The 112,971-nt window shown below is 74.6% G+C and carries 101 protein-coding genes and 1 pseudogene (2 of these 102 running past the window's edge); 61 read left to right on the top strand and 41 right to left on the bottom strand.

The features are described 5' to 3' along the window. A protein-coding gene (locus IF45_RS0105885; protein ID WP_030305985.1) for an SDR family oxidoreductase crosses the window boundary here: on the top strand, positions 1-662 show its 3' portion. It extends 232 nt beyond the left edge of the window; only the last 662 of its 894 coding nucleotides appear in the window; its start codon lies beyond the left edge, outside the window; the stop codon is at positions 660-662. Positions 663-679: 17 nt separating this feature from the next. Here IF45_RS0105885 and IF45_RS32130 read toward each other — a convergent pair whose 3' ends face one another. Next, positions 680-898 carry a VOC family protein gene (locus tag IF45_RS32130; protein ID WP_157846481.1) on the bottom strand — a complete coding sequence of 73 codons (219 nt, stop codon included), beginning with the start codon at positions 896-898 and terminating at the stop codon, positions 680-682. Positions 899-941: 43 nt separating this feature from the next. Beyond that, complete coding sequence (locus IF45_RS0105880) at positions 942-2,432, bottom strand: oxidoreductase (protein ID WP_078842842.1); 1,491 nt, start codon at positions 2,430-2,432, stop codon at positions 942-944. 549 nt (positions 2,433-2,981) lie between these two features. On the opposite strand from IF45_RS0105880, the gene IF45_RS0105875 reads away from it, so the two are divergent. From IF45_RS0105875 to uppS, 7 genes are all read left to right on the top strand, one after another. Beyond that, a complete protein-coding gene (locus tag IF45_RS0105875) occupies positions 2,982-3,959 on the top strand; it encodes a hypothetical protein (RefSeq protein WP_008415332.1) in 978 nt (325 codons plus the stop codon). Positions 3,960-4,088: 129 nt separating this feature from the next. After that, the gene (locus IF45_RS0105870) at positions 4,089-5,939 is read left to right on the top strand and encodes an HSP90 family protein (RefSeq protein ID WP_008415331.1); all 1,851 of its coding nucleotides are present in this window, start codon (positions 4,089-4,091) and stop codon (positions 5,937-5,939) included. Next, complete coding sequence (locus tag IF45_RS0105865) at positions 5,940-8,948, top strand: hypothetical protein (RefSeq protein WP_030305980.1); 3,009 nt, start codon at positions 5,940-5,942, stop codon at positions 8,946-8,948. It abuts the gene before it with no gap. A gap of 155 nt (positions 8,949-9,103) precedes the next feature. Then, positions 9,104-10,087, top strand: a complete 984-nt coding sequence (locus tag IF45_RS0105860) for a ferric reductase-like transmembrane domain-containing protein (protein WP_008409388.1) — start codon at positions 9,104-9,106, stop codon at positions 10,085-10,087. A gap of 106 nt (positions 10,088-10,193) precedes the next feature. Further along, a complete protein-coding gene (locus tag IF45_RS0105855) occupies positions 10,194-11,522 on the top strand; it encodes a PP2C family protein-serine/threonine phosphatase (protein ID WP_030305977.1) in 1,329 nt (442 codons plus the stop codon). Between the two features lie 67 nt (positions 11,523-11,589). Then, a complete protein-coding gene (locus IF45_RS0105850) occupies positions 11,590-12,219 on the top strand; it encodes an ABC transporter ATP-binding protein (RefSeq protein ID WP_030305975.1) in 630 nt (209 codons plus the stop codon). Continuing rightward, on the top strand, positions 12,216-14,798 hold the full coding sequence (gene uppS, locus IF45_RS0105845; RefSeq protein WP_030305973.1) for a polyprenyl diphosphate synthase: 2,583 nt from the start codon (positions 12,216-12,218) through the stop codon (positions 14,796-14,798). Before IF45_RS0105850 ends, uppS begins: the two co-directional genes overlap by 4 nt. On the opposite strand, the gene IF45_RS0105840 is transcribed toward uppS, so the two are convergent. From IF45_RS0105840 to IF45_RS0105825, 4 genes are all read right to left on the bottom strand, one after another. Beyond that, on the bottom strand, positions 14,774-15,568 hold the full coding sequence (locus IF45_RS0105840) for an SDR family NAD(P)-dependent oxidoreductase (protein WP_010640254.1): 795 nt from the start codon (positions 15,566-15,568) through the stop codon (positions 14,774-14,776). The genes uppS and IF45_RS0105840 overlap by 25 nt on opposite strands. Positions 15,569-15,690: 122 nt before the next feature. Further along, on the bottom strand, positions 15,691-16,461 hold the full coding sequence (locus tag IF45_RS0105835; protein WP_030305971.1) for a polysaccharide deacetylase family protein: 771 nt from the start codon (positions 16,459-16,461) through the stop codon (positions 15,691-15,693). Continuing rightward, positions 16,455-17,336: a DMT family transporter gene (locus tag IF45_RS0105830; RefSeq protein WP_030305969.1), complete on the bottom strand. Its 882-nt coding sequence runs from the start codon at positions 17,334-17,336 to the stop codon at positions 16,455-16,457. The genes IF45_RS0105835 and IF45_RS0105830 overlap by 7 nt, the downstream gene beginning before the upstream one ends. A gap of 15 nt (positions 17,337-17,351) precedes the next feature. Beyond that, positions 17,352-18,143, bottom strand: a complete 792-nt coding sequence (locus IF45_RS0105825) for an SDR family NAD(P)-dependent oxidoreductase (protein WP_030305966.1) — start codon at positions 18,141-18,143, stop codon at positions 17,352-17,354. A gap of 195 nt (positions 18,144-18,338) precedes the next feature. On the opposite strand from IF45_RS0105825, the gene IF45_RS0105820 reads away from it, so the two are divergent. From IF45_RS0105820 to IF45_RS0105810, 3 genes are all read left to right on the top strand, one after another. Beyond that, positions 18,339-19,409, top strand: a complete 1,071-nt coding sequence (locus IF45_RS0105820; RefSeq protein ID WP_030305964.1) for an MGDG synthase family glycosyltransferase — start codon at positions 18,339-18,341, stop codon at positions 19,407-19,409. A gap of 83 nt (positions 19,410-19,492) precedes the next feature. Next, positions 19,493-20,425 (top strand): NADP-dependent oxidoreductase, encoded by a 933-nt coding sequence (locus IF45_RS0105815; protein ID WP_018468724.1) that lies wholly within the window; start codon positions 19,493-19,495, stop codon positions 20,423-20,425. Positions 20,426-20,487: 62 nt separating this feature from the next. Continuing rightward, positions 20,488-21,324 carry an aldo/keto reductase gene (locus tag IF45_RS0105810; RefSeq protein WP_030305960.1) on the top strand — a complete coding sequence of 279 codons (837 nt, stop codon included), beginning with the start codon at positions 20,488-20,490 and terminating at the stop codon, positions 21,322-21,324. Positions 21,325-21,336: 12 nt separating this feature from the next. Here the strand turns inward: IF45_RS0105810 and IF45_RS0105805 are convergent, their stop codons facing one another. Further along, positions 21,337-21,984 carry a response regulator gene (locus IF45_RS0105805; RefSeq protein ID WP_018468722.1) on the bottom strand — a complete coding sequence of 216 codons (648 nt, stop codon included), beginning with the start codon at positions 21,982-21,984 and terminating at the stop codon, positions 21,337-21,339. After that, positions 21,975-23,180, bottom strand: coding sequence for a sensor histidine kinase (locus tag IF45_RS0105800; RefSeq protein ID WP_030305958.1), 1,206 nt, complete (start codon positions 23,178-23,180; stop codon positions 21,975-21,977). Before IF45_RS0105800 ends, IF45_RS0105805 begins: the two co-directional genes overlap by 10 nt. A gap of 109 nt (positions 23,181-23,289) precedes the next feature. On the opposite strand from IF45_RS0105800, the gene IF45_RS0105795 reads away from it, so the two are divergent. Further along, positions 23,290-24,816 carry a serine hydrolase domain-containing protein gene (locus tag IF45_RS0105795; protein WP_030305956.1) on the top strand — a complete coding sequence of 509 codons (1,527 nt, stop codon included), beginning with the start codon at positions 23,290-23,292 and terminating at the stop codon, positions 24,814-24,816. Between the two features lie 112 nt (positions 24,817-24,928). Here the strand turns inward: IF45_RS0105795 and IF45_RS0105790 are convergent, their stop codons facing one another. The 3 genes from IF45_RS0105790 to IF45_RS0105780 form a co-directional block, all read right to left on the bottom strand. After that, the gene (locus IF45_RS0105790) at positions 24,929-25,663 is read right to left on the bottom strand and encodes a hypothetical protein (RefSeq protein ID WP_008409374.1); all 735 of its coding nucleotides are present in this window, start codon (positions 25,661-25,663) and stop codon (positions 24,929-24,931) included. Continuing rightward, positions 25,650-26,177, bottom strand: coding sequence for a SigE family RNA polymerase sigma factor (locus IF45_RS0105785; protein WP_010640239.1), 528 nt, complete (start codon positions 26,175-26,177; stop codon positions 25,650-25,652). The genes IF45_RS0105790 and IF45_RS0105785 overlap by 14 nt, the downstream gene beginning before the upstream one ends. Before the next feature lie 73 nt (positions 26,178-26,250). Further along, entirely contained in the window at positions 26,251-26,751 is a 501-nt protein-coding gene (locus tag IF45_RS0105780; protein ID WP_008409372.1) for a hypothetical protein, read from the bottom strand. A 517-nt stretch (positions 26,752-27,268) separates the two neighbouring features. On the opposite strand from IF45_RS0105780, the gene IF45_RS0105775 reads away from it, so the two are divergent. The 8 genes from IF45_RS0105775 to IF45_RS0105745 all read left to right on the top strand — a co-directional run bounded on the left by IF45_RS0105775 (position 27,269) and on the right by IF45_RS0105745 (position 34,583). Next, positions 27,269-29,290 (top strand): M4 family metallopeptidase, encoded by a 2,022-nt coding sequence (locus IF45_RS0105775; RefSeq protein ID WP_030305954.1) that lies wholly within the window; start codon positions 27,269-27,271, stop codon positions 29,288-29,290. A gap of 134 nt (positions 29,291-29,424) precedes the next feature. Further along, positions 29,425-29,787 carry a hypothetical protein gene (locus tag IF45_RS0105770; protein WP_010640232.1) on the top strand — a complete coding sequence of 121 codons (363 nt, stop codon included), beginning with the start codon at positions 29,425-29,427 and terminating at the stop codon, positions 29,785-29,787. A gap of 14 nt (positions 29,788-29,801) precedes the next feature. Continuing rightward, positions 29,802-30,491 carry a YoaK family protein gene (locus tag IF45_RS0105765; protein WP_242534216.1) on the top strand — a complete coding sequence of 230 codons (690 nt, stop codon included), beginning with the start codon at positions 29,802-29,804 and terminating at the stop codon, positions 30,489-30,491. Between the two features lie 183 nt (positions 30,492-30,674). Further along, positions 30,675-31,553: a glycoside hydrolase family 19 protein gene (locus tag IF45_RS0105760; RefSeq protein WP_030305950.1), complete on the top strand. Its 879-nt coding sequence runs from the start codon at positions 30,675-30,677 to the stop codon at positions 31,551-31,553. Between the two features lie 157 nt (positions 31,554-31,710). Then, a complete protein-coding gene (locus IF45_RS34375; protein WP_350495122.1) occupies positions 31,711-31,794 on the top strand; it encodes a putative leader peptide in 84 nt (27 codons plus the stop codon). Positions 31,795-32,017: 223 nt separating this feature from the next. Further along, entirely contained in the window at positions 32,018-32,572 is a 555-nt protein-coding gene (gene ssuE, locus IF45_RS0105755; RefSeq protein WP_010640227.1) for an NADPH-dependent FMN reductase, read from the top strand. Between the two features lie 72 nt (positions 32,573-32,644). Next, entirely contained in the window at positions 32,645-33,793 is a 1,149-nt protein-coding gene (locus tag IF45_RS0105750; RefSeq protein ID WP_030305948.1) for an LLM class flavin-dependent oxidoreductase, read from the top strand. Between the two features lie 70 nt (positions 33,794-33,863). Continuing rightward, on the top strand, positions 33,864-34,583 hold the full coding sequence (locus tag IF45_RS0105745) for a ribonuclease H family protein (RefSeq protein WP_018468709.1): 720 nt from the start codon (positions 33,864-33,866) through the stop codon (positions 34,581-34,583). On the opposite strand, the gene IF45_RS0105740 is transcribed toward IF45_RS0105745, so the two are convergent. Then, positions 34,570-35,376, bottom strand: a complete 807-nt coding sequence (locus IF45_RS0105740) for a TetR/AcrR family transcriptional regulator (protein ID WP_030305946.1) — start codon at positions 35,374-35,376, stop codon at positions 34,570-34,572. The genes IF45_RS0105745 and IF45_RS0105740 overlap by 14 nt on opposite strands. 147 nt (positions 35,377-35,523) lie before the next feature. On the opposite strand from IF45_RS0105740, the gene IF45_RS0105735 reads away from it, so the two are divergent. Then, on the top strand, positions 35,524-36,363 hold the full coding sequence (locus tag IF45_RS0105735) for an alpha/beta fold hydrolase (protein WP_030305944.1): 840 nt from the start codon (positions 35,524-35,526) through the stop codon (positions 36,361-36,363). A 30-nt stretch (positions 36,364-36,393) separates the two neighbouring features. On the opposite strand, the gene IF45_RS0105730 is transcribed toward IF45_RS0105735, so the two are convergent. Then, positions 36,394-37,677 carry an MFS transporter gene (locus IF45_RS0105730; RefSeq protein WP_010640221.1) on the bottom strand — a complete coding sequence of 428 codons (1,284 nt, stop codon included), beginning with the start codon at positions 37,675-37,677 and terminating at the stop codon, positions 36,394-36,396. 270 nt (positions 37,678-37,947) lie between these two features. On the opposite strand from IF45_RS0105730, the gene IF45_RS0105725 reads away from it, so the two are divergent. Next, positions 37,948-38,880 (top strand): acetoacetate decarboxylase family protein, encoded by a 933-nt coding sequence (locus tag IF45_RS0105725; RefSeq protein ID WP_030305942.1) that lies wholly within the window; start codon positions 37,948-37,950, stop codon positions 38,878-38,880. 22 nt (positions 38,881-38,902) lie between these two features. After that, the gene (locus IF45_RS0105720) at positions 38,903-40,498 is read left to right on the top strand and encodes a succinic semialdehyde dehydrogenase (protein WP_008409360.1); all 1,596 of its coding nucleotides are present in this window, start codon (positions 38,903-38,905) and stop codon (positions 40,496-40,498) included. Between the two features lie 86 nt (positions 40,499-40,584). Here IF45_RS0105720 and IF45_RS0105715 read toward each other — a convergent pair whose 3' ends face one another. Then, positions 40,585-41,187: a TetR family transcriptional regulator gene (locus IF45_RS0105715; protein WP_008409359.1), complete on the bottom strand. Its 603-nt coding sequence runs from the start codon at positions 41,185-41,187 to the stop codon at positions 40,585-40,587. 157 nt (positions 41,188-41,344) lie between these two features. Here IF45_RS0105715 and IF45_RS0105710 point away from each other — a divergent pair, with 157 nt between their 5' ends. The 3 genes from IF45_RS0105710 to IF45_RS0105700 all read left to right on the top strand — a co-directional run bounded on the left by IF45_RS0105710 (position 41,345) and on the right by IF45_RS0105700 (position 44,789). Further along, on the top strand, positions 41,345-42,061 hold the full coding sequence (locus IF45_RS0105710; protein ID WP_008409357.1) for a type 1 glutamine amidotransferase domain-containing protein: 717 nt from the start codon (positions 41,345-41,347) through the stop codon (positions 42,059-42,061). A gap of 64 nt (positions 42,062-42,125) precedes the next feature. Then, positions 42,126-43,229: a saccharopine dehydrogenase family protein gene (locus IF45_RS0105705; protein ID WP_008409356.1), complete on the top strand. Its 1,104-nt coding sequence runs from the start codon at positions 42,126-42,128 to the stop codon at positions 43,227-43,229. A gap of 630 nt (positions 43,230-43,859) precedes the next feature. Beyond that, the gene (locus IF45_RS0105700; RefSeq protein WP_030305939.1) at positions 43,860-44,789 is read left to right on the top strand and encodes an NAD-dependent epimerase/dehydratase family protein; all 930 of its coding nucleotides are present in this window, start codon (positions 43,860-43,862) and stop codon (positions 44,787-44,789) included. Here IF45_RS0105700 and IF45_RS0105695 read toward each other — a convergent pair. The 3 genes from IF45_RS0105695 to IF45_RS0105685 form a co-directional block, all read right to left on the bottom strand. Next, positions 44,786-46,165: a UDP-N-acetylmuramoyl-tripeptide--D-alanyl-D-alanine ligase gene (locus IF45_RS0105695; RefSeq protein ID WP_030305937.1), complete on the bottom strand. Its 1,380-nt coding sequence runs from the start codon at positions 46,163-46,165 to the stop codon at positions 44,786-44,788. The genes IF45_RS0105700 and IF45_RS0105695 overlap by 4 nt on opposite strands. 25 nt (positions 46,166-46,190) lie before the next feature. Next, entirely contained in the window at positions 46,191-46,964 is a 774-nt protein-coding gene (locus IF45_RS0105690) for a peptidase (RefSeq protein WP_030305931.1), read from the bottom strand. Positions 46,965-47,049: 85 nt separating this feature from the next. Beyond that, positions 47,050-48,381 (bottom strand): bifunctional pirin family protein/GNAT family N-acetyltransferase, encoded by a 1,332-nt coding sequence (locus IF45_RS0105685; RefSeq protein WP_030305929.1) that lies wholly within the window; start codon positions 48,379-48,381, stop codon positions 47,050-47,052. 123 nt (positions 48,382-48,504) lie between these two features. Here IF45_RS0105685 and IF45_RS0105680 point away from each other — a divergent pair, with 123 nt between their 5' ends. Next, positions 48,505-49,011, top strand: coding sequence for a carboxymuconolactone decarboxylase family protein (locus IF45_RS0105680; RefSeq protein ID WP_018894565.1), 507 nt, complete (start codon positions 48,505-48,507; stop codon positions 49,009-49,011). 81 nt (positions 49,012-49,092) lie between these two features. On the opposite strand, the gene IF45_RS0105675 is transcribed toward IF45_RS0105680, so the two are convergent. The 3 genes from IF45_RS0105675 to IF45_RS0105665 form a co-directional block, all read right to left on the bottom strand. Beyond that, the gene (locus IF45_RS0105675) at positions 49,093-50,448 is read right to left on the bottom strand and encodes a radical SAM protein (RefSeq protein WP_008409349.1); all 1,356 of its coding nucleotides are present in this window, start codon (positions 50,446-50,448) and stop codon (positions 49,093-49,095) included. Between the two features lie 93 nt (positions 50,449-50,541). Next, a complete protein-coding gene (locus tag IF45_RS0105670) occupies positions 50,542-51,201 on the bottom strand; it encodes a response regulator (protein WP_008409348.1) in 660 nt (219 codons plus the stop codon). A gap of 2 nt (positions 51,202-51,203) precedes the next feature. Then, positions 51,204-52,244: a HAMP domain-containing sensor histidine kinase gene (locus IF45_RS0105665; RefSeq protein WP_078509603.1), complete on the bottom strand. Its 1,041-nt coding sequence runs from the start codon at positions 52,242-52,244 to the stop codon at positions 51,204-51,206. A 460-nt stretch (positions 52,245-52,704) separates the two neighbouring features. Between IF45_RS0105665 and IF45_RS0105660 the strand changes: the two genes are divergently transcribed. The 7 genes from IF45_RS0105660 (at position 52,705) to IF45_RS0105630 (ending at position 59,506) form a co-directional block, all read left to right on the top strand. Further along, on the top strand, positions 52,705-52,995 hold the full coding sequence (locus IF45_RS0105660) for a DUF3040 domain-containing protein (protein ID WP_030305926.1): 291 nt from the start codon (positions 52,705-52,707) through the stop codon (positions 52,993-52,995). Between the two features lie 650 nt (positions 52,996-53,645). Beyond that, on the top strand, positions 53,646-54,128 hold the full coding sequence (locus IF45_RS0105655) for a cation:proton antiporter regulatory subunit (RefSeq protein WP_008409345.1): 483 nt from the start codon (positions 53,646-53,648) through the stop codon (positions 54,126-54,128). Between the two features lie 6 nt (positions 54,129-54,134). Next, positions 54,135-55,439 carry a cation:proton antiporter gene (locus IF45_RS0105650; RefSeq protein WP_030305924.1) on the top strand — a complete coding sequence of 435 codons (1,305 nt, stop codon included), beginning with the start codon at positions 54,135-54,137 and terminating at the stop codon, positions 55,437-55,439. 212 nt (positions 55,440-55,651) lie between these two features. Beyond that, a complete protein-coding gene (locus tag IF45_RS0105645) occupies positions 55,652-56,350 on the top strand; it encodes a D-Ala-D-Ala carboxypeptidase family metallohydrolase (RefSeq protein ID WP_010640205.1) in 699 nt (232 codons plus the stop codon). A 247-nt stretch (positions 56,351-56,597) separates the two neighbouring features. Next, entirely contained in the window at positions 56,598-57,113 is a 516-nt protein-coding gene (locus IF45_RS0105640) for a lytic polysaccharide monooxygenase auxiliary activity family 9 protein (protein WP_008409343.1), read from the top strand. 224 nt (positions 57,114-57,337) lie between these two features. Further along, positions 57,338-58,063 carry a chitinase gene (locus IF45_RS0105635; RefSeq protein WP_010640201.1) on the top strand — a complete coding sequence of 242 codons (726 nt, stop codon included), beginning with the start codon at positions 57,338-57,340 and terminating at the stop codon, positions 58,061-58,063. Between the two features lie 189 nt (positions 58,064-58,252). After that, a complete protein-coding gene (locus IF45_RS0105630) occupies positions 58,253-59,506 on the top strand; it encodes a cytochrome P450 family protein (protein ID WP_030305922.1) in 1,254 nt (417 codons plus the stop codon). Between the two features lie 12 nt (positions 59,507-59,518). Here the strand turns inward: IF45_RS0105630 and IF45_RS0105625 are convergent, their stop codons facing one another. From IF45_RS0105625 to IF45_RS0105615, 3 genes are all read right to left on the bottom strand, one after another. Next, the gene (locus IF45_RS0105625) at positions 59,519-60,421 is read right to left on the bottom strand and encodes an alpha/beta fold hydrolase (protein ID WP_030305921.1); all 903 of its coding nucleotides are present in this window, start codon (positions 60,419-60,421) and stop codon (positions 59,519-59,521) included. A gap of 113 nt (positions 60,422-60,534) precedes the next feature. Further along, a complete protein-coding gene (locus tag IF45_RS0105620) occupies positions 60,535-61,203 on the bottom strand; it encodes a class I SAM-dependent methyltransferase (RefSeq protein ID WP_030305920.1) in 669 nt (222 codons plus the stop codon). Positions 61,204-61,309: 106 nt separating this feature from the next. Then, positions 61,310-61,870 carry a rhodanese-like domain-containing protein gene (locus tag IF45_RS0105615; protein WP_008414532.1) on the bottom strand — a complete coding sequence of 187 codons (561 nt, stop codon included), beginning with the start codon at positions 61,868-61,870 and terminating at the stop codon, positions 61,310-61,312. 307 nt (positions 61,871-62,177) lie between these two features. Here IF45_RS0105615 and IF45_RS0105610 point away from each other — a divergent pair, with 307 nt between their 5' ends. The 3 genes from IF45_RS0105610 to IF45_RS0105600 all read left to right on the top strand — a co-directional run bounded on the left by IF45_RS0105610 (position 62,178) and on the right by IF45_RS0105600 (position 65,289). Then, on the top strand, positions 62,178-62,540 hold the full coding sequence (locus tag IF45_RS0105610; RefSeq protein ID WP_008414531.1) for a hypothetical protein: 363 nt from the start codon (positions 62,178-62,180) through the stop codon (positions 62,538-62,540). A 96-nt stretch (positions 62,541-62,636) separates the two neighbouring features. Next, entirely contained in the window at positions 62,637-64,667 is a 2,031-nt protein-coding gene (locus IF45_RS0105605) for an NADPH-dependent 2,4-dienoyl-CoA reductase (RefSeq protein WP_030305919.1), read from the top strand. A gap of 61 nt (positions 64,668-64,728) precedes the next feature. After that, positions 64,729-65,289, top strand: coding sequence for a PadR family transcriptional regulator (locus IF45_RS0105600; RefSeq protein ID WP_030305917.1), 561 nt, complete (start codon positions 64,729-64,731; stop codon positions 65,287-65,289). A gap of 119 nt (positions 65,290-65,408) precedes the next feature. Here IF45_RS0105600 and IF45_RS0105595 read toward each other — a convergent pair whose 3' ends face one another. Together IF45_RS0105595 and IF45_RS0105590 are read right to left on the bottom strand one after the other, a co-directional pair. Next, a complete protein-coding gene (locus IF45_RS0105595) occupies positions 65,409-66,305 on the bottom strand; it encodes a fibronectin type III domain-containing protein (RefSeq protein WP_030305915.1) in 897 nt (298 codons plus the stop codon). A 277-nt stretch (positions 66,306-66,582) separates the two neighbouring features. Next, complete coding sequence (locus IF45_RS0105590) at positions 66,583-66,963, bottom strand: DoxX family protein (RefSeq protein ID WP_008414527.1); 381 nt, start codon at positions 66,961-66,963, stop codon at positions 66,583-66,585. 204 nt (positions 66,964-67,167) lie between these two features. Between IF45_RS0105590 and IF45_RS0105585 the strand changes: the two genes are divergently transcribed. From IF45_RS0105585 to IF45_RS0105540, 10 genes are all read left to right on the top strand, one after another. Next, on the top strand, positions 67,168-67,503 hold the full coding sequence (locus IF45_RS0105585) for an NADH-quinone oxidoreductase subunit A (RefSeq protein WP_030305913.1): 336 nt from the start codon (positions 67,168-67,170) through the stop codon (positions 67,501-67,503). Next, positions 67,494-68,726, top strand: a complete 1,233-nt coding sequence (locus tag IF45_RS0105580; RefSeq protein ID WP_030305911.1) for a hypothetical protein — start codon at positions 67,494-67,496, stop codon at positions 68,724-68,726. Before IF45_RS0105585 ends, IF45_RS0105580 begins: the two co-directional genes overlap by 10 nt. Then, positions 68,719-69,603, top strand: coding sequence for an NADH-quinone oxidoreductase subunit H (locus IF45_RS0105575; RefSeq protein ID WP_030305909.1), 885 nt, complete (start codon positions 68,719-68,721; stop codon positions 69,601-69,603). The genes IF45_RS0105580 and IF45_RS0105575 overlap by 8 nt, the downstream gene beginning before the upstream one ends. 22 nt (positions 69,604-69,625) lie before the next feature. Further along, positions 69,626-70,189 (top strand): NADH-quinone oxidoreductase subunit J, encoded by a 564-nt coding sequence (locus IF45_RS0105570; RefSeq protein ID WP_030305908.1) that lies wholly within the window; start codon positions 69,626-69,628, stop codon positions 70,187-70,189. Further along, positions 70,186-70,491 (top strand): NADH-quinone oxidoreductase subunit NuoK, encoded by a 306-nt coding sequence (nuoK, locus tag IF45_RS0105565; RefSeq protein WP_008407631.1) that lies wholly within the window; start codon positions 70,186-70,188, stop codon positions 70,489-70,491. Before IF45_RS0105570 ends, nuoK begins: the two co-directional genes overlap by 4 nt. Next, a complete protein-coding gene (locus IF45_RS0105560; RefSeq protein ID WP_030305906.1) occupies positions 70,488-72,317 on the top strand; it encodes a proton-conducting transporter transmembrane domain-containing protein in 1,830 nt (609 codons plus the stop codon). Before nuoK ends, IF45_RS0105560 begins: the two co-directional genes overlap by 4 nt. A gap of 48 nt (positions 72,318-72,365) precedes the next feature. Continuing rightward, positions 72,366-73,874 (top strand): complex I subunit 4 family protein, encoded by a 1,509-nt coding sequence (locus tag IF45_RS0105555; RefSeq protein ID WP_030305904.1) that lies wholly within the window; start codon positions 72,366-72,368, stop codon positions 73,872-73,874. Beyond that, positions 73,871-75,286: an NADH-quinone oxidoreductase subunit N gene (locus IF45_RS0105550; protein ID WP_030305901.1), complete on the top strand. Its 1,416-nt coding sequence runs from the start codon at positions 73,871-73,873 to the stop codon at positions 75,284-75,286. Before IF45_RS0105555 ends, IF45_RS0105550 begins: the two co-directional genes overlap by 4 nt. 278 nt (positions 75,287-75,564) lie before the next feature. Beyond that, positions 75,565-75,903 carry an RNHCP domain-containing protein gene (locus IF45_RS0105545; RefSeq protein WP_008407641.1) on the top strand — a complete coding sequence of 113 codons (339 nt, stop codon included), beginning with the start codon at positions 75,565-75,567 and terminating at the stop codon, positions 75,901-75,903. Between the two features lie 11 nt (positions 75,904-75,914). Next, on the top strand, positions 75,915-76,349 hold the full coding sequence (locus IF45_RS0105540; RefSeq protein WP_018468662.1) for an RNHCP domain-containing protein: 435 nt from the start codon (positions 75,915-75,917) through the stop codon (positions 76,347-76,349). 25 nt (positions 76,350-76,374) lie between these two features. Here the strand turns inward: IF45_RS0105540 and IF45_RS0105535 are convergent, their stop codons facing one another. The 3 genes from IF45_RS0105535 to IF45_RS0105525 form a co-directional block, all read right to left on the bottom strand. Continuing rightward, positions 76,375-77,397: a P1 family peptidase gene (locus IF45_RS0105535; protein WP_030305900.1), complete on the bottom strand. Its 1,023-nt coding sequence runs from the start codon at positions 77,395-77,397 to the stop codon at positions 76,375-76,377. Positions 77,398-77,466: 69 nt separating this feature from the next. Next, positions 77,467-78,426: a prolyl aminopeptidase gene (gene pip / locus IF45_RS0105530; RefSeq protein WP_078842840.1), complete on the bottom strand. Its 960-nt coding sequence runs from the start codon at positions 78,424-78,426 to the stop codon at positions 77,467-77,469. Between the two features lie 83 nt (positions 78,427-78,509). Next, positions 78,510-79,559 (bottom strand): hypothetical protein, encoded by a 1,050-nt coding sequence (locus IF45_RS0105525; RefSeq protein WP_030305898.1) that lies wholly within the window; start codon positions 79,557-79,559, stop codon positions 78,510-78,512. Positions 79,560-79,716: 157 nt separating this feature from the next. Here IF45_RS0105525 and IF45_RS0105520 point away from each other — a divergent pair, with 157 nt between their 5' ends. Continuing rightward, positions 79,717-80,643: an ion transporter gene (locus tag IF45_RS0105520; RefSeq protein WP_030305896.1), complete on the top strand. Its 927-nt coding sequence runs from the start codon at positions 79,717-79,719 to the stop codon at positions 80,641-80,643. Between the two features lie 7 nt (positions 80,644-80,650). Here IF45_RS0105520 and IF45_RS0105515 read toward each other — a convergent pair whose 3' ends face one another. The 4 genes from IF45_RS0105515 to IF45_RS0105500 all read right to left on the bottom strand — a co-directional run bounded on the left by IF45_RS0105515 (position 80,651) and on the right by IF45_RS0105500 (position 86,169). Further along, complete coding sequence (locus IF45_RS0105515) at positions 80,651-81,448, bottom strand: NAD(P)-dependent oxidoreductase (RefSeq protein ID WP_030305895.1); 798 nt, start codon at positions 81,446-81,448, stop codon at positions 80,651-80,653. A 160-nt stretch (positions 81,449-81,608) separates the two neighbouring features. After that, entirely contained in the window at positions 81,609-84,239 is a 2,631-nt protein-coding gene (locus tag IF45_RS0105510) for an excinuclease ABC subunit UvrA (protein WP_030305894.1), read from the bottom strand. Between the two features lie 145 nt (positions 84,240-84,384). Beyond that, positions 84,385-84,963: a TetR family transcriptional regulator gene (locus tag IF45_RS0105505; protein ID WP_174905204.1), complete on the bottom strand. Its 579-nt coding sequence runs from the start codon at positions 84,961-84,963 to the stop codon at positions 84,385-84,387. Positions 84,964-85,158: 195 nt separating this feature from the next. After that, entirely contained in the window at positions 85,159-86,169 is a 1,011-nt protein-coding gene (locus tag IF45_RS0105500; RefSeq protein ID WP_030305890.1) for a zinc-binding dehydrogenase, read from the bottom strand. Positions 86,170-86,384: 215 nt separating this feature from the next. Between IF45_RS0105500 and IF45_RS0105495 the strand changes: the two genes are divergently transcribed. Further along, the gene (locus IF45_RS0105495; protein ID WP_030305888.1) at positions 86,385-87,044 is read left to right on the top strand and encodes a VanZ family protein; all 660 of its coding nucleotides are present in this window, start codon (positions 86,385-86,387) and stop codon (positions 87,042-87,044) included. Positions 87,045-87,141: 97 nt separating this feature from the next. Continuing rightward, entirely contained in the window at positions 87,142-88,098 is a 957-nt protein-coding gene (locus tag IF45_RS0105490) for a PrsW family intramembrane metalloprotease (protein WP_008407662.1), read from the top strand. A gap of 46 nt (positions 88,099-88,144) precedes the next feature. Here the strand turns inward: IF45_RS0105490 and IF45_RS0105485 are convergent, their stop codons facing one another. Both IF45_RS0105485 and IF45_RS0105480 read right to left on the bottom strand, forming a co-directional pair. Continuing rightward, on the bottom strand, positions 88,145-88,972 hold the full coding sequence (locus IF45_RS0105485) for an endonuclease I family protein (RefSeq protein ID WP_018468651.1): 828 nt from the start codon (positions 88,970-88,972) through the stop codon (positions 88,145-88,147). A gap of 211 nt (positions 88,973-89,183) precedes the next feature. Then, on the bottom strand, positions 89,184-89,852 hold the full coding sequence (locus IF45_RS0105480) for a nitroreductase family protein (RefSeq protein WP_037637654.1): 669 nt from the start codon (positions 89,850-89,852) through the stop codon (positions 89,184-89,186). Between the two features lie 132 nt (positions 89,853-89,984). Here IF45_RS0105480 and IF45_RS0105475 point away from each other — a divergent pair, with 132 nt between their 5' ends. Beyond that, positions 89,985-91,157 carry a methyltransferase gene (locus IF45_RS0105475; protein ID WP_030305884.1) on the top strand — a complete coding sequence of 391 codons (1,173 nt, stop codon included), beginning with the start codon at positions 89,985-89,987 and terminating at the stop codon, positions 91,155-91,157. 27 nt (positions 91,158-91,184) lie between these two features. Here IF45_RS0105475 and IF45_RS0105470 read toward each other — a convergent pair whose 3' ends face one another. After that, positions 91,185-92,993 carry a serine hydrolase domain-containing protein gene (locus tag IF45_RS0105470; RefSeq protein ID WP_030305882.1) on the bottom strand — a complete coding sequence of 603 codons (1,809 nt, stop codon included), beginning with the start codon at positions 92,991-92,993 and terminating at the stop codon, positions 91,185-91,187. 293 nt (positions 92,994-93,286) lie between these two features. Between IF45_RS0105470 and IF45_RS0105465 the strand changes: the two genes are divergently transcribed. The 4 genes from IF45_RS0105465 (at position 93,287) to IF45_RS0105450 (ending at position 97,458) form a co-directional block, all read left to right on the top strand. Next, positions 93,287-94,174 (top strand): universal stress protein, encoded by an 888-nt coding sequence (locus IF45_RS0105465; protein WP_008405549.1) that lies wholly within the window; start codon positions 93,287-93,289, stop codon positions 94,172-94,174. A 97-nt stretch (positions 94,175-94,271) separates the two neighbouring features. Beyond that, entirely contained in the window at positions 94,272-95,765 is a 1,494-nt protein-coding gene (locus tag IF45_RS0105460; RefSeq protein ID WP_030305881.1) for a fatty acyl-CoA synthetase, read from the top strand. Between the two features lie 122 nt (positions 95,766-95,887). Then, positions 95,888-96,838, top strand: coding sequence for a universal stress protein (locus IF45_RS0105455; RefSeq protein ID WP_010640149.1), 951 nt, complete (start codon positions 95,888-95,890; stop codon positions 96,836-96,838). A 119-nt stretch (positions 96,839-96,957) separates the two neighbouring features. After that, on the top strand, positions 96,958-97,458 hold the full coding sequence (locus IF45_RS0105450; RefSeq protein ID WP_008405544.1) for a hypothetical protein: 501 nt from the start codon (positions 96,958-96,960) through the stop codon (positions 97,456-97,458). Between the two features lie 70 nt (positions 97,459-97,528). Here IF45_RS0105450 and IF45_RS0105445 read toward each other — a convergent pair whose 3' ends face one another. Continuing rightward, a complete protein-coding gene (locus IF45_RS0105445) occupies positions 97,529-99,454 on the bottom strand; it encodes an N-acetylmuramoyl-L-alanine amidase (protein ID WP_030305873.1) in 1,926 nt (641 codons plus the stop codon). Positions 99,455-99,916: 462 nt separating this feature from the next. Here IF45_RS0105445 and IF45_RS32850 point away from each other — a divergent pair. Beyond that, positions 99,917-100,024: pseudogene (locus tag IF45_RS32850) on the top strand (IS5/IS1182 family transposase); the annotation flags it as partial. Between the two features lie 66 nt (positions 100,025-100,090). On the opposite strand, the gene IF45_RS0105430 reads toward IF45_RS32850, so the two are convergent. Both IF45_RS0105430 and IF45_RS0105425 read right to left on the bottom strand, forming a co-directional pair. Beyond that, the gene (locus IF45_RS0105430; protein ID WP_030305856.1) at positions 100,091-100,351 is read right to left on the bottom strand and encodes a hypothetical protein; all 261 of its coding nucleotides are present in this window, start codon (positions 100,349-100,351) and stop codon (positions 100,091-100,093) included. Positions 100,352-100,459: 108 nt separating this feature from the next. Then, positions 100,460-101,617 (bottom strand): aminoglycoside phosphotransferase family protein, encoded by a 1,158-nt coding sequence (locus IF45_RS0105425; protein WP_026048157.1) that lies wholly within the window; start codon positions 101,615-101,617, stop codon positions 100,460-100,462. A 233-nt stretch (positions 101,618-101,850) separates the two neighbouring features. On the opposite strand from IF45_RS0105425, the gene IF45_RS0105420 reads away from it, so the two are divergent. Further along, entirely contained in the window at positions 101,851-103,347 is a 1,497-nt protein-coding gene (locus tag IF45_RS0105420) for a DNA-binding protein NsdB (protein WP_030305854.1), read from the top strand. A 131-nt stretch (positions 103,348-103,478) separates the two neighbouring features. Here IF45_RS0105420 and IF45_RS0105415 read toward each other — a convergent pair whose 3' ends face one another. Further along, the gene (locus tag IF45_RS0105415; RefSeq protein ID WP_030305852.1) at positions 103,479-104,744 is read right to left on the bottom strand and encodes a PAS domain-containing protein; all 1,266 of its coding nucleotides are present in this window, start codon (positions 104,742-104,744) and stop codon (positions 103,479-103,481) included. Between the two features lie 178 nt (positions 104,745-104,922). Here IF45_RS0105415 and IF45_RS0105410 point away from each other — a divergent pair, with 178 nt between their 5' ends. Both IF45_RS0105410 and IF45_RS34235 read left to right on the top strand, forming a co-directional pair. Next, the gene (locus tag IF45_RS0105410) at positions 104,923-105,882 is read left to right on the top strand and encodes a LysR family transcriptional regulator (protein ID WP_026048156.1); all 960 of its coding nucleotides are present in this window, start codon (positions 104,923-104,925) and stop codon (positions 105,880-105,882) included. 119 nt (positions 105,883-106,001) lie between these two features. Then, a complete protein-coding gene (locus IF45_RS34235; protein ID WP_030305851.1) occupies positions 106,002-107,939 on the top strand; it encodes a helix-turn-helix domain-containing protein in 1,938 nt (645 codons plus the stop codon). 37 nt (positions 107,940-107,976) lie between these two features. Here the strand turns inward: IF45_RS34235 and IF45_RS0105400 are convergent, their stop codons facing one another. Next, entirely contained in the window at positions 107,977-109,353 is a 1,377-nt protein-coding gene (locus tag IF45_RS0105400) for an FAD-binding oxidoreductase (protein ID WP_030305850.1), read from the bottom strand. Positions 109,354-109,494: 141 nt separating this feature from the next. After that, positions 109,495-111,057: a peptidoglycan-binding protein gene (locus IF45_RS0105390; protein ID WP_030305849.1), complete on the bottom strand. Its 1,563-nt coding sequence runs from the start codon at positions 111,055-111,057 to the stop codon at positions 109,495-109,497. Positions 111,058-111,449: 392 nt separating this feature from the next. On the opposite strand from IF45_RS0105390, the gene IF45_RS0105385 reads away from it, so the two are divergent. Both IF45_RS0105385 and IF45_RS0105380 read left to right on the top strand, forming a co-directional pair. Further along, the gene (locus IF45_RS0105385; protein ID WP_037637650.1) at positions 111,450-112,622 is read left to right on the top strand and encodes a DUF1996 domain-containing protein; all 1,173 of its coding nucleotides are present in this window, start codon (positions 111,450-111,452) and stop codon (positions 112,620-112,622) included. Between the two features lie 164 nt (positions 112,623-112,786). Beyond that, positions 112,787-112,971, top strand: the start of a protein-coding gene (locus tag IF45_RS0105380; protein WP_030305847.1) for a discoidin domain-containing protein. 1,603 nt of this gene lie beyond the right edge of the window; the window shows 185 of its 1,788 coding nt (coding positions 1-185); its start codon is at positions 112,787-112,789; its stop codon lies off the right edge, out of view.

Genomic DNA, 112,971 nt, shown 5'->3' with positions numbered 1-112,971 from the left:
TCCTGATCTGGCCCCTGCTCGATTCCGCCCCCGCCCACGGCCTGATCGCGGAACTCGCCGCGGCGGCGCCCCGCCTCGTCCACCTCTCCTCGGCCGCCGTCAAGGACGGGTCCGCCCACCAGACCGACCCCATCGTCCAGGTGCACGCCGACATGGAAGCCCTCCTCCACGGCGCCGGGCTGCGGCCCGTGGTGCTGCGGAGCGACACGCTGGCCTCCAACGCCCGCGGCTGGAAGCGGCAGTTGGCGGCGGGCGACGTCGTCTCGGGTCCACAGGCGGCGCGTACGGCCGTCGTCGACGAGCGGGACGTCGCCGACGCCGCCGTGGCCGTGCTGCTCGCCGACCACGCAGACCGGGACCACGGCCCGTACGTGCTGACGGGACCGGAGATACTCGGCCGCGCCGAGCAGGTCGCCCAGCTCGGTGCCGCGCTCCGGCGCGATCTGCGCTTCGAGGCGCTCCCTGCCGCCCGAGCACGGGCACGGATGCTCGCGGACGGCCTTCCCGAGCCCCTCGCGGACGCGCTGGTCGCGGCGGCGGAGCGGCGCCCCGACTCCCCGTGCGTCACCGATCACGTGCGGCGCCTCACCGGCCACCCGGCGGCCACCTTCGCGCGCTGGGCAGCCGACCATGCGGCCGAGTTCGGCCGCCGCGAACCCTGAGACGCTCCGCCCCGGGCCTACTTCGCCGTCAGGCAGAACGGGCGCCCGGCCGGGTCGAGCAGGACCCGCCACCGTTCCGCGAGGGGCTGCGGCTCGGGCCGTACGGCGCCCAGGGCCGACAGCCGCGTCCCGGCGGTGTCGAGGTCGGCGCCGCGAAGTCGCCGGTGGACCGCTCGTCCAGGTCCAGGCCGGTGGCCGTCCCATACAGGGCGGCCAACGCCGGCGGGCTGGCGCAGTCGAGGGTGACGGCCGTGAGCCTCATCGAGCCGGTCGTGGCGTTCAGTTCCTGTTCAGGGTGCGGGTGACGCCGGCGACGACCGCCGTCGTGAGGAGCCAGCCGACGGCGACCAGGAGATACGCGAACCACTGGGTGCCGTCGGTCCAGTGCCACGCGCCGCGCTGGCCGAAGTCGCCGACGGGGAAGAGCAGGTCGACGGTGTAGACCAGCGCGTTGAACGGGGCGCCCTCCCCGTCCTTCGTCTGGACGGGCGAGCCCGCGCTGAACACCAGGCCGCCGAGGAGGCAGAGCGCGCCCATCCACAGGGCCGCCAGCCAGGGGCGGTAGCCGTAGCCGACGGTGGCGTCGAGCAGCCGCCCCCACACCCGGCCGGGCACGTTCAGCGTGGTGCGGCGGTGGCGCTGCTTGGCGAGCAGCACCCGCCGGGCGTCGTCGTCGTGGCCGGCCTGCCGGTAACAGGCGGCGAGCTGCTCGTACGGCTGCGGGGCGTAGCCGGGGTTGCGGCGGAGCCAGGCCAGGCGGCGGGTCACGTTCTCCCACCCGGGTGTCGCCTCGGAGTGGAGCGAGCCGTAGACGAAGCCGTCCAGCCGCACCTCGTCCGGCCAGCTCCCCGCGCGGTCGTGCAGGGCGGTCACCGTGGCGCCCCGGAGGTCCACGGTTCCGGAAGGCTTCGTGGCGAGGCCGAAGTCGAGGGTCCCCACCTGCATGCCGACGCCGAACAGGGCGGTCCCGGTGCCGTCGAGGGTGGCGCCGTCGAGGGTCAGGAGATCCGCTATCCGGGCGCCCCGAAGCCGCACCGTTCCCGTCGCACGGAAGCCGTCGGACAGCTCCACCGCCGAGGCGTCCGCGCGGTCCGCGACCAGCGCCTCGCCCTGCGGGCTCTCCAGTCGCGCCCCTCTCATGAAGAGGCCGCCGGGAAGCTGCGCGCCCACCAGGCGCACCCCACCGCGCGTGAAGAAGCCCTCGCGGCAGTAGACGCCTCCCCCCATGGCAAGGCCCCCGGCGAACACTCCCCATCGCCCCGGCGCGGTGATCCGCGCCCCGTTCAGGCGCAGTTCCCCGGTCACCTGGGCATTGACCAGGGTGAGGCTGCCCGTTTCCAGCACGGAGCCGGTCAGGTCCGGGTGCCCCTCGACGCGGGCCAGCCCGGCATCCACGCCCGGGACGCGGCCGGCGGTGATGTGGACCGTTCTCGTCGTGGCGGCGTGCAGGCTCACCGGCTGCTCCAGCCGGCACCCCCTCAGCCACACCGGGCTGCCGATCTCCGCACCGGCCAGGTCGAGCGCCCCGGTGATCCGCGCCCCCGCCAGGCGCAGCGCCGCGACCCCGCCCGGCCGCGCCGGACCGCCGCCCAGCAGCAGCGCGGCCACCACCTCGGCACGGACCGTCCGCCCGGCGCCCCACTCCGCCCCCGTCGCGGGATCGTCCTCCTCGGGCACCCCGGTCCGCAGGTCCACCCACCGTCCTTCGGGGAAGGCGTCCCACAACGCACGCTCGGCGGCGGTCAGTTCGTCGTAGATCAGCACGGCCACAGGGTACGGCCGTCACACGGCCCGCCGCCGGGGAAGAGCGTCTGCCCGGCGCACCGCCCCTCCTGATCACCTCGCAGGCGCCGGTGGTGGTGTCGCGTGTGAGGGCGCGGTGTCAGGCGAGCGTCCGTGCCGCTCTCGCGCGACCTCGTTCCGCCGGGCGCGGTCCGCGAATGTGATCGAGAAGTGAAGGAAATGCGTGCGCGCTTTCGGTGAGGGAGGCCGCAGATGTCCAGTCGCGCCGCCGCATGGGTAAAGGTGCAGCTCAGGGGTGGTGCGGTGGGGTGATTCCGGCAGGTGGAGCGCGGATATCGGGGGAGTGCCGTGGCGGTGTCGAGCATTCCGGATGCGCCCCGGTGCGGGCGAATCCCGGATGTGCCGTCACATTTCCGGGGAGCGGAATTCCGTATCGGGAAGCGAGGGAAATAGGGCCCCGCGGCCCACGAACCCGCACGTCAAACGAGTGTGCGGGTGTCGGCCGGGCGTGATACTTAACTACCTGCGAACGAGGCGTCGACGGTCCGAGGGGACCGGGCGCGGCAGGGGGTTGTCATGGCGTTGCTCCGGGGGGCGGGGTCCTCGCTGAGGAGATGGATCGGCCGTTCCACCGCAGAGGTGGACGAGGACCAGGGAGAGCCCGAGATCGGGCGCATCCGCGAGGCGGCCGAGGCCGCCGACTGGGCGGCCGTACGCGACCAGCTGACGGAGCGTCCCGAGTCCGAGGACCGCACCTGGCTGATCACCGCGGTCGCCAGGACCGCCAATGTGGAGAACTGGATACCCCAGGCCGTCGAGGCCGAGCCCGACTCGGCCCTGCCGCTGCTGGTCGCCGGGGCCCGCCACGTCAACTGGGGCTGGGAGGCACGTACCGGCGCCCGCGCCGAGCACGTCTCGCGCGACCAGTTCCAGGTCTTCCACAACCGGCTGCGGACCGCCGAGAAGTGGCTCTACGAGGCCGCCGAGCGTGAGCCGCAGTGGGTCAGCCCCTGGTACTTCCTCCAGATGAGCGGCCGGGGCCTCCAGGTCGGGCAGACCGTCGCCCGCCGCCGCTTCGAGGCGGCCGTCCGGCGCCACCCGCACCACCTCGGCGCCCACCAGCAGCAGCTCCAGCAGCTCTGCGACAAGTGGGGCGGCTCCCACGAGGAGATGCACGCCTTCGCCACCCAGGCCCTGCGCGACGCCCCCGCCGGCAGCATGCTCGGCCAGCTCGTCGCCCTCGCCCACATCGAGCAGTGGCTCGCCCTCGACTCCGGCGCCGACGCCGAGTACCTGGGGCAGCCCGGGATCACCGCCTCGCTCACCGAGGCCGCCGAACGCTCCATCTGGCACGAGGACTTCGCCTACGGGCAGGGCTGGCTCCAGGTGTACAACACCTTCGCCATGGCCTTCTCGCTCACCGGCGACCGCGACCTGGCCAAACTCTGCTTCGACGGCACCAACGGGATCGTCACCGCGTTCCCCTGGAACTACCTCGACGCCGCCGACCCGGCCGCCGCCTACCGCGAGAACCGCGCCGCCGCCGGCCGCTGAGCCCCGGCGCACCGCCGCCCGACCAGCCCCCGTGACGACGGGCCCCGCCGACAGCCGGGCCCCGCCGGGCGGCTCATCCCACCCCGCGCGACGCCGCACCGGCGCGCGCCCCGACGAGGGAACCCACAGGTGCTCCACTCCGAGTCCTCCCACAGCTTCCAGGTCGACCTGCGTGGTCTGGTGGACCTGCTCTCCCACCACCTCTACTCCAGCCCCCGCGTCTACCTGCGCGAACTCCTCCAGAACGCGGTCGACGCCCTCACCGCCCGGCAGGCCGCCGACCCCGGCGCCCCCGCCGCCATCACCGTGCGCACCGGCGAGACGCTCACCGTCACCGACACCGGCATCGGCCTCACCGAGGCCGACGTGCACCGCTTCCTCGCCACCATCGGCCGCAGCTCCAAGCGGAACGCCGACGGCGGCCTGGACGGCGCCGGACTGGAGTCCGCCCGCGGGGAGTTCATCGGCCAGTTCGGCATCGGCCTGCTCGCCTGCTTCGTCGTCGCCGACGAGATCACCGTGGTCAGCCGCCACGCCACCGACCCCGGCGCGCCCACCGTCGAATGGCGCGGCCACTCGGACGGCCGCTACACCATCCGTACCCTCCCGGCCTCCGCGATGCCCGAGCCGGGCACCACCGTCCGCCTCACCCCACGTGCCGACAACGCCGAGTGGACCGCCCCCGAGCGGGTCACCGAACTCGCCCGGCACTTCGGCGGCCTGCTGAAGTACGAGGTCACCGTCGTCGACCCGCGAGGGACGCCGACCCGGGTCAACGACACCCCGCCCTGGGAGCGCCCGCACGGCTCGCCGCTCGCCCGCCGGGAGGCGCTCACCGCGTACTGCCGCACCACCTTCGACTTCACCCCGCTCGACACCATCGAGCTGGACCTGCCCGCCGCCGGGCTGCGCGGCGTCGCCTACGTCCTGCCCACCGCGGTCAGCCCCGCCCAGCGCGCCGGACACCGGGTCCACCTCAAGGGGATGCTCCTCACCGACAAGGCGCCCGAACTCCTCCCCGACTGGGCCTTCTTCGTCCGCTGCGTCGTCGACACCACCAGCCTGCGCCCCACCGCCTCCCGCGAGGCGCTGTACGAGGACGGCACCCTGGCCGCCGTCCGCGACGCCCTCGGCCAGCGCATCCGCGACTGGCTCACCGGCCTCGCCGCCAGCGACCCCGCCCTCCTCCACCGCTTCATCGACACCCACCACCTCGCCGTCAAGGCGCTCGCCCGCTACGACGACGAACTCCTGCGCACCGTCCTGCCCTGGCTGCCCTTCGAGACCACCGACGGCAACGTCACCCTGGAGGAGTTCGCCCGCAACCACCCGACCGTCCTGGTCACCCGCAGCGTCGAGGAGTTCCGCCAGGTCGCGCCCATCGCCTCGGCCGCCGGACTCGGCGTCGTCAACGGCGGCTACACCTACGACCGGGACCTCGTCCACCGGCTCCCCGAGATCCGCCCCGGCAGCAGCGTCACCGACCTCGACCCGGCGACCGTCACCGCCCACCTCGACGCCGTCGACCCCTCGGCGGAACTGCGCGCCGCCGCCTTCCTCGCCCTGGCCCGCGAGACCGTCGGCGCCCACGACTGCGACGTGGTCCTCCGCGACTTCCAGCCGGTCACCGCGCCCGCCCTGCTCCTCGACAACCGCGAGGCCCGCCACGAGCGGACCCGCTCCTCGCTCGCCTCGGAGAGCGACGGCCTGTGGGCCGACATCCTCGGCTCGCTGCGCGACGAGACACCCCGCGCCCAGCTCGTCCTCAACCACCTCAACCCGCTGGTGCGCCAGGCCCTCACCATCACCGAACGCGGCCTCGCCACCACCGCCGCCGAAGCCCTCTACGGCCAGGCCCTGCTGCTCAGCCGACGCCCGCTGAGGGCGAGCGAGAGCGCCCTGCTCAACCGGGCCTTCATCGGCCTGCTCACCCACGCCATGCACCCGGCCGGCCCGGCCGAGCCCCGGAAGGACGCGTAAATGCTGGACACCCCGCAGGCGGTGCTCGACGCGCTGCGCGAGAACGACGGCCGCCCGCACGGCCTGCACCGCACCGTGACCGCCGAGGAACTGGCCGAGGCCGCCGAGGCGTTCGACGACCCCGCCCTGCTGGTCACGGCGCTCCTGGAGCTGATGGCCGCCTACGAGTTCACCGGCGAGCACCGCAAGTCGCCGGTGGTCTTCGCCCGGCTGCTGAAGCTGCGCGAGACCACCCCCGACGCCTTCAGCGAGTGGGAGGACCACCAGGTCGACTGGCGGTTCAAGTGGGTGACGACCTCGCTCCTCCAGGTCCCCGACATGCCGCTGGCCACCGTCCACGGCTGGGTCGACCGGATGCGTGAGCGGTACGAGGACGCCGGGCACGGCCTCCAGCCGGTGGCGGCCATGCGCTACCACGTCGCCCGCCACACCGGCACCGGCATCCCGGACGCCTACGACCTCTGGGCCACCCGGACCCGCACCCGCCTCAGCGACTGCGAGGCGTGCGAGACCCGCCACCACGCGCTCCACCAGGTCTTCGCCGGGGACGACGCGGGCGCCCTCGACACCTGGCGCCCCGTCCTGGACGGCGCCGTCAGCTGCTCCGACGAACCGCAGATGAGCCAGGCGAACGCCCTGCTCCCGCTGCTGCGCCTCGGCCGGGTGGACGAGGCCCGCTCGCACCACCTCACCGGCTACCGGCAGGTCCGCGGCCGCACCGGGATGCAGGAGGAGGTCGGCCTCCACCTGGAGTTCTGCGCGCTCTCCCGCAACACGGCGCGCGGCGTGGAGATCCTCGCCGAGAACCGCCCCCTGTTCGAGGCCACCGGCGCCCCGCTGGCCCGCCTCGACTTCCTCACCGGCACCGAGGTGCTGCTCGCCCTGCTCGTCGAGGAGGGCCACACGGACGCGCCGGTCGGCGGTCCGCCCGGCCGCACCTGGACGGCGGGCGAACTGCTGGCCGAGGTCCGCGAGGAGGCCGGCCGGCTGGCGGCCGCCTTCGACACCCGCAACGGCACCACCGCCGTCGGCGACGCGCGCCGCCTGCGGCTGGGCCGGCGCCCGCTCCTCGACGAGCCGCTGCCGCTCGGCCTGCGCACCGCGCTCACCGGCCCCGCCGCCGTCCCGGCCCCCGCTCCGGTCGCCGCCCCGGCCCGCGAGATCCCCGGGGAGTTCACCGAACTGGTCCGCGAGGCACGCCGGATGGCCGCCCTCGGCCACCCCGGCGACACCCCGCTGTGGGACAGGGTGGCCGAGCTGGCGGAGGCCGACGGGTACGCCCACGACGACACGCTCGGCCCCGCGGCGCGGCTCCGCGCCGAACTCGCCGAAGAGCGCGCCCACACCCTCTACGCCGAGGACCGCGACCGGGCCGCGCGGACCGCGATGGAGGAGACCGCCGAGCTGTACGAGGCGGCCGGCATGGCCTGGCACGCCCTGGTCGCCCGGACCCGCGCCCTCTCCTGGGACGTCGTGGTCACCGACGGCGAGGACGCCGGGGAGGACTCCGGCGCCGCCCGGTCGGCCGGCCCTGAGTTCTGGGACGCGCTCGACGCCTGCCGGCGGGAGGCCGAACAGCTCCTGGAGAAGCGGATCGCCGCCCACGACGAGACCGGCGCCGACCCCGGCCCGCTTCCCGCCACCGGCCCCGCCGAAGGCTCGGCCACCGCCGAGAAGTACCTCACCGTGCTGCACTGCCAGGTCTTCGCCGCCTACCGCGTGGCGCTGGACGGGGCCCCGGAGATCCCCGCGCCCGACCGCGAGCGGTTCGACGCGCTGCGCGCCACCCTGGACAGCGAGGCAGGCCGGCTCGGCGTGCCCCACCAGCGCGGCGCCGCCCGCATGTTCGCCGGTGACGTCGCCGCCCGGCTCGGCGACCACGCCCTGGCCGAGACGGAACTGCGCGCCGCCCTCAAGGAGATCGAGGCATCCGGCCGCCCCTGGCGCGGTACCCGCGTCCGCGCCCTGCTCTCCCAGGTCCTGCTCTGCCTCGGCAAGCCCGAGGAGGCCGCCGAACTGCTCCACCAGGCGCTCGCCGAGGCGGTCCGGTACGAGGACACCCACTTCCCCATGGCCCCCACGTACCTGCTGCTCGGCCACGCCGGGACACACACCGGAGACGTCGCCGGAGCCGTACGCCACTTCTCCGAGGCGGCCACCCGCTTCGACCGCCAGGGCGAGCCGAACGACGCCGCCGACGCCCGGCTCCAGCTCGCCGACCTCCTCGCCCGCACCGGCCGCCAGGCCGACGCGGTCGCCGTCCTGGAGTCCGTCGTGGGCGACGAGTCGGCGGCCGCACTCGACGAGCGGCTGCTCGCCCAGACCCGCCTGACCCTCGCCCGGGGCCTGCGCGCGCTGGACGAACACCTGCCCGCCGCCGAGGAGTTCCTGCGGCTGGCCGACACCGTCGCCGGCTGGGAGGACGGCGCGCAGACCCTCACCCTGGTCGCCGCCGAGGCCGCCACCTCGCTGGCCCTGGCCGGGCGCTGGGAGGCGGCGCGCACCGCCTACGACCGGGCCTTCGCCGCGCACGCCGAGGCGCCGAACCCGCCGATGCTGCTGGAGACGGCCTGCGAGTTCGCGCGCCTGACCATGGACGCGCACGGCGCCGAGGCGGCCGAGGAGGCGCTGCGCCGGCTCGCCGACGCCGACGCGCTGTACGCGGCCGTCCCCGAGGACGACGAGGACTTCGTCCACTGGTTCGCCCGGGGCAGCATCCACTACCGGCGGGCCCGCGTCCTGGCCCAGGCCGACCGCTTCGTCGAGGCCCTTCCCGAGGCCGAGGCGGCCGTCGCCGCCTTCGCCGACGGAGGCCCCGACGGCGAGGAGCGGCGCGCCGAGGCCGTCCGCATCGCCGCCCTGGTCGAGAGCCACGGTCTCGGCCGCACCCAGGCGGCGGTGGCCCGGCTCGACGAGGCCGCCGCCCGGTGCGAGCGCGCCGGCCTGTCCGAGGCGGCGCAGATCCTCACCTCCGTCCGCGAGGACCTCGCGGCGGGCGCCACCGACTGAGCCCCGGTCCGCCGGGCCGGGCGTCGCGCACCCCGCGCCGCCCGGCCCGGCGGCCTGATCATGTCGGCCGGTTCCGCTCTCGGCACCCGGCGCCCGGGACGCCACACTGTGCACGCGAGTCACGCCGGTTGCCCGCCGCGAGGAAAGGCCGACGCATGCAGCCCCCCGCCACACCCGTACCGCAGGAGCCGGACCAGGCCCCCGAGGTGGCCGGCCGGCGGGAGGGGACGCCCCACCTGAGGGGCGATCTGCGGGCCGCCGTCCCCGACGCCTCCGCCGCCGTCGGCGTCACCGCCGCCGTCTTCGTCTTCCTCTGGTACCGCATGGAGGCGGGCACCTCCTCGACGGCCGCCGTGATGCCCTTCATGGACGACCCGCGCGCCTACTGGATGTACCTGCTCAGCCAGGCGTTCGGCTGGTCCGCGCTGCTCTGGGCGTGGGGCACCGTCATGCTCGGCCTGGTGCTCTCCGGCCCCCGGACCGCCCGGCAGCCACCTCGCCGCACCCTGGAGCGCTGGCACCGCACCACCAGCCTCACCACCACCGCGCTGATGTTCGCGCACGCCCTGATGTTCGCGGCGGAACTGGTCCGCCACGACACCCGCCCCGCCTGGCTCACCCGGCTCTGGTCCGCCTTCGCCGACTCCTTCGTGCCCGGCTGGTACGACTCGGGCACCGGCCAGATCGCCATCCCCATCGGCCAGGCCGCCCTCTACCTCGCCGTCCCCCTCGGCCTGCTCTTCTACGTACGCCACCGCATCGGCCCCCGCACCTGGCGCCGCCTGCACCGCTTCGTCCTCGCCGTCTACGTGCTCAGCGTCTGGCACACCCTGCTGTACGGCACCAACGTCTGGTACGGCGAATGGCCGCGCACCGTGCTCTGGCTCCTCCAGATCCCCGTCGCCCTCCTCCTCGTGGTGCGCCTCGCCCGCCCGGCCCGCCGCGCCGAACGGCTCGGCGCCCCCGGCCGCCCCGGCGGGCCGAGACTGCCGGAGTGGACCGCCCGCGCGCTCGGACGCCTCGCGGCCGCCGCGGCCGTCGCCGGCATCCTCGCCGTGGTGGTCAGCGGTCACGACGGCGGCCGCACCCGTCCCGCCGACCCGCCGGCGAGCACCCCGCACGACCACGGCTCCGGCTGAGCGACCCGCCGGGACGGCTGCCCCCGACCCCGCTCGCGGTGGTGGCCCCGCGCAGGTACACCTAGCCTTTTCCTAGAGCCGCAGCGGCGTGGAAGGCAGGGGTCGGGTGGCCGGTGAGACCGAGTTTCCCCAGGGAGCGCGGGCCGACGGACTGCCCGCCGCGCTCTCCGACCCCGCACGCCTCGCGGCGGTGCGCGGCACCGGCCTGCTCGACACCGGCCCCGAGCCGGTCTTCGAGGACCTGGCCACCCTCGCCGCCCGGATCACCGGCGCCGGACGCGCCTTCGTCACCCTGGTCGACGAGGAACGCTCGTACTGGAAGTCCTGCGTCGGCGTGGACGTCACCGGCGGCCGGGAGAACCCGGTGCGGGAGAGCTTCTGCTACTTCCTCGTCGGCTTCGGCGGGGACCCGTTCACGGTCGAGGACGCCGCGCACGACCCGCGCACCCGCGACCACCCCGGCATCGGGCCGATGAGGATCGGCGCCTGGGCCGGCTACCCCCTGCTCAGCCCCGAGGGCGAGGTGCTCGGCAGCTTCTGCGTCGTCGACGAGTCGCCCCGCGCCTGGACCGAGGCGGACCGCGCGACCCTCGCCACCCTCTCCCGCTCCGCCTCCGCCGAGATCCACCTGCGCCAGAGCCTCGCCGCCTCCCAGCACGCCCACCGCCTCTCCGCCGACCTCGCCCACACCCTCCAGCGGGGGCTGCTCCCGCCCGCCCTGCGTCCCGTCCCCGGACTCGACGCGGCCGCCGCCTACGTCCCGGCCTCCGCCAGCGCCCACCACGACGTCACCGTCGGCGGCGACTTCTACGACCTCTTCCACGCCGCCGGCCCCTACTACGGCGCCTTCCTCGGCGACGTCTGCGGCAAGGGCGTCGAGGCGGCCCAGGTCACCTCCATGGCCCGCTACACGCTGCGCGCCGACGCCGGCGAGGTCCTCTCCCCGGCACGGCTGCTGACCCGCCTCAACACCGCCATGCTCACCCAGGAGGCCCCGCTCTTCCTGACCGCCGTCCACGCCACCTTCCGCCGCAACAGCGCCGGCGCCGCCGGACGCGTCTGCCTCGCCGGCCACCCCAGGCCCCTGATCCGCCGCGCCGACGGCCGGGTCCGCGAGATGGGCCGCCCCGGCACCCTGCTGGGCGTCATGGAGGACGTGGACCTCGCCGACACCCGCTTCCGCCTGAGCCCCGGGGACCTGCTGCTCCTCTACTCCGACGGCGCCTACGAGGCCCGCCCCGCCCCCGGCGCACCCCCCGAGGCCGCCCGCGAGCCCTTCGGCGAGGCCGACCTGCACGCCACCCTGGCCGCCACGCACGGCCTGGACGCCGCCGCCACCGTCGACCGGATCACCGGCGCCCTCGCCGGCCACCACGGCGGCTGGGCCAGCGACGACACCGCCCTGCTCGCGCTGCGCGTGCCCGAGCGCGACTGACCGCCCGCGCCCCCACGCCCTTCCGCACCACCCGTACGGGAGCCCCGCCCGTCCTCGTTCACCGGCCATGACGACGACCACACCCGTGCTGCGCCTCAGAGACGTCCACAAACGCTACGGCCCGCGCACCGTCCTGAAAGGGGCCGACCTGGACGCCGCGCCCGGCCGGCTGATCGGCGTGGTCGGGGAGAACGGCGCGGGCAAGAGCACCCTGCTGCGCATCCTCGCCGGTGAACTGCGCGCCGACCGGGGGACGGTGCGCCTGCCCGCCACCGTCGGCCACTGCCCGCAGACCGTGGTCCTGCACCACGCCCTCACCGTCGCCCAGCACCTGCGGTACTTCCAGGTCGCCTACGGCCTGCCGAAGTCCACCCGCGCCTGGGAACTCCTGGAGGAACTGCGGTTCGCCGCCGGGCCCCGGGACCGGACCGGCACCCTCAGCGGCGGCACCCGGCAGAAACTCAACCTCGCCGTCGCCCTCATGCACGACCCCGAACTCCTCCTGCTCGACGAGCCCTACCAGGGCTTCGACTGGGAGACCTACCTGCGGTTCTGGGAGATCGCCCGCTCCCTCTGCGAGCGGGGCCGCACCGTCCTGGTCGTCTCCCACATGGCGCACGACGCCGACCGCCTCGACGCCCTGCACCGGCTGGCCGGCGGCCGCCTCACGCCTGTCCACGACGGGGGCCGCGCATGACGCGCCTTCGGCTCTGCCTCGCGACGGCCCTGCGGTACGCCGTCCTCGAACAGGTACGCAACCGGCTCGCCCTCGCGCTCGCCGTTTTCTTCGTCCCCGTCTGGGTCGGCCTCGCGTACACCGCCATGCCCACCGCGCCGGTCCGGTTCTTCCTGCGCGCCGCCGACCAGGACGTCACCGTCGCCGGGAACGTCCTCACCCAGCTCTCCGGCGCCGTCCACGCGCTGGCCCTGATCGTCGGCTTCATGATGTTCCTGGCCGCGCGCCGCTCCGCCGCCTTCGACCACCGCCTGGTCACCGCCGGCTACCCGCGCGCCTGCCTGGTCCTCGCCAAGTACCTGGCCCTGCTGCTCGCCTGCCTCCTCGTCGCCGGCTACGCCACCGCCTGGATCTGCGTCTTCTGGCGCCCCGAGCAGCCCGTCCTGCTGGCCGCCGCCCTCGGCGCGGGCGCGCTCACCTACGGCGGCGCCGGCATCATGCTCGCCGCGCTGCTCCGCAGTGAACTGGCCGGGATGTTCCTGGTCATCATGGCCAGCTTCGTCGACGTCAGCCTCCAGAACCCGATCGCCAACGCCGGCGCCGACAGCCCCGTCCTGCGCTGGCTGCCCACCTACGGCGCCATGCAGTCCGCCGTGGTCGCCGCCGACACCCGCCACCTGCCCTGGGCCCACCTCGGCCTCGCCCTCCTGTGGGCCCTGACCACCGCCGCCGTCGGCACGGCCGCCTTCACCCTGCACACCCGCAGCCGCCTCGGCGCCCTGCACCGCACCTGGCGCCTGCCCCCGCTGCGCCACCGCGTCTACCGGCGGGCGGGCGTGAACGACCCGGAGCTGCGCGCCGGTTACGAGACCTGCCGCCGCCTGGTGCGCCGCTCCGGCCAGACCGACTACGCCGTCACCCAGCTCGTCCCCGCCCCCCTGCGCCCACTGCTGTGGGCGATGTACGGGCACGGCCGGGTCCTGGACGACCTCTCCGACAGCGGCCGCGCCGACGCCGCCGAACGCATCGACGCCTGGGTGCGGGCGATGGAGGAGGACCTCGCCCGGGGCACCAGCACCGACCCGGTGCGGCGGGCACTGACCCACGCCGTCACCACCTGGGACCTGCCCACCGGACAACTCCCGGCCTCCTTCGCCACCTACCGCCGGGACGCCGCCGAACGCCCCGGCTTCACCTCCTGGGAGCAGTGGCACGCCTACTGGCACGCCCTCAGCTTCCCCGTCGGCGTCACCCGCCTCGCGGCGCTGCTGGGCGAGGCCACCGGGACCCGCCTCGGCCCGCGCGACGCCGAGGCACTGCGGAGATGGACCGACGCCTTCAACCTCGTCGACGCCCTGCGCGACCTGCGCCAGGACGCCCACCTGGGCCGCGTCGCCCTCCCCCTCCCGGTCCTCGCCGCCCACGGCGTGACCCTCGCCGACCTGCGCACAGGCCGCCCGACGCCACAACTCCACGCCCTGGTACGGGAGCTGGCCGTCACCGCGCACGGCTGGCTGGACGACGCCGACGGCCTCGCCGACCGCCACCCCGCCCTCGCCGCCTCCTGGCGCACCCTCATCCGTCTCCAGCGCCTCCAACTGCGGGCCCTGGAACGCGGCCGCCCGCGCTCCGGAGGCCGCCGGGGCACCGGCCGCCTCCACCGCGCCCTGGTCCTGCACACCGGCCGGCTGCACGCCGCGCTGAACTGGCGGCACCTCGGTGCGGCCCTGACACCGCCGCAGGGCGCACCCGTCCCCGCGCCCCCGCCGCCCCTCACCCCGGTCGTGCCGCGCCCGCGCCCGGCCGAACCGCCGCTGCCGCCACGCCCGCACGCCGGCGGGGCGAGGCCGCCGGCCGGACTGGGCGACCGGGTGCCCCGGCACGTGGCGATCATCATGGACGGCAACGGGCGCTGGGCCGCCGAACGGGGCCTGCCCAGGCCGCGCGGCCACGCGGCGGGCCAGTCGGCGCTGCGGGACGTGGTCTACGGCGCCCTGGAACTCGGCATCCCGCACCTGACCCTCTACGGGCTCTCCACCGAGAACTGGAAGCGCCCGGCGGCCGAGGTGGAGGAGATCCTCCGGCTCCTCGGCGAGGGCGCGGACGCCGACCGCGAGGAGGTCTTCGCCCGCGACGTACGGCTGTGGTGGTCCGGTCTGCCCGAGGGCCTGCCCGCCGGGCTCCTCGACGCGCTGGAGAGCACGGTCCGGCGCACAGCCCACCGCCGGGGCCTGACGCTGACCCTCTGCGTCAACTACGGCGGCCGGGCCGAGATCACCGCTGCCGCCCGGAAGCTCGCCGGTGAGGTGGCCGGTGGCGACGTCCACCCCTCCGCCGTCACGGCACCGCTCTTCGCCCGCTACCTGCACCGGCCCGCGCTGCCCGACGTCGACCTGCTGATCCGGACCGGCGGCGACCACCGCCTCTCCAACTTCCTGCCCTGGCAGGTCGCCTACGCCGAACTGGTCTTCCTCGACACCCTCTGGCCCGACCTCGACCGCACCGGCCTGTGGCGGGCAGTCGAGACGTACGCCCGCCGCGAGCGCCGCTTCGGCGGGCTCGGGGAGGCGGCGGCTCAGGGCAGGATGGAGTCCACGTAACCGCCGTCCACCCTCAGGGCGCCGCCGGTCGTCGCGGAGGCCAGCGGGGAGCTGAGGTAGACGACCAGGTGGGCGATCTCCTCGGGCTCGATCAGCCGCTGGATGAGGGACTGCGGGCGGTACTCGCGCATGAAGGCGCGCTGCGCCTCGTCCCAGGGGAGGTCCTTGCCGACCAGGTCGTAGACGAACTCCTCCACGCCGCCGGTGTGGGTGGGGCCGGCGATCACCGAGTTGACGGTGACGCCGGTCCCGGCGGCCTCCTTGGCGAAACCGCGGGAGACGGCGAGGAGGGCGGTCTTCGACATGCCGTACTGGATCATCTCGGCCGGGATCACCACCGCCGAGTCGCTGGCGATGTTCAGGACCCGGCCCCAGCCGCGCTCCTTCATACTCGGCAGGTAGGCGCGGATCAGCCGGACGGCCGTCAGGACGTTCACCTCGAAGTAGCGGCGCCACTCCGCGTCGTCGATCTCCAGCGCGGGACGCGCGCCGAAGATGCCGAGGCTGTTGACGAGGATGTCGGTCTGCGGCAGCCGGTCCAGCACCTCGGCCAGCCCCTCGTCGGTGGCCAGGTCCCCGGGCGCGGAGAACAGTTCCCCGCCCGGCACCCGGCTCCGCAGCCGCTCGACCGCCTCCTCGGTGCGTACGGCGTCACGCCCGTTGACCGCCACCCGTGCGCCCGCCTCCGCCAGGCCGGCGGCGATCGCCGCGCCGATGCCCTGGGTGGAACCGGTGACCAGGGCGGTCCTGCCGTCCAGAGAGATCTGCATCCTGCTCGGAACTCCTCGCGTCGTCGGTACGCCGCATCGCCTGCCCATGATGGCCACCCCTGATACGCCCTGTCCTGCGGGACGGCGCAACGGGAGACCGGCTCCGGGTCGCTCGGGCGCCCTCACCCCGCGCGACCCGGAAACCCGTACGGGACCCCGCTCCCCGGATGCCCGTGGTCCCCGAGCCGCCCCACCTCCAGCCCGAGCCCCCGGCAGTACGCGAGCAGGTGCGGCAGGGCCGCCAGGGTCACCCGCCAGGAGTCCGGAGCCGCGTAGGCGTCCGAGTCGTGGAGCAGCAGCGTGCCGCCGGGCCCCAGCCGGGCGGCGGCCTCGGCGACGACGCCGTCCGGGGTCGCGGAGGCGGTCCAGTCGCGGCCCCACGCCGACCAGAGCACCGGGCGCAGCCCGGTCCGGCGCGCGGCGGCCCAGCGGCCGCCGGTGAGGATGCCGTACGGCGGCCGGTACCAGAGCGGCCGCCGCCCCGTGATCCGCTGCACCGCGGCCGCGGCCCGGGCCAGTTCCGCCGCGTCCCGGCCGGGCCGGGGCAGCCACGGGCGGTCGTGCTCCCAGCCGTGCACCGCCACTTCGTGCCCGGCCGCCACCATCCGCCGGCCCAGTTCCGGAGCGCGCTCCAGCCTGCTGCCGAGGACGAAGAAGGTGGCCCGGACACGCAACGCCTCCAGCGCCCGCAGGAAGTGCGGGGTGCTCAGCGGGTCCGGCCCGTCGTCGAAGGTCAGCGCCACCCGGCCGGGCGCCCCCCGTCCGTCGAGCCCGGGAAAGTACGCCGTACGGAGACCGGGCAGCCAGGTCGCCGCCGGACCGATGTGCCAGGCGGTGACCGCCAGCGCACCCCCGGCCAGCGCCCCGGCCGCCGCGCCCGGCGCGCTCACCACGGCCGTTCCTTTCCGTCGGTCGAGGTCAACAGGGGAGAACGGGCCAGCTGCACGGTGCCCGCGATCAGCAGCGCGAGCGCCAGCAGTTCCGGCACCAGCCGCACCCCGAGCGTCAGATCCTCGCCGAAGAGGACCCGGCCCAGCAGCATGCTGAGGAAGGCGTCGCCCAGCGTCATCGCCGGCTGCGAGGCCACCAGCGGCCCCGCCCGCAGCGTGAGTTGCAGCAGCAGGAAACTCCCCAGCCCCACGACGACCGCCGCGTACGCCTGCCAGGTGGTGGCCAGCGCTCCGAGGCCGCCGTCCGGCAGCCGTCCCAGGGCGTCCTTGACCAGGGCCGCGGTACCGGCGAAGCCGATCGCGGTGGCGGTGCCGAGGACCGCGGCGGCCGGTGCGGGCGGCAGCCGCCAGGCCACCAGCGTCAGTACCAGCGTCAGGACCGCCAGCAGCACCCCCGACCACAGCCACCGCGCCCCCGGCACCGTCGAACCGCCGCCGGTGGGGGAGAGCAGCGCCATGAACGCCCCGAGTCCGGCGGCCATCGCGACAAAGGCCCACCATGTCCTGACGTCCGGGCGGCGGCGGAAGACGGCACTGCCGATGACCATGGTGAAGAGGAGTTCGGTGGTCATCACCGGCTGCACCACGGCGAGCGGCCCGGCCGCCAGCGCCGCCGCCTGGCAGAGCCCGGAGACCGCGAGCAGCGCCGCGCCCCACAGCCACACCCGGCGCCGGAGCAGCCGCGTGGCCCACGACCACCACCGGGCGACGGCCGCCCCGCCGCCGTCCACCTGTGTGGTGCCGCGCCGCTGGAGCACCGAGGCGGCCGCGTTGCCGAGCGCTGCGAGGAGCGCCAGCACCACCGTCAGAACGGTCACCGGCGCGCCCCCGCCTCAGGCACCGCGGTGCGGGTCGGCACGGTCGGCCACGGCCCCGAACAGCCCCGGCGCCGCCCCGTGCAGCCGCGCCGGAAGCGCCAGCCACCCCGGCACCAGGACGTTCTCCCGGCCCCGCACGAGCGCCTCCCGCACCCCGCGCGCCACCCGTTCGGCGGAGACCGGGCGCGGACGGCGCCGGTGGTACGGGGTGCCGCGCCGGGCGAAGAACGGCGTGTCCACCGCGCCCGGCGACACCACCGAGACCCGCACCCGGGTCCCGGCCAGCTCCCGGCGCAGGCTGTCCGCGAAGGTCAGCAGGGCGCCCTTGGACGCCGAGTAGACCGCCTCGTCGCCCACCCCGACCCAGCCGGCCATCGACCCGATCAGCACCAGCCGGCCCGTGCCGCGCGCCACCATCGGGGGCAGCAGCAGCCGGACCAGCCGCAGGGTGGAGGTGAGGTTGACGGTCAGGACCCGGTCGATCTCCTCCGGCGGCATCGTCACGAAGGGACCCGCCCAGCCGATCCCCGCCCCGGCCACCAGCGCGTCGACGCGCCCGGCGCGGGCCACGGCCTCGCCGGCCAGGTGCTCGCAGCCGCCCTCGGCCGCCAGGTCGGAGCGGATCGCCTCGCCGCCGGTCCGCTCCGCGACCGCCGCGAGCCGCTCCCCGTCGCGGCCGCTGAGCAGCAGCCGCCACCGGCCGTCGGTGTGCAGGGACTCGGCCACCGCGGCGCCGATGCCCGAGGAGGCACCCGTGACCAGCACGGTCCGCCGGGTCACGGACCCGGGTCCGGGACGCCGCGTCATGCCGCCCACTCCTCGCCCATGCCAGTCCCCTTCCTCGCGGCACGCCTGCCCTCAGCTTCCGTGCTCGGCGGGCGGACCGCTCGTCCAACGCCGGGGCACGCCGCCGCCGGGTCACCCGAACGGGCCGATTGCGCCCCCGCCCGGACGCGGCATGCAAGCGATGGACGAGTCCACCGGCCGGGCGAGGGGAGGAGCATGGGAAGCCTGCGGGTCCTGCTGCTCGGCGCGAGCATGGGCGCCGGGCACGACGCGGTCAGCGGCGAACTGGCCCGCCGGCTCCGCGCCCGGGGCGCCGCCACCGAACTCTGCGACGTCCTCACCCTCCTGCCGCCCGGCACGGGTCCGGCCCTGCGCGCCTTCTACCGGGGGACGGTGCGGCACGCCCCCGCGCTGTACGCCGCCATCTACGCCCTCTTCCTCTCCCCGGGTGACGGGCACCGCCCCGGCAGCGCGCCCCTGGCCGCGACGGCCCGTGCCCGCCTGCTGCGCCGGGTCCGCGCCTTCCGCCCGGACCTGCTCGTCCCCACCTTCCACCTCGCCGCGCAGATCACCGGCAGGCTCCGCGCCGAAGGCGTCCTGCCCGTCCCCGCCTCGGTCTTCGTCACCGACTTCGCCGTCCACCGCGGCTGGCTGCACCCCGGCAACGACCTCTACGTCTGCCTCACCGCACAGGGCGCGGAGGCCGCCCGCGCCGCCACCGGCCGCCCGGCCGCCGTCTCCGGTCCCGTCGTCGCCCCGGAGTTCCACCGGGTGGCCGGCCCCCACCCGTACGCCCCTGAACCGGGACCGCCGCCGGTCCTCCTCTCCACCGGCGCGTGGGGCGTCGGCACCCGGACCGTGCGCACCGCCCGGCTCCTCGCCGCGCACGGCTGCCGGCCCGTCCTGCTCTGCGGCCGGGACGAGCGGCTGCGACGCCGGGCCGCCCGCGTCCCCGGCGCCGTCGCCCTCGGCTGGACGGACGACATGGCGGGGCTGATGGGCGCCGCCCGGCTCCTCGTCGACAACGCCGCCGGGCAGACCGCTGTTCAGGCCCTCGCCGCCGGTGTGCCCGTTCTCGCCTGGCGGCCGCTGCCCGGCCACGGCCGCGACGGGGCGCGGAGCATGGCCGCCGCCGGACTCAGCACGTACGCCCACGATCCGGACGACCTGCTGGCGGGCGTCCGGCGGCTGCTCCGCCCCGGGCCGGTGCGCACCGGCCAGGTGGAGCGGGGCCGGGCCGCCTTCGTCGCGGACGCCGCCGAGCTGCTGACCCGGCCCCTGGGCTGACCGGTTCACCCGCGCACCGGCCCGGCGTGGTGCGGAACGCGGCCGTCCGGGAGGCTGGGCCCATGACGCAGGAGCCAGGCACGATGCGCGCCATCATCCAGGAGAGCTACGGAGGCCCCGAGGTCCTCCACGAGACCCGGGTGCCGAGGCCCGAGCCCGGACCGGGGGAGATCCTGGTCGCCGTGCGCGCCGCCGGGGTCAATCCCACCGACTGGAAGCACCGCGCGCAGGCGGGCTTCGTCGACCGGCTCCCGCTCGTCCTCGGCTGGGACGTCTCCGGCGTGGTGGAGGCCGTCGGCTACGGGGTGACCCTCTTCGCACCCGGCGAGGAGGTCTTCGGCATGCTGCCCTACCCGCACGGCTCCGGCTCGCACGCCGAGTACGTCGTCGGGCCCGCCCGCGCCTTCACCCGTAAGCCCACGGTGATCGACCACGTCCAGGCGGGCGCGCTCCCGCTGGTCTCCCTCACCGCCTACCAGGCACTGATCGACACCGCCGGGATCGGCCCCGGACAGCGCGTCCTGATCCACGCGGCGGCGGGCGGCGTCGGGCACGTGGCCGTACAGATCGCCAAGGCGCACGGCGCGTACGTCATCGGCACGGCCAGCGCCCCCAAGCACGACCTGCTGCGCGAACTGGGCGCAGACGAGGTGGTGGACTACCGCACCACCGACGTCGCCGAGGCGGTCGACGGCGTCGACATGGTGCTCGACCCCCTCGGCGGCGAGACCCGCGCCCGCTCGGTCGGCCTGCTGCGCCCCGGCGGCACCCTGGTCTCCCTGCTCTCCGGCGGTTCGGCCGAGGAGGCGGCACACGCCGCCGAGCGGGGCGTGCGTACCGCGACGATGCTGGTCGAGGCCGACCACGCCGGCATGAACGCCGTCGCCGACCTGGTCGCCGCGGGAGCCCTCCGCCCGCGCGTCGAGGCGACCTTCCCGCTGGCCGAGGCGGCCGCCGCCCACCGGCTCGGCGAGACCGGACGGACCACCGGGAAGATCGTCCTGGAGGTGGACTGAGGAACGGACCATTCCTCAACCGCGTTGCTAGCGTGGCCACTTCACCGACGGGGGAGTGGCGTATGGCGACGGACGTGTGGCGGATCGGCGGGGAGCTGGAGGTCGGGAGGCTCGGGTTCGGGGCGATGCACCTGCCGACGGAACCCGGCCCTGAACGGAAGAACGCGCTGGCCGTCGCCCGGCGCGCCGTCGAACTGGGCGTCACCCTCATCGACACGGCCCACATGTACGGCGGCGGCGCCAACGAGGAGCTGCTCGCCGAGGCCCTGCACCCCTACCCCGACGACCTGCTGATCGCGACCAAGGTGGGCATGGCCCGGTCGGCGGCGGGGGAGTGGGACCACGACGCCCGCCCCGAGGCCCTGCGCGACCAGGTCGAGCAGGCGCTGCGGCGGCTGCGCCGCGACCACATCGGCTTCCTGCAACTGCACCGCATCGACCCCTCGGTCCCGCTCGCCGACCAGCTCGGCGCCCTGCGGGAGCTGCGCGAGGAGGGCAAGATCGGCCACATCGGGCTCTCCGAGGTCACCGTCGGCGAACTCGACGAGGCGCGGCGGACCACCGAGATCGCGGGCGTGCAGAACCGGTACAACCTGCTGGACCGCGAGCACGAACCCGTCCTCGCCGCCTGCGCGTCGGCGGGCATCGCCTTCCTCCCGTGGCGGCCGGTCGCCTGGGGCGACTCCGGCGCCCACGCGGAGGTGGCCTCGGTCGCGGCCGAACTCGGCGCCACCGCCACCCAGGTCTCCCTCGCCTGGCTCCTCGGCCACTCCCCGGTGATCCTCCCGATCCCGGGCACCGCCGACCTGGCGCACCTGGAGGAGAACACCGCCGCCGCGCGCCTCCGGCTGCCGGCCGCGCACCGGGCCCGCCTCGACCGGCTGGCGGCCCCCGCCTGATCTGCCGGGAGGTCAGCTCCGCAGATAGGCCAGCACCGCCAGGACCCGCCGGTGGGCGTCACCGTCCACCGGCAGGCCGAGGCGTTGCAGGATGCTGCCGATGTGCTTGTTGACGGCGGCCACCGAGACGTGCAGGGCCCGGGCGATGGCCGCGTTGGACCGGCCCTCGGCCATCAGCGCCAGCACCTCCCGCTCCCGGGGCGTGAGACCGCTCAGCGGGTCCTGCCGGCGTCGCAGCAACTGCCGTACCACCTCCGGGTCCAGGACCGTGCCGCCGCCTGCCACCCGGACCACGGTGTCGGCGAACTCGGTGACCGCCGCCACCCGGTCCTTCAGCAGGTAGCCGATGCCGCGCTGGTCGCCGAGGTCGAGCAGATGGGCGGCGTAGGACTGCTCCAGGTACTGGCTGAGGACGAGGACCGGGAGGTCCGGGCGGTCGCGGCGGAGGGCGACGGCGGCGCGCAGCCCGTCGTCGCCCTGGCCGGGCGGCATGCGGATGTCGGTGAGGACGAGGTCGGGCCGGTGCTCGCCGGCCGCCGCGAGGAGCGCGTCCGCGTCCCCCACCGCCGCGCACACCTGGTGGCCGAAGCGGGTCAGCACGCCCACCAGGCCCTCCCGCATCAGCGCCGAGTCCTCGGCGACCACGACCTTCAGTGACACGGCATCTCCACGTGGAGCAGGGTGGGCCCGCCGGACGGGCTGGACAGCCGCAGTATGCCGTCCGCCGCCGCCACCCGGTCCGCGAGCCCCGTCAGCCCCCGCCCGGCGGGGTCCGCGCCCCCGCTCCCGTCGTCGTGGACGGTCAGCACCAGCGTGTCGGTACGCAGCCGGGCCCGTACCTCGGCGCGGCCCGCGCCGCTGTGCTTGGTCGCGTTGGCCAGCGCCTCGGCGACCACGAAGTACGCGGTGCTCGCGACGGACGCGGGCAGCGGGGCCGGAAGAGCCACGTCGACGGTGACCGGGAGCGGCGAGCGGGCCGTGAGGTTGGTGAGGGCCGCAGCGAGACCCTGGTCGGTCAGGGCGCGAGGGTGGACACCCCGGCTCAGCTCGCGCAGCTCACCGACGGCCGTCGTCAACTCGCCCTGTATGAGATCCAGCCGGCGGCCGAGCGGTGTGCCGGGCCCGGCGTCGAGACGGGCCAGCCCCAGCATCACGTTGACCGACACCAGCCGCTGCTGCGCCCCGTCGTGCAGATCCCGCTCGATCCGGCGCCGTTCGGCGTCGAAGGCACCGACCAGCCGGGCCCGTGAGGCACGGACCTCGGTCAGTTCGGCGTCCCTCGGCGCGAGCACCAGCCGGGTCAGCGCCGCCCGCGCCCCGGCCCAGCCGGTGACGGTGTACGGCGCCGCCGGCAGCAGCGCCAGGCCGATCACCACCCAGGGCCAGGCGCCGGGGTCGTCCAGCGGCGCCGTCACGCACAGCACCGGAAGGGCCAGGGCGAAGGCGAGGACGAGCAGGTCCATCCACCACAGCGCCGTCATGGAGACCGCCGTGAACCCCAGCTCCCGCCAGGTCAGCCGGTCCCGCAACCGGGTCCGCAGCCACGCCCGCGCACCGGGCGCGTTCGGCGCCCGGTGGTCCGTGGCCGCCGGGTCGAGGTCGACCAGCCGCAGCCGCCACCGCTCCACCCGCGCGACCACGCCGCCGCCGAGGACCACGGCGAGCAGTACGACGGCCCCCACCCCGAGCGGCAGCAGCACCAGCCCCGTCAGCAGTCCGGCCACCAGCACCACCAGGGTGAGCGCCCCGACTCCCACCCCGGAGAGCAGATAGGCCAGCGCACGCCACGGCCAGAGCGTGGCGAGGAAGGCGAGAGGGTGATGGGCCAGGGCCTGCCAGGCCGTTCGCGCGTGCATGGACCGACAGTACGGAGCCCGCGCCGCCGGGTCGGTAGTGCCCGCACCACCTTTTCCGTCCCAGTGCCACCACTGCGCCCGGCCCCCTGCGGCCGGTTGGCTCTCGGGCATGACCACGCCCCCACTCCGGCCCCGGCGAAGGCGTTCGCTTCTCCGGGCCGCCGTAGCCGCCCTGCTGTCCGCCGCGCCGCTTCTCGTCCCGGTCCCGGCCCAGGCCGCCCCGCGTGAGGCGCCGGTCCTCGACCGGGCCACCGCCGACCGCTTCGTCCGCGACCATCTGGCCCGTACGGGAGTCCCCGGAGCGACGGTCACCGTGACCCGGGGCGACCGCGTCGTCCTCGCCGCCGGGTACGGGCACACCGCGGCGGGAGAGCCGATGACCGCCCGGACCCCGGTCCCGGTCGCCTCCCTCTCCAAGGCGATGACGGCGCTGGCGGTGACCACCCTCGCCGAGGAAGGCCGCGTCGACCTCGACGCGCCCGTCCGCGAACAGCTCCCCGAGTTCGCCCCCGACGACGCCCGCGCCGCCCGGATCACCCCACGCCAACTCCTCGACCAGACATCGGGGATGGCCGACTCGACCCACCCCGATCTCGCCCTGCCGCAGCCGTCCACCCTGAAAGCCGCCGTCGCCGCCCTCCACGGCACGCGGCTCGCCACCGACCCCGGCACGGCCTGGCACTACCACAACACCAACTACGCCGTCGCCGCGCGCCTCGTCGAGACCGCCACCGGCACCCCGTACGCCGAACACCTGCGCCGGAGCCTCTTCGCGCCGCTCGGCATGACCGGCACCGGGACCGTCGACACCACCGCCGACATGCCCGACGGCGCCCGGGGGTACGTCCGCGCCTACGGGCGGACGATCGAACGCGCCCATCCCCGCCTGTTCACCGCCGGTGGCTTCGGCGTCGTCAGTACCGCAGACGACCTGGGGAAATGGCTCATCGCCCAGCACACCGAGGGGACCTCCGCCACCGGCCGTCGCGCCGCCCCCGCCGAGGCGGTCCGGCTCACCCGCACCCCGCCGCCCGGCCAGACGTACGCGATGGGCTGGAACCGGCGGGAGGAGCAGGGGCAGCCGTTGCGGATCGAGCACACCGGCAGCCTCTTCACCCACAACTCCATGGCCACCCTGCTGCCCGCCTCCGGCGTGGGGATCGCGGTGGTCACCAACACCGGCATGGTCTCCGGGGACGACGCCCCGCTCCTCGTCGACGGCCTGGTCGACCTCGCCGAAGGCAGGACCCCGGCGGGCCGGGCCCCCTTCACCGACACCGCCGACCCGGTCCTCGGCCTCCTCTCCCTGCTCGCCCTGGGGCTTGCGGTACGCGGCGTCCTGCGCGCGGGACGGTGGGCCCGCCGCCCCTGGCGCGGCCTCCCGCGCCCGGCCGCGCGCCTCGCCCCGTACCTCCTCCCAGGCCTGCTCCTCCTCGGACTCCCGGACCTCTTCGGCCTCCTGATGGGCCGCGCGGGAACCCTGGCGCAGATCACCTACGTCTGGCCCGCCTTCTTCCTCTGGTCCGCGACAACCGCCCTGGCAGCCACGGCGGTACTCGCGGCCCGGGGCATCGCCCTCTTCCGGGTGCGCCGGGGACGGGCGGCGGGGGACGGGACAGCGGCGGACGGCGCGTGAGAACGAGGGCGGAACGGACCTCGCCCCTCCCCACCCACGCGGAAAGAGAGCGGGCCCCGGAGCAGCCCCCCGCGCCGCTCCGGAGCCCGCCGGTACAGGGGGCGGGGTCCCGTCAGGGGAACTCCGCCAGCAGCTTGCCCTCCGCGTCGCTGACCCGGACCTTGGGCGTCGGCCCGTCGAACGAGACACCGGATCCCCAGGCGTAGCCCACCGCGTACCCGGGGTTGCCCTCCAGGGTCAGCACCTGGGCGCGGAGCACCTCGCCGTCCACCTCCACCGTCATCCGGGCCGCGCGGCCCGGACCGATGTACAGCGGCCGGAGCAGCGCGCCGGAGCTCTGGATGCTCACCGAACCGGCCGCCTGGTTGCCGTCGCTGACGCTCTTGCAGGTGTCCTCCACGCCGCCCCCGGGCTCGGTCGTGTCACGGTGGCAGACCTGGTCCGCCCCGAGCGTCAGCACCTGCCCGCGCCCGATCTCCACCGGCTCGCCCGCCCCCACCGTCCGTACGGAGGGCCACGGCCGGGCGGACGGCGCGGCCGGCTGGGCCGGGGCGAGCGACGGCGTCGCACGGGGCCCGAGCGCCTCGCCCCCGGCGGAGTCCGCCGCCGGGAGTCCCTCCCCGCCGGGCCACTGCGGCAGCGCGATCGCCACCGCCGCCAGTACGGCCGCCACCGCCGCCGGGACCGCGACCAGGGCACGCCGGGTGCGCACCCGGCGGCGGCCCAGCCTGCGGACGCGCTCCGCCGGGTAGGGCGGTGGCGCCAGCTCCCCGGCGGTCGCCCGCAGGGCACGCCGCAGCGAGGCGGCGGCGTCGTCCTCGGGCCGGCCCGGGTCAGGGGCGTTCATCGGCGGGCTCCTCCCGGCCGGGGCGCGGCTGGAACTCCGCCAGCGCCGGATGGTCGCGGAGTTTGCGCAGGCCACGGCTGGCCTGGCTCTTCACGTTGCCCGGGGAGCAGCCCAGCACCTCGGCGGCCTGCTGTTCGCTCAGGTCCTCCCAGTACCGCAGCACGACCACCGCGCGCTGCCGGGGCGGCAGAGTGCCCAGCGCCTCCAGGAGCAGCGAGCGCTCCTCGGTGCGGGCCGCGCCGCCCTCCTGCGCCCGCTCGGGCAGCCGGGGCGTGAGCAGCTGCACCACCCGCCGCTTGCGGAACCGGCTGAGGTTGTTGTTGACCAGCGCGCGCCGCACGTAGGCGTCGGGCTCGTCCAGGCCCCGCACCCGGGGCCACGCCGGGAACAGCTTGGCCAGCGTCACCTGCACCAGGTCCTCCGCCTCGTGGTGATCCCCGGTCAGCAGGTAGGCGGTCCTCAGCAGCCGGGGCCAGCGGGCGGCGGCGAAGGTCTCGAAGTCGGGCGGGGCCAACTCCGTGCGGGCAGGCCGAAGCCCCGGTGCGGCCCGTTCGGGGAGCCGCACCGGGTGCTCCGGCGAGGAGAGGTCAGTACCGGGCGAGGACACGGCCGGCGGCGTCGTAGACGGTCACGGTCGGCTCGTCCAGCTCTCCGGCGGCGCCCCAGACGTACCCGGTGGCGTAACCGGGGCGCCCGGCCAGGGTGACGACCTGGGCCTCCAGGGTCTGCCCGGCGCCGGTGACGGTCATCCGGGCGGCGCGGCCGGGCCCGATGTAGAGCGGCGAGTACAGCGTGCCGTGCGCCTCGCCGAAGCTCTGGAGGCTGACCGTGCCGGGCGGCTGGTTGCCGTCGGTGACGCTCTTGCAGATGTGCCCGTCCGCCGAACCGACGCACCGCTCGTCACGGGTGAGCGTCATGGCGTAGCCGTGGCCCAGCCGCAGCTTCTCGCCGGGGGCGACCACGACGGCGGACCGGCTCTCGGCCGTGGCCGCCGGGCGGGCGTCGGCGGCGTGGGCCGCCCCGGGGACCAGCAGGCCGGTGACGGCCAGCAGCAGGGCGGCGGCGGGGACGAGCGTTCTCTTCGACATGGTCTTCCCGGATCTGCTCGGTGGATCGCCGTCCCGGGGCATCGGCGCTCCCCGGCACGGTGAGGTGAGTTCCTCGCCCTACTCACCCCGGCGGCAGGCGGGAGGTTGCACGGCCCCGGGACTTTTTCCGGCGGGCGGAGGGCTGTAAGGGCTGGGAGGGACGGTTTTCGGCCGACCCGGAAATGGACGGAACTATTCCGGCACCTGCCCCCGACGGCGGGGGAGCGGGGCGGTGTTCCGGCGGCAACTCAGCCGAACGTCTCCCCGCGACGGTCGGCCGTCCTTCCGGGGGCTCTCCGGCGCGGACGCGATCCGGCCATTCATTTGACGCGCACCTGACACGGGCGGCGGGCTCTGCGAATCTTCCCCTCGGCCACCGCGCGGCACCCCACGGCACCACCGCCACGCGGCCCTCCCCCCACGGTGTTCCTCCGCTTTCCGTTCTGCCCGGGACGGCCACCCGCCGCCCCGTCACCCCCGGACCGCGTACCCCGCGGTCACGCAGAAGGAGTCCGTGTTGAGACCCACCTCCCACCGGCGCGCCGTCGCCGGCGGCGCCCTCGCCGCCGTCACCGCGCTGCTCGCCGTCACCGCCACCACGGCCCCGGCGACCGCGGCCGATCCCGCACCGGCCGCCAAGCCCACCGCGGCGCGTACCGGCGCCCTCCCGGCCGACCTCAGCCCCGCCCAGCGCGCCGCCCTGATCCGCGCCGCCGAGGCGAAGACCGCCTCCGTCGCCGCCGAACTCGGCCTCGGCGCACAGGAGAAGCTGCTCGTCCGCGACGTGGTCAAGGACCGCGACGGCACCCTGCACACCCGCTACGAGCGCACCTGGGCCGGACTCCCCGTGCTCGGCGGTGACCTGGTCGTCGCCGCCGAGCCCGACGGCACGCCCGCGACGGTGACCAAGGCGTCCCGCAACGCCCTCAAGGGCATCGCCACCAAGGCGGAGATCGCCCCCTCGGCCGCGAAGAAGCAGGCGCTGAACGCCGCCGAGGCCCACGACGCGGAGAAGGCCGCCACCGACGGCGCCCCCCGTCAGGTGGTCTGGAACGCCGACGGCAAGCCGGCCCTCGCCTTCGAGACGGTGGTCGGCGGACTCCAGCACGACGGCACCCCCAACGAACTGCACGTCGTCACCGACGCAGCCACCGGCGAGAAGCTCCACGAGTGGCAGGCCGTCGAGAACGGCACCGGCAACACCCAGTACAGCGGCACCGTCACCCTCGGCAGCACCAAGTCCGGCTCCACCTGGAACCTGACCGACGCCGGGCGCGGCAACCACCGCACCAACAACCTCAACCGCTCCACCTCGGGCACCGGCACCCTCTTCTCCGGCCCCGACGACGTCTGGGGCAACGGCCTGGCGAGCAACACCGAGACCGCCGCCGCCGACGCCGCCTACGGCGCCCAGGCCACCTGGGACTACTACAAGGACGTCCACGGCCGCTCCGGCATCCGGGGCGACGGCGTCGGCGCGTACTCCCGCGTCCACTACGGCAACAACTACGTCAACGCCTTCTGGCAGGACAGCTGCTTCTGCATGACCTACGGCGACGGCGCCGGCAACGCCAAGCCGCTCACCTCGCTCGACGTCGCCGCCCACGAGATGACCCACGGCCTGACCTCCGTCACCGCCAAGCTCGTCTACTCCGGCGAGTCCGGCGGCCTCAACGAGGCGACCAGCGACATCCTCGCCGCCGCCGTCGAGTTCCACGAGAACAACGCCGCCGACAAGGGCGACTACCTCATCGGCGAGAAGATCGACATCAACGGCAACGGCACCCCGCTGCGGTACATGGACAAGCCCTCCCGCGACGGCAAGTCCAAGGACTCCTGGTACTCCGGCATCGGCTCCGTCGACGTCCACTACTCCTCGGGCCCGGCCAACCACTTCTTCTACCTGCTCTCCGAGGGCAGCGGGGCCAAGACGGTCAACGGCGTCAGCTACGACTCGCCGACCGCCGACGGCCTGCCCGTCACCGGCATCGGCCGCGACAAGGCCGCGCTGATCTGGTTCAAGGCCCTCACCACCAAGTTCACCTCCACGACCAACTACGCCGGGGCCCGCACCGGCACCCTGGCCGTCGCCGGTGAGCTGTACGGCACCAGCAGCGCCGAGTACAAGGCCGTCCAGGACGCCTGGGCCGGCGTCGCGGTCGGCGCCCGCTCCGGCGGCGGCAGCGGCGGCACCACCTTCGAGAACACCACGGCCGTCGCCATCCCCGACGCCGGCGCCGCGGTCACCTCGGACATCACCGTCACCGGCCGCACCGGCAACGCCCCCGCCGCCCTCCAGGTCACCGTCGACATCAGCCACACCTGGCGCGGCGACCTCGTCATCGACCTGGTCGGCCCCAACGGCACCGCCTACCGGCTGAAGAACGCCAGCTCCTCGGACTCGGCCGACAACGTCCAGGAGACCTACACCGTCAACGCCTCCGCGCAGACCGCCAACGGCACCTGGAAGCTCCGCGTCCAGGACACCGCCCGCTCGGACACCGGCCGCATCAACAGCTGGAAGATCGTCCTGCCGTAACCCCGCCGCACCCCACGCGCGACACCACCGCCGCCCCGGAGCCCCGCGCTCCGGGGCGGCGCCCGTACGGCCTGCGGTCCCTCCCGCGCCCGCTCCGAGCTGCCCGGCCACCCCGGCCCGTCTACTGTGCCGATATGAGCGACGTGACGCAGGGCGAGGAACCCCAGGAGTCCGAGGACGCCACCATGGCCCGGGAGGCGGTCGACGTCTACCTGGCCCGCCAGCTCTCCGAGTGGGAGGGCCAGCTCAGCGCGGCCACCGAAGGCACCTCCGAGTACGACGAGACGGAGAGCTACCTCCGCGCCGAGGAGGGCCGCCGCGCCGCCTGGCGCCGCACCGGCCAACTCGACGCCGCCCTCGCCCTCGCCGTCGACGAACGCGCCCGCGCCGACCTCAAGATGGGCGCCATCGACCCACCACGCCGCGAGGCCATCCGACGAGGGCTGCGGGAGCTGGGGTGGGACCCGGAGGTGAACTCGGACGCGAATGTGCGGTGAGCCGGGAACCGAGGGTGCGTGACCGGGAGCCGGCGACGGGCCGTGCCCGCAGGTACGGCCGCTCCGCGCTCCTCCTGCTGAGCTTCGCCTCCGGTGCCGCCGACGTCCTCGCCGTCGTCGCGCTCGGTGGGGCCTTCGCCGGGATCATGACGGGGAATCTCGTGCTGCTGGGGGCGGCCGCGGCGGGGGAGCGGAGTCAGGGGGCGTGGGCGCCCGCGCTGGCGCTGGGCGGGTATCTGCTGGGGACGGTGCTGGCGGTGCCGCTGACCGGGCGTGGGGGCGGGCGGCGGGTCTGGCCGCGGGGGGTCTTGTGGTGTCTGGGGGCGGAGGCGGTGGTGCTGGCCTCGGTGGCGGTCGTCTGGACGGTCGCGGACCGGCCCGATCCCGGGGGAGTGGCGGCCGGGGTGCTGCTGGTCCCCTTGTCGGCGGCGATGGGGGCGCAGGCGACCACCGTGCTCTCGCTGGGCCGGGAAGGGGCCCCGACCACGTTCTTCACCAGTACGCTCACCTCCCTGGTGGCCGGGTTCGCGGCGCGGCAGCCGGGGGGTGTGGACGGGTGGGCCGTCGCCCGGCTGGCCTGCCTCTTCGCCGGGGCGTGCGGGGCCGTCCTGGTGCGCCGGGCGGTGCCGGACGTGGCGCTCTTCCTGCCGGCGGTGCTGGTGGCGGCGGCGGTCGTGGTGGTCGCGGCGGGGCGTAGGGAATGAGGGGGTGCGCGAGGGCGGTACCGCCACCGGTTCCGGACAGGAGTGCGGAATTCCGCCGACATTTCGCCGTCCTGCGGCCACCCTTGGTCTAGACCTTGACAGGTTCAGATCACTCTCGCTTAGCTGACCGCATCCACGGCGGCGCGCGGCCGATGTCGCGCCGCACTCAAGGAGTGTGATCACGTGATCAGACGTGTCATGAGCCTGTTGATCGCGCTGAGCGCGGTCGTCGCGGCGCTCGTCGTCCTCCCCGCGGCCACCGCACAGGCCGCCGCCTGCGCCAACGCCTGGAACGCCTCCGCCGTCTACACCGGCGGCCAGAGCGCCTCGTACAACGGGCGCAACTACACCGCCAAGTGGTGGACGCAGAACGAACGGCCCGGCAGCTCCGACGTCTGGGCCGACCAGGGCGCCTGTGGCGGCGGGGGCGGGGAGCAGCCCAGCGGCTTCGTCGTGAGCGAGGCCCAGTTCAACCAGATGTTCCCGAACCGGAACTCCTTCTACACCTACAGCGGGCTCACCGCCGCCCTCAGCTCGTACCCGGCCTTCGCCAACACCGGCAGCGACGAGGTCAAGAAGCGCGAGGCCGCCGCCTTCCTCGCCAACGTCAGCCACGAGACGGGCGGCCTCGTCCACATCAAGGAAGTCAACGAGGCCAACTACCCCCACTACTGCGACCGGAACCAGCCCTACGGCTGCCCGGCCGGCCAGGCCGCCTACTACGGCCGCGGCCCCATCCAGCTCAGCTGGAACTTCAACTACAAGGCTGCCGGTGACGCCCTCGGCATCGACCTGCTGAACAACCCCTACCTGGTCGAGCAGAACGCCTCCGTCGCCTGGCGGACCGGCCTGTGGTACTGGAACACCCAGTCCGGCCCCGGCACGATGACCCCGCACAACGCCATCGTCAACAACCGGGGCTTCGGCGAGACCATCCGCTCGATCAACGGCTCGATCGAGTGCAACGGCGGCAACCCGGCCCAGGTGCAGAGCCGCATCGACAAGTTCACCTCCTTCGCGCAGATCCTCGGCACCATCACCGGCTCCAACCTGTACTGCTGACACCGCCTCACCCTCGCGGGGGCGCGCCCGGCCACGCCGCCGGACGCGCCCCCGTTCCCGTCCCCGGGCGGCGCCGCGTCCCACCGGCCGTCCCGTCATCCGAGACCCCGCCGTCCCCTTCTTGACCCGCCCCCGGCCTGCTGCTTTGATCGATGGCATGCCCACGCGACCGGATCTCACGCAGCGACGCCACGTCGACCTTGCGCGTGTCTCCAGCTCCGCCTGTCGCCCCCGAGGCTGACGCCACCCCTCGCCGCCGCCCGGCCCCGCCAAGGGCCGCGCGCCCGCCGGAACCCCGCCTCGTCTCCCGCAGAGGGAGCCCCTGAACGCTGTACGCCGCAGCCCGTCCCGCCCTGGAGCGGCCGGGCGGCCGCCGTGCGTACCGGGGAGGTGGCGTCCGCCGTGCCCGCGTCCTGCCCGTGCCCCGCGGCCGACCGCCTCCCCGCCGTTCGAAGGGCCCCTCCATGGCTACCGTCCTGTCCATCTCCGGCAGTCCCTCCGCCACCTCGCGCACCGCCCGCCTCGCCCGCCACCTCGACGCCAAGCTCACCGCCGCCGGACACCAGGTCGTCCCGCTCGACGTGCGCACCCTGCCCGCCGAGCCCCTGCTCGGCGCCGACTTCGCCCACCCGGCCATCGTCGAGGCCACCGCGCAACTCGCCGCCGCCGACGGCGTCATCGTCGCCACCCCCGTCTACAAGGCCGCCTACTCCGGCCTGCTCAAGGCGCTCCTCGACCTCTTCCCGCAGTACGGGCTGAGCGGCAAGACCGTGCTGCCGCTCGCCACCGGCGGCAGCACCGCCCACGTCCTCGCCCTCGACTACGCGCTCCGCCCGGTCCTCAGCTCCATGGGCGCCGACCACATCCTGCCCGGCTGGTTCACCCTCGACCGCGACATCACCGTCGCCCCCGACGGGTCGGTCACCGTCGCCCCCGGCTCCGCCGAGGCGCTCGGCCGCGTCCTCGACCAGTTCGCCGCCACCCTGCCGCGCACCCCCCTGTACGCCGCCGCGAGCTGACGCCCGCTCCGCTCCGAAGCCCGCCCGCCGCCGACGCGCCCCCCCGCCCCACCGCACCGATCGGAGCCTTCCGTGCCCCTGACCTTCCACTGGTTCCTGCCGACCAACGGCGACAGCCGCCACGTCGTCGGCGGCGGCCACGGCACCCCCGTCAACGAGGCGGGCGGCGACCGCCCGCCGACGATCGCCTACCTCTCCCAGATCGCCCGGGCCGCCGAGCACCTCGGCTTCGAAGGGGCGCTCACCCCCACCGGCGCCTGGTGCGAGGACGCCTGGCTCACCACCGCCATGGTCAGCCAGCAGACCGAGCGCCTGAAGTTCCTCGTCGCCTTCCGCCCCGGCTTCGTCTCCCCGATCCTCGCCGCGCAGATGGCCTCGACCTTCCAGCGCCGCACCGGCGGCCGTCTGCTGCTCAACGTCGTCACCGGCGGCGAGAGCACCGAGCAGCGCGCCTACGGCGACTTCCTCGACAAGGACGCCCGCTACGCCCGTACCGGGGAGTTCCTCGACATCGTCCGCCGCCTCTGGGACGGCGAGAGCGTCGACCACCACGGCAGTCACCTGACCGTCGAGGGTGCCCGCCTCACCCAGCTCCCCGACCCCGTTCCGCAGGTCTACTTCGGCGGCTCCTCACCGGTCGCGGGCGAGATCGCGGCCCGCCACAGCGACGTCTACCTCACCTGGGGCGAACCGCCCGCCCAGGTCGCCGAGAAGATCGCCTGGATCCGGCGGCTCGCCGAGAAGGAGAACCGCACCGTCCGCTTCGGCATCCGGCTGCACGTCATCGCCCGCGACACCTCCGAGCAGGCCTGCGCCGAGGCCGCCCGGCTGCTCTCCGGCTTCGACCAGGAGACCGTACGCTCCGTCCAGGCCGGGCTCGCCCGCAGCGAGTCGGAGGGCCAGCGCCGGATGCTCGCCCTGCACGGCGGCGGCCGTGACGGGCTGGAGATCCACCCCAACCTGTGGGCCGGCATCGGGCTGGTCCGGGGCGGCGCCGGGACGGCACTGGTCGGCAGCCACCAGGAGATCGCCGAGCGGATCGAGGAGTACCACCGCCTCGGCATCGACGAGTTCATCCTCTCCGGCTACCCGCACCTGGAGGAGGCGTACTGGTTCGGCGAGGGCGTCCTGCCGCTGCTCGCCGCCCGCGGGCTGTGGACCCGCCCGGGCGCGCCGGCCGCCGCCGCTCCCGCCCAGGTCCCCTTCGCCGCCGCGAGCTGACCGCCCGCCGCGCGGACGTCCGCTCCGGCCGGCCGGGGCCGGAGTGGACGTACCCCGTACCCGCGCTGGCATGATGCGGGCCATGAACGATCGCATCATCGCCGCCTGTGACGGAGCCTCCAAGGGAAACCCGGGCAAGGCCGCCTGGGGCTGGGTCGCCGCCGACGCCCACGGCAGCCCTGAGCGCTGGGCCGCCGGACCACTCGGCACCGCGACCAACAACGTCGCCGAGCTGACCGCCCTCGAAGAGCTCCTGAAGGCCACCGACCCGTCCGTCCCCCTGGAGGTGCGGATGGACTCGCAGTACGCGATGAAGGCGGTCACCACCTGGCTGCCCGGCTGGAAGCGGAACGGCTGGCGGACCAGCGCGGGCAAGCCCGTCGCCAACCAGGAACTGGTGGTCGCCATCGACACCCTGCTGGCCGGGCGGGACGTCACCTTCGTCCACGTCGCCGCCCACCAGGTCGGCGGCGACGCCCTCAACGCCCTCGCCGACCAGGCCGCCACCGACGTCGCCGCCTCCCAGGAGGCGGCGAGCAGCGAACTCGGCTCGCCCTGGCCCCAGCCCGACCCCTCCCGCGCCGCCGCCCCCAAGGCCAGGTCCAAGGGCGGCGCCCGCACCGGTACGCGCAAGAGCGGAACCGGAAGCGGAGGCACCGGACGCGCCATCAGCGCCAAGTTCCCCGGCCGCTGCGCCTGCGGCCGGCCCTACGCGGCGGGCGAGAAGATCACCAAGAACGGCAGCAGCTGGGGCCACCCGGAGTGCCGTGAGGCGGTCACCGCGGGCTGACCCCGCCCGGCCGGCCCCCGGCCGCTGCCTCCAGACCGTCCAGCAGCAGCGCGAGCCCGGCCGCGTGGGTGGCCTCCATCCGCTCCTCCCACGAGGCCGGCGCCCCGTCCGTGCCCGCCTCCCCGGCGGAGAGCCGTACCGAGAGCGGGAACCGCTCCGCGAAGTCCGGCGCCACCTCGCCGAGCCGTGCCGCGCGCTCCGCCCACCACTCGGTGTCCGCCACCCCGGTCGCCGCCGCCGCGAGCCGCGCCTCGGCCCGCGTCCGCGCCCCGCCCCGCACCAGGTCGAAGAGGGCGGCCGCCGCCGCCCGCAGCGTGCTCGCGGGCAGCCCCGTCGCGAAGAGGACGCCCGCCAGCGCCTCCATCACCCGCTGCTCGCAGGGCCCCAGCACCGGCCGCGCGTACGAGACCTGGAGCAGCCAGGGATGGCGCAGGTAGAGCGCGCGCAGATCGGCCGCCCAGGCGGTCGCCGCCGCCCGCCAGCCGTCGTCCTGCGGGTACGCGCCGGGCAGCTCCGCGTGGGCCCGGTCGTACATCAGGTCCACCAGCTCCGCCTTGCCCGGCACGTAGGTGTACAGCGCCATCGACGAACGGCCCAGCCGGTCGGCGACCGCCCGCATCGACAGGGCCGCCACCCCGCCCTCGTCGGCCACCTCGACGGCCGCCGCGACCACCGCCGCCACACTCAGCGCGGGCTTCGGCCCCGGCGCCGTCCGCTCGCCCCCGGCCTCCCCCTCGCCCCACAGCAACGCCAGCGACCGAGTCGCGTCCCCCTGACCGGCGATGATGCTCAACGCTTCCACCTCCTTAGGCCGCACGCTGCCGATCGCGCACGACTTCTTACGCCGTACGGTATCGTCTGGCCCGCAATTCCTTACGCTGTACGGAATCAGATCGGCGTTCCGTGTCCGCACGAAGGACGCCCGGCCAGGGGAGGCCCCATGCCCAGCGCGACCCTGCACGACGGCACACGCGTCGGCTACGAGATCCAGGGGAGCGGACCGGCCGTCCTGCTCCCCGTCGACCCGGTGCCCAAGGAGGGTGCCCGCGCCGAGGAACTGCGCCGCTGGGGCATGGACCCGGCGCTGGGCCGCACCCTGGCCGACGGGCTCGGCGACACCTTCCAGGTGATCGCCTTCGACTACGAGGGCCACCGTATGAACCACCCCGCCGCCGCCCTCACCCCCGACCACCTCGCCGCCGACCTCCTGGCCGTCGCCGACGCGGCCGGGGCCGGCCGCTTCGCCTACTACGGCTACTCGTGGCTCGCCCTCGCCGGACTCCAGCTCGCCCTGCGCACCGACCGCCTCGCCGCCCTCGCCATGGGCGGCTTCCCGCCGCTCGGCGGCCCGTACGCGCAGATGCTCCAGGTCACCGCCGCCGCCCACGCCATGGCCCGGCGCCCGAAGGACCCCGCGGGCTCCGGCGAGGGAGGGGAGTACGACTGGTCCAGCGTGGAGATCGCGGCGGACGGCGCCCAGACCGCCCAGTTCCTCGGCCTCTACCAGTCCCTCACCGGATTCGACGAGGCGGCGGCGCAGAGCCGCATCGGCTGCCCCCGGCTCTGCTTCGCCGGCTCGGCGGACGTGATCCCCTACGGACCCGAATGGGGCGGCGTGACCGTCGACATGGCCGGCCCCCTGACCCGTGACCGCGCCCGTCTGGAGGCGGCGGGCTGGCAGGTCCGGGTCCTGGACGGCCTCGACCACACCGGCGCCATGCAGCCCGGCGCGGTCCTGCCCGTGCTCAGGCCCTGGCTGACAGAGGTGTACGCGGACTGAAAGCGCCGCTCCCGAGGCAGCGGCGGCGGCTCACCGGTCCAGCTCCTGGTGAGCGGTCTCCGGCAGCCGCAGGTAGACCACGGACGAGATCAGGCACAGCACACTCACGTACCAGGGGAACAGCCCCGGGTGGCCGAGATCCTTGAAGAGCGTCCCCATGTACGGGGCCGTGCCGCCGAACAGGGCGACGGTCAGCGAGTAGGGGAAGCCGATCCCGGCCGCCCGCACCCGCGCAGGGAACACCTCGGCGTTGACCGCGGCCGAGATCGAGGTGAACCCGGTCAGCAGCACCATCCCCGCCAGCTGCACCAGCAGCAGCGACAGCACCGACCCGGTCAGCGACCGCAGCAGCGCCACCGACAGCAGGGCGAACCCGAGCCCGAAGAAGAGCAGCAGCGGCTTGCGCCCGTACCGGTCGGACAGCATCCCGCCCACCGGCTGGAGCAGCGCGAAGACAGCCAGCGAGACGGTACCGACGAGCAGGGCGTCCGCCTTGTCCATGCCGACGTTCAGTTCGGCGTAGGTCGGCAGGTAGGAGGTCCAGGTGTAGTAGGCGAGCGTGCCGCCGGCCGTGATCCCGCAGATCAGCAGGGACTGGCGCGGGTGGTGGCGCAGGGCGTCGAACAGCCGGGGCTTGGGGGCGCGTCGCTGCTCCTCGCTGCGGGTCTCGTGCGCACCCTGCCGGATCCAGAAACCGACCAGGCTCAGCACGGCACCGAGGACGAAGGGGACCCGCCACCCCCAGCCCTCCATCTGCCCCGCCGACAGCGAGGAGACGAGCAGCGCGGCGACCCCCGAGGCGGCCAGCTGGCCGATGGTGGTCGACACGTACTGGAAACTCGAGAAGAGGCCGCGCCTGCCCGGCCCGGCCGACTCCACCAGGAACGTGGTCGAGGCGGCGAACTCCCCGCCGACGGAGAGCCCTTGCAGCAGCCGCGCGACCACCAGCACCACCGGCGCCAGCAACCCCGCCGAGGCGTAGCTGGGCGTGAGCCCCACCAGCAGACTGCTCCCGCCCATCAGCAGAATCGTCACCGTCAGCGCCGCCCGCCGCCCGTGCCGGTCGGCGACGGCCCCCATCAACAGACCGCCCACCGGCCGCATGAAGAACCCCACCGCGAAGACGGCGAAGGTGGAGAGCAACGGCACCAGCGAGTCGTCGGCGTCGGCGGGAAAGACCTGGGCGGCGATGTAGGTCGCCAGAAAGGTGTAGGCGTACCAGTCGTACCACTCGACAGCATTGCCGACGGAGGCGGCGAGGAGCTGGCGGACGGGCTGGGCGGGGCGGTCCGAAACCGTGACGGTGTCTGTCATGGTCCTGACCTTTCCCCCGCATCCCCCCTGCTCACCCGCGCTTTGACGGAGTCGACACACTCCCGTCACCCGAGCCGCCTTCCGCCGCCGGCGGGCTCTGCCGTTCGGTGCGGCCCCCTGGGTGGGCCGTGAGCTGACTGCCCGTCGGCGCCCTGGCGTGGCGTAGGCGCGACCGCACCGGAGCACTCTTCGACCCTCCCATTGTTGACGCTGTAAACATCGCATCCTATAGTCATGTGAACGGCGCTTACATGAGTGTGAGGAACCTCCATGCCCGCAGACCAGCAGCGCACCGACACCGACACCGTCAAGGTCGACCTGGGGGGCCGCGAGGTCGCCGTTCCGAAGGGGGGCCTGTACGACCGGTACCGGATGCGGCCCGACCTCGACGCGATCGCCCGTGACCCGCGCGTCAGCGGGGTGGACTTCTTCCGTCCGCTGCCCAAGGCCAAGGTCGACTCCCCGGTCGGCCCCACCCTGACACCGAACTTCTACTACGCCCTCTCCAGCGCACGGCTGACGATGCTCGCGCCGGCCGACGCCATCCGGGCCCGCCTGCCCGGGGAGCTGTCGCCGCTGGAGGTGGTGCCCGGCCTCGGGCTGGTCTCGGTGATGTTCTTCCGGTACGACGTGTGCGACATCGATTTCTACACCGAGGCGGCCGTCGGCATCGCGGTCAGGCCCGCACGCCACGGCAGGCTCGGCTTCCTCGACCTCGTCACCGGGCTGAAGAACGAGGACCTCCACTCGTACGTGCTGTCGCTGCCGGTGAGTTCGGAGATCGCGCAGGTCCGTGGGCACGACGGCTACGGCTTCCCCAAGTGGGTCACCGGCCTCGACGTGGAGATCGATCACCGGCGGACGACGGCGCGTGTCGCCAACGACTCCGGTGGGCTCGACCTGGCGCTCCAGGCGCCGACCCCGCGGCAGACCTCACAGGCCAGCGGGGAGCGGGTCACTTCGCTCACCTCGTACACGACGATCAACGGCGGGTGGCACTCGACCCTCAACCAGACCCACGTGCTGAACGCCGGTACCACGCGCAGCACCAAGGGCGTCTCCCTCCAACTCGGTGAAGGCCGCATGTCCGACGATCTGCGCTCGCTCAGGCCGAAGCGAACGATCCAGTTCGACGTGATGACCGAAGGTCAGGCCGCCCTGCACATGCCGGTCCCCACCTCGGTCCCGTACCGGAACAAGTGAGTACGTGAGAAGGAGCCCTGACATGACCACCGCAACCGCCACCCCGAAGGCCCCGCGCGGCCCGTCCCTGCCCGCCACCGTCACCCCGGCTCTCCTGGAGCGGCTGGTGGCCCGGGTCTCGGCCTCGCCGGACGCCGCGAGGGTCACCACCACGGCCCCCTACACCGGCGCTCCGCTGGCGGACCTGCCCGTCTCCACCCCCGCCGATGTCGAGGCGGCGTTCGCCCGTGCCCGCACCGCCCAGCGACAGTGGGCCGCCACCCCCGTCGCGGAGCGCAAGAAGATCCTGCTGCGCTACCACGACCTGGTCCTGGCCCGTCAGGACGAGGCGCTGGACCTGATGCAGGCGGAGAACGGCAAGACCCGCCGCGACGCCTTCCTGGAGATCCTCGACATCGGCATCGTCTCCCGCTACTACGCCCGCACCGCCGCCACCTACCTCCGGCCCAAGCGCCGCCGCGGCGCCATCCCCCTGCTCACCCACACCACCGAACTACGCCACCCCAAGGGCGTCGTCACGGTCATCTCTCCCTGGAACTACCCCCTCAGCATGGCCGCCGGCGACACCATCGCCGCCCTCATGGCCGGCAACGCCGTCGTCCAGAAGCCCGACACCCAGACCGGGCTGACCGCCCTGTGGTCCGTGGAGCTGATGTACGAGGCCGGGCTGCCCCGGGACGTATGGCAGATGGTGATCGGCCGGGGCAGCTCCATCGGCGCCGCCCTGATGGACAACGCCGACTACATGATGTTCACCGGCTCCACCGCCACCGGCCGCCAGATCGCCGCCGACGCGGGAAAACGCCTGATCGGCGCCTCCCTCGAACTCGGCGGCAAGAACCCCATGATCGTCCTCGCGGACGCCGACATCGACAAGGCCGCCGCCGACGCCGTCGCCGCCTGCTTCCCCTCCGCCGGCCAGCTCTGCGTCTCCGTCGAACGCCTCTATGTCGCCGAGTCCGTCCGCGACAAGTTCGTCGCCGCCTTCGTCGCCCGCACGAAGAAGCTGAGGATCGGCGCCGGTTACGACTTCGGCTACGACGTCGGCAGCCTCACCACTGCGGCCCAGCTGGACACCGTCACCACCCACATCGCCGACGCCACCACCAAGGGCGCCACGATCCTCGCCGGAGGCAGGGCGCGACCCGACCTCGGCCCCCTCTTCCACGAGCCGACCATCCTCACCGACGTCACCCCCGGCATGACGCTGTACGACCACGAGACCTTCGGCCCCGTCGTGTCGATCCACCCCTTCCGCGACGAGGAGGAGGCGATCTCCCTTGCCAACGCCAGTTCCTACGGCCTCAACGCCAGCGTGTGGAGCCGTAACGGAGCACGCGGCCGGGCCGTCGCCGCCCGGGTGCACGCCGGAACCGTCAACGTCAACGAGGCGTTCGCCGCCGCCTGGGGCAGCGTGGACGCGCCGATGGGCGGCATGGGCGACTCCGGGCTCGGCCGCCGTCACGGCGCCGACGGCATCCTCAAGTACACCGAAGCTCAGACCGTCGCCCACCAGCGCATCCAGGGCTTCACCCCGCCCGCCGGCCTCCACCCCGAGAATTGGGCCACCCTCCTCACCCGGAGCCTCAAGCTCCTCAAGGCAGCCGGTCTGCGCTGAAGGAAAGGGGCTGGACCTGTCAGTCCCGTGGGGGCGCCGGCAAGCCCGGTTGGCTGCGGCAGGTCACGTCCGTCCCCGGAGGCGGGTCAAGGGCGGGGGAAGTGCACGAACCCGAACACGTCGTCGACGAGGGCGGTGAGGGGGTGGTCCGTGTCGTTGTCGGACCAGCGCATCAGGGCCACGTCGAAACAGCCCAGGGCGGTGTTGATCATCGTGTGGGCTCTGAGTTCCGCCTCGGGGCCCTCGGGGGTGGTCCGGGAGACGATCTCGGGCGCGAGGGCGTCGGTCCAGGCCAGGTGCTTCTCCAGGTAGCGCGCACGCAGGCCGGGGTTGCGGCAGATGACGCGGGCCGCCCGCTTCCAGTGGCCCTGGTCGGCGTCCAGCTGGTGCGCCGCCGTCCGGAAGGTGGCCCGCAGGGCGTCCCACGGAGGCAGGTCGTCGAGGTGCCGGAGCAGTTCGCCGCGCACCTCCTCGGCGGAGGGGATGCGGTCCCCGAAGACCACGTCCTCCTTGCTGCTGAAGTAACGGAAGAAGCTGCGCTGGGAGATGCCCGCCGCCGCCACGATGTCGGCCACGGTGACCTGGTCGAAGCCGGCGCGGTCGAAAAGGTCCAGGGCCGTGTCGGCCAGGGCTTCGGTGACGGCCCGGCGGGTCTTCATGCGCAGGCCGGGTGCGGTGCTCTCCCTCATGCGGCAAGGCTATCAATCAATGTCACAACTGGCAGGCTGTGTCACATGTGGCGTACGCTGCCAGAAGGCGGCTGGGGCGCCCCGTGCGGGCAGCGTTCGCGTCCGGGCCCTTCGTGGGCCGGACGACTGATCCGTTTCGGTACGAGGGAGGTCTGTGATGACCAGGGTGTTGTTCGTCGTGTCCGCGGCTGACCGGTGGACGTTGCGGGACGGCCAGGTGCATCCGTCCGGGTTCTGGGGCGAGGAACTGGCGATGCCCCACAAGATCTTTTCGCGGGCGGGGTGGGAGACCACCCTCGCGACGCCGGGCGGGACGGTGCCGACGCTGGACCGGCTGAGCATGTCAAGGACCGCCGGCCTGCCGTCCAAGCTGCGCGAGGTGTCCGCGTACCTGGACGAGATCCAGGGCGAGTTGGACGATCCCCGGTCGCTGGACGAGATCGACCCGGACGACTTCGACGTGGTGTTCTACCCTGGCGGGCACGGGCCGATGGAGGACCTGTCGGTGGACCCGGTCTCCGGTGCCCTGCTCACCCGGGTGCTCGCCTCGGGCAAGCCGCTGGCGCTGCTGTGCCACGCTCCGGCGGCGACGTTCGCGGCGGAGAACCCGGACGGGTCGTGGCCGCTCGACGGGTACCGGATGACCGGCCTGTCGAACCTGGAGGAGAAGTTCAACAGCTTCGGCCGCAAGGCGAAGTGGCTCCTGGAGGACCGGCTGCGGGAGAGCGGCGCCGACTACACCAAGGCGTTGCTGCCGCTGCGTCCGTGCGTGGTGGTCGACCGCAACCTGTACACGGGACAGAACCCGCCCTCCTCCGAACGTCTCGCCGAACGCCTCGTCACCGACGTCGAAGGTGCGGCGCGAACCGCCTGACCGGCGGGGCTCTCCGCCGCAGCCGTCCGCCGCACCTCCACCCGCCACTCCCCGGAAGGAAGCGATGACCAGCCGCATCACTCTGCTCGGCGCCACCGGCTACACCGGTGGCCTCGTCCTGGAGGCCCTGCTCCGCCAGGGCGTCAGGCCGACGATCGCCGGACGCAACCCGGCCGCGCTGACGGCGCTGGCCGAAGACTCCGGCGGACTCGACCATGTGGTCGTCGACGCCGTGCGCCCCGACGACCTGAGGAAGCACCTCGGCCACGGTGACGTACTGATCACCACCGTCGGCCCCTTCGAGCGCTACGGCTTCCCCGTCGCGCAGGCCGCCGCCGACGCGGGCGCCCACTACCTCGACTCCACCGGCGAAGTCGGCTTCGTCCGCGCCCTGCACGCCCGGCATCACCAGCGGGCGCGGGAGGTGGGCGCGGTGATGCTGCCGGCCTTCGGCTACGACTACGTCCCCGGCGTCCTCGCCGCCGCCCTCGCCCTGCAGGAGGCGGGGCCGTCCGCACACGCTGTCGACATCGGCTACTTCGCCTCCGGCCCGCTGGCGCGGGGGATCAGCCAGGGCACGCGCACCACCATGCGGGACGGCCTGACCCTCCCCTCACCGCGCCGCCAGCACCACCAGTTGGTCGACGAACGCACCGCGTCCCGCGTCCGCCGCTTCACCGTGCGAGGCCGCAGCAGGTCGGCGTTCCTCGTCTCCGGCACCGAAGTGCTGTTCCTGCCGGAGGAGTTCCCCACGCTGGAGGCCGTCACCGTCTACAACGGCTGGTTCCCCGCCCTCAGCCGTCCGCTCTCCCTCTACTCGGCCCTGGTCAGTGCCGCCAAGCGCCTGCCGGCGGGCGACAGGATCGCCGACGTGCTGACCAGCCCGGTCCTCCTCGGCCCGCCGGGCGGCCCCGACGCGGCCCTGCGGGCGCGCATCCCGTCCCACGTCGTCGCCGTCGCGTCCGGGGCCCAGGGAGCCGACCCGCTCGCCGAGGTCCATCTGGTCGGGCCCAACCCCTACAGCCTCACCGGCGAACTCCTCGCCTGGGCCGCAGGCCGGCTCGCGACCGGTTCCGGCGTCACCCCCGGTGTCGTCGGGCCCACCACCGCCTTCGGTGTCGACACCCTCCGCCAGGGGTGCGCCGAATTCGGACTCGTCACGGCCTGACCTGCGGGTCGGGCGTCCTTCAGGCCGAGTCCCCGCGAGCGCGGCGACGGGATGCGTGAGCACGCCGTAGGCGGCGGCGGGTACCGCCAGTCCGACGCTGCCGGGCACGCTGATCGCCAGGGCCATGGAGGCGGCGCTGTGGTGCACGCCGATCTCCATCGAGCAGGCGAGCGACTGCCGCTCGGTGTGGCAGGACGCAGTCGATCGTCAGGCCCGCCATGCAGAAGGCCCGTGCCGCCGGACCCACGTCCGCGAGGTGGTCGACGAGGTTGCTCCCGCTCGGCCACCAGTGCCCCGATGACCACGGCGACCAGGAGTGCCCGCGTGGCGCCCGTCCGGGGCCGCCGCCGGTGGCCCCGTGTCGCCGTGCGGGCGGCGAACCCCGGGGCAATGATGGGTGTGCGGCGCTGCGCGGGGCACAGGGCCGGCAGCACAGCTCTGTGAGGTGCATCCCAAGATGTGAGCAGCGCAAACATTCGGGTGTACGGTGGTGGCTCAGGTGCCTGTCGGAGCTGAGGGCCGGGTGCCCGGAGGCTCTGGCCTCGCCCACTGTGGGGCGCGTTTCCACGGGCCTGAAGATCCTCGAGCGCCGTCCGGGCGTCAAGCAGACACAAGAGAGTGGTACCTCCCATGCACACGGTTCTGGGCGCCAACGGGCCGATCGGTGAAGAACTCGCCCGCGAGCTGTACCGCGGCTTCACGCACGACATCCGTCTCGTCAGCCGCAGCCCCCGGAAGATCCACGGCACGGATCAGCTCGTCACCGCCGACCTGACGGACCCCGACGCCACCGACCGGGCCGTCGAAGGCAGCGAGGTCGCCTACCTCACCGTGGGCCTGCCCATGGACTCCGGGCTGTGGGAGCGGCAGTTCCCGACCATGATGCGCAATGTCATCGACGCCTGCGCGAAGCACGGCACCAAGCTCGTTTTCTTCGACAACACCTACATGTACCCGGGCACGACCACGCCTCAGACCGAGGCGACGGGCTTCGAGCCGAACGGCCGCAAGGGCAGGGTGCGCGCCGGGATCGCGACGATGCTGCTGGAGGCGATGAGGGCCGGGAGGGTCGATGCCGTCATCTGCCGGGCGCCGGAGTTCTACGGCCCGGGAAAGACCAAGAGCCTGACCAACTCGCTGGTCTTCGACCGGATCAAGGCGGGCAAGCGGCCGCTCGTCCCGGTCAGCGCGAAGACCCTCCGGTCCCTGATCTGGACGCCGGACGCCAGCCGGGCCATGGCCCTGATCGGCAACACGCCGGACGCCTACGGCCAGACCTGGCACCTCCCCGTCGACCAGCACCGCCTCACCTACGCCGGACTGGTCCAGGTGGCCGAGGAGGTCACCGGACGCCGCATCCGGTACACCGTGCTGCCCCTGGCCCTCTTCACCGCCGGCGGGCGCTTCGTCGGGCCGCTCGGGGAGGTGCGGGAACTGTTGCCGCGCTACCGGGGTGACAACATCTTCGACACCTCGAAGTTCGCGACGCGTTTCCCCGGCTTCGTCGTCACCTCCTACCGCGAGGGCATCACCGAGATCCTCCTGTCAGACACCCCCTAGGCCGGCGGCGCCGGGTTCAGCAGCTCCTCCGCGAGCCGCTGAAGCTGGACCCCGCGGCTCGCCTTCACCAGGACCACGTCACCGGGCCGGAGCGTCGAGTGGAGCAGGCCGAGGGCGGCTTCCTGGTCCGGTACCCACGTGGCCCGGCCGCCCGCCTCCCGTACGCCGTCGCGCATCCAGGCGGCCTCGTCGCCGCCCACCAGGATGATCGTGTCGAGCCCCTGTGCGGCGGCGTACCGCCCGACCTCCTCGTGCGCGGCTCGGGCGTCGTCCCCCAGCTCGTTCATCCGCCCGAGCACCGCCACGGACCGCTGCTCCACCCCGCCGGCCATCGAGGCCAGGGCCTCCAAGGCGTGCCGCATCGAGGTGGGATTGGCGTTGTAGGCGTCGTTGACGACGGTGACGCCGTCGGCGCGGGTGACGGTCTCCATCCGCCAGCGCGAGCGCGGCAGTGCCTGGGAGAGGCGGGCGGCGATCTCCTCGGGGGTGAGGCCTGCTCCGCGGCCGACGGCGGCCGCGGCCAGGCTGTTGTGCACCTGGACGCCGCCGACGAACTGGAGCCGGACCGGGGCGCTGCCCTCCGGCGTGACGAGGGTGAAGGAGGCGCGGCCGTGCGCGTCCGTGCTGAGGTCCGTGGCGCGGATGTCGGCGTCCTCGCCCAGCCCGAAGGTCACCACGGAGCCTCCGGCGCGCTCACGCATCGGCTGCGCGTAGTCGTCGTCGGCGTTCAGGACGGCGAGGCCGCCCGGCGCGAGGGCTTCGACGATCTCGCCCTTGGCCTCGGCGATGTTGTCCCGGCCGCCGAACTCGCCGATGTGCGCCGTGCCGACGTTGGTGACGATGCTGATGTCGGGCGGGGCGAGGAGGGTGAGGTCGCGGATGTCCCCGATGTGGCGGGCGCCCATCTCCAGGACGAGGTGGTCGGTGGTCGTGTCGGCCATGGTGACGGTCAGGGGCAGGCCGATCTCGTTGTTGAAGGACTGCGGGGTGGCGACCACGGACCCGGGCAGCACCTGCGAGACGAAGTCCTTGGTGCTGGTCTTGCCCGCCGAGCCGGTGATGGCGACGACGCGGGTGGCGGCCAGCGGCCCGGTCAGCAGGGTGTGCGCAAGCCTGCCGAACGCCCGGAGTACGTCGTCCACGACGATCGCCGGTACGCCGACCGGCCGGTTGACCAGCGCGACGACGGCACCCTTGTTGTGGGCGGACTCCGCGAAGGCGTGACCGTCCGCGTGCTCGCCCGCCAGCGCGACGAAGAGGGAGCCGGGCCCGGCCTCGCGTGAGTCGAAGACGGCGGGTTCGGTGACCTGGACGGCGGGGTCGAGGACATCTGCGAGACGGCCACCCACGGCTTCGGCGACGGCGGTCAAAGACATCGGATGCAAGGTGTGTTCTCCCTGTTCAGGCCGGTCGTCCGAGCGGCGGATCGAGGTCGAGTGCCACGCCGCGACCGGCGAAGAAGGCCCCGAACCGCTCCACGGGCAGAACTGCCCGCCGGGCCTCGGGGGTGTGTCCGGACGGGTTACGGAAGTGGATGCGGCCCGCGTGGTGGCCGACGGCCAGGACGAGGTGGCCCCCACGGCTCGGGGGATCGGCTTCGGGCCGGCGGATCTCCTTGGACACGGAGGCCATGACCATCCGGCCCGTGTCCAGCAGCTCCACGAGCCGCCGCGTCGGCAACTCGGGCGCGACCTCGGCGCCGAGTCCGTGCGCGGCTGCGGCGTACCGGGCGAAGGGCGCGTAGATCAGCCCCTTGACCGAGCCGTCGTCCTGGCGGACGTAGGCGCCGTGGCGGCGGGCGCCGTCGAGGAGCCGGAACAGCGGGGGAGCCGTCCCGTCCCGGTGGAGCAGCGCCATGCGCAGACAGGCGATCCCGCACATGTGGCCGCACCAGTGCCCGTACGCCGCACGGTCCGGCGCGCCGGTGGTCGCCCAGGCGGGGTCGGCCGCCGGGTCGTGCCCCTCGTACACGATGGCGCCGATCAGGTCCGCGCTCGCGTACTGCGTGATCACCGGTACGGGGCTGTGGAGGGGGCGCGGGGCGCCGCCGCCGGTGGCCGGGGCGCAGCACGGCAGCCGCTGGAGGGACATGCGGGTTCCGCCCTTCCGCTCGCCGGTGACATCCAGCAGGTTGCGGTACGGGAGCGGGTCCACGGTGTTTTCCGGCGCGACCACGCCGGGGGTGCCATCCGGAAGGCGGTGTGCGGGCCCCCGCCCCCGGTGCGCCGGGGGCGGGGGAGAGGCTGTGAACTCCGGGTGCTCAGTTCCCGTCGAGCGTGCGGACCCACTGGAGGATCTCCGGGGTCACCGGGTCGGCGAGGTCCGCGAACTCCTCGTGCTTGGTGAGGAACTTCTTGACGTAGGGGCAGACCGGCACGATGCGGCCGCCGTTGTCGCGGACGTCGGTCAGGGCGTGGGTCACGAGCTGCCCCGCGAGGCCCTGTCCGGCGTAGGCGTCATCGACGACCGTGTGGTAGAAGACGCGGCGGCCGTCGCGGTCGCGGTAGGCGGTGAACCCGGCGACCTCGCCGGCGACAAGGATCTCGTAGCGGTGACGGGCGTCGTCGCGCCGGACGACGGGGGCGGCGGAGTCGGTCATGGCGGGCCTCTCGCTGGTGGGTACGGAATCGGGCCGGGAAGCGCGGGGGTTGTGGCGCGGGGCGAGGCGGGCGTTCGGCAGGCCGGGCGCCGGGAGGCGGAAACCGTCGTGGCCGTCGACGGCGCCGAACCGCTCGGAGGCGTCCTCCCACTCCTGCCGGGCGAGGACGATCTCCTCGTGACTTCCGGCGAGGAAGTTCCACCACATCACGATCTCCTCCTCGAAGGGCTCGCCGCCCAGGAGGACCAGCCGGGCAGGGCCAGGGCCGGGGTTGTGGATTTCCAGCGTGGCGGCGCCGGGCGGGAGGTAGCCGAGTTCGGCCGGGCCCAGCGGTACGCCGTCGAGGTGGGCCTCGCCCTGGTCGACGAGGACGCCGTGCTCGAAGGCGGTGTCGGCCGGAAGGCTCAGGCGGGCGCCGGGGGAGAGGGTCAGTTCGGCGCCGAGCAGGGGAGTGAAGGTGGGGACGGGGGACGTCTCGCCGGCGAGCGAGCCGAGGAAGACGCGGAGTTCGCCGCCGTCGAGGGAGACGGGGGCGGGGACGTGGTGGCGGAAGTCGCGGGGTGCGTGGCGGTGGGCGCCGGGCAGGGCCACCCAGAGCTGGACACCGTGCAGGATCCGCGTGCCGGGGGTGGACACCTCCGAGTGGCTGATGCCGTGACCGCCCGTCATCAGGTTCAGCTCGCCGGGGCGGACCATCGCGTGGACGCCGAGGCTGTCCCGGTGCTCGATCTCCCCGGTGAAGAGCCAGCTGACGGTCTGGAGGCCGGTGTGCGGGTGCGGGGGCACGTCCATGCCGCCGGTGCGCGCCACGTCGTCGGGGCCGTAGTGGTCGGCGAAGCACCAGGCGCCGATGAGGGTCCGCGCCCGCTGGGGCAGGGTGCGGCGCACGGTCATCGCGCGTGGTCCGCCGAGAGGGACTTCCCGGGGCGTGAGGACCTCGACGCGGCTGCCGGCCGGCTGGGGTCCGGGGGCCCGGACCTGGTCGCTGCTCACCTGGTGACAACCTCCGTAGGTCCCACAAAGTAGTTTCGTTTTCAATTACCTAGGTTACAGTAAGGAACCCCGGCGCCACGCGAACAGCGGGCGCCGCAGCGACACCGACCGAGGCAGGGAGTCATGGAGGACAGCACGGCAGTGACCGACGGGACCGCCGCGCGGGCCGGCGGCGGTACAGGGCGGGTCTTCGTCGACAAGCGGAGCCCCCAGGCGTACCGCGCCCTGGTGAAGACCTCCGGCGCGGTGGGCGTCGAGGCGGCGGAGGCCGGCCTCGACCGGATCCTGATCGAGCTGGTCAACCTGCGCGTCTCGCAGATCAACGGCTGCGCCTACTGCCTCAAGGTCCACACCGAGGCCGCCCTGCGCGGCGGGGAGACCACCCTGCGGCTTGGCGTCCTCGCGGCCTGGCGCGACACCGAGGTCTTCACCGCCAGGGAACGAGCCGCCCTGGCCCTCGCCGAGGCGACCACCACCCCGGCCGACACCCGCGCCCGCGAGGAGGCACACGCCGCGGCAGCCGGTGTCTTCACCGAGGCCGAGATCTCGGCGGTGATCTGGGTCGCGATCACCATCAACGCGTTCAACCGCGTCTCGGTCATGAGCGGACACCCGGTCAGGAACCCCTGACCGGGCGGCCGGTTCGGCGGTTTGTCTCCCTGTGGAGCGCGGGGGCGGGCGGTCCCGGTCGGCCGCCCGCCCCCGCCTCCGTCAGCCCTTGCGGCCCGACACCGGCTCCGGGGCCTCCGAGCCCGGGCGAAGGCTGTCCATGAAGGAGCTGACCGAGAAGACCGCGCGGCCCGCGCCGGCCGGGCCGTAGCCGGGCGGGGAGGAGAGGCCGAACTCCTCCATCGTCGCGCGGTAGGAGTCCAGCAGCCGGATGTGGTACTCCAGCGGCGCACCCAGAGGCTGGGCCTTGCCCAGCGGGGTGGTGGGCTCGGGGCACCAGGTGGTGAAGCGCGGGGTGATGCCGCGCGACATGAAGTACCGCAGCCCCTCGGTGGTCGAGTCGATCGCCTCGGAGACGTCGGTGAAGCCGAAGGGCTCGGCCATCTCCACGCCCGCCACGAAGTTGGGGATGACGTTGCGCGCGCCGAAGACCTCCGCCGACTCCAGGATGCGGCGGTGCCACTCGTCCCGGCCGACGTAGCGCTCCTTGCCCGGGCAGTACAGCTCGAAGAGCCTGCGGTCCCACACCTCGTAGTTGGGGTGGTAGATCCGCACGCCGTAGTCGTAGAAGCGCTGCACGTCCTCGCGGGGCAGCGCCTGGGCGACGACCTTGCCGATCCAGCGGCCGGGGAAGCGGTCCTCGATCGCCTTGGCGTACTGGCCGTAGAAGTCCGCCTCGTCCTTCCCCTGGACCTGCGAGGTGATCGAACCGCCGGTCAGCGTGTACGCGGTCGAGGCGCGCGCCGTGTCGTACTTGTCGATGATCTCCAGCGCCTCCAGCACCTCCTCGACCGGCTTGACCCCGGTGTAGGGGCGGCCGGCCGCCTTGTGCTGGCGCCAGTTGTGGTTGATGTCGCAGTACTGGCACTCCTCCTTGGCGCCGAAGTACTGGCAGACGCGGAAGACCGTCAGGTAGACCAGGTAGCCCCACTGGATGGTGGGCGCCACCTCCATCACCGACTTGCCGTTGGCCAGCTTGTGCCGGTAGTAGTCCGGCATCGGCGGCAGGCCCACGTCGGCGATCCGCCGCCCGTCCAGGTACAGGCCCAGTACGCCGTCCGCGTCGGCCGCCACCCGGTACGGGGACGACGGGTTGACGCGGACCGAGACGACGGTGCGCCGCAGGTCGTACGGGCCGCCGGTCAGGACGATCTCCTCCGGCGGGCGGCGCAGCGCGGCCTCGCCCAGCTCCGGGAGGGTGCCGTGGTCGAAGGAGAAGATGAAGTACGACTTCGGCTTGACCTCGCCGCCCTCGTTGTCGCTGAGGGCGGACGGGTCGAAGGCCATGCCGCCGCGCAGCAGGTCCTCCTTGATGACCGCTTCCCGTGGTACGTGGGGGTACCGCTCCATGAGCTGCTCGACCAGCTCGGTGCGTCGGGTCTCGGTCGGGCTCGTCATGCGGGTGCTCCTCGGGTCGGACGGTCCGGGCGGCGGCAGGACGCTGCCCGGACCCACGGTAATGCGGACGTATCGCCTCTCGGCCGGCCGGGGTCAGGGTTCGATGAGGCCGGCTCTGATCGCGTACCGGGTCAGCTCCAGCCGGTCGCGCAGGCCGAGCTTGTGCAGCAGGTTGGCGCGGTGGCGTTCGACCGTCTTCACGCTGATCACCAGCATGTCGGCGATCTCCTTCGACGAGTGGCCCTCGGCGACGAGTTTCAGGATCTCCTCCTCGCGGTCGGTGATGGCCTTCGGCGGCAGCTCCCCGCCGTCCTTGGCCCGCTCCAGGTAGTTGCGGATCAGCGCGGTGATCGCCCCGGGGTACAGGAAGGGCTCGTCGCGCATGGCCGCGCGGCACGCCTCCACCAGGTCGCGGTCGGCCACCGACTTCAGCACGTACCCCGCCGCGCCCGCCTTCAGCGCCTCGAAGAAGTACTGCTCGTTGTCGTACATGGTGAGGATGAGGATGCGCAGCTGCGGCTGGAGCCGGGTCAGCTCGCGGGCCGCCTGGAGACCGGTCAGCCGGGGCATGGCGATGTCCAGGATGGCGAGGTCCGGCTGTTCGGCGCGGGCCAGCTCGATCGCCTCGGCGCCGTCGCCCGCCTCGCCCACCACCGTCAGGTCGGGTTCGCTGTCGAGGATCAGCCGCACGCCGCGGCGGACCAGCGCGTGGTCGTCGGCGAGCAGGATGCGGGTCTTGGGTGACTCGGACATGATCAGGGGCTTCCGTCGCTGGTGTCGGGGCGTGCGGGGCTGGTCGGGTCGGCGGCCACGGCCGCGGGAACGGTCGCGGGGCCCGGCTCGGCGGGCGCCGGCAGGCAGGCGGGAACGGTCAGCCGGATCTCGGTCCCGCCGCCCGGCGGACGTCCGACCGCCAGCCCGGCGCCGATCAGCAGGGCGCGCTCGCGCATCCCGCGCAGCCCGGCGCCCTCGGGGCTGTCACCCACGCCCCGGCCGTCGTCCCGGATACGCAGCTCCACCCCGCGCCGCGACCTGGCCAGCCGCAGTTCCAGCCGGGCGGCTCCGGCGTGCCGGACGGTGTTGGTGAACGCCTCCTGGGCGACCCGGTAGACCACCAGCTCGGCCTCCCGCCCGAGCTGGGGCAGGTCGGGCTCCAGATGGTGCCGGATGACCAGCCCGTCCGGCGTCGGCGTCTCGGTCGTCAGCGACTTCAGGGCGCTGACCAGCCCCAGCTCCTCCAGGACACCGGGCCGCAGCCGGCGGGCGATGCGCCGGATCTCGTCCAGGCTGCCCCGGGTGATCTCCTGCACGGTGCGCAGCTCGTCGCGGACCGGCTCCGGCGCCTGGTCGGCGACGCGCTTCAGCTCCAGCAGGACGGCGGTCAGCGTCTGGCCCACCTCGTCGTGCAGCTCCTGGGCGATCCGGCGCCGCTCGTCCTCCTGGGCGGAGAGGGCGCGGGCGCTGGAGGCGGCGCGTTCCGCCTCCAGCCGGTCGAGCATGGTGTTGAAGGTGCGGATCAGGTCGGCGATCTCGCCGTGCCCCACCACCTCGGTGCGGGGGACGGGCCGCAGCAGGTCGATCGTGGTCATCGCCCGCGTCACCCGCTGGAGCGGCGCCAGGCCGATCCGCAGCATCGCCGCGTTGGCGGTGAGCATGAAGGCGATCCCGCCGGTGAGGATCAGCGCCTCGGTCAGCAGCACCGGGGTGGAGATGGTGATCGGGCCCAGCAGCAGCAGTGCGGCCGCCGCCACCAGTACCGCCGCGTTCAGCAGGAAGATCCGCCAGAACAACGACAGGGCCGGCCGGCGCCCCTCGTTCCTGTCATGCGTCACGTCGCTCGCACCTTTCCGGTTCGTGCCCTCACTATCGCCCGTCCGCGCCCCGGCCGGGCCACGGGCCCCCGCACGCGCCCGGAAGAGTGCCCCACCCCGCCGGTGATGGGGGGCGCCACCCACGCGCCGCGGGTACCACCGGCACCACCTGCACGTTGGGGACCTGCGCATATGGGTGCCAGACCCGATGGTCCACCGGCCCCGCCGGGACGATCATGGAATCCGGACCAGCTCCCGCTCGACCGGGAGCGGTCCGGCCAGGCATCCGGCCGCCGGCAGGGCGGTGCGGGGTCCGGCCGGCGGCGGCCCGGAGGTGCGAGTGACGGCGCACGGGGCCGGAGACGGCGGCCGGGCGGAGCCGGGCGGCGCGGGCAGGCGCCCCCGGCGGCGGGACCGGCCCGGGACGAGGCGGGGAGGAGCACCGATGGCACACGACATGGCCCACGACGCGCAGCTGCGCGCACTGGAGGACGGCCTGCGCGCCCAGGACCCCCGCTTCAGCGAGGCGATGGACGCCGGGCAGCCGTGCACGCCCCGTGAGTACCGCCGGGGCCGGGCGTGGCTGCTGCTCCTGGCCGGTCTGACCGCCCTCGGTGTCGGCATCGGGATAGGGCACGGCCTGCTGCTCGCCACCGGGCTCGTCGTCGCCGGGCTCGCGGTGCACCTCTTCGACCCCGACCGGCCGCGCCCCCGGGGTCTGTTCAGCCCCCGCTGACCCGGGCGGGAGGTCACCCTTCCGGCGGACGCACGCGGGCCGGGTGAGGCCCGAAGTCCGCGGCCGGGCCGCGAGGTGACGGGGCGTCCGGCCGGGGCCGGACCGGTGCCCCACTCGTGGCATTTCCCCGTTGCTTTTCTCCTATTTCCTCCCCATTTGTTTCCTTTGGGAATTTTTCCCTGCGCTACAATCCTTTACCGAGTCATTGCGCCCCGTTGAGTGGGTGATTGCTCGTTTCGCAAGGGCCTGATTCCCCGGGAATTTCACGGTCCTGTTCCACGGCACGGCGAGGGGGGACCATGGGGTGCGCCAGTCACCGCCTTGCCCCGACCCTCGCTTCCGGCGCCCCTCGTGCCACGTGTCCTCCCAGGTCACACCGGGTGGACAACGCGCCGCGCGACAGCGTCCCGGAATCCTGCGGCGACCCGGCGCCCCGTACCGGTTATTGACGCGGCGTCGCCGCTGACCGCGCGCACCGTCCGGTGCGCCAGGTTCCCCGAATGCGGACACCGTCCGAGGAATTCGGGGCTGACGTGTTCTGACCGCCGCGGGTGATACACAATCCCCTTCGGAAACGCCGTCGTGCCCTCCTGCCCGGACACGCCGGCCGCTTCCGCGATCCGTCACCCGCGCCTCATCTGGAGCCCGCCATGGAGCCCACCGCCCACACCCGCCGCACCGCCCTGCCCGGCGTCGGTACCCGCTACGACCTGGAGACGGAGGCGGGCCGTCACCTCTCCGTCGTCGTCCACCACGACGGCCGCCGCATCCTCGCCTTCCACGACCCCGAGGACGACGACAACTGCCGCGACGCCGCCCCGCTCGAACCCCACGAGGCGGCCGCGCTGGTCCCGCTGCTCACCCCCGACCCGGTCGCCCATCTCCAGCACCGGGAGATCGACCTGGTCACCGAGCACATCCCCGTCACCAAGCGCTCTCCGTACGCCGGCCGCACCCTCGGCGACACCCAGGCCCGCACCCGGACCGGGGCCTCCATCGTCGCCGTGCTGCGCCGGACCGCCGCCGTGCCCTCGCCGACCCCCGACTTCCGCTTCGCGATCGGCGACAGCCTCGTCGTCGTCGGGACCCGCGAAGGCGTGGACGCCGTCGCCGAACTGATCACCGGAGGATAGAAGCCCGTGCACAACACCACAGCCATGCTCATCGAACTCGGGGCGATCATCCTCGCCCTCGGGATTCTCGGACGCCTCGCGGGGCGGGTGGGCTTCTCTCCGATCCCCCTCTACCTCCTGGCCGGACTCGCCTTCGGCCACGGGGGGATCCTGCCCCTCCAGGCCAGTGAGGAGTTCGTCGCCACCGGGGCGGAGATCGGGGTGATCCTGCTCCTGCTCCTGCTGGGCCTGGAGTACAGCGCCTCGGAGCTGGTGACCAACCTCAAGACGCAGTACCCCTCCGGCGCGGTCGACTTCGCCCTCAACGCGCTGCCCGGCGCGGCCGCCGCGCTGCTGCTCGGCTGGGGGCCGGTCGCCGCCGTCGCCCTGGCAGGCGTCACCTGGATCTCCTCCTCCGGGGTCATCGCCAAGGTCCTCGGCGACCTCGGCCGGCTCGGCAACCGGGAGACCCCGGTCATCCTCGGCGTCCTGGTCATCGAGGACCTGGCGATGGCGGTCTACCTGCCGATCCTGACCGCCCTGCTGGCCGGCGTCAGCTTCGCGGGCGGCAGCGTCACCCTGCTCATCTCGCTCGGCACGGTCGGCGCCGTCCTCTACGTCGCCCTGCGGCACGGCCGTCTGATCAGCCGCGCGGTCTCCTCGGACAACGCCGAGATGCTGCTCCTCGTGGTGCTGGGCCTGACCCTGCTGGTCGCCGGCATCGCCCAGGAACTCCAGGTCTCCGCCGCCGTCGGCGCCTTCCTCGTCGGCATCGCCCTCTCCGGTGAGGTCGCCGAGGGCGCGAGCAGCCTCCTCACCCCGCTGCGCGACCTGTTCGCCGCCGTCTTCTTCGTCTTCTTCGGCCTGAGCACCGACCCGGCCGCGATCCCGCCGGTCATCGTGCCCGCGCTGATCCTCGCCGTCGTCACCACCCTCACCAAGATCGGCACCGGCTACTACGCCGCCCGCCGGGCCGGGATCAAGCCCGCCGGCCGCTGGCGCGCCGGTGGCACGCTGGTCGCCCGCGGCGAGTTCTCCATCGTCATCGCCGGCCTCGCCGTCGGCGTCGAGCCGCGCATCGGCCCGCTCGCCACCGCCTACGTGCTGATCCTGGTCATCGTCGGCCCGCTGGCCGCCCGCTGGACCGAGCCGGTCGCCCGCCGCTTCTCGCCCGCCCGCAAGCCGGCCGCCCCGCTCCCGGCCCCGGCGGCGCCCGCCGGGCCTGCCGCGCAGGACGTCCCCGCCGAGCCGGCGGCCGACCCGGGTGCGGCGGTCTCCGACGCCGCGCCCGCCGAGACGGCCGCCCAGGACGCCGCCCGTACCAGCGGCTGATCCGCCGGCGCACCGGCGCCGCATCCCGGGCCCGGCCTGCGTCGCGCAGGCCGGGCCCGCGGCGTTCGCGTGGTGGGTCCGCGGTGGGTCCGCCGGTGGGCCCGGAGTGCGTTGACGGATCGTCCGGACGCCGTCACGCTCGTGCCGACTGTCGCCACAGCCACGGGAGGAACCTGGTGTCACGCATCCTCAAGACCTTGCTCAGATGTGTCATGGTCCTGACATTCATGACCGGTACGGCCGTCGTCACCGCCGCTCCGGCGCAGGCCGACGGCTGCTACACCTGGTCCCGGACGCTCCGCGAGGGGACGAGCGGGGCGGACGTCACCCAGCTCCAGATCCGGCTCTCCGGCTACCCGGGCCAGGGCGCCGTCCTCGCCGTGGACGGCTCCTTCGGCCCGGCCACCAAGGCCGCCCTCAAGCGGTTCCAGTCCGCCTACGGCCTCGCCTCGGACGGCGTCGCCGGACCCGCGACGTACAGCAAGATCTACGCGCTCCAGGACAACGACTGCACCCCGGTCCACTTCAGCTACGCCGAGCTGAACAAGTGCAACAGCACCTGGTCGGGCGGGGCGGTCAGCGCGGCCACCGCCAAGTCCAACGCGCTGCGCACCATGTGGAAGCTGGAGGCGCTGCGCCACGCCCTCGGTGACAAGCCGATCCGGGTCACCAGCGGCTTCCGCTCCAAGTCGTGCAACTCCGCCGTCGGCGGGGCGACCAACAGCCGCCACCTCTACGGCGACTCCGCCGACCTCGGCGCGGGCCCGCACTCGCTGTGCACCCTCGCCAAGCAGGCCCGCAACCACGGCTTCCGGGGCATCCTCGGCCCGGGCTACCCCGGCCACAACGACCACACGCACGTCGACCACCGCGCCTCGCGCCACTGGTCCGCCCCGACCTGCGGCATCTGACGCACGGCCCCGCCGGGCCCGGGAGAGCCGTGGATTCCGCATCACTCTTGACGCGTACGTGACGGCCTGTATGGTCTAGTCCAAGTGAGAATTCCCGTACGGCGCGGGCCGGTTACGCCTGCGCGTGAATGCGGAATTCCCACCGGCCTTGCACTTCCAGGTCCCCACACCCGTCGCCGGAGAAGCGCGCCAGGGATTCCCCCACGAATCAGGTGCGCGGAGCCGGACGAAGTGAAGGAGTTTCTCCATGCGTGGTCTCAAGAAGCGCGCCGCATTCGTCGGTGCGATCGTCGCCCCCGCCCTCGCGCTCAGCCTCCCGGCCGGTACGGCCAGCGCCCACGGCTACATCTCCGACCCGCCGAGCCGTCAGGCCCAGTGTGCCGCCGGAACGGTCAGCTGCGGCGACATCTCGTACGAGCCGCAGTCGGTGGAAGGCCCCAAGGGGCTCAGCTCGTGCAGCGGCGGCAACTCCCGCTTCTCGGAGCTGGACGACGACTCCAAGGGCTGGGCGGTGACCCCGGTCTCCTCCAGCACCTCCTTCCAGTGGAAGCTGACGGCGCAGCACGCCACCAGCACCTGGGAGTACTACGCGGGCGGCCAGAAGATCGCCGAGTTCGACGACGGCGGTGCCAAGCCCGGCGCCACCGTCACGCACCAGGTGGACTTCGGCGGGCTGAAGGGCCAGCAGAAGGTGCTCGCGGTGTGGAACGTCGCCGACACCAGCAACGCCTTCTACGCCTGCATCGACGTCAACGTCAGCTGACGCGCCGGACCCCGGGCCCGTGCCGTACGGCGTGAGCCCGGGCCTCCCCAGGGCGGGGACCCCATGGGCGTACGCGGCGGCCGGAGACGAGCCGGCCGCCGCGGTGGGGGACCCCCGTACCGCCCGCACCGGCCCCTTCGCGCCGCCGCGGGCTCTCCTTCCCCCCACGTGAATCCCCGGGCCGCCGCCGATGGTGCGGTGGCGGCCGGACCAAGGAGTGACCCATGCGTACCCGTCTGATCGGGCTGCTGACCGCGGCCGCGTCCGCGCTGACGCTCTCCGTGCTGGCCCTCGGGCCCACCGCACAGGCCGACACCCGCGCCGCCGCCGACGACTTCATCGTCAGCGAGGGCCAGTTCGAGTCGATGTTCCCGAACCGGAACTCCTTCTACAGCTACTCGGGCCTCACCGACGCGCTCAGCGCCTACCCGGGCTTCACCGGCACCGGCAGCGACACCACGCGCAAGCAGGAGGCCGCGGCCTTCCTCGCCAACGTCAGCCACGAGACGGGCGGCCTCGTCCACATCGTCGAGCAGAACGAGGCGAACTACCCGCACTACTGCGACACCACCCAGCCCTTCGGCTGCCCCGCCGGAAACGACAAGTACTACGGACGCGGGCCGGTCCAGCTCAGCTGGAACTACAACTACAAGGCCGCGGGCGACGCCCTCGGAATCGATCTGCTGAACAATCCCGATCTCGTCCAGAATGACGCCTCGGTCGCCTGGAAAACCGGTCTCTGGTTCTGGAACACGCAGTCCGGGGCGGGCAGCATGACCCCGCACGACGCGATCGTGAACGGCGCCGGATTCGGCGAGACCATTCGCGCGATCAACGGCAGCATCGAATGCAACGGCGGAAATCCCGGCCAGGTCCAGAGCCGTATCGACCTCTACGAGAGGTTCACCGACGTCCTCGGTGTCGAGCCGGGCGACAACCTCAGCTGCTGAGCCGGTTGACGACGCTCCGTCACGGCCCGCCCGGTGCCCCCACGCACCGGGCGGGCCGTCGCGTGCCAGGCCCGGTGAACCGCTGACGGCCGCCTGACGGGCGGCGTACCGTGGAGGGTCCTGGACCGTCCGCCGGCCGACGTGCCCGAGGCCGGGCCCGGACGGCGCCCGCCGGACGAGAGGCACACGGTGACCACCGATCCCGCTCCCGCCCAGGACCCGCCGCCCGCCCCCGGCACCTACCGGATGAGACCCGGCGGGGGCTGCCCGCACGCCGACAACGCCGCGCTCCTCGCCCGGGGGCCGGTCGCGCGGGTGGTGCTGCCGGGGGAGATCGCGGGCATGGCCGTCCTCGGCCACGCGGAACTGCGGGAGTTCCTCGCCCACCCCGACGTCGCCAAGGACCCCCGCCACTTCACCGCGCTGCGCGAGGGCGGCGTCCCGGACGGCTGGCCGCTGCGCACCTTCGCCACCGTCCCCGGCATGACCACCGCGGACGGCGCCGACCACCGCCGGCTGCGCGGCCCGGTCGCCGCCGCCTTCACCCCGTCGCGCGTCGAGGCGCTCCGCCCCCGGATCACCACGCTGGTGGACACCCTCCTCGACGAGGTGGAGGAGGCGGCGCGGGCCGACGGCACCGCCGACCTGCGCCGCCTCTTCGCCCTGCCCCTGCCGATGGCCGTCATCGGCGAACTCCTCGGGGTCGACCCGGCCCACCACGAGCGCCTGCACGCCCTGTCGGAACGTGTGGTCGCCACCGGCGCCGGACCCGAACAGACCCTGGCCGCCAACCGCGCCCTGCTCGCGGTGCTCGGCGAGGTCGCCGCCGCCCGCGCCGCCGACCCCGGCGACGACCTCACCAGCGCCCTGATCGCCGCCCGCGACGAGGGCGGGGGCCGGCTCGACGACGCCGAGGTGATCGGGACCCTGCTCCTCATGGTGGTCGCCGGCCACGAGACCACCCTCAACCTCGTCACCAACGCCGTCCGCGCCCTGTGCGCCCACCGCGACCAGCTCCGCCTCGTCCTGGACGGGCGCGCCACCTGGGCCCAGGCCGTCGAGGAGACCCTGCGCTGGGACAGCCCGGTCAGCGCCTTCCCCTTCCGCTACGCCACCCGCGACCTCACCCTCGGGTCGACGGTCATCCCCGCCGGTCTCCCGGTGCTCGCCGGCTACTCGGCGGCGGGCCGCGACCGGGCCGCGCACGGGCCCGACGCCGACCGCTTCGACGTCACCCGGGCCGGACCCCGCCACCTCTCGCTGGGCCACGGCCCGCACTACTGCCTCGGCGCGCCCCTCGCCCGGCTGGAGGCGACCGTCGCGCTGGAGCGCCTCTTCGGCCGGTTCCCGGGGCTGACCCTGGCCGAGCCGGAGGAGACGCTGCCGCCGGCCGCCGGGTTCGTCGGCAACAGCGTCCGGCGCCTGCCCGTCCGCCTGCGCTGAACGGGCGGTCTCTCAGGACGCGGCGCGCGCCGTGTGGTCCTCGATCGCGCGGGCCAGCGGGAGCCAGACGGCCGGGGGCAGCGCGTGCCCCATGCCCGGGATCTCCTCCAGCCGGGCGGCACCCACCACCTGGCTCAGGTGCGTGGCGTGGTCCGGCGGGTAGACCGGGTCGGCCGGGGCGGAGAGGACGAGGAACGGGACCTCGTTACGGGCCAGTTCCGCCGTACGCACCAGACCGGACTGGTCGGCCAGGGCATGGGCCCGGCTGGGGCTGTGGTGGCCCGTGTGGCGGATGACGCGCTGCTCCTGGTCGCGGAAGAAGGGCTCGTCGAAGGGGATCCGGTCGCCGCCCAGCAGCTTCCAGTGGCGCAGCCGGTGCTCGATCTCGGCCGCCTCGTCCCGCTCCTCGACGGGCCGCGACCACTCCTCGATCAGCCGCGGGTCGACGGGCGGCAGGTCGGCCGGGGTGGCCTCGGTCCCGTCGGCCCTCGTCCACCCCGCCTCGCTGGCCGCGCAGGTGCCGAAGACGGTGGCGCTCAGCAGGCGTCCGGGATGGTCCGCGACCAGCAGCTGGACCAGGATGCCGCCCAGCGACATGCCGGCCACGTGGGCGCGCTCCACGCCGAGCGCGTCGAGGACCGCCACCGCGTCCCGCGCCAGGTCGGCGATGGCGTACGGCCGCCCGGCGAAGGACCAGGTCGACCTGCCGGTGTCGCGGTGGTCGTAGCGGATCACCCGATGGCGCTGGGCCAGGCCGTGGACGAGCGGGTCGGGCCAGGCGAGGCCGGAACTGGCGGCGCCCATGATCAGCAGCAGGACGGGGGCCTGTGGGTCGCCGTGCTCCTCGACCCAGAGGCGGACGCCGGGGGCGGGCTCGACCCAGTGGGTGCGGGGGACGGTCGGTGCCGGGGTCATGCGTACTCCCTGGATCGGTCGGGTGGAGGGATGCGCCCGAACCCTCAAGCGCAACGAGACGTATCGTCTCGTTAGGTGGCCGGGATGTCAAGCCTCCTCGGGGGAGGGGGTGTTCAGGCGGCCGGCCCGGGGCCTTCCTTGCGGGCCAGGAAGCCGGCGGACCTCCAGGTCAGCTCCGCGTCGGGCTCCTGGGTGAGCTGGGCGATGACCGTGAAACCGGCCTCCCGCAGCAGCGCCGCCAGGTGGTCCGGGGGCGGCCGGTGCGAGGTGTACGACACGGGAAGGCCGCCGTAGGCGTGCGTCGGGCGGCGGTGGGTGCCGGCGCCCACGTGGCCGGCGAGGAGCAGGTGGCCTCCGGGTGCCAGGGTGCGGTGGAACTCGGCGAACACCGTGGGGAGGAGGTCCGGCGGTGTGTGGTGGGTTGCGTAGTGGGCCAGGACGCCGCCGAGGGTGCCGTCGCCGATTCCCAGCGCCGTCATGGTGCCGACGCAGAAGGACAGGGCGGGATGGGCCGCGTGGGCGAGCTCCACCATGGCCGGCGACACGTCGACGCCGAACGCGGGCACCCCGAGCGAGGCCAGCCGCGCCGTGAGGTGACCCGGTCCGCATCCGAGATCCGCGACGGGGCCGAGGCCGGAGTCCCGGACGATCTCGGCGAACGCGACCAGCGTCGCGCGGGACAAGGGGTCCAGTGCCGCGGGGTCCGAGACGAGGTCGGCGTAGGCGGAGGCGACGGTGTCGTACGACGCGCGGACGGCGGTGAGATGGGAGGGCTCGCTCATGCGGTGAATCTAGACCGGGCCGCCGGCGGTGGTCGGGGACACCGGGAAAGGCGGGAGCCCGCCCCCTGGGGGAGCGGGCTCTCGCGTGGGTGGCGGGGAGCGGCGGTCAGGTGCGCAGAGCCGCGCGGGCCGTGTCCAGGACCGCCGGCTCGGGGCGGTTGAAGGGCAGCTTGCCCAGCAGGGCCGCCATGCCACAGGTGTTGCTCAGGCCGGAGTAGACCAGGCCGGTCGCGACCCCGGCGGAGAGCAGCCGGGCGCGCGGGGCGCGGCGGCCGAGAGCCAGTCCGGCCAGGACCAGCGAGCCGGCGGCGAAGCGGACCTGCCGGTCCATCGCCCATGTCGCGCGGGCCGGGGCCGGGCCCTGCTCGACCGGCAGTCCGGCGGCGGTCCAGCCCTCGGTGCCGCCCTCGACGCCGGTGGCCGCGATGCCGGCGTCGGACAGCCGCTCGCGGGCGTCGGCGGAGCGGCGGCCCGTGGCGCACACCACGAACAGCTCACGCCGCCCGGCGGCGTCCGCCAGTTCGGGCAGGAGCGCCGCGATGCTGTCGAGCGGCAGGTTCACGGCGCCGGGCAGGTGCCCGGCGGCGAACTCGCCCGGCGCGCGGACATCGAGCACGAGCGTCTTCGACGCCTCGCGGGCGTGGAGGTCGGCGGGGGAGATGGTCACGGAAGCGTCCTCCTGGAGCGGGTGGGGAAGGTGGGCTGCGCGGTGCGGGCCCGCGCCCTCCTGGCCGGGGGTTGCCCTGTGGGGGTGCGGGTCGTGCCCGGCCCGTGCGGGGCCGGGGCGCCCGAGGGCGGAGAGGGCCGGTCGGAACGGCCTCCTCCTATACCCCCCACCGTATCAAGGGCGCGCGGATTCCCGTGCGGCCCCACCTGCCCCGGGCGACGGTCGGCACGCCCCCTTCCGGGTGTCGGGCGGGTGCCGCTCTCCGTGCCGCGCCGGTCCCGGAGGGCCGGGCCACTAGCCTCGCGCCATGAGTGAGATGAGCGAGAACCCCCGCTGGTACACCGTCGTCCTCAAGCCCCAGCTCGCCGACGCCGAAGGGCATCCGGAGCATGGCTCCCCGCTCCGCGAGACCCGCGTCGAGGCCACCGGCGAACTCGGCGCCAGCGGCTACCCGCGGTACGCCGGCTCCGGCGTCCAGGCCGACATCGACCCGGCCACCGGCGCCGTCGAGGCCGTCACCGTCGACGGCGACGAACTCCCGCTCGGCTACGTGGCCCAGGCCCGTGAGGGCGACGTCGCGGGCGGCGACTCCATGGTGCCCGGGGAGTACGAGTTCGAGGCCCCGCGCGCCCCCGAGGACGGGGAGGGTGAGGGTGCTCACCCCGCGTAGCCCGTGACCGTTGCCACTCCCTTCTGCAACTAGTTGCAGAACCGGGCGGCCGTCCTCTAGAACTGTCCGTACGACATCGCCGTACGGAGGGCCGCCATGAGCAGCGCCAGTGACTATCCGCACCTGCTGAACCCGCTGGATCTCGGGTTCACCACCCTGCGCAACCGCGTGCTCATGGGCTCCATGCACACCGGTCTGGAGGAGGCCCCCGGCGGCATCGACCGGATGGCCGCGTTCTACGCCGCACGCGCCCGGGGCGGCGTCGGCCTCATGGTCACCGGCGGCATCGCCCCCAACGACCGGGGCCGCTCCGCCGAGGGCGGCGCCCGGCTCACCACCGAGGCCGAGGCGGCCGAGCACCGGGTGATCACCGACGCCGTCCACCGCGAGGGCGGCAGGATAGCCCTCCAGATCCTCCACTTCGGCCGCTACGCCTACCACCAGGACCTCGTCGCCCCCAGCGCGATCCAGGCCCCCATCAACCCCTTCGTGCCGCACGCCCTCACCGGCGACGAGGTCGAGGAGACCATCGAGGACTTCGTCCGGGCCGCCGCCCTCGCCCGCTCCGCCGGGTACGACGGCGTCGAGATCATGGGCTCCGAGGGCTACCTCGTCAACGAGTTCATCGCCGCCCGCACCAACCACCGCGAGGACCGCTGGGGCGGCTCCTACGAGAACCGCGTCCGCTTCCCCCTGGAGATCGTCCGCCGGGTCCGCGAACGCGTCGGTGAGGACTTCATCCTCATCTACCGCCTCTCCATGCTCGACCTCGTCCCCGGCGGCTCCTCGCTGGAAGAGGTCGTCACCCTCGCCAAGCTGATCGAGGAGGCCGGCGCCACCCTCATCAACACCGGCATCGGCTGGCACGAGGCCCGCGTCCCCACCATCGCCACCCAGGTCCCGCGCGCCGCCTTCACCTGGGTCACCCGCGAACTGATGGGCGCGGTGAGCGTCCCGCTCGTCACCGGCAACCGCGTCAACACCCCCGAGACCGCCGAGCAGATCCTCGCCGAGGGCCGCGCCGACATGGTCTCCATGGCCCGGCCCTTCCTCGCCGATCCCGACTTCGTCGCCAAGGCCGCACGCGGGCGCGCCGACACCATCAACACCTGCATCGGCTGCAACCAGGCATGCCTCGACCACACCTTCAGCGGTCGCATCAGCAGCTGCCTGGTCAACCCGCGCGCCTGCCACGAGACCGAGCTGGTGCTCGCCCCGACCCGGCTGCGCAAACGGGTCGCCGTCGTCGGCGCCGGGCCCGCCGGCCTCGCCTGCGCCGTCTCCGCCGCCGAGCGCGGCCACGCCGTCACCCTCTTCGACGCCGCCGAGGAGACCGGCGGCCAGCTCAACGTCGCCCGCCGTGTCCCCGGCAAGGAGGAGTTCGACGAGACGGTCCGTTACTTCCGCGTCCAGCTCGCCGAACACGGCGTCGACGTCCGGCTCGGCAAGCCCGTCACCGCCGCCGACCTCCCCGAGGACACCTACGACGAGGTGGTCCTCGCCACCGGCGTCACGCCGCGCGTGCCCGCCATCCCCGGCGTGGACCACCCCAGTGTCGTCGGCTACCTCGACGTGCTCCGCGACCGGGCCCCGGTCGGCCGCCGCGTCGCCGTCATCGGCGCCGGCGGCATCGGCTTCGACGTCGCCGCCCACCTCACCGACAGCGGGGACGGCGCCTCCCTGGACGCCGGCACCTACTTCCGCCACTGGGGCGTCGACACCACGTACGCCACCCCCGGCGGCCTGCGCGAGGCGGAACGTCCCGCCACGCCGCGCACCGTCCACCTGATCCAGCGCAAGACCGGCAAGGTCGGCGCCGGGCTCGGCAAGACCACCGGCTGGATCCACCGCACCGAGCTGCGCCACCGGGGCGTCACCACCGTCGCCGGGGCCACCTACGACCGCATCGACGACGAGGGGCTGCACCTCACCGTCGACGGCGAGCAGCGCGTCCTCGCGGTCGACACCGTGGTCCTGTGCGCGGGCCAGGAACCCCGCCGCGACCTGTACGAGGAACTGCTGGCGGCGGGTCGCGCCCCGCACCTGATCGGCGGTGCCGACGTCGCCGCCGAACTGGACGCCAAGCGCGCCATCAAGCAGGGCACCGAACTCGCGGCGACGCTCTGACCCGGGGACCGGTGCCGGCTCGCGGGCGGGCACCGGGCCGCGCACTCCCTAGGATTGGCCCATGTCCCTGCCGCACGCGATCCTCACGGCCCTGCTGGAGAAGCCCTCCTCGGGGCTGGAGCTGACCCGCCGCTTCGACAGGTCGATCGGCTACTTCTGGTCCGCCACCCACCAGCAGATCTACCGGGAGCTGGGCCGCCTGGAGGGCGAGGGGCTCATCCGCACCCTCCCCTCCGAGAAGCCGGCCCGGGGCCGCCGCAAGGAGTACGAGGTCCTTCCCGCCGGCCGCGAGGAGCTGGCCCGCTGGGCCGCCGAGCCCCAGGACCCCCGTACCGTCCGCGACCCGCTGCTGCTGCGGCTGCGCGCCGCCGCCGTGGTCGGCGGGGTGGGGCTGGAGGACGAACTCCGGCGCCACCTGGAGCTGCACCGCACGCAGCTCGCCGAGTACGACGCCATCGAGCGCCGCGACTTCCCGCCCGCCCCGGACCGGCCGCGCGAGGACCGGCTGCGCCACATCGTCCTGCGGGCCGGGATCGAGCTGGAGACCTTCTGGACGACCTGGCTCACCGGCGCGCTGGACGAACTGGCGGGCGCCCCCGATCAGGCGGGCACCGCCCCCTGACGGGTCTTCACTCCCGCGCTGCGGCGCAGCATTCACCACACGCTGCCCAGCTCCGCTGCCACCAGACGAGCGGGCCGGAAAGACGTATCGCGGACGGCCTCCGGAAAGCGGCGCCGCCCTCACTCCTCGCCGGTCACCACGGTCCGCTCCGGGGAGAAGCCGCCCCAGGTGCCGTCGGGCAGCTTGGCCCGCAGCTTCACCCGGTGCTCCACCCCGTCCTCCTTGCCGACGAAGAAGGTGTACTTCGCCTTCCCCTCGGGCACCTTGCCGCCCCAGACGAGGCTGGTGTCCTGCTTCCCGTCCAGCCGGATCTGGTACTCGGTCACCTCGCCGCCGGTCTTCGGCGCCACCCAGGCGAGGTCGATGTAGTGGCCCTCGTCGGTGCGCCGGGCGGTGGCGGTCAGCTCCGTCGGTGCCGCACCGGCCTCCGGCGACCCCTTCCCCGTGGTGGTGAGGCGTGCCTCGGGGGAGGCGGGCGAGGTGTTCCCGGCGGCGTCCCGGGCCTTGACGGTGAACCGGTAGGAGGTGCCCGGCCGCAGCCCCGTCAGCACGGCCGAGGTGGCCTCCCCGCCGACGCTGTGGATCTTCGAACCGCCCTGGTAGACGTCGTACGAGGCGACCGCGTCGTCGTCCTCGGCGGCCTTCCACGTCAGGGTGGCGGCACGGCTGCCCCCGGCCTCGGCGGTCAGTTCGGCCGGTGCGGTCGGCGGCCGGATGTCCTCCTTGCCCTGCTCGGGCGTGGTCACCGAGACGCGCTTGCTGGCCGGGCCCTTCTTGCCCTCGGTGTCCAGGGCGCGCACGGTGAAGACCTGTTCGGTGCCGGGGGCCAGGTCGGTGATGTCGACCATGTGCCGCTCGCCCGGGACCTCCTTGACCTTCTTGCCGCCGAGCAGTACCTCGTACCGGCGCACGCCCTTGTCGTCGGTGGACTGGTTCCACATCACATGGACCGAGGTCGCGCTGCTGGCCACGGCGGTCACCCCGGTCGGCGCGGTCGGCGGGCGGTCCGGTTCCACCGTCCTGCCGCCCAGCGAACACCCGGCGAGCGCCACCGTCACCGCCGCGACCAGCAGCGGCCCCCGGAGGGTGCGCCGGGCCGTGGCAGCTCGGGGTTCTGGAGTTCCACGCACGAGGCCAGCCTTCCACCGGAGTTATTGGTCTGGACCTGTATGGCACAGCGGGCCCTCCCTCATCAAGAGGGGGCGGCGGACCGGTGGGGGCGAGACGTCCGCTGCCCGCACGTTTCGGCGGAATGATCCTCCGGCTGCGGGCGGCGGGAGAGGTGAGCGGGCGTCAGGAGGCGCGGCCCGCCCCGCGCCGGACCGACTCCGCCCACGCCACCAGCGGCACCTGGAGGGGGAGGCGGCCGTAGGCCACCGCGCGCCGCACGGCGGACCGGTCGCGCCAGTCGGCCGCCATCTGGAGATTGGCGGGGAAGACGGCGACGAAGAACGCCCCGGTGAGCCCGGCCGCCAGCCGCCGCGTACGCGGGTGCGCGACGCCCGCCGCCAGCGCCACCTCCGCGACCCCGCTCAGCCGCGTCCACCGGCGGGGATCACCCGGCAGTGCCTTCGGCACGATCGCGTCGAACCCCTTCGGCGCCACGAAGTGCGCGGCCCCCGCGGCGGCGAGCAGTCCGGAGAGGAGCAGGGCGGAACGGGACGGTGCGGACATGGTTCCTCCTGGGGAACGGCGTCGGGACACGCCGAGGCTACGGGGCCAGGCCGTCCCGGCGTCGGCGGCCCTGCCCCGCCATACTCCGTACGCTGTGGCGTTTTGGGCGGAGATGCGAAGGTCCGGCTGGCATGCTGGCTGCGGCCGGACGGCCGGTGGCAGCGGTGCGGAGGAGGGCGCGTGGCAGGTGCGGAAGGACGGCCCTTGCTCCTGCTGCTCGCCGTCTGCGTGCTCGGCGTCCTGCTCCTGCACGGCGCCGGTCGGCTCTGCGCGGTACGCCGCGAACCCGCCCGGGCCCTGCCGCCGTTCAGCGGCGGACTCGCCCCCGCCGAGCATCCGGCGAGCCGCTTCCACGTCCGCTGGTACCCGGTCTCCCTGGTCTTCCTCGCTTTCGACATGGAGATGCTCTTCATGTACCCGTGGGTGCGCGTGGTGGGGGAGATGGGCACTCCGGCGGTGGTCGAGATGTTCCTCTTCCTCGGCATCCTGCTGGCGGCCGTCGCCTACGCCTGGCGGGAGGGCGCGTTCCGGTGGAGCTGAGGAGCGCGCTGCTGCGGGCCGCGCTGGCCCGCCCCGCCGTACTGACCGCCGTCCTGCCCGGAGCGACCCGCGCCCGGCTCGCCGTCGAGCGTGAACTGCGGGCCCGCCGCTGGCCCCGCGTCCTCTCCCCGGCCGCCGCCGACCTGCTCGTCGTCGTCGGCCGCCCGGGCGAGGACGAGCCGGCCTGGCTGGAGGGAACCTGGCAGGCGCTGTCCGAGCCGCGCGCCCTGGTCCGGGTCGAGGAGGCGGCCGACGCGGGAGCGGTCCTGGACGCGGGGCACGCGGCGCTGCTGCGGGGCGGACCGCGTACGGGGACGGCCGCAGGAGGACCCCGCCCGCACCACGCGAGCCCCGTGACCGATCCCGGCCACCTCGACCACGCCCACGCCGATCACATGGCGGCGCACTCCCACGACAGCCCGATGCTCATCTCCGGCCTCCCCCTGGCCGACCGTGCCGACGACCGCGACGGGTTGAGGCTGGACCGCCTGCACGTGCCCTTCGGGCCGGTGCTGCCCGACTGGCCGGCCGGGCTGGTGGTGCGGCTCGCGCTCCAGGGCGACGTGGTGCAGGAGGTGACCGGCGTCGAGCTGGTCCCGGCCGCGCCCGAGCCCCGGCCCGCGTTCTGGGACGAACCCTGGCGCCGGGCGGCCGCCGGGGCCCCGGTGACCCGGGGTGAGGCCGCCCGCCGCCGGTGCGCCGCCCACCTCGACAGCCTCGGCCGTCTCCTCGCCGTGGCCGACTGGCCGGACGCCGCCACCCGCGCCCGCCGCCTGCGCGACGCCGCCCTCGCCGACGCGCCCGCCGCCGAACTGGCGTACCCGGCACGGCGCCTGGCCCGGCGGGTGGGCCGCTCCCGGACCCTGCGGTGGCTCACCTCGGGCATCGGTGTGCTGCCCCGTGAGCGGGCCCTGGCGGCAGGCGTCGGCGGTCCGGCCCTGGAGGCCGACGGCGACGTCTGGCGCCGGACCGTGCAGTGGCTGGCCGAGGCCGTGCGGGCCGCCGAGGCCTGCGAGGACCCCCGGCCGCTGCCGCCCGGCGACCCGTACGGCCCGCGCGGGGAGCTGACGGGGGAGCAGCCGCCTTCCCGCGCCCTGCTCGACGTCCTGCCCTCCCTGCTGCACGGCGCGGAACTCGCCGCCGCCCGGCTCACCCTCGCCAGCCTCGACCCGGACCCGGACGAACTCCTTCCCGTGGCCGCCGGGGAGGTGGCCCGTGGCTGACTCCGCGCCCCTGTGGGCCGCCGCCGCGCTCCCGCTGCTCCTCGCCCCGGCCGCCCTCGCCGTGGCCTGCGCCGACGGCCGCTCCGTCGCCCCCGTCCGCGAAGTGCTGCGGCTCCTCGTCCAGCAGCCGCGCCGCACCCGCGCCGCCGACGCCCTCGCCACCCGCACCGGCACCGTGCTGCTGCCCCTCGCCGCCGTCCTCGCCGCCGCCGTCGTGCCGCTCGGCGCCACCCCGGTGAGCGACCTCGGCGACGGCGTGGTCTGGTTCAACGCCATGGAGGCGCTGGCCTGGGCGGCGGTCTGGCTCACCGGCTGGGGGCCCAACTCCACCCTCTCCCTCGTCGGCGGCTACCGCTTCCTCGCCCAGGGCCTCGCCTACGAGATCCCGCACATGCTCGCCCTCACCACCGCCGCGCTCGGCGCGGGCTCGCTCCGCGTCACCGAGATCGCCGACGCCCAGCGGGGCCTGTGGTTCGCCGTGTGGATGCCGGCCGCCTTCGCGCTCTACCTGCTGAGCGCGGCCGCCATGTCCTTCTGGGGCCCCTTCGGCCAGCCCGCCGGACGCGACCTCGCCGGTGGGGTGGCCACCGAACTGACCGGCGTGGGGCGCCTCCTGCTCCTCGGCGGGCGCCGCCTGCTGCTGCTCACCTCCGCCGCGATGGCCGTCCCCCTCTTCCTCGGCGGCGGCCACGGCCCGCTGCTGCCCGGCTGGGCCTGGACCCTGGTGAAGACCGGCGCGGTCCTCGCCCTGCTGCTGTGGCTGCGCCGCCGGCTGCCGGGGGTGCGGATGGACCGGTACACGGAGCTGTCCTGGGTGGTGCTGACGCCGCTCGCGGTCCTCCAGGCGCTGGTCGTCGCCGTGGTGGTGCTGCCGTGAGGCGGGGGAGCGGGGGAGTGCCGTGCTGAGCGCCGTCCTGGCCTGGGTGCTGGCCCTGTGCGCGGTCACGGCCGGTGTCCTGGTCTTCCGGTTCGACTCGATGGCCCGCGCCACCTTCGCCCTGCTCGCCTCGCTGCTCTGCGTCGCCGGTGAGGTGCTGCTGCTCGGCCTTCAGTACCTCGGGGTCGTCATCGTGCTGATGATGACGATCGAGATGGCGGTGATGGCCGTGTTCATGATCATGTTCATGATGAACCCGGCCGGGCTGATGCCCATGGCCATGCTCCACAACACCCGCGCCGCCGCCGCGCTCTGCGCCGCCCTCTTCGCCCTCCTCGCCACCGGCGTCCTCACCGCCGACTGGCCCCGGGCCACCGGCCGCCCGCCCGCCGACCCCACCTTCGAGCTGGGCATGTCCCTGATGGGTCCCCAGATACTCACCATGATGACGCTCGGGACCGCCCTCTTCGCCACCATCGTCGCGACCGTCGTCCTTGCCACCCGGCGCGGTCGTTACGACCGGTGGGGCGACGACCTGCGCGCCGCCCGGCCCGACGACCCCGCCCGCGGAGGTGTCGGCCGATGACCCTCTCCCTCCTCATGCTGCTCGCCGCCGCCCTGTTCTGCACCGGCCTCTTCGGGGTGTTGACCCAGCAGTCCGTGGTGATGCTGATGATGGGGCTGGAGCTGATGATCGGCGCCGTGATCCTCGCCGCCGCGGCCGCCTGGCGCCACCTCGCCCCCGCCAACGCCGACGGGCAGGTCGTCGTCATCCTCGCGGTCACCGCCATGGCCCTGGAGATGGCGGTCGGCTTCGCCGTGGTCACCGCCCTGTTCCGCACCGGCGAGAAGGACCTCACCGACCAGGCGGCGGAGCTGCGCGGGTGAGCGCCCTGCCCTGGCTCCTCCCGGCGCTGCCGCTCACCGGCGGCGCGGCCCTGCTCCTCGCCGGACACCGCGCCGACCGTGCCGCCCCCACCGCCGGAGCCGCCCTCGCCCTGGCCACCTGCGCTCTCACCGCCGTCGCGGCCCGGACCGGACCCGAGGCGGCCGCGCCCTTCCTGCCCGGACTGCCGGTACGCCTCGCCGTCGACGGCCTCTCCGCACCGCTCGCCGTCACGGTCGCCGCCGTCGCCGCCCTCGTCCTGCTCGCCGCCCGCGCCGGACTCGGGCCGACGGACTCCGCCGCCCGCTCCACCGGCCTCATGCTGCTGTTCACCGGCGCCATGCTGACCACCGTCACCGCCGCCACCCTGCCCCTCCTGCTCATGGGCTGGGAGGTCATGGGCGCCACCTCCTGGGCGCTCATCGGCCACACCTGGCGCGACCGCGCGGCCACCGGCGCCGCCACCACCGCCTTCCTCACCACCCGCACGGGCGACCTCGGCCTCTACGTCGCGGCCGGCGCCGCCCTCGCCGGAGGAGCCGCGCCCCTCGCCCTCGACGACCTCGCCCGCACCGCCGAACCCTGGCGCTCCCTCACCGCCGCCGGCATCATCCTCGCCGCGCTCGGCAAGTCCGCCCAGCTCCCCTTCAGCTTCTGGCTCTCCGGCGCCATGCGCGGCCCCGCCCCCGTCTCCGCCCTCCTCCACTCGGCCACCATGGTCGCCGCCGGGGCCTACCTGCTGCTGCGCACCGGCCCGCTGCTGGCCGCCACCGCCTGGGGCGCCGGGCTGACCGCCTGGACCGGGGCCGCCACCGCCCTCGTCCTCGGCCTGGTCGCCGTCGCCCAACGCGACCTCAAACAGCTCCTCGCCGCCTCCACCTGCGCCCAGCTCGGCTTCATGGTGCTGGCCGCCGGAGCGGGCGCCACCACCGGCGGCACCCTGCAGCTCCTCGCCCACGCCGCCGCCAAGAGCCTCCTCTTCCTCCTCGCCGGCGCCTGGCTCACCACCCACGGCACCCGCCTGCTCCCCGGCCTCACGGGAGCCGCCCGCAGCCCCCGCTCTCTCGGCCTCCTCTTCACCACCGGCGCCCTCTGCCTCGCCGGCTTCCCCCCGCTCGCCCTCTGGGCCGCCAAGGACCTCCTCCTCCCCGCCGCCCTCACCCGCGACCCCTGGCTCTACGCCACCGGCCTCACCGCCGCCACCCTCGCCGCCGTCTACAGCACCAAAGCCCTCTGGTACGTCTGGCGCCCCGCACCCGCCACGACCGCGCCCCCCGCCCGCCCCGCACTCCTCGCCCCGCTCACCCTCCTCGCCCTGGCCTGCGCCGCCCTCACCCCGCTCGCCCTGCCGCCCCTGCGCACCGCCCTGGAACGCACCGTCGCCACCGGCGTCCACCCCGCGCCCCACCTCTGGGAAGCCGCCCTCTCCGGCGGGCTCGCCCTCGGAGCCGCCGCGTGGGCCTGGTCGGCCGGCGGCCCCCGGCTGCGGCTGCCCGGCCCCTTCCCGGACTGGCTCGGCCTGGAGCGCGCCGCCCACATCCTGGTCGTCCGGCCCGTCCTGGCCGCCGCCCGCCTCGCCGCCGCCTTCGACACCCGGGTCCTGGAACGCGCCGTGGACGCCGCCGCGTACGGCACCCTCGCCCTGGCCCGCCGTACCGACCGGGTCGCCGAACGGGGCCTCACCGGCGCGGTCGCCGTGCTGGCGGCGGCCGTCCGCGGAGCCGGCCGGGAGGCGCGGCGGCCGCAGACCGGGCAGCTCCACCAGTACCTGGCGCAGGCCGTCGCCGCGTTCACCGCCCTCGCCGTCGTCTTCGTCCTCGTCCGGTGAGCCCGGTGAAGCGGCGGACCAGGTCCGCCCCGACAGAAAGGCCCCGCCGTGCTCACGGTCCTGGTGTTCGCCCCCGCCGCCGTCGCCCTCGTGCTGCTCGCCCTGCCCCGCACCGTGCCCGACGCCGTCCACCGCACCGCCTGGACCGTGACCAGCGCGCTGCTCCTCGCCTTCACCGCCGCCCTGTGGGCCGCGCACGGCACGGGCGGCGGCTACGCGTACGAGACGCGGGTGCGGTGGATGCCCTCGGCGGGCGTCGGCTACCACGTCGGCGTCGACGGGCTCTCGCTGCCGCTGACCGTGCTGACCTGCGTCCTCTTCCTGGCCTGCGCCCTCTACTCGTGGCGTGAACGGCGCCGGGTGCGGGCCCACGCCGCGCTCTTCCTGCTCCTTCAGACCACCTGCCTCGGCGTCTTCGTCTCCCTCGACCTGATCCTCTTCTTCGTCTTCTTCGACCTGTCCATCGTCGCCATGTACTTCGTCATCGCCGGCTGGGGCCGCGACCAGGCCGCCCGCGCCGCGCTGACCTTCTTCCTCTACACCTTCCTCGGCTCCCTCGCCCTCCTCCTCGGCTTCATCGGCCTCTACCTCGCCGCCTCCCCGCACACCTTCGACATGACCGACCTGACCCGCGCCGACCCGCTCGCCGGCCGGCCCGTCGCCGCCGGCCTCGTCCTCCTCGCCCTCGGCACCGGACTGGCCGTCAAGACCCCGACCGTCCCCTTCCACACCTGGCTCCCCCTCGCCCACACCCAGGCCCCCGCCGCCGGGTCCGCGATCCTCGCCGGGGTCCTGCTGAAGATGGGCACCTACGGCTTCCTGCGCATCGCCATGCCGGTGCTCTCGGAAGCCTGGCGCCGGTACGCCCTGGTGGTGGTCGTCCTCGGCGTCGTCTCCGTGCTCTACGGGGCGCTGGTCGCGCTCGCCCAGACCGACCTGAAGCGGATGATCGCCTACACCTCGGTCACCCACATGGGATACATCGTGCTGGCCCTCGGCGCCGCCGCCACCGCGACCGCCCCCGGCGACGAGGACGCCCGTGCCCTCGCGGTGAGCGGCGCCGTCACCCAGATGGTCAGTCACGGCCTGCTCACCGGCGCCCTCTTCCTCCTCGCGGGGGCCCTCCACGAACGCGGCCGCACCTACGACCTGGCCGCCTACTCCGGCGTCGCGGCCCGCGCGCCCGTCCTCGCCGCCGCCACCGCCGTCGCCTTCTTCGCCTCCCTCGGCCTGCCGGGCTTCTCCGGCTTCGTCGCCGAGTTCCAGATCTTCACCGGCAGCCTCGGCCCGCGCCCCGTCGCCACCTGCCTCTCCGTCCTCGGCATCCTCCTCACCGCCGCCCTCCTCCTCCGCGCCTACCAGCAGGTCTTCCTCGGCCCGCTGAGGCTGCCCCCGGCCCCCGGCAGCCCCCGCGCCTTCCCCGACCTGCGCCGCCGCGAGGCCGCCGCGGTCCTGCCGCTGCTCGCCCTCGCCACCCTCCTCGGCCTCGCCCCCCGCCCCCTCCTCGACACCGTCGAACCCGCCTCCGGCCTCGTCCTGGAATGGCTGGCCCGATGAAGGGGATGGACGAGAACCCGCTCGACCTGCTGCCCGAACTCCTCCTTGCCGGGGCGGCCGTGGCCGGACTGCTGCTCGGCTCCTGGCTGCCGCGCCGCCGCCAGTGGGCCGTCGTCCTGCTCTGTGCCCTCGCGTGCCTGGCGGCCGCCGCGGCCGCCGTCGTCGCCGCGCCCGGCCCCGCCACCACCGCCTTCGACGGCGCCTACGCCCTCGACCCCCTCACCACCACCGCCCGCCTCGTCCTCACCGGCGCCACCCTCCTGGTCACCGTCCTCAGCCTTCGCCCCCTCGGCGGCCATCCCCGCGAGAGCGAGTACCACGTCCTCGTCCTGCTCACCGCCGCCGGCTCCCTCGTCCTCGCCGGCGCCCAGGACATCCTGCTGCTCGCCGCCGCCTACCTGCTCGCCGGCATCCCCGCCTACGCCCTCGCCGGCTTCGCCAAGGACGGCCCCGGCACCGAAGCAGCCCTCAAGTACTACGTGCTCGGCGCCATCGGCGGCGTCGTCCTGCTCACCGGCACCACCCTCCTGTACGCCGCCACCGGCACCACCGCCTACCCCCGGCTCGCCCACGCCGAGGCGGCCCCCGCCGCGCTGCTCACCGCCGGGACCCTCGGTGTCCTCGGCGGCCTGCTCTTCAAGTCCGGTGCCGTCCCCGCCCACTTCTGGGTGCCCGACGCCGTCCAGGGCAGCGCCCCGCCCGTCGCCGCCCTGCTCACCACCCTCCCCAAGGCCGGGGCGCTCACCGCCCTCTTCCGCCTCGGCGCCGTCCCCCTCGCCGGGAGCGCCGTCCCCTGGCCCGCCCTCCTCGCCACCCTCGCCGCCGCCTCCATGACCCTCGGCAACCTCGCCGCCCTCCTCCAGCGCGACGTCCGCCGCCTGCTCGCCTACTCGGCCGTCAGCCAGGTCGGTTACCTCCTGATGCCCGTCGCCGTCGCCGGCCGCACCGCCCTCGCCCAGCCCGCCTTCCTCTACTACGTCGCCGCCTACGCCCTCACCAACCTCGGCGCCTTCGCCGTCGTCTGCGCCCTGCCGCGCGCCACCACCACCGACCGCTGGCGCGGCCTGGTCGGCCACCGCCCGCTGCTCGCCGTGAGCCTCGCCGTCTGCCTGCTGGGGCTGGTCGGCACCCCGCCCACCGCCGTCTTCCTCGGCAAACTCCAGGCGTTCACCGCCCTGTTCGACGCCGGGTACGGCTGGCTCGCCGTCCTCGCCGCCGCCAACACCGTCGTCTCGCTCTTCTACTACCTGCGCTGGCTCGCCCCCGCCTTCACCCCCGGCGCCGCCCCGCCCACCGGCGGCGAGGACCGCCTCGCCCGCGGCACCGCACACACCGCGGCCGCCGCCTCGCTCGCCCTGGGCCTCGCGGCCGGCCCCGTCCTCGCCCTGCTCGACGGCCCACCGGCCCACTGAACCGCCGACGCCGCAGCCCCCGTAAATCCGGTGGCGGCCTCCGCGTCCCCGTTGCTACGTTCACCGCTGTCCCCGACGTGCGGCCCCCTTCCGCGGCCGCGCCCCTGGCCCGATACGAGCAGGTGTTGATGAACCGGCCCGCGCCGAGCGCGCCTCACCGTGATGCGGACACCCCGTCCGCCGACCGGATTCCCGCCCCCTGAACCAGGCTTCCGAGGCCCGCTCGGCCTGCTCCCGCCGTTCCCGCGACCATCCCCGCACCGGCCAGGAGTATCCGGGTGTCCGACCACCTCACCACCGACCGCACCGACCCCACCACCGCCTTCGACTGCCCGTCCTGCGGCACCTCGTCGGCCGGCGGCCCGCGCGACCACTGCCCCCAGTGCCTGCACACCCGGCACCGGGACTCCGCCGACCCCTGCGGCGCCCCCATGGCCCCGCTGGCCGTCGCCGTCCACGGGCCCGGCGACTGGCGGCTCATCCACCGCTGCACCGCCTGCGCCACCCTCACCTCGGCGCCCGTCCGCGCCGACGACCACCAGGTGGCGCTGATGGCGCTGGCGGTGCGGCCACTCGCCCAGCCGCCGTTCCCGCTCGGCCTCCTCGGCCGGATCTGAGGGCGCGCCCGATGCCTCGCAGACACCGCGCCCGCCAGGAGCCGCGTACCGGCCGCCGCGCCCAGCGCCCCAAGGACGTCCTGCACGGCCCCCGCGGCCACCGGGGCGACGCCTTCCGCTGCCTCGGCTGCCGCCGGGACGTGCCCGTACGCGCCCTGGGCACCGCCCACCGCAACCACTGCCCGTACTGCCTGACCAGCCGTCACGTCGACGGCCGCGCCCCCGGCGACCGGGGCGAGGAGTGCCGGGCCCCGATGGACGCCCTCACCCTCGCCGTCCGCGACGACGGGGAGTGGCTGCTGATCCACCGGTGCCGGGCCTGCGGCACCCTCAAGGCCAACCGCCCCGCCGGCGACGACCACCCGCTGGCCCTGATCCGCCTCGCCCTGCGGCCCCTGGCCGATCCGGGGCTGGCGCACCTGACAGGGGTGGTGCCCGGGACGTAGCCGGACCCGGCGGAGGCCCGCCCGCTCAGTCCAGCAGCACCGCGTGCGGCAGGGCGTGGGCGGTGCGGCCTCCCGGGGTCCGTACCGTCCGCGCCGCCAGCAGGGCGTCGACCACCGCCTCCTCCACACTGTCCAGCACCGCCGTGAAGACGAGGTTCAGATCGGCGGGGGAGAGCATCACCGGCGCGTCGGCGACCCGCGTGGAGAAAGCCAGACCGTAGTCGCCGCTGCCGTGGCTGTACGCCGCCCCTACCCGGCCCAGCGCCAGCACCCCGCGCGCAGCGATCCGCTCCAGCTGCCTTCCGGTGCACGGCACGTCCAGCGCCACGACCACCACGCACGACCCGCGTGGCGAGGTGTACCCCGCCCGCTCCAGACCCAGTTCCCCGGGCAGCACCGTCCGCCCGGCCACCCGCAGGTCGCCGTCCATGTTGGCCTGCACCAGTACCCCCACCGTGGCCGGACCGCCCTCCAGCGGCACCACCCGCGAGGCCGAGCCGATGCCCGCCTTGAAGCCCAGCGCGCACGCCCCGGTGCCGCCCCCGGTGTTGCCCATCGCCACCGGGCCGGCGTCGGCGCCGTCCAGCGCCGCCCGTACGTGTGCCTCCGTCACGGGGCGCCGCTCCGCCGACAGCCAGGAGTCGTTGATCTCGCCGACCACCGGGTTGAGCGAGGTCACCGGTGTCGCCGACCGGTCCAGCACCCACCCCACCAGGGCGTCCGCCGCGCGGAACGCCGACAGGGTGGAGGTGAGCAGCACCGGCGTCTCCAGCTCCGCCAGCTCCATCAGCTGCGTCGCGCCGACGAACTTCCCGTACCCGTTGACCATGTGGAACCCGGCCGGGACCGCACGCGCCTCCTCCAGCGCCACCGGCACCAGCGCCGTCACCCCCGAGTACACACCCCGCTCGTCGTCGTCCAGCGTCGTCTGGCCCACCAGCAGCCCCGGCACGTCGGTGACCGCGTTGAGCGGCCCCGGCGCCATCCGCCCCACCGCCCGCCCGGTCTCCCGCAGCCGCAGTGTCCGTCCCCGCCCGTCGCCCGCCATCCGTCCGCCTCCCGCCCGGCCCCGCGGACCGTCCGCGCGGCGGCCCGCACTCTACGTCCTCGGGCGGCGTCAGGCCGCGAAGCGGTCCGTGGCGGCCCGCACCAGCCGCAGCGTCTCGGCGCCGCCCAGGTGCCCGGCCGACTCCACCACCGACAGCCGCGCCCCGGGCCAGTTCCGGGCCAGCTCCCACGCGGTGTGCACCGGCCCGCCCAGGTCCAGCCGCCCGTGCACCAGTTCACCGGGGAGAGTGCCGAGCCGGTGTGCGTCGCGGATCAGCGCGCCCTCCTCCAGCCAGGCGCCGTGGGAGAAGTACCAGGCGCAGATGCGCACCATCGCCGTCTGCCCGGCGGAGGGCCGTGCCGCGTACGGCGCCCCCATCCCCTCCGCCGAGACCACGGCGTCCTCCCAGGCCAGCCAGTCCGCCACCGCCCGCGTCCGGACCACCGGATCGGGGTCCTCCACCAGCCGCGCGTACGCCCCCACCAGGTCCCCGTCGGGCCCGGTGCCGGAGCCGGTCACGAACCGGTCCCACGCCTCCGGGAAGAACCGCCCCACCCCCCGGTAGAGCCAGTCGATCTCGCTGCGGCGGGTCGTCGTCACCGACGGGACGACGATCTCGGTCACCCGCTCGGGATGCCGCTCGGCGTAGGCGAGGAGCAGCGTGGAGCCCCAGGAACCGCCGTACAGCAGCCACCGGCCGATGCCCAGGTGGTGCCGGAGCCGCTCCATGTCGGCGACCAGGTGGTCGGTGGTGTTGTGGAGCAGCGAGACCGAGGGGTCGGCGGCGTGCGGGGTGCTGCGCCCGCAGTTGCGCTGGTCGAAGAGGACGACGCGGTACCGGCCGAGGTCGAAGGCGCGCGGCGCCCGGGGCGAACACCCCGAACCGGGCCCGCCGTGCACCACCACCGCGGGCTTGCCGCGCGGATCGCCGCGCACCTCCCAGTAGATCCGGTGCCCGTCGCCCACGTCGAGCATCCCGCAGTCGTGCGGCTCGGCCTCGGCGGACGGGGGCGGAGGAGAAACGGACACGGCGGCACTCCCGGAGGTCGACGGCGGCACAAACCCCCGAGCCTACAAGCGGCGGCCCGCCCGCGCGGGACGGTCCGCCCGGCTCACTGCAGCGCGCCCAGTATCCACGGCAGATCCTCCTTGGCGGTCACCACGCGCACCTCCCGGTCCCCGTCCCGGCACTCCACCACCCAGTCACCCGCCTCTCCCGCCCGGGGCCGCACCCGCACCACCGCCACCGAGCGCGGCACCGGCAGGCGAGCCGCCCCCGGCTCCGCGCCCGCCGCCACCGCCAGCCCCTCCGGCCCCGCCACCAGCGTCCCGAAACCCGTCATCCCGTACGGCACCGCGCCCACCACGACCCCGGGGAACGACCGCTCCCGCCCGGGCAGCCTCGGCAGGATCCCGGGCGGTGCCGACGGCCGGGCCTGCCGCCACCGCAGCAGCCACACCCCGGCCGCGAGCACCGGCACCGCCACCCCCACGCTCAGCAGCAGCGCGTCGAGCAGACCGTCCGTCACCATCGGCCCGAAGAACCCCACGGCCCCCAGCACCAGCCCGCAGCCCATCGGCACCGACACCGGCCACGAGGTCCGCGCCGCCCCCTCCGGCCGCCGCGCCCATCCGTACGCCACCCAGCCGAACACGCCGCCCAGCGGCACCAGTCCGAGCCCGACCGCGTACGGCAGCCGGTGCCCGTCGACCGGCGTCGCCGAGGTCTCCTGCCGCAACGGGCCCGCCACCACGGCGCGTTCCTCGCCCCGCCAGCGCACCACCCGCACCCGGTCACCCGGCGCCAGCGAGTCGAAGAGCGCACCCTCCTTCTCCAGCCGCACCCACGCCTCCTGCGAGCCCCCGTCAGCCGCCCACCGCAGCCCCGGCAGCCGCGGGCCCCGCCCGCCCCCGGGCTCCTTGGCGACCACCGTCCCCGGCACCGCGTCCAGGCACTCCCGCGTCCCCTCCGGCTCCGGGGGCCCCGCGCAGAACGACGCCGAGCGGTACGCCGCCTCGGTGGCCAGCACCCCCGGCACGTACCAGCCCAGCAGGCAGCCCGCGACGACCAGCAGCCCCAGCGAGAGCGCCACCGGCGTCGCCACCGCCGCCGACGGCCCGCGCCCGCCGCCCCCGGCCCGCCTCCCCGCCCCTGTCCTCATGGCCGCATTCTTCCCTCGTCGCGCCCCCGCCGATCCCGCCCGGCCGGAACCCGCCGGGCCGGCCGCGCGGACTCGTAAGATCCACTTCGGCGGGAGCCTCCGCCGGCGCACCCGTGCCGGGACGACGGGGTCCCGGGCACGACAGGAGAGACAGCCGATGGCTGACGCGCGGACCACCCGTTTAACGACCCGACTGGCGGCCCGCGCCTCGCGCGCCGTCGACTCGCCGCACTTCACCCGCGCCGTCTTCGTCCTCATCGCCGCCAACGCGGTCCTGCTCGGCGCCGAGACCTACAGCGGGGTCGTCGCCGCCTGGCTGCCGCTCCTCAAGACCGCCGAGTACCTCTTCCTCGCCGCCTTCACCGCCGAGATCCTGCTGCGCCTGGCCGCCCACGCCGACCGCCCCGCCGCCTTCTTCCGCGACCCCTGGAACCTCTTCGACCTCGCCGTGGTCACGGGCGCGTTCCTGCCCTTCTTCCGCGAGAACACCACCGTGCTGCGGCTGCTGCGGCTCGCCCGCGTCCTGCGCGCCGCCCGCTTCCTGCCCCAGCTCCGCGTCGTCATCGTCGCCGTCGGCAAGAGCCTCCCCGGCACCCTGAGCTTCCTCCTCGTCGGCGGCCTGCTCCTCTACGTCTACGCGATGGTCGGCTGGACCTTCTTCGCCGACGACGACCCCGAACACTTCGGCTCGCTCGGCCGGGCCGCGCTCACCCTCTTCCTCCTCATCACCCTGGACGGCCTCGGCGACGCCGTCCGCACCGGCCTGGAGATCTCCCGCTGGACGATCGTGTACTTCGCCTCGTTCGTCCTCTTCGGCTCGTTCCTCCTGGTCAACCTTCTGATCGGCGTCGTCATCGGCTCCCTCGACGAGGCCCGCCGCGAGGCCGAGGCGGACGGCGAGCCGCCCCGGCCGCCCTCCGTCCCCGCCGTCGTCCCTGTGGTGCCCGTCGAACCCCTTCCGCTCCCGCTGCTCCGCGCCCGCATCGCCGCCGCCCGCACCGCTCTGGACGAGGCCGAACGCGCCCTCACCCAGGCGGCGCCGGCCGGCGCCACGGGGCCGCCGGGGGAGCGGGTGGCGGGGTGAGGGAGGACTACGGGCGCGGCTCGCGCAGGGCCGACAGATCCCGGCCCGCCAGGTCGTCCCGGGAGCGCAGCTCCTCGCCGACCGCCCGGAGCACGGGCAGACCGGCGGCGCCGACGGCGAGGTCCACGTCCTTGGCGGCCAGGTCCAGGGTGTAGTGGGCGGAGTCGGACAGGGTCCGCCGGACCGCGCCGCCCATCGGCCCGGCGGCCAGCGCCTCCCGCGCCCCGGCCGGGTCGACGCCGAGGGCGTCCGCGAGGCGCAGGGACTCCGCGACGACCGCGACGCCGCCGATCATCGCGTTGATGAGGACCACCTTGAGCGCGGCCCCCGACCCCGGGGGCCCGCAGCGGCGCACCGAGCCGAAACGCTCCAGCACCTCCGCGACCGGCCCGTCCACCTCACCGCCCGCCAGCACCTGGAGCGAGCCGGAGGCGGCCGCGTCGACGCTCCCCATGACCGGCGCGTCGACCAGCGTCACGCCTTGGGGAAGCCGCTCGCGCAGGGCGGCCACGGCGTCTGGGCCCACCGTCGACATCTCGGCCCACACCGTGCCGCGGCCCAGCGCCGACAGCACCTCCTCGGCGACGGCGTCCAGCGCCTCGGGCCCGGCGAGCATGGTGACGACGATGCCGGTGCCGAGGACCGCCTCGGCGGGGGAGAGGGCGACCTGCGCGCCCTCGGCCCGTAGTGGTTCGGCCCGGGACGCGGTCCGGTTCCAGACCGTCAGGGGATGTCCGGCCGCCAGCAGGCGGCGGGCCATCGGTGTGCCCATCGAACCGAGACCGAGAAAGGCGATGCGTTCCATGCGGGCGATGCTAGTGACGCAAGGGCCCGATACACCGGTGGCCGGGCGCGCGTCGCCGGGTACGACCCGTTCACGCGGGGGAGAGGCGCTGCCGATCAGCTGTCGTCCTGGCGGCCGCGACGGCGGGACACGCTGACGATACGGGCGCCCGACGTCCGGCTCAGGCGTTCTCCGGGCGCCGTCCGCCCGCCCGGCTCGCCAGGTACCGCGCCAGATGGTCGGCGGTCGCGGTGCCGCCCTGGCGGGCGACGTCCTCGGGGCGCCCCCGCGCGACGATCCGGCCGCCCTCGTCGCCCGCGCCCGGGCCGAGGTCCATGAGCCAGTCGGCGGCGGCGACCGTACGCAGGTCGTGCTCGGCCACGACGACCGTGTTGCCGTCGTCCACCAGGCGCTGGAGATGGCCGACGAGGAGGTCGACGTCGGCCGGGTGCAGACCCGAGGTCGGCTCGTCCAGCAGGTACAGGCTGTGTCCGCGCGGCGCCCGGTGCAGCTCGCTCACCAGCTTGATGCGCTGGGCCTCGCCGCCGGAGAGGGTGGTGGCGCTCTGGCCCAGCGTCAGATAGCCCAGGCCGATGTCGGAGAGCAGGGCGAGAATGCGGGCCGCGGGCTGTACGTCGTGGAGGAACTCCCGCGCCTCCTCCACGCTCATCGCCAGCACGTCGGCGATGGTCCGCTCGCGGTGGCGGACCAGCAGCGTGCCGGGGTTGTAGCGGGCGCCGTGGCAGACCGGGCAGGGGGAGGTCTCCGTGGGCAGGAAGAGGAGTTCGACGCTGACCACGCCGTCGCCCAGACAGTGCGGGCAGCGCCCCTGCGGCACGTTGAAGGAGAACCGGCTCGCGGTGTACCCGAGTTCCCGTGCCGTCGGCTGGGCGGCGTACAGCTTGCGGACGCTGTCGAACAGGCCCGTGTACGTGGCCAGGTTGGAGCGCGGGGTACGGCCGATGGGCTTCTGGTCCACCACGACCAGGCGGTCCACCTGCTCCAGCCCCGACGAGGAACGCACCGTCACGCGGTCCTCCGTCAGCGCCCAGGCCGGGATGGAGTCCTCCTCCTCTTCGGCCGCCTCCGTCGCCGGCCGGTCCGCCTCCGCCCCGTCACCGTGCAGGTGCTCGCGGACCGTCTCCGCCAGGGCGCGCCGTACGAGGGTCGACTTGCCGGAGCCGGAGACGCCGGTGACCGCCGTCAGGGTGGCGAGCGGGAACTCGGCGTCCAGGTCGTGGAGGTTGTTGCCGGTGACGCCGCCGAGCCGCAGCCACGCCCGCGGCGTCCGGGGCTCCTCGGGGCCGGGGGCGGCCGGTGCCTCGGCCGAGAGGTACCGGGCGGTCACCGAGCCGGGCGCCCCCGACAGCTCCCGCGCGGGCCCGTTGTGCAGGACCCGCCCGCCGTGCCGCCCGGCGCCCGGCCCCATGTCGACGATCCAGTCGGCCGCGGCGAGCACCTGCGCGTTGTGCTCCACCACGAAGACGCTGTTGCCGCCGCCCCGCAGCCGCCGCAGAGCCGTGAGCAGCAGCTCCGTGTCCGAGGCGTGCAGCCCGGCCGAGGGCTCGTCCAGGACGTACAGCACGCCGAAGAGGCCGCTGCGGAGCTGGGTGGCCATGTGCAGCCGCTGGAGTTCGCCGCCGGAGAGGGTGGAGGTGGTGCGTGCCGTCGCCAGGTAGCCGAGGCCCAGGTCGGTCAGGGTGGACAGCTGCTCCTGGAGGCCGGCGATCAGCGCGTGCCCGGCCTGCCGGCGCTCGGCCGGAAGGGCCCGTGTGTCGGGGTGGTCGAGGGCGGCGTCCAGGAAGGCCGAGAGCTGGGCGAGCGGCAGCGAGGTGGCGTACGCGATGTCCTGCCCCGCGACGGTCACCTCCAGGGCCTCCGGCTTGAGGCGTTTGCCGTGGCAGTTGGGGCAGAGTTCCTCGGTCATGAACGAGGCGGCCTTCGCCCGCAGGTGCGCGGCCTTGGAGGTGGCGAAGGTGTGGTTCACCCACCTGCGGGGGCTCATGTAGGTGCCCTGGTAGCTGCGGGCGACGCGGTGGGCGTCGCGCACCGGGTGCACGGTGACCGTGGGCTGTTCGTCCGTGGTCAGCAGCCACTCGCGGCGCTCGGCGGGGAGGGTGTGGAAGGGCGCGTCGATGTCGATGCCGAGTTCGGCGAGGATGTCGCGGTAGTTCTTGCCCTGCCACGCCCCCGGCCAGGCGGCGACGGCGCCTTCCCGGATGCTCAGCGAGTCGTCGCCCACCAGCTTGGAGTCGTCGACGCTGTGCAGCCGCCCCAGGCCCGAGCAGGTGGGGCAGGCGCCGACCGCCGTGTTCGGCGAGAAGCTGTCGGAGTCCAGGGGCGCCGCGTCGCGCGGGAAGGTCCCCGCCAGGTCCTCGGGGGTCCGCCCGGCCGGGTAGGTGCCCGCCCGGGAGTACAGCATCCGCAGCACGTTGGAGACGCGGCTCACCGTGCCCACCGTCGAACGGGTGCTCCCGCCGCTGTGCTGCTGGCGCAGGGCCACCGCCGGCGGCAGACCGGTGATCGAGCCGACCTTCGGGGCGGAGCCCTGGTCGATCAGGCGCCGGGCGTACGGCGCGACCGATTCGAGGTAGCGCTGCTGGGCCTCGGCGTAGAGGGTCGCGAAGGCGAGCGAGGACTTGCCGGAGCCGGAGACCCCGGTGAAGGCCACGACGCGGTCGCGGGGCACGTCCACGTCGACGTGGCGCAGGTTGTGCTCCGCCGCGTCCCGGACCTTGATCAGCCCGTCGTCACCGGCGTCCCGGGGTCCCGTCTGCGAGGGTGCGGACGCGGACGGGGAGGAAGGGGGCATGGCGGAAAACGTACCTTGGGGTTCTTTGCCCCGCCATCGGCGCCCGGTGGCCGGGTGACCGGCGGGGCGAAGGGCGTGGCGGGGAGGAGGGACGCCCGCGGCCCGCACGGATTCCGTGCGGGCCGCGGAGCGGAGTGCGGGGGCCTCAAGCGTCGGCGAGGCCGAGCGTGCGGCGGGTCAGCAGGCCGAGCATGGCGGTGGCACCGGTGACCTCCGGCGGCACGGGCCCGGCGCTGTACGCCATGTAGTAGGTGCGCTCCACCGTCCACCACAGGGCGACCACCAGCGCGTGGGCGTCGCCCGCCGCCGGCAGCGCGCCGCGCTCCCGGTCGCGCAGGACGACGGGGGCGAGCGCGTCGCCGAGCGCGACGGAGGCGGCGCGCCAGTCGTCCCGGGTCTCGTCGTCCTCGCCGATGAACTCGCAGGCCGCCACGAGCAGTTGACCCTGGTCCTGCCAGACGTCGCGGGCCGCGTCGAGGAAGACGGCCAGGACTCCCTCGGTCCCCGCGCCCTCGGCGCCGGCGGCCCGCCGGACCGGGGTCAGCACCCGCTCGTCCAGCACGCGCAGCGCGGCGTCGACCACCGCGTGCTCGTTGCCGCAGTAGAAGTACATGGACGGCCGGTACGGGTCGAGGGGACCCTCGCCGCGACCGGTCGCGCGAGGCTCGGTACGTCCGCCGCCGCGCTGTTGAGCCTGGCTCGGCTGCCGTTCCCTGGCCAGCATCTGAAGTCTCCGTATCCGGTCCGTGGGCTGGGCGAAGACGGCCGACAGAGGGCCGACTGCGCTGAGAACAGTACACGGGGCCGGCCGGTCCCCGACCGGCCCGTCCCCCTCCCATACGGCTCCCTTACGGACCGGCCCGCGCGGGCCCCCGGGGGAGCGTGCTGACGCGGCGTCGGAAAGCCCCGGCGGAGCCCGTCAGGGGCGCAGGACCAGCCGGACCGGGTCGCCCTCCTTGGTCTCCGTGCGCCGGACCGCCTCGGCCGCCTCTTCCAGCGGCAGCACCCCGGAGACCGAGCGGGAGAAGTCGAGCCGGCCGCCGCCGGTCAGCGCCACCAGCTGCGGCACATGGTGCTCGTCCGACCCGTAGTGGCCGCGGATCTGCTGCTGGAGATAGCTGAAGAGCGTGCCGTTCGCCACGGTGAGCGGGTGGGCGGTGAGCCCGACCAGCACCAGCCGCCCCTTCGGGCCGAGCACCGTCAGCGCCTGTTCGCGCACGGCCGGCACGCCCGCGAAGTCGAAGGCGGCCGCCAGCCCGGTACCGCCGGTCAGCGCCAGCACCTTGGCCCTCAGCTCCGGGTCGGCCGCGTCGAGTGCCGCGTCGGCGCCGAAGGCCAGCGCCCGCTCGCGGGCGGCGGGTGCCGGGTCGACGGCCACCACCGGGTACGCCCCGATCGCCCGCAGCAGCTGCACGCCGTGCGCGCCGAGCCCGCCGACGCCCCACACCCCGACCGCCTCGCCGGGCCGCACGTCACCGGTGCCGGTGATCGCCGCCCAGGGCGTCGACACCGCGTCCGGGATGATCGACGCCTGGTCGAAGGGGATGGCGTCGGGGAGGGGGACCAGCGTGGTCGCGGTGGCCAGGGCGTACTCGGCCCAGCCGCCGTCGTAGTCGACGCCGCGGGTGTAGGTCGTGCCGTCGCTCGACTCACCGGCCTGGAGCACCACGCGGGCCCCCGGCTGCCAGCCGGTCACGCCCTCGCCGACCGCGTCGACCGTGCCCGCCACCTCGTGGCCCAGTGTCACCGTCTCGCCTTCGAGGTACAGCGGACTGAGCGTGCCGTCGATCAGGTGCACGTCCGACAGGCAGACCCCCGCCGCCTCGACCTTCACCCGGACCTGACCCGGGCCGGGAGCGGGCTTCGGAACGTCCTCGACGGTGAGGGTGCGGGAGGGAACGTGCAGGCGCGCGGCGCGCATGGTGTCCATGGTCAGGGGCCTTTCTCGCGGTACGGCGGACGCCCGCCGCCGGACGGCGCGACGCCCACCGTCCAACGTACTCCCGCCCCACCGGCACCACCCGCCGGGGAGTGCATCACCCCGCCCCGACCGGCGCGTATGACCGGGGCACGGCGGGGCATCCGGTGTCCATGACAACGAGAGTGCAGGACCCCCGTCCCCGCCGCCCCGGCTGGGTCCGCGCCATGGTGCGCGCGCTGATCCTCATGGTGGCCTTCGTCGCCATGGTGGTCTTCTCGATCTTCCTCGCCCAGGTGACGCTGACCCCGTCACCGGCCTCCGCGGACCTCATCCACGCCAACCTCACCCCCGGCAACTCCCTGCGCAGCTACGCCGAGGACTACACCTTCCTCGCCGGGCTCAAGCAGGCCGGCGGCAACCTCCTCCTCGGCTTCCCCTTCGGCCTGCTGCTGCCGGTCCTGGTCGCCCGCCGGATGCGGCTGCTACGGGTGGTCGGACTGACCGCCGTCGTCATGGTCCTGGTGGAGCTGGCACAGGGCTCCGTGGTGGAGGGCCGCGCCTTCGACATCGACGACGTCATCCTCAACACGAGCGGCGCCCTCCTCGCCTACCTGCTCCTCGGCCGCCGCATCGGCCGCCGCTACCACCGGCTCGCCGACACCCCCGAGGACCGGGCGGCGGCCCGACCCGCACCCCCCGCGCCCGAGCAGGCCAAGCCCGCACCCGCGAAGCCCGCACCCGCGAAGCCGGCACCGGCCCCGGACAAGAAGCCGCCCGCCGCCGGCGAGGGGCGCCTCTCCGGACTGCGGGAGCGGTTCCGGCGCGGTGGCGGAGACCGTACCGGTACCCGTGCCGAACGGGCCGGCAGCGCGCCTCCCCCCTGACCGGCCCACCGGCTCACCCCGCCGGACGCGGCCCGCTGGCGGACTCCCCCCACCGCCCGGAGGCTCGACGGAGCAACCGAGCGGCGAAGGGGAGCCCATGGCGCCGGACCAGCACCCCGCCGGGCCGCCCCGCGCCCGTTACGGCCCCCGGCCGTGGCTGGCCATCTTCGTCATCGGCCTGCTGCTGTGGCTGCTGACCGTCGCCGTCACCTTCTCCACCCGCAACGCCAACCTCGTCCCCACCCTGGTGCTCCTCGGCAGCTTCCTGGTGCCGGTCACCTTCGTCGCCTGGGCCTTCGACCGGGTCCGCCCCGACGGCGTCCTGACCCCGCAGCGCCTCATGGCGGCCTTCCTGGTCGGCGGGACCCTCGGCGTGCTGGGCGCCTCCGTGCTGGAGTCGTCCCTGCTGCGCCCCTCGCCGTGGATGTGGCTGGGCGTCGGCCTCATCGAGGAGGGCGTGAAGATCGCCGCGCTCTGGCTGATGGCGGCCCGGCTGCGCCCGCACCGGCCGCGCGACGGCATGGTCCTCGGCGCCGCCGTCGGCTTCGGCTTCGCCGCCCTGGAGTCCTCCGGCTACGCGCTGACCGCGCTGCTCACCGTGAAGGGCCTGTCGCTGACCGACCTCGTGCAGACGGAGATCCTGCGCGGGCTGCTCGCCCCCTTCGGCCACGGCCTGTGGACGGCCATCGCCGGCGGGGTGCTCTTCGCCGCCTCGGCCCGCTCCGGGCGGCTGCGGCTGACCGGCTCGGTGGTCGCGGCCTGGCTCGGCCTCTCCGTGCTGCACGCCCTGTGGGACGCCATGCACTCCCTCGCCGCCGCCCTCGCCCTGCTCTTCACCGGCACCGACTGGCAGTGGCATCTGCTGGAGACGGGGTACGTGCCCCGGCCCACCTCGGCCCAGGTCGGCTTCATCACCGGGCTCCAGTGGGGCGGCTGGATGGTCGTCACCCTCGTCGCCCTCGGCTGGTTGCGCGCCCTCGCCCGGCGCACCCGCCCGCTGGACACCGCGCACCGTGAGCCGGCCGCGCCGTGGCAGGGCTGGGGAGAGCGCTGAGCCCCGCCCGGTCGCGGGCGGGGCTCAGCAGGGGTGTCGCGGGGGTCTACCAGATCTCGCCGACCCACTCCGGGTGGTCGATGAACGGGTTCCGGTTGTGCTGGTACTGCTCGAAGATCACGTCGTTGCGCCGCTGCTCGAAGCTGTCCGGCGGGTCCTCCTGGCTCCACTGCTTGAGCACCGACAGCTTGCCCATGTACGGCTGCGAGCCGTTGTCGACCTGGTCGTTGGGCTCCAGATCGGCGAAGGAGTCGTTGCCCTCGTACCGCACCGCCATGTAGAGGATCATGCGGGCCACGTCGCCCTTGACCTCGTCGCGGGGCTCGAAGGAGTCGTCGTCGGTGAAGTTGCCGGGCGCGTCGGAGAGCTCCGAGCCGCCCTCGTCGAAGTCCTTGTTGCCCCGGGTGGAGTTGACCTGGACGTCCGTGGGACGCAGGTGGTGGATGTCGGTGCCGGGACCGGTGGAGGTACCGAAGTCGCCGTGGGACTTGGCCCAGACGTGCTCCCGGTTCCACTGGCCGCTGCCGCCGCCGTTGCTGTCCTTGGACTGCGAGCGGCCGGTGTAGAGGAGGACCACGTTCGAGGAGTTCGCGGGGTCCTCGTCGGTGTCCTTCAGCGCGTCCCAGACCTGGCTGTACGACAGCTTGGTCTGGTCGCTGATGATGGTGTGCAGCGCCGATTTCAGTTCCTCGCCCGACTTGCCGAGCGCGTCCTGGTAGTACGTGTCGTCCAGGACGGCGGCGGAGGCGGCCGCGACGGGCGCGGCGGCGGGATCGCCGGTCACCGGCCCGGCGGCGCCGAGCGTGCCGATCAGCGCGCCGGCCGCCAGTGCCGCCAGCAGGGGGCGACGGCCACGAAAGTGACGACGGGACATGTGGGGTGTCCTCTCGGTACGGACACCGCTCGGCCGCCGGAGTGGGGGAGGGGCCGGGCGGTGGGCGTGTGAAGCTCTCCGGTCTGCCGGAGCCTTCCACAGCGCCCGCCGCGCCGTATGAACACCCTGTATCCATCATGTGCAGGTCAAGTGTCGAGTGAGGTGCGCCGGAGCTGTCCTGACCGCCCGTCACCACCCGCCCGTGCCACCCTCACCACCCGTCGCGGCGGATCACCTTCTCCACCGGACGGCGGCGCACCGGCCCGAACCGTCCGAGCGGCCACCCCACCGGGATCACCGCGAAGGTCTTCACGTCCTTCGGGATCGCCAGCGCCCGCTTCCACTCCTGCTCCAGCATCAGGTGCCAGATGGTGATGTTGGCCGCCAGGCCCAGCCCGCGCGCCGCCAGCAGCAGGTTCTGCACGCCCGGATAGACGCTCGACGCCTCGGTCAGCGACATGATCCGCTTCTGCCCGCGCGTCAGCCGCAGCGAGGCCGCCGCCCCCAGCGCCGCCGCCGACCGCCTCAGCCCGGCCAGGTCCGGCTTCGGCGCCGGATACCGGTAGCAGGGAATGATCAGCGCCGGCGTCTCGGCGAAATGGTCCCGCTGGTGACGGATGGCGGCCACCATCCGCTCGTAGGCCGCCGGGTCCATGCCCTCGGGCACCGCACCGCCCGCCGTCGCCATGTACGCGTCCACGCACCGCTCCCACAGCGGCGCCAGCCGCGCCATCACCGCCGGGTCGGTCACCACCACGTACTGGTAGCCCTGCGCGTTGGAACCGCTCGGACCCCACACCGCCGCCTGTACCAGCCGCTCCAGCAGCTCGTCGGGGACCGGGTCGGGCTTCAGGCGGCGCATCGCCCGCAGCGTCGACATGGTCGAGAACAGGCCCGGCTCCTCGGGACTTCCTTGATCGTCCATGGGCCCGGAGCTTACGGCCGCCCCCGCCGCGGGCCCAGCCCCCGCACGTGCGGAGCCCGCCCGCCGAGGTACTAGCCTGGACGGACGATGAACCGTCTGACCACAGCGTGGGGCACGCACGACCTCACCCGCTTCCCCGAGGACCCCCGCGACCAGCTCCGCGCCTGGGACGCCGCCGACGCCTACCTCCTGCGCCACCTCGCGGAGACCGGCGTCCCGACCGGCACCGGGGACGGCGCGCTCGTGGTCGCCCTCGACCGCTGGGGAGCCCTCACCACCGCCCTCGCCGCCCACCGGCCGGTCCAGATCAGCGACTCCCACCTCGCCCGCTCCGCCACCCGCGCCAACCTCGCCCGGGCCGGCCTGGGGGACCCCGGGGCGGCCGGAGTGCGCCTGCTCACCACCCGGGACACCCCGCCGGAGCGGATCGACGTCCTCCTGGTCCGTGTCCCCAAGAGCCTCGCCCTCCTGGAGGACCAGCTCCACCGCCTCGCCCCGGCCCTGCACCCCGGCACCCTCGTCGTCGGCACCGGCATGGTCAAGGAGATCCACACCTCCACCCTGCGCCTCTTCGAGCGGATCGTCGGCCCCACCCGCACCTCCCTGGCCGAGCAGAAGGCCCGGCTCATCCACGCCACCGTGGCCCGCCGCGACCGCCCCGCCCCGAGCCCCTGGCCGCTGCGGTACGCGCTGCCCGACGGGATCGGCCCCATGTCCGGCCGCACCGTGACCAACCACGCCGGGATCTTCTGCGCCGACCGTCTCGACGTCGGCACCCGCTTCTTCCTCGGGCAGCTCCCGGTGCCCGAGGGGCCCGCCCGGGTGGTCGACCTCGGCTGCGGCAACGGCGTCGTCGGCACCGCCGTCGCCCGTACCAGCCCCGAGGCGGAGATCGTCTTCGTGGACGAGTCCCACCAGGCCGTCGCCTCGGCGGAGCAGACCTTCCGCGACAACGCCCCCGACCCGGAGCGAGGCACCTTCCTGGTCACCGACGGCCTCGACGACCCGGACGCCGTCGCCGCCTCCTCCGTCGACCTGGTGCTGACCAACCCGCCCTTCCACTCCCACCAGGCCGTCACCGACGCCACCGCCCGGCGGATGTTCGCCGGGGCCCGGCGCGTGCTGCGGCCCGGCGGTGAACTCTGGGTCGTCGCCAACCGCCACCTCGGCCACCACCGGCAGCTGCGGCGCCTCTTCGGCAACTGCGTCACCGCCGCCTCCGACCCGAAGTTCGTCGTCCTGCGGGCCGTCAAGAGCTGACGGCAGGAACCCGGGGGCGGGGCGCGGTCAGTCCGCGGAGCGGACCCAGCCGTCCGCCTCGATCCGCGCCGCGTCCCGGACCCGCCGCTCGTCGAAGAGCGCGCGGCGGCCCCCGGTCACCCGCACCGCGTCCACGTAGACCCCGCGCCCCACGTACAGCCGGTCGGTCGTGTACCGCCAGCGCAGCCGTACCCGCCGGCCGCTCCACGGCTCCAGTCCGGCGCGCAGCTCGTGCCAGACCCGGCCCGAGTAGCCGCCCGCCGTCCCCTCGGGGTGCTCGGCCGGCTCCCCGCCCGGGCGGCGGGTGGTGAACGGCACCGGCCGCCACGCCTCCCCGTCCGCCGCGGCCTCCAGCACCAGCGGGTCGGCGCCCGGCTCGGTGTCCCACCACAGGGCGCAGCTCAGCCGGGCCCCGCCGCCCGGGACCTTCAGCGGGGGCAGGGTGAGCGTCGCCGTGGTGTCCGAGGCCATCTGCGAGAACCAGGCCGTCCCGCCCTCGCGCGGCCGCACCGGAACGGCGCGCGCCATCCGGTCGGCCGCCGCGACCCGGGGGGCGCTCCCGGAGCGCCAGGAACGCACCGGATGGACCGAGTTGCCGAGCACCACCAGGAACGAGTCGGTACTCGGGTCCAGCACCAGGCTGGTCCCGGTGAACCCGGTGTGCCCCGCCGACCTCGGCGTCGCCATCGCCCCCATGTACCAGTGCTGGTACAGCTCGAAACCCAGGCCGTGGGCGTCACCGGGGAACTCCGGGGTGAAGTCCCGGAACATCAGCTCCACCGACTCCTCGCGCAGAATCCGCCGCCCCCCGTACACACCCCCGTTCAGCAGCGTCCGCCCCAGCACCGCCAGGTCCCAGGCGCAGGAGAAGACCCCGGCGTGCCCCGCCACCCCGCCCATGGCGAAGGCGTTCTCGTCGTGCACCTCGCCCCAGACCAGCCCCCGGTCCAGCCCCGACCAGGGCAGCCGGGAGTCCTCCGTCGCCGCGATCCTCGGCCGCCACGAGGCGGGCGGGTTGTACCGGGTCCGGGTCATCCCGAGCGGCCCGGTGATCTCCTCGCGCAGCAGCACGTCCAGCGGTGTCCCCGTCACCTCCTCCAGCAGCAGCTGCAGCGTGATCAGGTTCAGGTCCGAGTAGAGGTACGCGGTACCCGGCTCCGCCACCAGCTCCTGTGCCCAGATCCGCGCCAGCCGCGCCTCGTGCGTCGGCTCCTGGTACAGCGGGATCCACGACGGGAACCCCGAGGTGTGCGTCAGCAGCTGCACCACCGTCACCGCGCCCTTGCCGCCGCCCGCGAACGCGGGGAGGTACGAGGCGACCGGTGCCTCCAGGTCCAGCTCCCCGCGCTCGATCCGGCCCACCGCCAGCAGCGAGGTGAAGAGCTTCGAGACCGACGCCAGGTCGAACACGGTGTCCTCGGCCATCAGGATGCGCCGCTCGGGCGGGAACTCCACGCCGGTGTCGCTCGCCTCGTCGTACCGCTCGTAGCGCACCGCGTGCCCGACGGGCTCGTGCAGCGCCACCGTCCCGCCGCGCCCGGCCAGCAGCACCGCCCCCGCGTACCAGGGGTGCGCCGGGGACGGCTCCAGGAACCGTTCCGCGTCGGTGACGAGCTGGCGCAGCTGCCCCGGGAGCAGCCCCGCCTGCCGGGCGCTGCCGTGCCGCAGCGTCGTCCCGCCCGGCGTACGCCCGGCCGCCCCGGGCACGGCCGCCGCCGGCCCCGCGGGGAACGGCACCAGTGCCAGCGCCCCGCCGAGCGCCAGCGCCGCCGTCCCCAGGCGGCGCCGGGAGATCCCGTCCGCCCGCCGCCCGCCGTCCACCGGCTGCCCGTCCATGAACCGCACCCCCTGAAAGAATCTTTCGAGATGACGTTCGACCCGTGAAACTTTCATGTCATGACGGGTCCGTGTCAACCCTCCCCGCCCCCGTCGCTCCGGGCCCCTCCGCCGCGCCCCGCCCGGCAACCGGCCCACCCCACAACCCCCCGAAAGGACGAAGGTCCTGCCCCTACGGGACCAGCGGCCCAGGCCCCGCGCCCGCGTGCGGGCAAAGCTGGAACCAAGGAGGACCCCATGGCCCAGCCCGCCGCACCCCGCCCCACCGGACCCCTCGCGCACAGGAGCACCGCATGACCAGGCCCGTACTCGTCGGCATCGACGGTTCCGACGAGAGCCTCGACGCGGTCGCCGCCGCCGCCCGCGAGGCGGCCGACCGGGGCTGCCCGCTGCGCATCGTCCACGCCTTCATCTGGCCGATGCTCCACGTCCAGCTCACCGCCTCCGCGCTCGGCCCCACCGAAGGCGGCCTCCTCAACCAGGCCAGGACCTTCCTCGACGAGGCCGTCGCCCGCGCCGAGGCCACCGTGCCCGGCCTGGAGACCGACCCCGAACTCATCACCGGCGAAGCCCTTTCCGTCCTCGCCGCCGAGTCCCGCGACGCCGTCCTCACCGTCGTCGCCAGCCGCGGCCTCGGCGGCTTCAGCAGCCTCCTCCTCGGCTCCACCGCCGTCCACCTCGCCGCCCACGGCGAGAGCCCCGTCCTCGTCCTGCGCGGCCGCCCCGACCCCCAGGGCCCCGTCGTCCTCGGTCTCGACGGCTCCCCGCAGGCCGACGGCGCCGTCGGCTTCGCCTTCGCCACCGCCGCCCGCCGCGCCGCACCGCTGGTCGCCCTGCACGCCTGGAGCAACTGGACCCAGCCCGCCCACCGCAACCCCGGCGAGCCCATGCCCCTCGTCACCGACCTCGACCGCCTCCAGGACGACGAGCAGCGCCTCCTCGCCGAGGCCCTCGCAGGCTGGCAGGCCCGCTACCCGCAGGTCCAGGTCGAACGCCGCCTGCTCCGCTCCCGCACCCGGCCCGCCCTCATCGAGGCCAGCCGCTCCGCCCAGCTCGTCGTCGTCGGCGCCCGGGGCCGCGGCGGCTTCGCCGGACTCCTGCTCGGCTCCACCAGCCAGGCCCTGCTCCACCACGCCGACTGCCCGGTCGCCGTCATCCGCGACGTGCCCGCCGACAGCTGACCGGCGCGGCGCGCCCCGGACCCGCCGACGGGACGCGCCGCACCCGGCCGCCGCACCACTCTTGACCCACCCGCCCGGCCGGGCCGAGGATCACGCCATGACGGCACCCCGAGGCAACACCGTCGACGGAGTGCTGCGCCGCAGCGCCCGCCGCACCCCGCGCGCCACCGCCCTGCGCTACGCCGGCCGCGTCTGGAGCTACGCCGAGCTGGACGAGGCCGTGTCGGCCGCCGCCCACGTCCTGGCCGCCCGCGGCCTGACCCCCGGCGACCGCGTCGCCGCCTACGGCCACAACTCCGACGCGTACCTCATCGGCTTCCTCGCCTGCTCCCGCGCCGGCCTGATCCACGTGCCCGTCAACCAGAACCTCACCGGCGCCGGCCTCGGCCACATCCTCACCAGCTCCGGCAGCAGCCTCGTCCTCGCCGACCCCGCCCTCGCCGGGCACCTCCCGGACGGCACCGACGTGCTGCCGCTGCGCGACACCGACGACTCCCTCCTCGCCCTCCTCGCCGACGCGCCCCCGTACGACGGCCCCGAGCCCGCGCCCGGCTCCACGGCCCAGCTCCTCTACACCTCCGGCACCACCGCCCTGCCCAAGGGCGCCATGATGAGCCACCGCGCCCTGGTCCACGCCTACACCAGCGCCCTGCACACCCTCGGCCTGAGCGCCCAGGACCGCCCGCTGCACACCCTGCCGCTCTACCACTCGGCGCAGATGCACGTCTTCCTGCTGCCCTACCTCGCCGTCGGCGCCGACAACACCGTCCTCGACGGACCCGATCCCGAGACCGTGCTCTCCCTCGTGGAGGCGGGCCGCGCCGACTCCCTCTTCGCCCCGCCCACGGTCTGGATCGCCCTCTCCCAGCACCCCTCGTTCGCCACCCGGGACCTGACCGCCCTGCGCAAGGCGTTCTACGGCGCCTCGATCATGCCGGTCCCAGTGCTGGAGCGGCTCCGCGCCCGCCTGCCGGAACTCGCCTTCTTCAACTGCTTCGGGCAGAGCGAGATCGGCCCGCTCGCCCTGGTCCTCGGCCCCGACGAGCACGAGGGCCGCCTCGACTCCTGCGGCCGGCCCGTCCTCTTCGTCGAGGCCCGCGTCGTCGACGAGGAGGGCCAGGAGGTCCCCGACGGCACCCCCGGCGAGATCGTCTACCGCTCCCCGCAGCTCTGCGACGGCTACTGGGGCCTGCCCGAGGAGAGCGCCGAGGCGTTCCGCGGCGGCTGGTTCCACTCCGGCGACCTCGCCGTCCGCGACGAGGAGGGCTACTTCACCGTCGTCGACCGGCTCAAGGACGTCATCAACTCCGGCGGAGTCCTCGTCGCCTCCCGCCAGGTCGAGGACGCCCTCTACACCCACCCCGCCGTCGCCGAGACCGCCGTCGTCGGCCTCCCCGACGACAAGTGGATCGAGGCCGTCACCGCCGTCGTCGTCACCCGCGCCGACACCACCGAGGCCGAACTCCTCGCCCACACCCGCGAACAGCTCGCCTCCTTCCAGACACCCAAACGGATCGTCTTCACCGACTCCCTCCCGCGCAACGCCAGCGGCAAGATCCTCAAACGCGAACTCCGCGACCGCCTCGGCTGACCGCCGACAGGGGCCGACCGGCCGCGACACGGGACCAAGGACCCTGCCTTCCGGCCCCCGGCTGAGCGAAGCTGGCAGCGGAACCAGCCGCACCACCGCTGCGCCCCGGAGGCGAGAGAACCATGAGCACCCTGCCCGTCATCGCGGCCGTCGACGGATCGGACGACAGCACCCGCGCCCTGGAATGGGCCCTGGAGGAGGCCCGCCTGCGGGAGGCCCCCCTGCGCATCGTCCACGCCGTCCGCACCGCCACACCGCGCGGCGCCGAACCCCCCGCCGGGGCCGCCGCCCCCGACAGCTCCGTCATCGTCGAGACGCGCCAGGCCCTCACCGGCCGCCCCGGACTGCCGGAGCTCTCCTTCACCACGCTCGACTCCACCGCCGCCTCGATCCTCCCCGAGCTGGGAGCCGAGGCCCAGCTCCTTGTCCTCGGCTCACGCGGCCGCGGCGGCTTCGCCAGCCTCCTCCTCGGCTCCAACGGCATGGCCTGCGCCCGCGACGCCGACAGCCCCGTCGTCGTCGTGCCCCGCCCCGGCCGTGACGTCCACACCGACGCCCCCGAACCGGCCCCCGGCCCCCGCGTCGTCCTCGGCATGTCCGCCGAGTTCCCGCTCACCGCCGACGCCGCCCCCGACCCGGCCCTCGCCTTCGCCTACCGCGAGGCCGCCATCCGCTCCGCCCGGCTCCACGTCGTCTGCGCCTACCCCTGGCCCGTCGTCGCCTGGGCCGCCGCGGGGGAGTACCTGCCCTCCGCCGCCGACCAGGAGGCCGCCGAGGCCGAGTGCCGCCAGCTCGTCGCCGAGCGCGTCGCCACCCTGAAGGACACCTATCCGCAGGTCACGGTGGAGGCCGAGGTCTCCCCGGGCGACGCCGCCGGCCATCTGGTCGCCGCCGCCCGCGGCGCCGACCTGGTCGTCGTCGGCCGCCACCGCCCCCGCGCCTTCTCGCCCGTGCGGATGCTCGGCTCGGTCACCCACGCCGTCCTCCTGCACGCCCCCGCCCCCGTCGCCGTCGTTCCCACCGCGCAGGAACTGGCCGAGGCCGCCGCGGCCACCGGCGAGGACGCCGCCTGATCCACGGGCCCGCGCCCCCGGCGGGCGCGGGCCCGGCCCCGGTCACCCCTCGCTGAACGGCCCCCTTCCGCACCGGTACCGCCCGCCGCGCGGCACCGCCGTGCACGTACCATGGCGGCATGTCCTTCCTCCGCCGCCGCAGCGCCGCCACACCAGCGGGCCCGGACTTCGACGTCCTGGCCATGGACCCCGAGGACTGGCCGGGCAATCTCGGCGCGGGGCTGCTGCCCGCGCCCGACGGCTCCTGCCAGGGCGTCTTCCTGCGCTACGACCTGTTCGGCGGCCGGGGACCCGCGATGGTCATCGGCAACCTCCCGGAGGGCTCGCCCGCCCGCGACCTCGCCGACAAGCAGCCTCCCTTCGAGGTGTCCCAGCTCCTCCTCGCCCTCGGCAACGACGAGGAGGTCGAGGTCGTCGGCACCGAGGACGTCCCCGTGATGCAGGGCGACAACCTCCTGATCGTCCGCCGCGTCAAGCTCTCGGAGAGCCGCGTCTCCTGCGTCCAGTTCGACCGCAGCGACAACGTCCTGGTCACCGTCGCCGCCTGGGACCGCCCCATCACCGACGACCTGTACGCCCTCCTCAAGCCGCTGCCCGCCGAACTCTTCCAGCAGGGCTGAGCACCGCACCGCGCACACCATACCGGCCGGGAACCGCCTCAGCGGTCCCCGGCCGGAGTCGTTCACGGCCTCAGCGCTTGGCCGTACGCACCACCACGTCGTCGGCCCGCACATAGCCGACCCGGTGCCCGTACTGGATCTCGTAGTACCGCAGCTTCCCCCGCACCACCGTGTGCCCGGAGGTGTCGAAGGTGGGCGCGGAGTAGTACTCGCCCGGTACCTGGCCGCCGGTGGCGTACCGCTGGCCCGCCGCGATCCGGTACGGCAGCGGCACGATCTCCTGCGGGGTGACGCCCGCCGGGTACGCCTCCTTCTCCGGGTACGCCCTGCCGTAGACCGGGACCTCCGTCAGGCCCGGCCTCGGCGTCAGCACGCGGCCCGAGGCGGGGACCGCCACCGGTGCCTTGCGCGGGTTCTTGAACCACGCCTTCTGCCCGAGGTACCAGATCGCGGTCCACTCGCCGCGCCGCTCGGCCACCGCGTAGCTCTGCCCGGCCGAGACCCGCGAGCCCAGGTCGTTCACGTCGATGGTGGAGGGCGAGCCGTCCGGGCGCAGCCCGATGTCCTGGACCAGCGGCGCGTCCTCACGCGGCTCCGTGTACACCCGCACCGCGCTGGAGCCGTGCGGCGCGCACGGCTCGCCCGCCTTCTCGCACCCGGTGAACTCCGGACGGTTCTTCCGGTACTCGGGCGCGATCGTGACCAGCTCGGCGTTCTTCCCCGCCGACGCCTTCAGTGGCGCACCGAGCAGGGCGAAGTAGTGCTGCCAGTCCCAGTACGGGCCCGGGTCGGTGTGCATGCCCGGGATCGTCGCCGGAGTCGTGCCCGGAACCGTGTCGTGGCCGAGGATGTGCTGCCGGTCCAGCGGGATGCCGTACTTCTTCGCCAGGTGGGAGACGAGGCGCGCCGAGGTCCGGTACATCGCCTCCGTGTACCAGGCGTCCGGGTCGGCGAGGAACCCCTCGTGCTCCAGCCCGATCGACTTGGCGTTGGTGTACCAGTTGCCCGCGTGCCAGCCGACATCCTTGGTCCGCAGGTGCTGGGCGATGTGGCCGTCGGTGGAGCGCAGCGAGTAGTGCCAGGACACGTACTCCGGGTCCTGCACCAGTTCCAGCGTGGTGTCCCAGGTCGCCTCCGTGTCGTGGATGACGATCGAGTCGATCCGCGCGCTGCGCGGCCGGTCCGCCTTGTCGTGGTTGCCGTAGTCGCCCTCCCCGAACTCCTCGTACGGAGCGGGCAGCCACTCGCAGGAGACGGTGCGCGGACACTCCACCGAGCCCTTCGCGCCGCTCTCGCGCAGCCCGAGGCCGGCCGTCTGGGAGGCGTCCGCCACCGCTGAGGGCTGCGGCGCCAGGACCACCCGGACGCCGCTGTCGGTGGTCCGTGCCTCACCGGAGCGCAGTACCGAGAAGACCTCGTCGGCGTAGGCGGTGGCGGTCGCCCGGTCCTCCGCGCCGGAGAACGCAGCCACCGCGCCGTACCAGTCGGCCGCGTCGCCGCCGGGGGCCGCTCCGCGCTCCCGCTGCGCCTCGGCCAGCAGCGCGGCACCGCCGCGGATGTTGGCCGCCGGATCGCTGCGCAGCCGCTCGGCCGGCAGCCCGCTCAGCCGCGCCGCCTGACGCAGCGTCGTCAGCCGCTCCGGCAGCTCCTCGCCGGCCGACGGCAGGACCGGCTCCGGGGTGCGGGCCGGCCGGGACTCGTCGCCCCGCGCGTCCTCGCCGTGCTCCCCGTGGTGGCCCGTCGACCGGGCCAGCGCCGTGCGGGCGTCGGTCAGGTGCATCGGCCCGTACCCGCCGGTCACGCTCGGCGCCCCGCCGTGCGTGTCCCACCGCGACTGGAGGTAGGCCACACCCAGCAGGACGCTCTCGGGCACCCGGTACTCCCGGGCCGCCGCCGCGAACGCCCCCTGGAGCCCGGTGTCCGCCTGTGCCGGGGCGGGGCCGGGGGCCGCGCCCAGCAGGGGCAGCACCAGCGCGGCGCTGGCCAGCGCCGTCACCCCCGTCCTGCGGGCTCTGCGCCCGCCCGTGCCGGAGAGAGCAGGGACGTTTCTTCGCACAGGGCCTCCTGGGACGGGGCCGCGCGCCGCCCGGACGCGCGGAACAGCGGGAGCCCGCACCAGGGCGCGTACGTGATCACCGAGGCGGGCGTGGACCAGTGGTACCGGCTTGACGATGATCCGTCAACAGCGCCTGAGGTGCGGAAATTTGGCGACCGGCGCGCCCGCGCCACCACCCTCACGGCCCCTTTCGCGACCCTCGCCATCCGGGCCTGGGGCGCGTCACAGGAGTACACCTCTGCCGTCACCGCCTCAGAGGACGTTGCATTCGGCGTGGTCGGAGGTGTCCGTGTGTGACGATCACGGAGCGTCTGATCCCGGACAGGTCGTGGGAGTTGTTCCTGCGGGTGGTGCCGGTGGCCCCGGGCGGCCCGCAGGGTGGTGGCCGGCGGCGGCACGGGTAGACCTGCCAAGCTCCACGCCGACAAGGGATACGACTACGAACACCTGCGGAGACGGCTCCGCGCCCGCAACATCGTGCCCCGCATCGCCCGCAGAGGCATCGAAACCCTCATCTGCTCCCGCCGAATCACCAGGTGAGGTGAGGTGAGGTGAGGTGACGGTCGGCCGCCCGAGTCAGCGCCATTTTGGCGGTATGTTGGCCAGTTGGCTCAGCAGATCCCAGTCGGCCGGCCTCGACTGCGGCTTGTGCCACTGAGCGCCGTGACCGACCCAGTAGCCGCGGAGTTCGCGGACTTGCGTCACGGTGTCGTCACCGATGCCGGATTCGTTGTAGCAGCACTCGCAGATGACGTACCGAGGGAACCCGTCCTCGTAGAGAGACTCCCCGTCATCCAGGCCGCAGATCCGGCAAGCGGTCTCGACCGTGTTCTCCATCGACACAGACTATCGATCCCACCGAATGCAACGACGTCTTCAGAGCGGACAGCGGTGCGGCCCGCCCCTGGGATGGGGCGGGCCGCACCGCTGTCTTCGGGCCGGGCCTCAGCGCGTGCCCACCGCCGCGCGGACCGCGCGGCGGACCATCGCCCAGTCGTCGTGCAGCCGGCGCAGCAGCAGGCGCTGCTCCTCGCCGGCCGGAGCGGCGCCCGCCCGGGCCGGTCCCGCCGGGGTGTCCCGCATGCTCCGCTGGACCGCCGCCTCGCACGCCCGGATCTCCCGGGTCAGCACCAGCATGAGGTTGACCAGGAAGGCGTCGCGCGCCGCCGGGCCGCTGCTCTGGGCGAGGTGGCTGATCTGCTGACGTGCCATCGGGGCCTCCCCGACCACCGCCCACAGGGTCGCCAGGTCGTACCCGGGCAGGTACCAGCCGGCCTGCTCCCAGTCGACCAGGACGGGACCGGCGGGGGAGAGGAGGACGTTGGAGAGCAGGGCGTCGCCGTGGCAGAACTCGCGGGTGGCGACGCGGCCCCCGGAGCGGGCGATGCCGTGCAGCAGCTTCTGGAGGTCGCCGAGGTCACGGTCGGTGAGCAGCCCCAGGGCGTGGAAGCGGGAGATCCGCTCCGCGTAGTCCAGCGGGGCGCCGAACATGCCCGTCGGGGGACGCCACTGGTTGAGCCGGCGCACCGCGCCGAGCACGGCCCGCAGGTCGGCCGCGGGCGGCGCCTCGACCGGGTGGCGCTGGAGCGCCGCCGCCCGGCCCGCCATCCGCTCGATCACCAGCGTCCCGTTGTCCGGGTCGGCCGCGACCAGCCGCGGGGCCCGCACCGGCGGACGGTGCCGGACGAACGAACGGTACGTCGCTATCTCGTGCCTGATCCGCTCCGCCCGTTCGGCCGACTGGTCCACTAAACACTTGGCGACCGCGGTGGTGCGCCCGCTCGTCCCGACCAGCAGGACGGAACGCGGGCTGCGCCGCAGCACCTGGACCGGGTGGAACTCCGGACAGACGCGGTGCACGGCGGCGACGGCCGCCCGCAACTGCGCTCCCTGCGGACCGGACAGGTCCAGCCTTCCGCTGAGCTGTGGTGTGCCGAGCCCCGCTACGCGTCGGGTCCGACCGGAGGCGAGCGCTGTGGCCGCAGGGCGCGCGGGGTCGAGGTACGGGCCGCTGCCCGGGGGAGTGGCTTCCCTCGCCCGAGGGGGGCGGGTGCCGAGCGGCGGCCGGGACGGGGCGGACACGGAGGACGATGCTGCGTACATGAGCCTGACAGATCCCTTCGTGTGCCTGTGAGTGACGCACCCACCCGGCCCGGCCACCGGGCCGCACCCTGGGGAGTGCGGGGACGGCCACCGGGTCGGGGAGGCGCATATCTACCTGACACCCGCCAGCCGGTGGCACACCATCTGGCGCACCCTGGCGAACCCTGGCGAATAGTCGCTCAGCAACTGACAGGGGGTTACTGTCAACTCAGCCGAGAACCTGGGGGCTTGACGTGAGCGGACAACCCAACACCCGCCTTGCGGACCACTTCGGCCTGACCGGCTGGTCCAAGGGGGAACTCGCCCGGCTCGTGAACCGGCAGGCGGCGGCCATGGGCCACCCCCAGCTGGCGACCGACACCTCGCGGGTCCGGCGCTGGATCGACATGGGAGAGATCCCGCGCGATCCGGTGCCCACGGTGCTGGCGGCGCTGTTCACCGAGCAACTCGGCCGTGTCGTGACCATCGAGGATCTCGGTCTGGTTCGACGCGGGCGCACGGGGAAACGGCGGCCGGGCGGGAGCGGCGAGCGCTCCGACGGCGTGCCATGGGCGCCCGAGCGAACGGCTGCGGTCCTCACCGAATTCACGGGAATGGACCTCATGCTCAACCGACGAGGCTTGATGGGCGCGAGCGCCGCGCTCACCGCGGGCTCCGTGCTCACCACCGCCATGTACGACTGGCTCAAGGCCGACCCCGCACCCCCCGCCACCCTCCCGGGGCCGCGGGGCGGCTACGGGGACCAGGCGGGCTTCGACCGCTACGAGGCGGCCCCGGTCGGCTCGCAGGAGGTCGAGGAGCTGGAACACTCCGTCGACATCTTCCGCGCCTGGGACGCCTCCCGGGGCGGCGGCCTCCAGCGCAAGGCCGTGGTCGGCCAGCTCAACGAGGTGGGGGGCATGCTCTCCTACCGCCACCCCGAGCACCTCCAGCGCCGCCTGTGGGGCGTGGCCGCCAACCTCGCCGTCCTGGCCGGCTGGATGTCCCACGACGTGGGCCTGGAGCCCACCGCGCAGAAGTACTTCGTCATCGCCACCCACGCCGCCCGCGAGGGCGGTGACCGCCCGCGCGCCGGCGAGGCGCTCTCGCGCGCCGCCCGCCAGATGGTCCACCTCGGCCGCCCGGACGAGGCGCTCGACCTGATGAAGCTGGCCAAGACCGGCTCCGGCGAGGAGGCGCTGCCCCGCACCCGCGCCATGTTCCGCACCATCGAGGCGTGGGCGCAGGCGGCGATGGGCCGGGGGCAGGCCATGCGCCGCACCCTCGGCGAGGCCGAGACGCTCTTCGTCTCCGACCGCGGCGACGCCGAACCGCCCAACTGGATGCAGATGTTCGACAAGGCCGACCTGCACGGCATGCAGGCACTCGCCTACCGCACCCTCGCCGAGCACGAGCCGGCGGCGGCGAAGCAGGCCGAGCACCACGCCAAGATCGCCCTGGAGCTCCGCCAGGACCAGCGGGAGCGGTCGAAGATCTTCGACCACCTCTCGCTCGCCTCCGCCTGCTTCATCGCCGACGACCCGGAACAGGCCGACCGGTACGCGCGTCTCGCCCTGGCCTCGATGTCCGACAACTCCTCGCACCGCACCTGGGACCGGCTGCGGGAGATGTACCGGCTCACCGCGCACTACGCGGGCTACCCGAAGATCGAGAGCCTGCGCGAGGAGATCAAGATGGTGATGCCGGGCGAGGGCAAGTCCTCCGGCGGCTGGCGCGCGGCCCCGGCCTGACCGTCCCGCTTCCCGCGCCACCCTGACGACACCCCGTCACTCCGCACGCCCGTGAGGCGTGGTGGACGGACGGTCCTCACCGGTGCCCCGGCTCCCACGGGTGCCCGGACACGCCTGCGGCGTACCGCTGTTCAGCCGTGCCCGGCCTGCCCCGCACCGGAGCCGACCCGGACGGCGATCACCCGTGCCGCTCCGCGCTGCCCGTCCTCGGACGGTCCGGCGGCGCCGGCGAGCGCGTCGGCCGCGAGATCGGCACAGGCGTCGGCGTCGAGGTGCCCGTCCAGGGGGAGAGGGAGCGCAAGCAGCAGGTCGGTGGAGTTGTCGTGGCCGGTTCCGGTGGTGTGCAGGAGGAGCAGGTCGCCGGGGAGCAGGTGTTCCCCGGGGCCGCCGTGGTCCAGCGGAAGGACTACGCCCTCGTGCCGGAGCAGCGGCGCGGGATGGCCGTCGGTGCGGCCCCAGTCCAGGGCGCCGGTCACCGGGTCGTGCACGCAGCACAGCGCGCGGCCGACCGGGTCCGCTCCCGGCAGCAGCGCCGCCGCCAGCTCCAGCGCGTCCTGCGGCGTCTCGCCGCCCGCGACCAGCCCGCGCACCGTGCCCACCAGCAGGTCGCGGCTGAGCCCGGGTGGACGCTCGCCCAGCGCGAGCAGCGTGCGGCCGTCCGGCAGGGTCAGCGTGTCGCACCACGTCCTGTCCGCCGCCGCGTCGGGGCCCGGCGGCAGCTCGCGTACGGCCGTCGTGGTGCGGGCCGCCGGACCGGCCGGCGCGGAGGGCGGGGGAGGGGTGGCGCCGGTGCGGCCGACCGGGGTCCCGGCGGCGGTGACGTCGCGGAGCACCGCGCGCAGGGAGGCGGTGGAGCCGTGCTCGTCGAGGACCGGGGCCCCGTTCATGTGCAGGGTGCGGACGGTGCCGTCGCCCCGGACCACGCGGAAGGCGCCGTCCATCGGCCGGCCGTCGATCAGGCAGTCGGTGACCATCGCGGTCAGCAGCGGCTGGTCCTCGGGGAGCAGGAGGGAGGGGAGTTCGTCCAGCGAGAGGGCGCGGGAGCCCGCCTCGCGGCCGAGCACGCGGTACAGCTCCGGCGACCAGCAGACCTCGTCGGTGAGCAGGTCCCACTCGGCGCTGCCCTCGGTGGCCTCCGGGCCGCCCGGCGCCGCCGGCGGCTCCGCCCCGGGCCAGCCCTCGCTGAGCCGCCCGAGATGCCCGCCCACGTCGTCCAGCTGGCGCAGCGCCAGGTCGTAGAGCGCGCGGCGGCGCGGCGGGTCGGGCTCGCCGCCCTCCGCGCCCTGCCGCACGGCGTCGAGCGCGCCCCGCACCCGCCGCGTCCCGTCGATCAGCGCCCGCACGGAGCCGCGTACCGACGGCTCGGCTGCGGGGGAGACCGGGGAGCGCGAGGACATACGTACTCCGATACGAGGGCGGTACGGCGGTGACTGACGCTGGGCCGGGTACGACTGTCGCACAGCGCCCGGTGGCCTGTGAGGGATTCGGCAATACTCGACGCGATGGTGCTCCTGGCATATGCCGGAAGCCCCTCGCCGTATTGCCGCCACCGCCGCCCGCCCCTAACTTCCTGGTATGGACCTGGAGTTGCGTCACCTGCGGACCGTACGGGCCATCGCCGACGAAGGCAGTCTCACCCGCGCGGCCGCCGCCCTCGGCCTCGCCCAGCCCGCCCTCTCCAGCCAGCTGCGGCGTATCGAGAAGGCCCTCGGCGGCCCCCTCTTCGACCGCGACCACACCGGCGCCCGCCCCACCCTGCTCGGCGAACTCGTCCTGGAACGCGCCCGCGTCGTCCTGCCGGCCATGCGCCAGCTCCAGGAGGACGCCGTCCGCTTCGCCAACTCCTGGAACCGGGTCCGCCGCTTCCGCCTCGGCGCCACCCACGGACCGCTCCTCGGCGCCCTCGTCGACCGCCTCGCCGCCGCCGAGCCCGCCGCCCCCGTCTCCACCCACACCTCCTGGTCGGTCGACGCGATCAGCTCCCTGCTCGCCGCCGGACGCCTCGACCACGCCCTTGTCGGCGTCTGCGGCGAGAGCGCCCCGCCCCGCGAGACGGAACTCGTCTGGCAGACCGTCGGCGTCGACCCGGTCTTCGTCATGCTCCCCGAGGGCCACCCCCTCGCGGGCGAGGACGAGATCCCCCTCGCCCGCCTCTCCCACGAGGCGTGGACCGACGTCCCCGGCGACGGCTGCTTCGCCGACTGCTTCACCGCCGCCTGCGCCCGCGCCGGATTCACCCCGCTCTCCGTCTTCGAGACCGACACCGCCTCCTGCGTCCACCTCGTCCAGGTCGGCCGTGCCGTCGGCCTGTGCCGCGCCACCTTCCCGCCCACCCCCGGCCTCGTCACCCGCCCCCTCGCCGGTGCCCCGCTCAGCTGGCGCCACCTCCTGGGCCACCACCCCGGCTCACCCGCTGCCGGCGCCGCGGCCGCCGTCCTCGGCCACGCCCGCGCCGCCTACCGCGAGGCGGCCGGCCGCAGCGAGAGCTACCGCGCCTGGCTCGCCGCCCACCCCCGCTTCGGCGCACCCCCCTGATCCCCGCCGCCCGTCCCACCGCCGCGTAAGGTCCCCCCAGCACCAGCCGTGTCCGGCCCGCCACCCCGGACACACCGCACGACCGGCCGGGCAGCCGCCCGGCCACGGAAGGGACCCCCATGCCGGACCCCGCCGGCACCGCCCCGCCGCACGCCACCGCCAGCCCCTGGCTGAAGCTGCTCGCCGAAGGCGCCCCGCTCGCCGCCCTGGAGGAGTGCCGCCACCGCCTCGTCGCGGCCCAGGAGCCCGAGACCCACCCGGCCGTCGAGGCCGAGGCGCGGCGCGCCCTGCACGTCCACGCCCTCCTGGAGGCGCGCACCCGGCAGGCCGCCGAGACCGCCGTCCTCAACGACCTGGCCCGCCGCCTCGCCGCCCTGCACGCACCCCAGGACGTCCTCGACGAGGTCGCCGCCCAGGCCCGCCGCCTGCTCGGCACCGACCTCTCGTACATCATGCTCGCCCAGGACGACGCGGCCCTGCGCATCGAAGTCGTCGACGGCTCCATCGGCTCCGCCCTGCGCGGCGTCGAACTCGCCCGCGGCGTCGGCCTCGGCGGCCTCGTCGTCCGTACCGGACAGCCCCACTGGTGCGCCGACTACCTCCACGACGACCACCTCACCCACGCCGCCACCGTCGACGCCGCGGCCGCCGGTGAACAGCTCCGCGGCATCCTCGGCGTCCCGCTGCGCGTCGGCGAGGAGACCATCGGCGTCCTCCTCGTCGCCCAGCGCGTCCCCCGCACCTGGACCGACCACCAGACGACGCTGCTCACCGCGCTCGCCGCACACGCCGCCCTCGCCCTGCACAACGCCGAACTCTTCGACCGCCACCAGCGCACCACCGCCGAACTGCGCCGCCGCGCCGAGGCCGACCGCCGCGCCGTCGCCCTCCATCAGCGGCTCACCCACATCGTCCTCGGCGGCGCCGGCCTCCACGCCGTCACCGACGCGCTCCGCGACGCCCTCGGCGCCGGCATCACCGTCCTCGACGCCCACGACACCGCCCTGCCCACGGGGGCCACCGAGCCCGCCCCGGAGGCCCTCGCCACCGTCCTGACCGCCGACACCGGCCCGCCCGCCTCCTGCTTCACCGGCCCCGCCGACCGCGCCACCCGGCTGCGCGACACCCCCGACGGCCACTGGGCGCTGGCCCCCGTCGTCGTCGCCGACGAGTACGCCGGCTGCGTCGTCGCCCGCCGCCACCAGCCCTTCGACGCCAACACCGTGCGCTCCCTGGAGACCGGCGCCACCGTCATCGGCCTCGTCCTCGCCTCCGAACGCGCCGCCACCGAAGCCGAACGCCGCGTCCGGGGCGAGTACCTCACCGCCCTCCTCGACGGCACCACCGACGACGCCGTCCTGCTGCGCCGCGCCCGCTCCGGCGGCATCGACCCCGCCGCCGTCCGTACCGTCCTGGTCCTCGACGGCCCGCAGGCCGGACCGGCCGCCGCCCGCGCCGCCCGCCACCACCAGGGCTGGTCCGTCGAGTACGGCGGCCTCGGCGTCGCCCTGCTCCCCACCACCCCCGCCGACGCCCGCGACCGCGTCGCCCCCGAACCCGTCACCGCCGTCGCCGCCCCCGCGGACGGCACCATCGCCACCATCCGCGCCGCCCACCGCCGCGCCCGCTCGGGCCTGCGCCTCCTGCACGCCCTCGGCCGCACCGGCGCCGCCGCCGACAGCGACGGACTCGGCATCTACGAGGCACTCTTCAGCAACGCCGGCGACGGCACCCTGGACCGCTTCGTCGCCGCCACCATCGGCCCCCTCGCCGACCACGACCGTGCCCACGGCACCCGGCTCACCGAGACCCTCGACGCCTACCTCACCCACACCTCCCGGCACACCGCCACCGCCGAGGCCCTCCACATCCACCCCAACACCCTCTACCAGCGGCTCGCCCGGATCAGCACCGTCCTCGGCGAGGGGTGGAAGGAGCCCGGCCGCGCCGTCGAGGTCCAGTGGGCCCTGCGTCTGCACCGCCTCAGCCACCGCCTGGCCACCCCCGGCACCGAACCGGACCCCGGCACGGCGCAGGGGGTCCGCGGGGAGGACTGACCGGTCCCCCGCGGACCCCCGTACGCACCGCCTCCGCTCACTTCTGGCGGACGGCCACCACCTTGCCCGGGTTGAAGATGCCCGCCGGGTCGAGCGCGGACTTCACCGCGTGGTGCATGCCCAGCACCGCCTCGCCCAGCTCCTTGTCCATCCCGGCCATCTTCAGCAGCCCCACGCCGTGCTCACCGGTCACGGTGCCGCCCAGCGCGATGGCCTCGTCCAGGATCTCGTCGAAGACCAGCTGCGCCCGGGCCTTCGCCGCCTCGTCCCCGGCCTTGGTGATGATCAGCGGGTGGAGGTTGCCGTCCCCGGCGTGCGCCACGTTGGCCACGTGGATGTCGTGCCGCTGGGAGATCTCCTCGATGCGGCGGAGCATCTCCGGCAGCGCCATCCGGGGCACGCAGACGTCCTCGGTCAGCAGCGGGCCGAGCCGCTCCAGCGCCGGGTAGGCCAGCCGCCGCGCCTGGAACAGCGCGTCCGCCTCCTGCTGGTCGGTGGAGACCACCGCCCAGCCGGCGCCTGCCTTCTCGAAGCACTCCCGCATCCGCTCCGCCTCGGCGTCGCCCTCCGCGCCGGGGGTGTCGATCCGGCCCAGCAGCACCACGTTCGCGTCGGCGGAGAGCCCCATGTTCTTCCACGCGTCGACCGCCGCCAGGCAGTGCCGGTCGACCAGCTCCAGCGCCGAGGGGATGATCCCGGCCGCCGTCACCGCGCTGACCGCCGCACCGGCGTCCACCACCGAGTCGAAGTACCCGGCGACCGTCCGCTCCAGGGGACGCGAGGGCCGCAGCCGCACCGTGATCTCGGTGATGACGCCGAGCGTCCCCTCGGAGCCGACCATCAGCCCGGCCAGGTCGTACCCGGCGACGCCCTTGGCGGTCCTGCGGCCCACCCGGACCAGCTCGCCCCGGCCGTTGACCATCTCCAGCTCCAGGACGTAGTCCCGGGTCACGCCGTACTTCACGCAGCACATGCCGCCGGCGTTGGTGGCGACGTTCCCGCCGATCGTCGACCACGGGGAGCTGGCCGGGTCCGGCGGGTACCACAGGCCCTGCCCGGCGCAGGCCGCCCGCAGGTCGTCGTTGACGACGCCGGGCTGCACCACGGCGTACCGCTCGTCCGTGTCGATGCGCAGCACCTGGTTCATGTCCTCGAAGGAGAGGATCACCGCGCCGTCCACGGCGTTGGCGCCGCCCGACAGGCCGGTGCCCGCGCCCCGGGCGATCACCGGCACCTCGTGTGCGAGGCAGAACCGCACCACGTCGCGGACCTCCTCGGCGGACCGGGGACGCACCACGGCGAGCGGCATGCCGTACGGCGCCCACTCGGCCTCGTCGTGCTGGTAGCGGCCGAGGGCGGCCGGGTCGGTGATGACCTTCGCGGCCGGTATGCGGTCGACTGGTGCGTTCGCCACGCTGTGGCACCTCCCTGAAGAACGGAACCTCCCCATTCTCCGCCCGCCGTCGCCGCACCCGCACGGACGAATCTCACATGATCGCGGCCCGGGGGTGGAGAGATTCCCCACCCCCGGGCCGCACACGCGCCGGGCCGCCGGTCAGCGTCCGGACTGGAGCGCCTTCCAGGTGGCGGCCCCGACGACGCCGTCCGCCTCCAGCGAGCGCGCGCTCTGGTAGGCGCGGACCGCCTCGGCCGTACCGGAACCGAAGCTGCCGTCGACCGCGACGGTCTTGCCCGAGGCCGCCGTCAGCGCCCGCTGGAGCCGGCTCACGGCCTCACCGGAGGAGCCGGAGCGCAGCGTCGGCGTGCTCCCCGCCGACAGCAGCGCCGTCCAGGTGGCCTTGCCCACGATCCCGTCGGCCTCCAGGCCCTTGTCCTGCTGGAAGGCGCGGACCGCCGCCTGGGTCGCCGAGCCGAAGGCCCCGTCGACCGCGCCCGGCGTGTACTCCAGGTCCGTCAGCAGCCGCTGCACCGCCTTGACCTGCGGGCCGCTGGACCCGCTGAGCTGGGTCGCGTAGGAGGCGAAGGTCAGCTCGTCGACCGCCCCGCTCTCCCCGCCGACCAGCTCCATGTAGTGCGCCCAGTCCCAGTTCGGCCCGGGGTCGGTGTGGTCGTTGCCCGGCACCTCGACGTGGCCGACGATGTGCGAGCGGTCCTTCGGGATGCCGTACTGCTCGCAGAGGTACGCGGTGAGCGCCGCCGAGGAGCGGTACATCGCCTCGGTGAACCACGCCGGGTCGTCCACGAACCCCTCGTGCTCGATGCCCAGCGACGAGGCGTTGGCGCTGCGCGCGTGGTACGCGGTGTCCGCGTCCTTGACCATCTGGGTGACCTCGCCGTCCGAGGACCGGATCACGTAGTGCGCGCTGACCTGGGCCGTCGGGTTCTGGAACCAGCTGATCGACCCGGCGTACGAGCCCTGCGTGACGTGCACGACGACCTGGCTGATCGCGGCGGAGCGGCCCGAGGCGAAGTTGCCCGCGGCGGCCGGGACCCAGCGGGCCGAGGGGTAGTCCTGGCTGACGGCGGCGGGGCCGACCTCCGGCGCCTCGGGGATCTCGGGGGCCACGTCGCGGGCGGCCACCTCGACCTGCTCGCCGTCGACCGAGGTGTGCAGGCCGTCGGCGAGGAAGCGATAGACGGTGTCGGCGTAGAGCCGGGCGGTGGCGGCCTCGGCGCCGCTGTACTTCGCGACGGCCCCGTACCAGGCGTCGATGTCGTCCCGCTCGGCCGCGCTCAGCCCGAGGGCGTCGGCGCGGGCCCGCAGCACGGCGGCGCCGCCGAGGAGGTTGGAGTCGGTGTCGCGGCGCAGCTCGGCGGGTGAGCGGCCGGTGAGCCGGGCGGCCTCCTCCAGGGTGCGCTGGTCCGGGTTGCTGACCAGGTGCATGACGCCGAAGCCGTTGGCCTGGCTGGGCTGCCCGTCGTGCCCGTCGAGGCGGCTCTCGCCGTAGCCGACGGCGGCCAGCAGGTCGCGCGGCACGTCGTAGCTCTCGGCGGCGTGGTCGAGGGCGTCGTTGAACGGCCGGCCGTCCCCGGCGGCGAAGGCGGCCGGGGCGACGCCGGTCAGCGCTCCCGAGGCCAGCACGGTGAAGGCGGCGAGCGCCGCCAGGCGGCCGCGCCGGCCGGGAACGCTGCGACGGTGGTGCTGACCTGCGCTCATGTGGGGGGTTCCCTCTCGTCTTCCGGACGACTCTGGTCCGGACGTTGTACCGGCCGCGGTGGGGGCGGCACCGGTGGACACACCGGGCCGCGCGGCGGACGGGGGATGGGCGTACGGCAACTGGGCTCCTCGGTCCAGGGGCGGCGGCGGCCGGACGGGTGGGGCCGCCCGGCGGCTCGCGGAGGCGCCAGCGTAGTGGCGTGATCGCGCCATGACAATCACTGTCCCGATGCCCAAGTCGGCCGTTTTATACGCGCGTTGACTGTGGCGGGGCACTCCGGGGTCGCTACCGCGGCCGGAGCGCGGTGCCGTGTGCGAAGTGTTGACAGCACGTTACGCGCGCTGGAAACTCCGTCGGGAGAGCGCTCTCCCGACAACCCACGGAGGTTGAGATGGAAAAGAGGGCAGCCCCCCACCCCCGCCGCCCCAGGTTCCTGTCGCGCGCCCGGACGGCCACCCCGGAAGGCGCCCAGGGCCGCCGCTCCGGCCGCGCCGGCCCCCTGCTCCTGTCGGCCCTGCTGGTGGCCGCCTCGCTCGGCGCCGCCGGCGCCGCCGCCGCGGTCACCCAGGGCGCCGGCGCCCCGACGGCGGTCACCGCGCAGGCCGGTCACGCGGGCCACGCCGGTCACGTCCAGGGCCAGGCCCGCGCCGGAGGCGACGACCCCGACGGCGACGGCTACATCCCGGCCGTGCCGCCGGTCACCGGAGTGGAACCCTCCGACGCCGAACCGCCGCACCGGTACTTCCACGAGTTCCAGGCCAACTGCTCGGTCACCCACACCGCCCCCGACGACCCGATCGTCTTCCCGGGCCAGCCCGGCAAGTCCCACGACCACACCTTCATGGGCAACGACACCACCGACGCCCACTCCACCACCGCCTCGCTCCAGGCGGGCAACACCGCCTGCAAGGCGCCGGGCGACCGGTCCGCGTACTGGATGCCGACCCTGCTCCAGGCAGGCGAGCCCAAGCTGCCCGTCGGCCCGCAGACCATCTACTACAAGGCCGGCGTCACCGACTACACCAGCGTCCGCCCCTTCCCGACCGGGCTGCGCTACGTCGTCGGCAGCCCGATGCAGAGCCAGGAGGAGTTCCGTGACCACCCCGGCTACGTCGAGGGCTGGGAGTGCGGCGAGAGCTACTTCAACGACAACATCCCCGACCACTGCCCGAGCTACAGCCAGCTCGACATCCGCTTCCAGGCCCCGAGCTGCTGGGACGGGAAGCACCTGGACACCCCCGACCACCAGGCCCACATGGCCTACCCGGTGGTGAAGGCCGGCACCAACAACAACGTCTGCCCCACCAGCCACCCGGTCGCGCTGCCGATGATCGAGTTCAAGATGGCCTTCCCGGTCAACGGCGACCTCACCGACGTCGAACTCGCCAGTGGGGAGGGCTACTCCTTCCACTACGACTTCTTCAACGCCTGGGACGAGCCGACCCTGAAGGCCCTGGTCGACCACTGCGTCGTCGGCGGCCTCCAGTGCGACGCCCGCGGCTACGACGAGACCAAGCCCGACCAGGGCGCCGTCCTCGACGAGAACTACGAACTCCCCGCCTGACCCGACCGTGCCGGGCGCTCCCCGCAGGGAACGCCCGCGCCCACCCGGTGGAGCGCTCTCCCGCAGGGCCGCCGCGCCACCGTCCCCCACCCACGGCGGCGGGCACCGAGCCCGCCGCCCCCACCGGGCACACCCGCACCACGCCCCGTCCCAGGAGGACCCGCATGCCCCCCACCCCCGAGCCGGCCGTGCCACGGCGCCCCCGCCGCGCCGCCTCCCCGCTGCGCCGCCTGGCCGCCCCCGCCGGAGCCGGCCTGCTCGCCGTCGGCCTGCTCACCGTCCCCGCCCAGCAGGCGGCCGCCGCCGACGACGTGGTCGCCGTCACCGGGAGCCAGGGCGACTGGCAGCT

Source organism: Streptomyces albidoflavus, from assembly GCF_000719955.1.
GTDB classification, from domain to species: Bacteria; Actinomycetota; Actinomycetes; order Streptomycetales; family Streptomycetaceae; genus Streptomyces; species Streptomyces albidoflavus.
This window is presented reverse-complemented; position numbering and strand designations above follow the sequence as displayed.

Excerpts from the sequence above, each read along its gene's own strand:
- IF45_RS0105875 (WP_008415332.1), top strand. The coding sequence starts at position 2,982 with ATGGCGTTGCTCCGGGGGGCGGGGTCCTCGCTGAGGAGATGGATCGGC.
- IF45_RS0105865 (WP_030305980.1), top strand. The coding sequence starts at position 5,940 with ATGCTGGACACCCCGCAGGCGGTGCTCGACGCGCTGCGCGAGAACGAC.
- IF45_RS0105860 (WP_008409388.1), top strand. The coding sequence starts at position 9,104 with ATGCAGCCCCCCGCCACACCCGTACCGCAGGAGCCGGACCAGGCCCCC.
- IF45_RS0105850 (WP_030305975.1), top strand. The coding sequence starts at position 11,590 with ATGACGACGACCACACCCGTGCTGCGCCTCAGAGACGTCCACAAACGC.
- uppS (WP_030305973.1), top strand. The coding sequence starts at position 12,216 with ATGACGCGCCTTCGGCTCTGCCTCGCGACGGCCCTGCGGTACGCCGTC.
- IF45_RS0105840 (WP_010640254.1), bottom strand. The coding sequence starts at position 15,568 with ATGCAGATCTCTCTGGACGGCAGGACCGCCCTGGTCACCGGTTCCACC.
- IF45_RS0105825 (WP_030305966.1), bottom strand. The coding sequence starts at position 18,143 with ATGACGCGGCGTCCCGGACCCGGGTCCGTGACCCGGCGGACCGTGCTG.
- IF45_RS0105820 (WP_030305964.1), top strand. The coding sequence starts at position 18,339 with ATGGGAAGCCTGCGGGTCCTGCTGCTCGGCGCGAGCATGGGCGCCGGG.
- IF45_RS0105815 (WP_018468724.1), top strand. The coding sequence starts at position 19,493 with ATGCGCGCCATCATCCAGGAGAGCTACGGAGGCCCCGAGGTCCTCCAC.
- IF45_RS0105810 (WP_030305960.1), top strand. The coding sequence starts at position 20,488 with ATGGCGACGGACGTGTGGCGGATCGGCGGGGAGCTGGAGGTCGGGAGG.
- IF45_RS0105800 (WP_030305958.1), bottom strand. The coding sequence starts at position 23,180 with ATGCACGCGCGAACGGCCTGGCAGGCCCTGGCCCATCACCCTCTCGCC.
- IF45_RS0105795 (WP_030305956.1), top strand. The coding sequence starts at position 23,290 with ATGACCACGCCCCCACTCCGGCCCCGGCGAAGGCGTTCGCTTCTCCGG.
- IF45_RS0105790 (WP_008409374.1), bottom strand. The coding sequence starts at position 25,663 with ATGAACGCCCCTGACCCGGGCCGGCCCGAGGACGACGCCGCCGCCTCG.
- IF45_RS0105780 (WP_008409372.1), bottom strand. The coding sequence starts at position 26,751 with ATGTCGAAGAGAACGCTCGTCCCCGCCGCCGCCCTGCTGCTGGCCGTC.
- IF45_RS0105770 (WP_010640232.1), top strand. The coding sequence starts at position 29,425 with ATGAGCGACGTGACGCAGGGCGAGGAACCCCAGGAGTCCGAGGACGCC.
- IF45_RS34375 (WP_350495122.1), top strand. The coding sequence starts at position 31,711 with ATGCCCACGCGACCGGATCTCACGCAGCGACGCCACGTCGACCTTGCG.
- ssuE (WP_010640227.1), top strand. The coding sequence starts at position 32,018 with ATGGCTACCGTCCTGTCCATCTCCGGCAGTCCCTCCGCCACCTCGCGC.
- IF45_RS0105745 (WP_018468709.1), top strand. The coding sequence starts at position 33,864 with ATGATGCGGGCCATGAACGATCGCATCATCGCCGCCTGTGACGGAGCC.
- IF45_RS0105735 (WP_030305944.1), top strand. The coding sequence starts at position 35,524 with ATGCCCAGCGCGACCCTGCACGACGGCACACGCGTCGGCTACGAGATC.
- IF45_RS0105730 (WP_010640221.1), bottom strand. The coding sequence starts at position 37,677 with ATGACAGACACCGTCACGGTTTCGGACCGCCCCGCCCAGCCCGTCCGC.
- IF45_RS0105725 (WP_030305942.1), top strand. The coding sequence starts at position 37,948 with ATGCCCGCAGACCAGCAGCGCACCGACACCGACACCGTCAAGGTCGAC.
- IF45_RS0105720 (WP_008409360.1), top strand. The coding sequence starts at position 38,903 with ATGACCACCGCAACCGCCACCCCGAAGGCCCCGCGCGGCCCGTCCCTG.
- IF45_RS0105715 (WP_008409359.1), bottom strand. The coding sequence starts at position 41,187 with ATGAGGGAGAGCACCGCACCCGGCCTGCGCATGAAGACCCGCCGGGCC.
- IF45_RS0105710 (WP_008409357.1), top strand. The coding sequence starts at position 41,345 with ATGACCAGGGTGTTGTTCGTCGTGTCCGCGGCTGACCGGTGGACGTTG.
- IF45_RS0105705 (WP_008409356.1), top strand. The coding sequence starts at position 42,126 with ATGACCAGCCGCATCACTCTGCTCGGCGCCACCGGCTACACCGGTGGC.
- IF45_RS0105700 (WP_030305939.1), top strand. The coding sequence starts at position 43,860 with ATGCACACGGTTCTGGGCGCCAACGGGCCGATCGGTGAAGAACTCGCC.
- IF45_RS0105695 (WP_030305937.1), bottom strand. The coding sequence starts at position 46,165 with ATGTCTTTGACCGCCGTCGCCGAAGCCGTGGGTGGCCGTCTCGCAGAT.
- IF45_RS0105680 (WP_018894565.1), top strand. The coding sequence starts at position 48,505 with ATGGAGGACAGCACGGCAGTGACCGACGGGACCGCCGCGCGGGCCGGC.
- IF45_RS0105675 (WP_008409349.1), bottom strand. The coding sequence starts at position 50,448 with ATGACGAGCCCGACCGAGACCCGACGCACCGAGCTGGTCGAGCAGCTC.
- IF45_RS0105670 (WP_008409348.1), bottom strand. The coding sequence starts at position 51,201 with ATGTCCGAGTCACCCAAGACCCGCATCCTGCTCGCCGACGACCACGCG.
- IF45_RS0105660 (WP_030305926.1), top strand. The coding sequence starts at position 52,705 with ATGGCACACGACATGGCCCACGACGCGCAGCTGCGCGCACTGGAGGAC.
- IF45_RS0105655 (WP_008409345.1), top strand. The coding sequence starts at position 53,646 with ATGGAGCCCACCGCCCACACCCGCCGCACCGCCCTGCCCGGCGTCGGT.
- IF45_RS0105645 (WP_010640205.1), top strand. The coding sequence starts at position 55,652 with ATGGTCCTGACATTCATGACCGGTACGGCCGTCGTCACCGCCGCTCCG.
- IF45_RS0105640 (WP_008409343.1), top strand. The coding sequence starts at position 56,598 with ATGCGTGGTCTCAAGAAGCGCGCCGCATTCGTCGGTGCGATCGTCGCC.
- IF45_RS0105635 (WP_010640201.1), top strand. The coding sequence starts at position 57,338 with ATGCGTACCCGTCTGATCGGGCTGCTGACCGCGGCCGCGTCCGCGCTG.
- IF45_RS0105625 (WP_030305921.1), bottom strand. The coding sequence starts at position 60,421 with ATGACCCCGGCACCGACCGTCCCCCGCACCCACTGGGTCGAGCCCGCC.
- IF45_RS0105620 (WP_030305920.1), bottom strand. The coding sequence starts at position 61,203 with ATGAGCGAGCCCTCCCATCTCACCGCCGTCCGCGCGTCGTACGACACC.
- IF45_RS0105610 (WP_008414531.1), top strand. The coding sequence starts at position 62,178 with ATGAGTGAGATGAGCGAGAACCCCCGCTGGTACACCGTCGTCCTCAAG.
- IF45_RS0105605 (WP_030305919.1), top strand. The coding sequence starts at position 62,637 with ATGAGCAGCGCCAGTGACTATCCGCACCTGCTGAACCCGCTGGATCTC.
- IF45_RS0105600 (WP_030305917.1), top strand. The coding sequence starts at position 64,729 with ATGTCCCTGCCGCACGCGATCCTCACGGCCCTGCTGGAGAAGCCCTCC.
- IF45_RS0105590 (WP_008414527.1), bottom strand. The coding sequence starts at position 66,963 with ATGTCCGCACCGTCCCGTTCCGCCCTGCTCCTCTCCGGACTGCTCGCC.
- nuoK (WP_008407631.1), top strand. The coding sequence starts at position 70,186 with ATGACCCTCTCCCTCCTCATGCTGCTCGCCGCCGCCCTGTTCTGCACC.
- IF45_RS0105550 (WP_030305901.1), top strand. The coding sequence starts at position 73,871 with ATGAAGGGGATGGACGAGAACCCGCTCGACCTGCTGCCCGAACTCCTC.
- IF45_RS0105540 (WP_018468662.1), top strand. The coding sequence starts at position 75,915 with ATGCCTCGCAGACACCGCGCCCGCCAGGAGCCGCGTACCGGCCGCCGC.
- IF45_RS0105535 (WP_030305900.1), bottom strand. The coding sequence starts at position 77,397 with ATGGCGGGCGACGGGCGGGGACGGACACTGCGGCTGCGGGAGACCGGG.
- IF45_RS0105525 (WP_030305898.1), bottom strand. The coding sequence starts at position 79,559 with ATGAGGACAGGGGCGGGGAGGCGGGCCGGGGGCGGCGGGCGCGGGCCG.
- IF45_RS0105520 (WP_030305896.1), top strand. The coding sequence starts at position 79,717 with ATGGCTGACGCGCGGACCACCCGTTTAACGACCCGACTGGCGGCCCGC.
- IF45_RS0105515 (WP_030305895.1), bottom strand. The coding sequence starts at position 81,448 with ATGGAACGCATCGCCTTTCTCGGTCTCGGTTCGATGGGCACACCGATG.
- IF45_RS0105510 (WP_030305894.1), bottom strand. The coding sequence starts at position 84,239 with ATGCCCCCTTCCTCCCCGTCCGCGTCCGCACCCTCGCAGACGGGACCC.
- IF45_RS0105505 (WP_174905204.1), bottom strand. The coding sequence starts at position 84,963 with ATGCTGGCCAGGGAACGGCAGCCGAGCCAGGCTCAACAGCGCGGCGGC.
- IF45_RS0105500 (WP_030305890.1), bottom strand. The coding sequence starts at position 86,169 with ATGGACACCATGCGCGCCGCGCGCCTGCACGTTCCCTCCCGCACCCTC.
- IF45_RS0105495 (WP_030305888.1), top strand. The coding sequence starts at position 86,385 with ATGGTGCGCGCGCTGATCCTCATGGTGGCCTTCGTCGCCATGGTGGTC.
- IF45_RS0105490 (WP_008407662.1), top strand. The coding sequence starts at position 87,142 with ATGGCGCCGGACCAGCACCCCGCCGGGCCGCCCCGCGCCCGTTACGGC.
- IF45_RS0105485 (WP_018468651.1), bottom strand. The coding sequence starts at position 88,972 with ATGTCCCGTCGTCACTTTCGTGGCCGTCGCCCCCTGCTGGCGGCACTG.
- IF45_RS0105480 (WP_037637654.1), bottom strand. The coding sequence starts at position 89,852 with ATGTCGACGCTGCGGGCGATGCGCCGCCTGAAGCCCGACCCGGTCCCC.
- IF45_RS0105475 (WP_030305884.1), top strand. The coding sequence starts at position 89,985 with ATGAACCGTCTGACCACAGCGTGGGGCACGCACGACCTCACCCGCTTC.
- IF45_RS0105470 (WP_030305882.1), bottom strand. The coding sequence starts at position 92,993 with ATGGACGGGCAGCCGGTGGACGGCGGGCGGCGGGCGGACGGGATCTCC.
- IF45_RS0105465 (WP_008405549.1), top strand. The coding sequence starts at position 93,287 with ATGACCAGGCCCGTACTCGTCGGCATCGACGGTTCCGACGAGAGCCTC.
- IF45_RS0105460 (WP_030305881.1), top strand. The coding sequence starts at position 94,272 with ATGACGGCACCCCGAGGCAACACCGTCGACGGAGTGCTGCGCCGCAGC.
- IF45_RS0105455 (WP_010640149.1), top strand. The coding sequence starts at position 95,888 with ATGAGCACCCTGCCCGTCATCGCGGCCGTCGACGGATCGGACGACAGC.
- IF45_RS0105450 (WP_008405544.1), top strand. The coding sequence starts at position 96,958 with ATGTCCTTCCTCCGCCGCCGCAGCGCCGCCACACCAGCGGGCCCGGAC.
- IF45_RS0105430 (WP_030305856.1), bottom strand. The coding sequence starts at position 100,351 with ATGGAGAACACGGTCGAGACCGCTTGCCGGATCTGCGGCCTGGATGAC.
- IF45_RS0105425 (WP_026048157.1), bottom strand. The coding sequence starts at position 101,617 with ATGTACGCAGCATCGTCCTCCGTGTCCGCCCCGTCCCGGCCGCCGCTC.
- IF45_RS0105415 (WP_030305852.1), bottom strand. The coding sequence starts at position 104,744 with ATGTCCTCGCGCTCCCCGGTCTCCCCCGCAGCCGAGCCGTCGGTACGC.
- IF45_RS0105410 (WP_026048156.1), top strand. The coding sequence starts at position 104,923 with ATGGACCTGGAGTTGCGTCACCTGCGGACCGTACGGGCCATCGCCGAC.
- IF45_RS34235 (WP_030305851.1), top strand. The coding sequence starts at position 106,002 with ATGCCGGACCCCGCCGGCACCGCCCCGCCGCACGCCACCGCCAGCCCC.
- IF45_RS0105390 (WP_030305849.1), bottom strand. The coding sequence starts at position 111,057 with ATGAGCGCAGGTCAGCACCACCGTCGCAGCGTTCCCGGCCGGCGCGGC.
- IF45_RS0105385 (WP_037637650.1), top strand. The coding sequence starts at position 111,450 with ATGGAAAAGAGGGCAGCCCCCCACCCCCGCCGCCCCAGGTTCCTGTCG.